Annotated in this window: 94 protein-coding genes, 1 tRNA gene and 1 pseudogene (1 of these 96 only partly in view); 80 read left to right on the top strand and 16 right to left on the bottom strand. The window is 71.7% G+C overall.

What is annotated here, in order from left to right:
* A partial coding sequence (locus JSX79_RS18090; RefSeq protein ID WP_308061317.1) for a TPM domain-containing protein occupies positions 1 to 1854 on the bottom strand: 1854 nt, incomplete at its 3' end.
* Positions 1855 to 2128: 274 nt separating this feature from the next.
* Here JSX79_RS18090 and JSX79_RS02360 point away from each other — a divergent pair.
* Complete coding sequence (locus tag JSX79_RS02360; protein ID WP_022905704.1) at positions 2129 to 2332, top strand: hypothetical protein; 204 nt, start codon at positions 2129 to 2131, stop codon at positions 2330 to 2332.
* A gap of 24 nt (positions 2333 to 2356) precedes the next feature.
* Entirely contained in the window at positions 2357 to 2920 is a 564-nt protein-coding gene (locus tag JSX79_RS18560; protein ID WP_229085046.1) for a 4'-phosphopantetheinyl transferase superfamily protein, read from the top strand.
* On the opposite strand, the gene map is transcribed toward JSX79_RS18560, so the two are convergent.
* A complete protein-coding gene (gene map / locus JSX79_RS02350; protein WP_071302524.1) occupies positions 2904 to 3671 on the bottom strand; it encodes a type I methionyl aminopeptidase in 768 nt (255 codons plus the stop codon). The genes JSX79_RS18560 and map overlap by 17 nt on opposite strands.
* Positions 3672 to 3716: 45 nt before the next feature.
* Between map and JSX79_RS02345 the strand changes: the two genes are divergently transcribed.
* Positions 3717 to 4013 carry a helix-turn-helix domain-containing protein gene (locus tag JSX79_RS02345; protein WP_070416307.1) on the top strand — a complete coding sequence of 99 codons (297 nt, stop codon included), beginning with the start codon at positions 3717 to 3719 and terminating at the stop codon, positions 4011 to 4013.
* 25 nt (positions 4014 to 4038) lie between these two features.
* On the opposite strand, the gene JSX79_RS02340 is transcribed toward JSX79_RS02345, so the two are convergent.
* From JSX79_RS02340 to JSX79_RS02320, 5 genes are all read right to left on the bottom strand, one after another.
* A complete protein-coding gene (locus tag JSX79_RS02340) occupies positions 4039 to 5430 on the bottom strand; it encodes a M1 family metallopeptidase (protein ID WP_229085045.1) in 1392 nt (463 codons plus the stop codon).
* Complete coding sequence (locus JSX79_RS02335) at positions 5355 to 9281, bottom strand: Pls/PosA family non-ribosomal peptide synthetase (protein ID WP_229085044.1); 3927 nt, start codon at positions 9279 to 9281, stop codon at positions 5355 to 5357. Before JSX79_RS02335 ends, JSX79_RS02340 begins: the two co-directional genes overlap by 76 nt.
* Before the next feature lie 45 nt (positions 9282 to 9326).
* Positions 9327 to 10337: a Gfo/Idh/MocA family protein gene (locus JSX79_RS02330; protein WP_229085043.1), complete on the bottom strand. Its 1011-nt coding sequence runs from the start codon at positions 10335 to 10337 to the stop codon at positions 9327 to 9329.
* Positions 10338 to 10538: 201 nt separating this feature from the next.
* A tRNA-Arg gene (locus JSX79_RS02325) sits at positions 10539 to 10610 on the bottom strand.
* Positions 10611 to 10721: 111 nt separating this feature from the next.
* Complete coding sequence (locus tag JSX79_RS02320) at positions 10722 to 11297, bottom strand: hypothetical protein (protein WP_229085042.1); 576 nt, start codon at positions 11295 to 11297, stop codon at positions 10722 to 10724.
* A 59-nt stretch (positions 11298 to 11356) separates the two neighbouring features.
* Here JSX79_RS02320 and argS point away from each other — a divergent pair, with 59 nt between their 5' ends.
* The 9 genes from argS to prmC all read left to right on the top strand — a co-directional run bounded on the left by argS (position 11357) and on the right by prmC (position 23319).
* On the top strand, positions 11357 to 13027 hold the full coding sequence (argS, locus tag JSX79_RS02315; protein ID WP_229085041.1) for an arginine--tRNA ligase: 1671 nt from the start codon (positions 11357 to 11359) through the stop codon (positions 13025 to 13027).
* Between the two features lie 213 nt (positions 13028 to 13240).
* On the top strand, positions 13241 to 13996 hold the full coding sequence (locus tag JSX79_RS02310) for an LmeA family phospholipid-binding protein (protein WP_070416302.1): 756 nt from the start codon (positions 13241 to 13243) through the stop codon (positions 13994 to 13996).
* Positions 13997 to 14054: 58 nt separating this feature from the next.
* Positions 14055 to 15458: a diaminopimelate decarboxylase gene (lysA, locus tag JSX79_RS02305; protein ID WP_229085040.1), complete on the top strand. Its 1404-nt coding sequence runs from the start codon at positions 14055 to 14057 to the stop codon at positions 15456 to 15458.
* A gap of 44 nt (positions 15459 to 15502) precedes the next feature.
* Positions 15503 to 16810: a homoserine dehydrogenase gene (locus JSX79_RS02300; protein ID WP_071302517.1), complete on the top strand. Its 1308-nt coding sequence runs from the start codon at positions 15503 to 15505 to the stop codon at positions 16808 to 16810.
* Between the two features lie 44 nt (positions 16811 to 16854).
* Entirely contained in the window at positions 16855 to 17934 is a 1080-nt protein-coding gene (gene thrC, locus JSX79_RS02295; RefSeq protein WP_070416299.1) for a threonine synthase, read from the top strand.
* A 32-nt stretch (positions 17935 to 17966) separates the two neighbouring features.
* Positions 17967 to 18926 carry a homoserine kinase gene (thrB, locus tag JSX79_RS02290; protein WP_229085039.1) on the top strand — a complete coding sequence of 320 codons (960 nt, stop codon included), beginning with the start codon at positions 17967 to 17969 and terminating at the stop codon, positions 18924 to 18926.
* Positions 18927 to 19087: 161 nt separating this feature from the next.
* Entirely contained in the window at positions 19088 to 21325 is a 2238-nt protein-coding gene (rho, locus tag JSX79_RS02285) for a transcription termination factor Rho (RefSeq protein WP_229085038.1), read from the top strand.
* A 3-nt stretch (positions 21326 to 21328) separates the two neighbouring features.
* Positions 21329 to 22411 (top strand): peptide chain release factor 1, encoded by a 1083-nt coding sequence (gene prfA, locus JSX79_RS02280; RefSeq protein WP_070416296.1) that lies wholly within the window; start codon positions 21329 to 21331, stop codon positions 22409 to 22411.
* Between the two features lie 20 nt (positions 22412 to 22431).
* Positions 22432 to 23319: a peptide chain release factor N(5)-glutamine methyltransferase gene (prmC, locus tag JSX79_RS02275; RefSeq protein ID WP_374474699.1), complete on the top strand. Its 888-nt coding sequence runs from the start codon at positions 22432 to 22434 to the stop codon at positions 23317 to 23319.
* Between the two features lie 271 nt (positions 23320 to 23590).
* On the opposite strand, the gene JSX79_RS02270 is transcribed toward prmC, so the two are convergent.
* Positions 23591 to 24283: an HAD family phosphatase gene (locus JSX79_RS02270; protein WP_229085037.1), complete on the bottom strand. Its 693-nt coding sequence runs from the start codon at positions 24281 to 24283 to the stop codon at positions 23591 to 23593.
* 37 nt (positions 24284 to 24320) lie between these two features.
* Here JSX79_RS02270 and JSX79_RS02265 point away from each other — a divergent pair, with 37 nt between their 5' ends.
* From JSX79_RS02265 to JSX79_RS02160, 23 genes and pseudogenes are all read left to right on the top strand, one after another.
* Complete coding sequence (locus tag JSX79_RS02265) at positions 24321 to 24995, top strand: L-threonylcarbamoyladenylate synthase (protein WP_070416294.1); 675 nt, start codon at positions 24321 to 24323, stop codon at positions 24993 to 24995.
* On the top strand, positions 24992 to 26218 hold the full coding sequence (locus tag JSX79_RS02260) for an MraY family glycosyltransferase (protein WP_070416293.1): 1227 nt from the start codon (positions 24992 to 24994) through the stop codon (positions 26216 to 26218). The genes JSX79_RS02265 and JSX79_RS02260 overlap by 4 nt, the downstream gene beginning before the upstream one ends.
* Complete coding sequence (locus JSX79_RS02255; protein ID WP_229085036.1) at positions 26215 to 26694, top strand: hypothetical protein; 480 nt, start codon at positions 26215 to 26217, stop codon at positions 26692 to 26694. The genes JSX79_RS02260 and JSX79_RS02255 overlap by 4 nt, the downstream gene beginning before the upstream one ends.
* A gap of 104 nt (positions 26695 to 26798) precedes the next feature.
* A complete protein-coding gene (atpB, locus tag JSX79_RS02250) occupies positions 26799 to 27659 on the top strand; it encodes a F0F1 ATP synthase subunit A (protein WP_374115161.1) in 861 nt (286 codons plus the stop codon).
* Between the two features lie 67 nt (positions 27660 to 27726).
* Positions 27727 to 27963, top strand: coding sequence for an ATP synthase F0 subunit C (gene atpE, locus JSX79_RS02245; RefSeq protein WP_070416292.1), 237 nt, complete (start codon positions 27727 to 27729; stop codon positions 27961 to 27963).
* Positions 27964 to 27972: 9 nt separating this feature from the next.
* Positions 27973 to 28536, top strand: a complete 564-nt coding sequence (locus JSX79_RS02240) for a F0F1 ATP synthase subunit B (RefSeq protein WP_070416291.1) — start codon at positions 27973 to 27975, stop codon at positions 28534 to 28536.
* Between the two features lie 2 nt (positions 28537 to 28538).
* Positions 28539 to 29333: a F0F1 ATP synthase subunit delta gene (locus JSX79_RS02235; protein WP_070416290.1), complete on the top strand. Its 795-nt coding sequence runs from the start codon at positions 28539 to 28541 to the stop codon at positions 29331 to 29333.
* A gap of 107 nt (positions 29334 to 29440) precedes the next feature.
* On the top strand, positions 29441 to 31069 hold the full coding sequence (gene atpA / locus JSX79_RS02230; RefSeq protein ID WP_070416289.1) for a F0F1 ATP synthase subunit alpha: 1629 nt from the start codon (positions 29441 to 29443) through the stop codon (positions 31067 to 31069).
* The gene (locus tag JSX79_RS02225; protein WP_071296243.1) at positions 31070 to 31972 is read left to right on the top strand and encodes a F0F1 ATP synthase subunit gamma; all 903 of its coding nucleotides are present in this window, start codon (positions 31070 to 31072) and stop codon (positions 31970 to 31972) included.
* Positions 31973 to 32019: 47 nt separating this feature from the next.
* Positions 32020 to 33474 carry a F0F1 ATP synthase subunit beta gene (atpD, locus tag JSX79_RS02220; RefSeq protein ID WP_022905457.1) on the top strand — a complete coding sequence of 485 codons (1455 nt, stop codon included), beginning with the start codon at positions 32020 to 32022 and terminating at the stop codon, positions 33472 to 33474.
* Position 33475: 1 nt separating this feature from the next.
* Positions 33476 to 33739: a F0F1 ATP synthase subunit epsilon gene (locus JSX79_RS02215; protein ID WP_022905458.1), complete on the top strand. Its 264-nt coding sequence runs from the start codon at positions 33476 to 33478 to the stop codon at positions 33737 to 33739.
* Entirely contained in the window at positions 33736 to 34509 is a 774-nt protein-coding gene (locus JSX79_RS02210) for a peroxide stress protein YaaA (protein WP_308061319.1), read from the top strand. The genes JSX79_RS02215 and JSX79_RS02210 overlap by 4 nt, the downstream gene beginning before the upstream one ends.
* A gap of 109 nt (positions 34510 to 34618) precedes the next feature.
* The gene (locus tag JSX79_RS02205; protein WP_229085035.1) at positions 34619 to 35176 is read left to right on the top strand and encodes a hypothetical protein; all 558 of its coding nucleotides are present in this window, start codon (positions 34619 to 34621) and stop codon (positions 35174 to 35176) included.
* 54 nt (positions 35177 to 35230) lie between these two features.
* Positions 35231 to 36139, top strand: a complete 909-nt coding sequence (locus tag JSX79_RS02200) for a hypothetical protein (RefSeq protein WP_229085034.1) — start codon at positions 35231 to 35233, stop codon at positions 36137 to 36139.
* A gap of 3 nt (positions 36140 to 36142) precedes the next feature.
* The gene (locus JSX79_RS02195; RefSeq protein WP_070416284.1) at positions 36143 to 36964 is read left to right on the top strand and encodes a PP2C family serine/threonine-protein phosphatase; all 822 of its coding nucleotides are present in this window, start codon (positions 36143 to 36145) and stop codon (positions 36962 to 36964) included.
* A gap of 129 nt (positions 36965 to 37093) precedes the next feature.
* Entirely contained in the window at positions 37094 to 38506 is a 1413-nt protein-coding gene (locus tag JSX79_RS02190; protein WP_229085033.1) for a serine/threonine-protein kinase, read from the top strand.
* A complete protein-coding gene (locus JSX79_RS02185; protein ID WP_229085032.1) occupies positions 38503 to 44346 on the top strand; it encodes an Ig-like domain-containing protein in 5844 nt (1947 codons plus the stop codon). The genes JSX79_RS02190 and JSX79_RS02185 overlap by 4 nt, the downstream gene beginning before the upstream one ends.
* Before the next feature lie 64 nt (positions 44347 to 44410).
* Positions 44411 to 45382, top strand: coding sequence for a MoxR family ATPase (locus tag JSX79_RS02180; protein WP_070416281.1), 972 nt, complete (start codon positions 44411 to 44413; stop codon positions 45380 to 45382).
* A complete protein-coding gene (locus tag JSX79_RS02175) occupies positions 45379 to 46794 on the top strand; it encodes a DUF58 domain-containing protein (RefSeq protein ID WP_083294951.1) in 1416 nt (471 codons plus the stop codon). Before JSX79_RS02180 ends, JSX79_RS02175 begins: the two co-directional genes overlap by 4 nt.
* A complete protein-coding gene (locus JSX79_RS02170) occupies positions 46791 to 49289 on the top strand; it encodes a transglutaminaseTgpA domain-containing protein (RefSeq protein WP_229085031.1) in 2499 nt (832 codons plus the stop codon). The genes JSX79_RS02175 and JSX79_RS02170 overlap by 4 nt, the downstream gene beginning before the upstream one ends.
* Positions 49286 to 49354, top strand: a pseudogene (locus tag JSX79_RS18830) (zinc-ribbon domain-containing protein); the annotation flags it as partial. The gene JSX79_RS02170 and the pseudogene JSX79_RS18830, both read left to right, overlap by 4 nt.
* 3 nt (positions 49355 to 49357) lie before the next feature.
* Positions 49358 to 51142 (top strand): FHA domain-containing protein, encoded by a 1785-nt coding sequence (locus JSX79_RS18555; RefSeq protein WP_229085030.1) that lies wholly within the window; start codon positions 49358 to 49360, stop codon positions 51140 to 51142.
* A 98-nt stretch (positions 51143 to 51240) separates the two neighbouring features.
* Positions 51241 to 52011 (top strand): hypothetical protein, encoded by a 771-nt coding sequence (locus JSX79_RS02160; protein ID WP_229085029.1) that lies wholly within the window; start codon positions 51241 to 51243, stop codon positions 52009 to 52011.
* 32 nt (positions 52012 to 52043) lie between these two features.
* On the opposite strand, the gene JSX79_RS02155 is transcribed toward JSX79_RS02160, so the two are convergent.
* On the bottom strand, positions 52044 to 53036 hold the full coding sequence (locus tag JSX79_RS02155; protein ID WP_071296251.1) for an asparaginase: 993 nt from the start codon (positions 53034 to 53036) through the stop codon (positions 52044 to 52046).
* A 34-nt stretch (positions 53037 to 53070) separates the two neighbouring features.
* Here JSX79_RS02155 and JSX79_RS02150 point away from each other — a divergent pair, with 34 nt between their 5' ends.
* The 12 genes from JSX79_RS02150 (at position 53071) to rbfA (ending at position 67282) form a co-directional block, all read left to right on the top strand.
* Positions 53071 to 53547, top strand: a complete 477-nt coding sequence (locus JSX79_RS02150; RefSeq protein WP_070419068.1) for an OsmC family protein — start codon at positions 53071 to 53073, stop codon at positions 53545 to 53547.
* A 6-nt stretch (positions 53548 to 53553) separates the two neighbouring features.
* Entirely contained in the window at positions 53554 to 54525 is a 972-nt protein-coding gene (locus JSX79_RS02145) for an FKBP-type peptidyl-prolyl cis-trans isomerase (protein ID WP_229085028.1), read from the top strand.
* A 2-nt stretch (positions 54526 to 54527) separates the two neighbouring features.
* Positions 54528 to 55613 (top strand): 1-deoxy-D-xylulose-5-phosphate reductoisomerase, encoded by a 1086-nt coding sequence (gene dxr, locus JSX79_RS02140; protein ID WP_229085027.1) that lies wholly within the window; start codon positions 54528 to 54530, stop codon positions 55611 to 55613.
* Between the two features lie 127 nt (positions 55614 to 55740).
* A complete protein-coding gene (locus JSX79_RS02135; RefSeq protein WP_229085026.1) occupies positions 55741 to 57075 on the top strand; it encodes a site-2 protease family protein in 1335 nt (444 codons plus the stop codon).
* A gap of 35 nt (positions 57076 to 57110) precedes the next feature.
* Positions 57111 to 58556: a cytosine permease gene (locus tag JSX79_RS02130; RefSeq protein WP_229085025.1), complete on the top strand. Its 1446-nt coding sequence runs from the start codon at positions 57111 to 57113 to the stop codon at positions 58554 to 58556.
* The gene (locus JSX79_RS02125; RefSeq protein ID WP_229085024.1) at positions 58553 to 59113 is read left to right on the top strand and encodes a cysteine hydrolase family protein; all 561 of its coding nucleotides are present in this window, start codon (positions 58553 to 58555) and stop codon (positions 59111 to 59113) included. The genes JSX79_RS02130 and JSX79_RS02125 overlap by 4 nt, the downstream gene beginning before the upstream one ends.
* 74 nt (positions 59114 to 59187) lie before the next feature.
* Positions 59188 to 60318 (top strand): flavodoxin-dependent (E)-4-hydroxy-3-methylbut-2-enyl-diphosphate synthase, encoded by a 1131-nt coding sequence (gene ispG, locus JSX79_RS02120; protein ID WP_070419067.1) that lies wholly within the window; start codon positions 59188 to 59190, stop codon positions 60316 to 60318.
* 192 nt (positions 60319 to 60510) lie between these two features.
* Entirely contained in the window at positions 60511 to 62262 is a 1752-nt protein-coding gene (locus JSX79_RS02115; protein ID WP_229085023.1) for a proline--tRNA ligase, read from the top strand.
* Positions 62263 to 62435: 173 nt separating this feature from the next.
* Positions 62436 to 63431: a transcription termination factor NusA gene (nusA, locus tag JSX79_RS02110; RefSeq protein WP_070416270.1), complete on the top strand. Its 996-nt coding sequence runs from the start codon at positions 62436 to 62438 to the stop codon at positions 63429 to 63431.
* Positions 63432 to 63497: 66 nt separating this feature from the next.
* Positions 63498 to 63815 carry a YlxR family protein gene (locus tag JSX79_RS02105; RefSeq protein ID WP_083294949.1) on the top strand — a complete coding sequence of 106 codons (318 nt, stop codon included), beginning with the start codon at positions 63498 to 63500 and terminating at the stop codon, positions 63813 to 63815.
* 75 nt (positions 63816 to 63890) lie between these two features.
* A complete protein-coding gene (gene infB, locus JSX79_RS02100; protein ID WP_071296258.1) occupies positions 63891 to 66743 on the top strand; it encodes a translation initiation factor IF-2 in 2853 nt (950 codons plus the stop codon).
* A gap of 89 nt (positions 66744 to 66832) precedes the next feature.
* Complete coding sequence (gene rbfA / locus JSX79_RS02095; protein ID WP_229085022.1) at positions 66833 to 67282, top strand: 30S ribosome-binding factor RbfA; 450 nt, start codon at positions 66833 to 66835, stop codon at positions 67280 to 67282.
* A gap of 9 nt (positions 67283 to 67291) precedes the next feature.
* Here rbfA and JSX79_RS02090 read toward each other — a convergent pair whose 3' ends face one another.
* Positions 67292 to 68203, bottom strand: a complete 912-nt coding sequence (locus JSX79_RS02090; protein WP_229085017.1) for an A/G-specific adenine glycosylase — start codon at positions 68201 to 68203, stop codon at positions 67292 to 67294.
* 52 nt (positions 68204 to 68255) lie between these two features.
* Between JSX79_RS02090 and JSX79_RS02085 the strand changes: the two genes are divergently transcribed.
* The 5 genes from JSX79_RS02085 to JSX79_RS02065 all read left to right on the top strand — a co-directional run bounded on the left by JSX79_RS02085 (position 68256) and on the right by JSX79_RS02065 (position 71528).
* Entirely contained in the window at positions 68256 to 68702 is a 447-nt protein-coding gene (locus tag JSX79_RS02085) for a hypothetical protein (RefSeq protein WP_092386977.1), read from the top strand.
* A gap of 28 nt (positions 68703 to 68730) precedes the next feature.
* Positions 68731 to 69672: a tRNA pseudouridine(55) synthase TruB gene (gene truB / locus JSX79_RS02080; RefSeq protein ID WP_229085015.1), complete on the top strand. Its 942-nt coding sequence runs from the start codon at positions 68731 to 68733 to the stop codon at positions 69670 to 69672.
* Positions 69669 to 70034 carry a hypothetical protein gene (locus JSX79_RS02075; protein ID WP_070416264.1) on the top strand — a complete coding sequence of 122 codons (366 nt, stop codon included), beginning with the start codon at positions 69669 to 69671 and terminating at the stop codon, positions 70032 to 70034. Before truB ends, JSX79_RS02075 begins: the two co-directional genes overlap by 4 nt.
* 79 nt (positions 70035 to 70113) lie before the next feature.
* Positions 70114 to 70557: a hypothetical protein gene (locus tag JSX79_RS02070; protein WP_070416263.1), complete on the top strand. Its 444-nt coding sequence runs from the start codon at positions 70114 to 70116 to the stop codon at positions 70555 to 70557.
* A gap of 8 nt (positions 70558 to 70565) precedes the next feature.
* Positions 70566 to 71528 carry a bifunctional riboflavin kinase/FAD synthetase gene (locus JSX79_RS02065; protein ID WP_070416262.1) on the top strand — a complete coding sequence of 321 codons (963 nt, stop codon included), beginning with the start codon at positions 70566 to 70568 and terminating at the stop codon, positions 71526 to 71528.
* A 159-nt stretch (positions 71529 to 71687) separates the two neighbouring features.
* On the opposite strand, the gene JSX79_RS02060 is transcribed toward JSX79_RS02065, so the two are convergent.
* Positions 71688 to 72920 (bottom strand): DUF349 domain-containing protein, encoded by a 1233-nt coding sequence (locus tag JSX79_RS02060; RefSeq protein WP_175473779.1) that lies wholly within the window; start codon positions 72918 to 72920, stop codon positions 71688 to 71690.
* A 113-nt stretch (positions 72921 to 73033) separates the two neighbouring features.
* Complete coding sequence (locus tag JSX79_RS02055; RefSeq protein WP_071296264.1) at positions 73034 to 73849, bottom strand: peptidylprolyl isomerase; 816 nt, start codon at positions 73847 to 73849, stop codon at positions 73034 to 73036.
* Between the two features lie 128 nt (positions 73850 to 73977).
* Between JSX79_RS02055 and JSX79_RS02050 the strand changes: the two genes are divergently transcribed.
* The 9 genes from JSX79_RS02050 to aroB all read left to right on the top strand — a co-directional run bounded on the left by JSX79_RS02050 (position 73978) and on the right by aroB (position 84392).
* Positions 73978 to 75354: a replication-associated recombination protein A gene (locus tag JSX79_RS02050; RefSeq protein ID WP_229085049.1), complete on the top strand. Its 1377-nt coding sequence runs from the start codon at positions 73978 to 73980 to the stop codon at positions 75352 to 75354.
* Positions 75355 to 75595: 241 nt separating this feature from the next.
* Complete coding sequence (rpsD, locus tag JSX79_RS02045; RefSeq protein WP_058726527.1) at positions 75596 to 76225, top strand: 30S ribosomal protein S4; 630 nt, start codon at positions 75596 to 75598, stop codon at positions 76223 to 76225.
* 130 nt (positions 76226 to 76355) lie between these two features.
* Positions 76356 to 76538 carry a hypothetical protein gene (locus JSX79_RS02040; protein ID WP_070416260.1) on the top strand — a complete coding sequence of 61 codons (183 nt, stop codon included), beginning with the start codon at positions 76356 to 76358 and terminating at the stop codon, positions 76536 to 76538.
* A 44-nt stretch (positions 76539 to 76582) separates the two neighbouring features.
* Positions 76583 to 79240: an alanine--tRNA ligase gene (gene alaS, locus JSX79_RS02035; RefSeq protein WP_070416259.1), complete on the top strand. Its 2658-nt coding sequence runs from the start codon at positions 76583 to 76585 to the stop codon at positions 79238 to 79240.
* Entirely contained in the window at positions 79240 to 79692 is a 453-nt protein-coding gene (gene ruvX, locus JSX79_RS02030; protein ID WP_092386988.1) for a Holliday junction resolvase RuvX, read from the top strand. Before alaS ends, ruvX begins: the two co-directional genes overlap by 1 nt.
* A gap of 100 nt (positions 79693 to 79792) precedes the next feature.
* Positions 79793 to 81439: an endolytic transglycosylase MltG gene (gene mltG, locus JSX79_RS02025; protein WP_229085013.1), complete on the top strand. Its 1647-nt coding sequence runs from the start codon at positions 79793 to 79795 to the stop codon at positions 81437 to 81439.
* 45 nt (positions 81440 to 81484) lie between these two features.
* Positions 81485 to 82705 carry a chorismate synthase gene (aroC, locus tag JSX79_RS02020; RefSeq protein WP_071296356.1) on the top strand — a complete coding sequence of 407 codons (1221 nt, stop codon included), beginning with the start codon at positions 81485 to 81487 and terminating at the stop codon, positions 82703 to 82705.
* Positions 82702 to 83289, top strand: coding sequence for a shikimate kinase (locus JSX79_RS02015; RefSeq protein WP_308061314.1), 588 nt, complete (start codon positions 82702 to 82704; stop codon positions 83287 to 83289). Before aroC ends, JSX79_RS02015 begins: the two co-directional genes overlap by 4 nt.
* A complete protein-coding gene (gene aroB / locus JSX79_RS02010) occupies positions 83286 to 84392 on the top strand; it encodes a 3-dehydroquinate synthase (protein ID WP_229085011.1) in 1107 nt (368 codons plus the stop codon). Before JSX79_RS02015 ends, aroB begins: the two co-directional genes overlap by 4 nt.
* Position 84393: 1 nt before the next feature.
* On the opposite strand, the gene JSX79_RS02005 is transcribed toward aroB, so the two are convergent.
* A complete protein-coding gene (locus tag JSX79_RS02005; protein WP_071296268.1) occupies positions 84394 to 84573 on the bottom strand; it encodes a hypothetical protein in 180 nt (59 codons plus the stop codon).
* On the bottom strand, positions 84573 to 84875 hold the full coding sequence (locus tag JSX79_RS02000) for a hypothetical protein (RefSeq protein WP_092386990.1): 303 nt from the start codon (positions 84873 to 84875) through the stop codon (positions 84573 to 84575). Before JSX79_RS02000 ends, JSX79_RS02005 begins: the two co-directional genes overlap by 1 nt.
* Positions 84876 to 84997: 122 nt before the next feature.
* On the opposite strand from JSX79_RS02000, the gene JSX79_RS01995 reads away from it, so the two are divergent.
* The 16 genes from JSX79_RS01995 to JSX79_RS01920 all read left to right on the top strand — a co-directional run bounded on the left by JSX79_RS01995 (position 84998) and on the right by JSX79_RS01920 (position 103796).
* The gene (locus tag JSX79_RS01995; RefSeq protein ID WP_229085009.1) at positions 84998 to 86689 is read left to right on the top strand and encodes an AarF/ABC1/UbiB kinase family protein; all 1692 of its coding nucleotides are present in this window, start codon (positions 84998 to 85000) and stop codon (positions 86687 to 86689) included.
* A gap of 108 nt (positions 86690 to 86797) precedes the next feature.
* Entirely contained in the window at positions 86798 to 87361 is a 564-nt protein-coding gene (efp, locus tag JSX79_RS01990; protein WP_022906721.1) for an elongation factor P, read from the top strand.
* An 11-nt stretch (positions 87362 to 87372) separates the two neighbouring features.
* The gene (gene nusB, locus JSX79_RS01985) at positions 87373 to 87849 is read left to right on the top strand and encodes a transcription antitermination factor NusB (RefSeq protein ID WP_071303729.1); all 477 of its coding nucleotides are present in this window, start codon (positions 87373 to 87375) and stop codon (positions 87847 to 87849) included.
* Between the two features lie 24 nt (positions 87850 to 87873).
* A complete protein-coding gene (gene pyrR, locus JSX79_RS01980) occupies positions 87874 to 88518 on the top strand; it encodes a bifunctional pyr operon transcriptional regulator/uracil phosphoribosyltransferase PyrR (protein ID WP_229085007.1) in 645 nt (214 codons plus the stop codon).
* A complete protein-coding gene (locus tag JSX79_RS01975; protein ID WP_070416253.1) occupies positions 88515 to 89486 on the top strand; it encodes an aspartate carbamoyltransferase catalytic subunit in 972 nt (323 codons plus the stop codon). Before pyrR ends, JSX79_RS01975 begins: the two co-directional genes overlap by 4 nt.
* Positions 89483 to 90841 carry a dihydroorotase gene (locus JSX79_RS01970; RefSeq protein WP_229085005.1) on the top strand — a complete coding sequence of 453 codons (1359 nt, stop codon included), beginning with the start codon at positions 89483 to 89485 and terminating at the stop codon, positions 90839 to 90841. The genes JSX79_RS01975 and JSX79_RS01970 overlap by 4 nt, the downstream gene beginning before the upstream one ends.
* Positions 90838 to 91380, top strand: a complete 543-nt coding sequence (locus JSX79_RS01965) for a hypothetical protein (RefSeq protein ID WP_071296274.1) — start codon at positions 90838 to 90840, stop codon at positions 91378 to 91380. The genes JSX79_RS01970 and JSX79_RS01965 overlap by 4 nt, the downstream gene beginning before the upstream one ends.
* Positions 91380 to 92579 (top strand): glutamine-hydrolyzing carbamoyl-phosphate synthase small subunit, encoded by a 1200-nt coding sequence (gene carA, locus JSX79_RS01960; RefSeq protein ID WP_070416250.1) that lies wholly within the window; start codon positions 91380 to 91382, stop codon positions 92577 to 92579. Before JSX79_RS01965 ends, carA begins: the two co-directional genes overlap by 1 nt.
* Positions 92579 to 95857 carry a carbamoyl-phosphate synthase large subunit gene (gene carB, locus JSX79_RS01955; RefSeq protein WP_229085003.1) on the top strand — a complete coding sequence of 1093 codons (3279 nt, stop codon included), beginning with the start codon at positions 92579 to 92581 and terminating at the stop codon, positions 95855 to 95857. Before carA ends, carB begins: the two co-directional genes overlap by 1 nt.
* Positions 95854 to 96738: an orotidine-5'-phosphate decarboxylase gene (pyrF, locus tag JSX79_RS01950; RefSeq protein ID WP_083294947.1), complete on the top strand. Its 885-nt coding sequence runs from the start codon at positions 95854 to 95856 to the stop codon at positions 96736 to 96738. The genes carB and pyrF overlap by 4 nt, the downstream gene beginning before the upstream one ends.
* Positions 96735 to 97649 (top strand): guanylate kinase, encoded by a 915-nt coding sequence (gmk, locus tag JSX79_RS01945; RefSeq protein ID WP_070416248.1) that lies wholly within the window; start codon positions 96735 to 96737, stop codon positions 97647 to 97649. Before pyrF ends, gmk begins: the two co-directional genes overlap by 4 nt.
* A gap of 35 nt (positions 97650 to 97684) precedes the next feature.
* The gene (gene rpoZ, locus JSX79_RS01940; protein ID WP_022906709.1) at positions 97685 to 97948 is read left to right on the top strand and encodes a DNA-directed RNA polymerase subunit omega; all 264 of its coding nucleotides are present in this window, start codon (positions 97685 to 97687) and stop codon (positions 97946 to 97948) included.
* Between the two features lie 5 nt (positions 97949 to 97953).
* Positions 97954 to 99168: a methionine adenosyltransferase gene (gene metK / locus JSX79_RS01935; protein ID WP_070416247.1), complete on the top strand. Its 1215-nt coding sequence runs from the start codon at positions 97954 to 97956 to the stop codon at positions 99166 to 99168.
* Positions 99169 to 99177: 9 nt separating this feature from the next.
* Positions 99178 to 101160, top strand: a complete 1983-nt coding sequence (locus JSX79_RS01930) for a primosomal protein N' (protein WP_229085001.1) — start codon at positions 99178 to 99180, stop codon at positions 101158 to 101160.
* A 366-nt stretch (positions 101161 to 101526) separates the two neighbouring features.
* Positions 101527 to 102576 carry an L-threonine 3-dehydrogenase gene (gene tdh / locus JSX79_RS01925; RefSeq protein WP_229084999.1) on the top strand — a complete coding sequence of 350 codons (1050 nt, stop codon included), beginning with the start codon at positions 101527 to 101529 and terminating at the stop codon, positions 102574 to 102576.
* Positions 102576 to 103796 (top strand): glycine C-acetyltransferase, encoded by a 1221-nt coding sequence (locus JSX79_RS01920; protein WP_229084998.1) that lies wholly within the window; start codon positions 102576 to 102578, stop codon positions 103794 to 103796. The genes tdh and JSX79_RS01920 overlap by 1 nt, the downstream gene beginning before the upstream one ends.
* Here the strand turns inward: JSX79_RS01920 and JSX79_RS01915 are convergent.
* Complete coding sequence (locus tag JSX79_RS01915) at positions 103783 to 104241, bottom strand: DUF4383 domain-containing protein (RefSeq protein WP_181015119.1); 459 nt, start codon at positions 104239 to 104241, stop codon at positions 103783 to 103785. The genes JSX79_RS01920 and JSX79_RS01915 overlap by 14 nt on opposite strands.
* Positions 104242 to 104295: 54 nt before the next feature.
* On the opposite strand from JSX79_RS01915, the gene JSX79_RS01910 reads away from it, so the two are divergent.
* Genes JSX79_RS01910 through JSX79_RS01900 form a run of 3 tightly spaced genes read left to right on the top strand, consistent with a single transcriptional unit; the run spans position 104296 to position 109776 of the window.
* Positions 104296 to 107292, top strand: coding sequence for a DEAD/DEAH box helicase family protein (locus JSX79_RS01910; protein ID WP_229084997.1), 2997 nt, complete (start codon positions 104296 to 104298; stop codon positions 107290 to 107292).
* 58 nt (positions 107293 to 107350) lie between these two features.
* Positions 107351 to 108286 (top strand): methionyl-tRNA formyltransferase, encoded by a 936-nt coding sequence (gene fmt, locus JSX79_RS01905; RefSeq protein ID WP_229084995.1) that lies wholly within the window; start codon positions 107351 to 107353, stop codon positions 108284 to 108286.
* A complete protein-coding gene (locus JSX79_RS01900) occupies positions 108283 to 109776 on the top strand; it encodes an RsmB/NOP family class I SAM-dependent RNA methyltransferase (RefSeq protein ID WP_229084994.1) in 1494 nt (497 codons plus the stop codon). The genes fmt and JSX79_RS01900 overlap by 4 nt, the downstream gene beginning before the upstream one ends.
* A gap of 35 nt (positions 109777 to 109811) precedes the next feature.
* On the opposite strand, the gene JSX79_RS01895 is transcribed toward JSX79_RS01900, so the two are convergent.
* On the bottom strand, positions 109812 to 111377 hold the 3' portion of the coding sequence (locus tag JSX79_RS01895; RefSeq protein WP_229084992.1) for a fibronectin type III domain-containing protein. 81 nt of this gene lie beyond the right edge of the window; only the last 1566 of its 1647 coding nucleotides appear in the window; its start codon lies beyond the right edge, outside the window — the gene reads right to left on this strand; it ends in the stop codon at positions 109812 to 109814.

Here is a 111377-nt window from a genome sequence, read left to right as displayed (position 1 = left end):
GAAGCCGCCACCCCCGAAGGAGCCGCCGCCGTAGCTGCCGCCGCGACCGCCGAGCAGGCCACCGAGCACGATGCCGGTGACGAGGCCGCCGAGCTGCGCGCCGTTGCCGCCACCGCCGCCGAAGCCGCCGCCACCGCCCCAGCCGCCCATGTCGTCGTTCGCGGCGTCCATCGCGGCCGCCGCGTACTGCTCGGCCGCACGCGCTGCCTGGAGCGCCTGCCCCGGGTCCGTCGTGGCGAGCTGGACGGCGTCGTCGAGTGCTCGTTGCGCCTCGGACAGCCGCGTCCGCGCCGTCGGTCCGACCCCGCCGCGGTGCAGCGAGATGAACTCGCGCGCCTGGCTGATCCGGTTCCGGGCGTCGCGGAGCGCGTCGTCGAGCGCACGGGATGCCCGACGCTGCTGTTCCTCGGCGCCACGGGCCGCGGCGATGGCCTGGTCGATCTCGGTGTTCGCCTTGGTGAGGGCGTCGACCGCGGTGATCGGGTCCTTCGGGTCGAAGCCCTGCCGCAGCACGGTCTCGGCACGGGTGACCGCGGCGGCGAGTTCCGGCCCGCCGACGGTGAGGGTGCGCGCCGCGGCGACGTCGCCCTCGATGTCGACGCGCATCGCCTCGGCGCGTGCGGTGGCCTCGGCGAAGCTCGCCTCGGCAGCGCTCGCGCTCGACGTGAGCTGCTGCACCTGCGCGAGGGCGTGCTGGGCGTCGCGCACGGCGACGACCGCCTCGCCCTTGTCGCCCGCGGCGATCGCTGCGGTGGCCGCCTGGGACCGTTCGGTCGCGTAGGCGAGGACCTGCTCGGCCTGGTCGACGCTGTCCGACACGGTCGCGAGGGTCCGGCCGGTGTACGCCGAGCGGACCCGGTCCAACGAGGCGCTCGCCTGCTGGACCGATGCCGGGGCAGCGGCGACGGCCTGCGCGAGCGCGGCAGCGGCTTCCTCGACGCCGTCCTCGAGCGAGCGGAGCTTGTCGAACGACTCCGTCTGCTCCTCGATCGAGGCGTGCGCCTGCTCGCAGATGGCGATGATCTGGTTCGCCCAGTCGGCGCGCTGCTGCGGGGAGTCCGGGATCTCGTCGTCGAGCTGCTGCTGGAACGTGAAGGCCTTGCGCACGGCCTGCTGCGCCGCGGCGACCGCCTCGGCGAAGGGCTTCGCGGCGTCGGCCCCGAACTGCGCGGTGGCGAACCCGACCTCTTGCTCGGCGGTGCGCAGCTCGTCGTCGATCGTCACGAGGGCGCCACCGGCGGTCCGCTCGAGGTCGGCGAGGGACGCTTCCTGCGCCTTCGTCGCGGCGGCCGTCCGGCGCTTGTTCCGCGTCCGGATGACGAGCACCACGACGACGACCGCGACGACCACGACGGCGAGGAGGATCCACAGCCAGGTGAGGTCCGGCGGCGCCTGGGTGTCGGCGAGGCCGTTCGCGAAGGCCAGCGCGGCAGCGGACCAGTCGCTCTGCTTGAGGGCCGGCAGCAGGTCGTCGTCCACAGCGGTCTTGACGTCGGACTTCGAGATGCTCGTCTCGTTCGTCTGCTGGACGTCGTAGTTCCGGTCGTCGACGGCGACCGACAGCAGGATGCCGTCGGAGTCGATCTGGTTCGCCGACATCGTCGCGGCGCCCCACTCGGTGTGGTCCGACGGGTTCGTGAACGTCGGGACGAAGACGACGTAGAGCTGGGTCTTCGTGTCCGTGTAGAGCTGTTGCACGGCGTTCTCGATCCGGGACTGCTGCGAGGAGCTGAGCACGTCGGCCTCGTCGAGGACGTACGCGCCACCGAGGTCGACCGGCGCGGTCGCTCGCGCCGTCGCCGCCGGCGCCAGCACGAGGAACACGGCCAGGAGTGCCGCAGCGATGCGTCCCACCAGCCCCGGCGTCCCCCTGTCGGTCCTCGTCCTGCCCGTGGCCGATCCGCCCTGGACCGCTCGCATCCGTCCTCCGTCCGTCGCCGTGGTCACGGTCCGAGTACCCCCGGAACCGCGCCCCGGAGCGCTGTTGCCCGGAGTCTATCCACGCCGCGCAGCGCTCGGACAGACTCCGGGCGAACCCTCGTGGAACCCCGGGCCTGTGCAGGTGTTGTACCCCGGACCGGGGTATGCTCGGGGAGCGTTCGACGACGAACGAGACAGGGGAACTGCAATGGAGCGAACAACCAGCACCGAGGTCGTCCCACTCGAGGACGGCTACCACCGTGTGTCGACGCCGGCGAGCGGTGTCATCGGCTTCGTGCGCGAGCACGACGGCCGCTACGAGGTCCTCCGCGGACGGGTGCGCCAGGCGACCCGGTCCGAAGGGCTCTACAGCACGATGAACGTCGCGCTCATCGCGCTCACCCACGCCTGAACCACCCGACGTAGGCTCGCCTGCGTGAGTCTCCCGCGCCTCCAGACCGTCGTGGTGACGATCCGGCGGTCCGGCGGCAGTCCCGACGCGGACCGGGAGGCGCTGCTCACCGCCGTCGCGTCGGCGGCGGATGTCGACGTATCGGCCGTGCGCGCGGGGCGCGTCTGCCCGCACTGCGCTGCGACGGACCACGGCCGCCCCTGGGCCGAGGTCGACGGCTCCGCCGTCGGGGTGAGCCTCGCACGGACCACCGACCTCGTCGCACTGGCCGTCGGACCGCCCGGGATCGGCGTCGACCTCGAGCGCGTGTCGCGGGTCGCAGCGGCCCCGCTCGACGCGTTCACGCCCGGGGAGCTCGCCCGGTCCGGCGACGACACTGCCCGGGCGGCGTGCTGGGCGGTGAAGGAGGCCGTCCTCAAGCGTGACGGCCGAGGACTCCGGGTGGATCCGACCCGCGTCGACGTCGACCTGGGTCGGGGCACGGCGGCCCTGGACGGGGTGTCGCAGCCGGTCACGGTGCTGTTCCCCGCGGTCGACGTGGTGCTCGCGGTCGCGGCGGGAGGGGCTCCGGTCAGCGTGGGAGCGTGAGGACCTCGACGCCGTCCTCGGTGATCGCCACCGTGTGCTCGGTGTGCGCGGTGCGTGCTCCCGTGGCGCTGCGGAGCGTCCAGCCGTCCGGGTCGGTGACGAGCACGTCGGTGTCCGCCATCACCCACGGCTCGAGCGCGAGGAGCAGCCCGGGGCGGAGGGTGTAGCCGCGTCCGGGGCGCCCGGTGTTCGACACGTGCGGGTCCTGGTGCATCGTCGAGCCGATGCCGTGGCCGCCGAACTCGACGTTGACGGGGTAGCCGGCGCCCTCGAGCACCGTGCCGATGGCGTGCGACAGGTCGCCCGTGCGGACCCCGGGGCCGGCGGTCTCGATCGCTGCGGCGAGAGCGCGCTCGGTGGCGTCGATGAGGGCCAGGTCGGCAGGGTCCGGTGTGCCGACCACGAAGCTGACGGCGGCGTCGGCGGCGATGCCGTCGAGCGAGACGGCCAGGTCGAGCGTCAGCAGATCGCCGTCCTGCAGGGTCCGGTCGTGGGGGAGTCCGTGCAGGACGGCGTCGTTGACGGCGGTGCACACGTGGTGGCCGAACGGCCCGCGTCCGAACGACGGGGCGTAGTCGACGTAGCAGGACTCGGCGCCGGCGTCCTCGATCATCGCCTTCGTCCACCGATCGATCTCGAGCAGGTTCGTGCCGACGCGGGTGCGCTCGCGCAGGGTCTGCAGGATCGTGCCGACGAGGGCTCCGGTGGCGCGGGCCCGGTCGACCTCGGCCGGGGTGAGGATCTCGATCATGGGATGATCATACCGGTACTGGAAGACCGGTATTAGTGTGGGCACATGGTCCGTCTCCCGCTCAGCCCCGACGAGGTCGCCCGTGGTCGGCGGCTCGGAGCGCTGCTCCGTCGTGCCCGCGGGGAGCGCTCGATGCTCGACACGGCGCTGCGGGCCGGGATCTCGCCGGAGACGCTGCGGAAGATCGAGACCGGGCGCATCGCGACGCCGGCGTTCTCGACGATCGCGTCCGTCGCCGGGGTCGTCGGGCTGTCCCTCGACGCGGTGTGGGCCGAGGTGAACGGTACCCCGGAGACGGCCGACGTCGGCGGCGCTCCTGACCTGGTCGAGACCGCGAGCTGACGCGCGCGACGCCGCCGACCGATCCCTAGAGCGCGGGGACGGTGGGCTCGTCGAGCCAGGGTGCCGTCACGGCCCGGACCGCGTCGACGTCGGTCCCTGCTGCGTCGGCGAACGCGGCGTGCACGTCCTCCGGTGCGACCGACCCGTACCGGTGTCGCTCGGTGATCGTCCGGAGCCCGGCGAAGAACGCGTCGTCGCCGACCGACCGGCGGACGGCATGCAGGGCCAGGGCGCCGCGCTTGTAGACCCGGTCGTCGAACATGTCCTTCGGGCCCGGGTCGGCCACGACGAGGTCCTCGGGCTGCTCCAGGAGCCCGTCGCGGTACGTCGCCGCGAGGGTGTCCGCCGAGTCGCCACCGCGGTGCTCCGACCAGAGCCACTCGGCGTAGCAGGCGAAGCCCTCGTGCAACCAGATGTCCTTCCACCTGGCGACCGTCACGGAGTTGCCGAACCACTGGTGCGCGAGTTCGTGTGCGATGAGCCGGTCGGTGCCGTGCTCGCCGTCGACGTGGTTCCGGCCGAAGACCGCCAGGCCGTGCGCCTCGAGCGGGATCTCGAGCTCGTCGTCGGTCACCACGACGCCGTACGACGCGAACGGGTACGGCCCGAACCGGTCCGCGTACAGGGCGAGCATGTCCGGTACCCGTCCGAAGTCCGTCTTCGCGGCCGTGCCGAGGTCGGCGGGGTGGTGCAGCGTGACGGGGGTGTCCGAGCCGCGGAGCTTCGTCGTGCGGTAGCGCCCGATCTGCACCGTCGCGAGGTAGGTCGCCATCGGCTCGGTCGTGGCGTACGTCCACGTCGTGCCGGCGCGGGCGCGCTCCTTGCCGAGCAGCTCCCCGTTCGCGACGACGTCGTACGCGGCCTCGGCGGTGATCTCGAACCGGTAGGTGGCCTTGTCGTCCGGTCGGTCGTTGCACGGGAACCACGACGGGGCGCCGGTGGGCTGCGCGGCGACGATGACACCGTCGGTCAGCTCCTCCCAGCCGATCTGGCCCCACGGGCTGCGGAGCGGGTGCGGTGTGCCGCGGTACCGCACGTGGACGGTGAAGTCCGTGCCGGCGGCGACGGGCTCGGCCGGGGTCACGGTGAGCTTGTGCGTCGCGGTCGTGTGCTTCTTCGCCCGCTTGCCGTCGACGTCCACCCGGTCGACCGTCATGCCGTGCAGGTCGAGGACGACACGGTCGAGGTCCTCGTGCGCACGGCCGGTGATCGTCGCGGTGCCGTCGAGGCGGTTCGTCGCGACGCGGTACTCCAGACGGAGCTCGTAGTGGTGGGCGCTCCAGCGTCGGTCGCCGCTGTGCGGGGTGTACGGGTCGGCGTTTGGGTTCGTCGAGGCGGGCTTCACGGTGCCGTCGAGTCTGCCACGGCGACGTGCTCGACGGACGACCGCGCCGGCACCGGCGGCGCCGATGTCCACGGAGCGATCGGGTTGCCGGACCAGTGCGTCCCGCCGGGCACCTGCTCGCCGCGCATCACGAGGGACGCCGGCCCGACGGTGGCGCCCGGTCCGATGCCCGCCGCCGGCAGCACCACGCTGTGCGGCCCGAGCGTCGCACCCGGGTCGAGGCGGACCTCGTCGAGCTGCATCACCCGGTCGTGGAACAGGTGCGTCTGCACGACCGTGCCGCGGGCCACGGCGGCTCCGGACCCGATCGTCACGAGGTCGGCCTCCGGGAGCCAGTACGTCTCGAGCCAGGTACCGCGGCCGATCGTCGCCCCGAGACTGCGGAGCCACGCCGCGAGGGCCGGGGTCCCCGTCGCCTGCTCGGCGAACCACGGCCGGGCGACGGTCTCGACGAACGTGTCCTGCACCTCGTTCCGCCACACGAACGACGACCAGAGCGGGTGCTCACGGGCGGCGATCCGGCCGACGAAGGACCACTTCGCGATCGTCGACACCACCGCTGCGACGGCACCGGCGACGATGAGCACCGGCCCGGCGAGCAGCACCGTCCACCCGATGCCGACTGCCGTCCAGAGCGCGAGCAGCGTGCCGACGACCCCGAGCGCGATCCCCGCGGACACCATCGGGGCGACCAGGCGCAGGAGTTCCCAGCAGCCTCGAGCGACCTTGAGGGACCGCGGCGGCCGGAACGTGCGCTCCTCGTCGAACTCCGCCGTCGCGCGCCGGAGCCGCACCGGGGGAGAGCCGAGCCACGACGATCCGCGCTTCGCCTTCTTCGGGACGGCGGACAGCACCGCGACCAGGGCCTCGCGCGGCACCGAACGTCCGGCGCCGGTCATCCCGCTGTTGCCGAGGAACGCCCGCCGCCCCACCTTCGACCGACCGATCCGCACCCGACCGCCGCCGAGCTCGTACGTCGCCACCATCGTGTCGTCGGCGAGGAACGCCCCCGAGGCGATCTGCGTGAGCGCCGGGATGAGCAGGACCGTCGAGATCTCGGTGTTCCGTCCCACCCGGGCCCCGAGCAGTCGGAGCCAGAGCGGGGTCACGAGCGACGCGTACACCGGGAACAGCAGCGTCCGTGCGCCGTCGAGGATCCGCTCGGTCGTCCACACCTGCCAGCCGATGCGGGAGCGCACCGGGTGCCGACCCTCGTGCAGACCGATCCCGAGCAACCGCACCGCGGCCACGACGAGTGCCGCGTACACGAGCCCCGCGACGACCGTCCCCACCGGTACCCACGCCAGCGCGAGCAGCACGGCCCGCTGGAGGGACGCGACCGGTCCGACGAGGAGCCACACCAGCCCCACCCCCGCGGCGACACCGATCACCGGCAACCCGGCCACGGCCAGGGACCCGGCCCCGTACGCCAGCAGCCACCGGCGTCGGGACGGGGGTCGCGCCTCCCGGTCGTGCCGAGCCGACCCGACGCGTTCCGCCGGCGACCCCGCCCACCGCTCCCCGTCGGGGACCCGGTCGGCGACCGCGGAACCGGCCTCCACCTCGGCGCCGACGCCCACGTGCGCGCCCGGCAGCAGCGTCGTCCGGCTGTGCACCACGGCGTCCGCGTCGATCCGGACCCGGCCGAGCCGGAACACGTCGCCGTCCACCCAGTGTCCTGCGAGGTCGACCTCGGGCTCGATCGACGCCCGCTTGCCGACCGTCAGCATCCCGGTCACCGGCGGCAGCGCGTGCAGGTCCACGTCCTTGCCGATCGTCGCGCCCAAGGCCCTGGCGTAGTAGCTGATCCACGGCGCACCGGCCGTCGAGGGGCCGTCCACCGCCTCGGCGATCCGCTCCGCGAGCCAGACCCGCACGTGCACCGACCCGCCACGGGGGTGGTCACCCGGACGCACCCCGACGAGCAGGGCCCGGACGAGGACGACCGTCACGGCCATCTTCCCCGCCGGGGTGACGAACAGGACGAGCGCCACGACGAGCGCCGGCCAGGGCAGCACCGGGACGGACGGGAGCGTCGTCGCGTGCAGCACCGCCGCCACGAGCGCCGTCCACGTCAGCACCCGCAGACCACGGAGCACCTGCAGGGGCAGCCCGAGCACCGTCATCACCACACCCGTCGCCGGCGGGACCGGCCGGACGTCACGGGGCACCGACGTCACCGGGCCGGAGTCGTCGAGCGCGTCCGCCAGCGCACCGATCCGCGGGTGGTCGTACACGTCGGCCACCGTCGTCGTCGGGAAGCGCTCACGGATCGCCGACACGAGCTGTGCCGCCGTCAGCGACCCGCCGCCGTGCGCGAAGAAGTCGTCGTCGACGCTCGCCACCGGCACCCCGAGGATCGCGGACCACCGCTCGGCGATCCACGCCACCGTGTCCGGGAGCATCGCCGTGTCCGACGACCCCGGCAACGGCCACGGGAGCGCGGCACGGTCGACCTTGCCCGAGGTCCGCGTCGGCAGCGAGTCCACCACCGCGAGCAGCGGCACGAGCGCCGCCGGGAGCTCCTCGCGCAGCCGAGCGTTCGCCGCCGCCACGTCCACCGTCGCACCCGCGACCGGCGCGACGTACCCGACCAGCACCTGGTTGCCCGCCGGCGTCCGCTGCACCACGGCAGCACCCCCGGCCACGTCCGGCAGCCCCTGCAGCGCCGCGTCGATCTCCCCGAGCTCGATGCGACGACCGCCGAGCTTCACCTGGTCGTCCGCACGACCCTGGAACACGAGTCCCTCGGGGTCGTACCGCACCAGGTCACCGCTCCTGTACGCCCGCTCCCACCCGAGCTCCGGGAACGGCGCGTACTTCTCGGCGTCCTTCGCCGGGTCCAGGTACCGCCCGAGCCCGACGCCGCCGATGACGAGCTCCCCGACGCCCCCCGGCTCCACCCGGGCACCCGTCGCGTCCACGACCGCGAGGTCCCAGCCGTCCAACGGCAACCCGATCCGGATCGGCGTGCTCCCGTCGAGCAGGGCACCGCACGCCACCACCGTCGCCTCGGTCGGACCGTACGTGTTCCACACCTCCCGCTCGCGGCTCGCGATCCGCGCAGCGAGCTCCGGCGGGCAGGCCTCACCACCGAAGATGACCAACCGCACCTGCTCCAGCGCGTCGTCCGGCCACAGCGCCGCGAGCGTCGGCACCGTCGACACCACCGTGATCCCGTGCGCGATGAGCCACGGCCCGAGGTCCACACCCGTGCGCACGAGCGACCGCGGCGCCGGCACCAGGCACGCACCGTGGCCCCACGCCAACCACATCTCCTCGCACGACGCGTCGAACGCCACGCTCAGACCCGCCAGCACCCGGTCGCCCGGGCCGATCGGCGCGGCCTGCAGGAACATCCGCGCCTCGGCGTCCACGAACGCCGCAGCGGACCGGTGCGTGACCGCGACGCCCTTGGGCACACCGGTCGACCCGGACGTGAAGATGATCCACGCGTCGTCGTCCTGCCGGGAGAGCTCGGCGCTCGCCGCGGGGTCGGTCACCGGGAGTTCCGCGCCGTCGCGGTCACGCAGGACGCCGCCCACTCCGATCACGCCGACGACGCCGGCCTCGCCGAACACCAGCGTGGCGCGTTCCTCGGGGTCGTCGGCGTCCACCGGGACGTACGCCGCGCCGGCCGCGAGGACCGCGAGGATCGACACGTACAGGTCGCGCCCGCCGGACGGGATCCGGACGCCCACCCGGTCGCCCCGTCGGACCCCGCGTCGCGCGAGGTCGTCGGCCTGCTCGCGCACCAGTCGCACGAGCCTCGCGTAGTCGATCGTGCCGGCCGGGTCCTCGAGCGCGGTGGCGTCGGGGTGCTCGGCGGCGGTCGCGGTGAGGACGTCGAGCAGGGTCCGTGGTGCCGGGGCATCGGCGCCCCGGGCGAGTTCGTGCTGCGGGTTCCCGGTGGCTGCGGTCATCGAGTCCTCTTCCCGGTCGCGTGCGGGGTCGACCGGCCCGTGATCCTAGGGGGTGGACGTGTCGCGTTCGGAAACACCGGTGGCATCCGCCCGGGGACCGAGCGCGGACCGCGCCGCGTCGAGCGTCGCAGCGAGCCCGATCGAGTCGTCGAGCGAGTGCAGCGGCGACTCCGTGCGCCCCTCGGCGACGTACTGCGCGAGCGCCGCGGTCTGCCAGACGAGGCCCTGTCTGCCACGGAGGCCGCTCTCGTCCTCCCAGTGCGCCGCCTCCGCGCCGTGGTGCAGCGCGAAGGATGCGGGGAACACGAAGTGGTCGGTGTACCGCACGGTGGCCGTGCTCCCCGCGATGACCGCGAGTCCGGGCGTCCACGCCGTCATCGTCGTGGTCACCACGGCCTGTGCGCCGCCGGCCGACGTCGACACGGTGACGGACTGGAGGTCCACCCCGCGTCCGGAGACCGCTCCCGTCGTGCTGCTGGTCACCGGGGCGCCGGTGGCGAACCGTGCGAACCAGTGCCCGTAGACACCGGCATCGAGGAGGGCGCCGCCGCCGGCGGCAGGGTCGAACATGCGGTCGGCGGGGTCGGGGTCGTGCGGCCAGCCGACGTCGACGGACGCGAGCCGGACGTCGCCGAGGGCGCCGTCCGCGAGGAGTCGTGCGACGACGGTGGTCCCCGGGAGGTACCGGGTCCACATCGCCTCCATCGCGAACACCCCGGCGCTGCGGGCGGCCTCGGCGAGGGTGCGGGTGTCCGCCTCCGACGTGGTCATCGGCTTCTCGACGAGGACGTGCTTGCCCGCGGCGATCGCGAGGAGCGCGTGGCCGAGGTGCTGCGGGTGCGGTGAGGCGACGTAGACGACGTCGACGGCGGGGTCGGCGACGAGGGCCTCGTACGAGCCGTGCACGCCGGGGATCCCGTGTCGCCGGGCGAAGGCGGCGGCGCGTTCGGGGGAGCGGGAGCCGACGGCGACGACGCGCTGGTCGGAGTTCGCGTGGAGCGTCGACGTGAAGTCGCCCGCGATCTCCCCGGGCCCGATCACGCCCCACCCGATCACGCCCCACCCGAGCCTCGGCCCACCTCGCAGCGGCGCAACACCAGGTTCCGGAAACACGAGGCTCATGCGCCCGACGCTACCGCGTTGTGCGCCCCCGATGGCCCCGCCCCGACCGGCCCCGGAGGGAAGGTCGGCGAAGCCGACATCGCGGGCAGCCGCCTGAGCGAAGCGAAGAACTCGCCTTGCGCGGGGATGTCACTGTGCCCCCAGGAGGATTCGAACCTCCGCCCCTGCCTCCGGAGGGCAGTGCTCTATCCCCTGAGCTATGGGGGCCCTGGGTGGAACCAACCGTAGCAGGTCCGCACGGCTGTCCGAGACCACGCGTGTCGTGACGGGAGGCGCGGGTCGGGCCCGCACCGCGCCTCCCGTCCGCCCTGTGTCGGGTCAGCCGGCCGGCGTCGCGGACGCGCTCGGCTGCACGACGCTCCGCACCGCGTCGACGACCGGCTGCGCGCCGCCGGGCTCGGTGAAGAGGGTGGAGGTCGCGGTGATCCAGTACGGGTCGGCGAAGGCGTCCGCGCGCCCGACGCCGTCGGTGAGCGAGAAGTACCCCTCGACCCGGTAGGTCGGCACGGATCCGCCCCGTTCGTAGAGCGCGTCCTTGAGGTTCGTGAGCGACTTCTCAGGCAGGTCGGCGACGGCGACCGTGATCGTCGTCGAGGCGTCGTCGGTCGCACTCCAGTGGCACACGCGGCCGCGCTGCTCGGCGATGCGCGCCGCCGGGGTCCCCTTCTCCGGCGTGAAGTCGTCGTCGAGGGTGAACGTCTTCCCGTAGACGGACAGGGCGTCGGCGGGCAGGAGCTCGGCGCACGTCTGTGCGACCCGTTCGCCGATCGGACCCGCCGTGGCGCTCGGCGTGGCGCCGTCCGAGCCGCCGCCGGAGCACGCCACCAGGGCGACGGACGCGGACACGGTGAGGAGGGCGACGCTGATCGCCCGGACGCGGCTGCGGGTGGTCATCCCGACATGATGGTGCATCGACCGGGGAGGACCTGTGCGTCCCGGTAGACTCGACCCTCGTGACTCCTGCCGAACTCTCCGCCGCGTACCTGTCGATCCTGACCGGGATCGTCGAGCGACGAGGCGCGTCCGACACCGTGACCATCGAGGAGTCCCATGCGGCACTCGAACGTCCGAAGAACCGCGCGCACGGCGACTGGGCGTCGAACGCGGCGATGCAGCTCGCGAAGCGGCTCGGCACGAACCCGCGCGAGCTCGCGACGGAGATCGCCGGCGAGCTGACCGAGCTCGACGGCGTGGACTCGGTCGACGTCGCGGGCCCCGGCTTCATCAACATCACGCTCGAGGCCGCCGCTGCCGGCGAGATCGCGCGCACGATCGTCGAAGGCGGCGAGTCCTTCGGGCACGGCGACCTGTACGACGGCGTGCGGATCAACCTCGAGTTCGTGTCCGCGAACCCGACCGGGCCGATCCACATGGGCGGCGTGCGCTGGGCCGCGGTGGGCGACAGCCTCGCGCGGGTGTTCCAGGCGCAGGGCGGCCTCGTCACCCGCGAGTACTACTTCAACGACCACGGCGCGCAGATCGACCGCTTCGCCCGCTCCCTCGTCGCGTCGGCGCTCGGTGAGCCCACGCCCGAGGACGGCTACGGCGGCGCGTACATCGCCGAGATCGCGGCGCGCGTGATCGCGACGCTCGACCCGTCGGTCGACGTCGAGGACCTGCCGCGCGACGAGGCGCAGGAGCTCTTCCGGCGCGAGGGCGTCGACTTCATGTTCGCGGACATCAAGTCGTCGCTGCACGACTTCGGCGTCGACTTCGACGTGTACTTCCACGAGAACGCCCTGCACGAGTCGAAGGCCGTCGAGCGCGCCATCGAGCGACTGCGCTCGGCGGGCGTGATGTACGAGGCCGAGGGTGCCGAGTGGCTCCGGACCACCGACTTCGGCGACGACCGCGACCGCGTCGTCATCAAGTCCGACGGCGAGCCCGCCTACATCGCCGGCGACCTGGCGTACTACCTCGACAAGCGCGAGCGCGGGTTCGAGCGGAACCTCATCATGCTCGGCGCGGACCACCACGGCTACGTCGGCCGGATGATGGCGATGTGCGCCGCGTTCGGGGACGAGCCGGGCAAGAACCTCGAGATCCTCATCGGGCAGATGGTCAACCTGCTCAAGGACGGCGAGCCGATGCGCATGTCGAAGCGCAACGGCACGATCGTCACGATGGAGGACCTCGTCGACGCCGTGGGCGTGGACGCCGGCCGCTACTCGCTCGTCCGGTTCGCCAGCGACACCGCGATCGACATCGACCTCGACCTGCTCACGAAGCGCACGAACGACAACCCCGTCTTCTACGTGCAGTACGCCCACGCCCGCACGCAGTCCGTGGCCCGCAACGCCGCGAACGCCGGGGTGGACCGGTCGGCCTTCGACGCCTCGCTCCTGACGCACGACACCGAGGGGGCCCTGCTCGGCGCCCTGGCGGAGTACCCGCGCGTGGTGCGCCAGGCGGCCGAGCTCCGCGAGCCGCACCGTGTGGCGCGGTACATCGAGCAGCTCGCCGGGCTCTACCACCGCTGGTACGACGCCTGCCGGGTCACGCCCCTCGGCGACGAGCCCGTGACCGACCTGCACCGCACGCGCCTCTGGCTGAACGACGCCACCGGCCAGGTCGTCCGCAACGGGCTGGGCCTGCTCGGCGTGACGGCGCCGGAGCGCATGTAGCGGTCGCCGTCCGGCCGGCGCGGAGCGCTGCGCACAACCAAAGTCGCCCCGAACTGCGGAATGCCGTGGTTCGGGGCGACTTTCGTTGTGCGGCGGGCGCTGGGCGCACGCGGCCGGCGCGACCGCGCGACCGCGCGGACGCCGCGGCCGGCGCGCCGGGCGCACGCCGCGCCTCCAGGCTCGCTGCCGGGGCCACCTGGCAAGGTGGGACGCATGTCCGCCGCCACCGTGACCCCCCGGAAGCGCCGTCGCTGGCCCGTCGTGCTGATCGTCGTCGTGGTCGTCCTCGCCGCGCTCGTCGTGATCGCCGAGTTCGTCCTCCGCGGGGTCGTCGACCGCATCATCGCCCAGCAGGTCGAGCAGTCGCTGCCGTCCGGCGCCACCGGCGAGGTCGAGGCGCACGCGAAGGGCATCGTCATCCCGCAGCTGATCAGCGGGCAGCTCGACGAGGTCGAGATCTCCTCCGAGAAGCTCACGATCGACGGCATCCCCCTCGCCGCCGACGTCACCGCGCGAGACGTGCCCGTCGACGGCAAGGGCGACGTGCGCGACGTCGACGGCCACGTCCGGCTCGCGGCCGCGTCCGTGAAGGACCTGTCGAAGTACAGCCCGCTGTTCGACCGGCTCAGCCTGGTCGACGGCGGAGTGGAGCTCTCCGGCAAGACCGCGGTCCTCGGCTACGACATCACCTACGCGGCGAAGGGCGACGTCGCCGCGCAGGACGACGGCAAGGGCATCACGATCACGCCGAAGACGGTGCGGATCACGAACTCGTCGCTCGGCCTCAAGGTGGACTCGATCCCGGGCGTCACGAACGTCCCCGTCGAGGTCTGCACGGCGCAGTTCCTGCCGTCGGGGCTCCTCGTGCGGTCGCTCGACGTCACCGCCTCCGAGGCGACGGTGCGCGTCACGGCCGACTCGCTGCCGCTCAACGAGGCGGGGCTGCAGACGGTCGGTTCGTGCGGTTGAGCGCGTGGCTGCGTCACACGGCCAGGAGGCGCGGCTCGGCTCGGTAGGATCGGGTCCCGTGAGCGAGAACCCCCTTGCCCCGCAGCACCTGCGGTTCCCGACGGACGCCTCCGCGCTGACCGCGCGGATCTGGCCTGCCTCCGCGACCCGGACCGACGACGGCGAGCTCGTCGTCGGCGGGATCGCCGCGTCCGACCTGGTCGAGCAGTTCGGCACGCCGCTGTACGTGGTCGACGAACGCGACGTGCAGTCCCGTGCGGTGCGGGTGCGGAACGCCTTCACCGAGGCGTTCGAGCGGATCGGCACCCGGGCGCACGTCTACTACGCCGGCAAGGCGTTCCTGACGACGCAGGTCGCGGCGTGGATGGTCGAGGCCGACCTCCGCGTCGACGTGTGCACCGGCGGCGAGCTCGCGGTGGCCCTGGCCGGGGGAGTCGACCCGGCGCTGCTCGGCTTCCACGGCAACGACAAGTCGGACGCCGAGATCGCCCGCGCGGTCGAGGTCGGCGTCGGCACCATCGTCCTCGACAGCCACGAGGAAGTGCAGCGCGTCGCCCGTGCCGCGGCCGACGCCGGGGTCGTGCAGCGCGTGCGCATCCGGATCAACAGCGGGGTGCACGCGTCGACGCACGAGTACCTCGCCACCGCGCGCGAGGACCAGAAGTTCGGCATCCCCCTGACCGAGGCTGTCACCGCTGCCGAGGCCGTCCGCGCCGAGCCGTCACTCGCCTTCGTCGGCCTGCACTCGCACATCGGCTCGCAGATCTTCGACGAGTCCGGCTTCCGCGAGGCCGCACGTCGCCTGATGGACGTGCACGCCACGCTCGTGGCGACCGGTCCGGTGCCGGAGCTCAACCTCGGCGGCGGCTGGGGCATCGACTACACCGAGGCCGACTCGGCGTTCGAGCCGGAGGACGTCGCCGACGCGCTGGCGGCCATCGTGGCCGAGGCCTGCGCCGAGCGGGACATCCCGGTCCCCGAGATCGCGGTCGAGCCCGGCCGGTACATCGTCGGGCCCGCGGGCATCACGCTCTACCGCGTCGGCACCATCAAGCCCGTGACGCTCTCGGACGACGAGCAGGAGCCCGCCACCCGGACGTACGTGTCGGTCGACGGCGGCATGAGCGACAACGCCCGACCCGCGCTCTACGGCGCGGACTACACGGCCCGGCTCGCCCGGACGTCCGACGCCCCCGCGGTCCTCACCCGGGTGGTCGGGAAGCACTGCGAGTCCGGCGACATCGTCGTGAACAACGAGTACCTGCCCGGTGACGTGCACCGCGGGGACCTCCTCGCCGTCGCCGCCACCGGTGCGTACTGCTGGAGCCTGGCGAGCAACTACAACCACGTCGGACGCCCGCCGGTCGTGGCGGTCGCCGACGGCGTACCCCGTATCCTCGTGCGTGGCGAGTCGATCGACGACCTCCTCGCCCGCGACACCGGGGTGGTCCCGGGGGCCTGAGCCCCTCGGACGACCCGACTCCCCACGAACAGGACCCGCACCAGATGATCGAATACCGCAACGTCCGCGTCGCGCTGCTCGGAGCCGGCTCGGTCGGTTCCCAGGTGGCGCGGCTGCTCCTCGAACACGGCGACGAGCTCGCCTCGCGCGCCGGGGCCGGCCTCGAGCTCGTCGGGATCGCGGTGCGCGACCTCGACGCCCCGCGCGACGTCGACCTGCCGAAGGAGCTCTTCACGACGGACGCGGCGTCGCTCATCCTCGGCGCGGACATCGTCGTCGAGCTGATCGGCGGCATCGAGCCGGCACGGACGCTCGTGCTCCAGGCGCTGCAGTCCGGCGCCGACGTCGTCACCGGCAACAAGGCCCTCCTGGCGACCCACGGCCCGGAGCTCTTCGCGGTCGCCGAGCAGGTGGGCGCACAGCTCTACTACGAGGCCGCCGTCGCCGGCGCCATCCCGATCATCCGACCGCTGCACGACTCCCTCGCCGGTGACCGCATCGAGCGCATCATGGGCATCGTCAACGGCACGACCAACTTCATCCTCGACCTGATGGACCGCGAGGGCTCGACGTTCGAGGATGCCCTCGCGACCGCCACCGAGCTCGGGTACGCCGAGGCCGACCCGACCGCCGACATCGAGGGCTACGACGCCGCGCAGAAGGCCGCGATCCTGGCGTCCCTCGCGTTCCACACCTCGGTGCCGCTCGCCGCCGTCCACCGCGAGGGCATCACCTCGGTGACGATCGAGCAGGTCCGGGCCGCGCGCAAGGCCGGGTACGTCGTGAAGATCCTCGCGACGGCGGAGCGCCTGACCGACGAGCAGGGCACCGAGGGCGTCAGCGCCCGCGTGTACCCGGCCCTGGTGCCGGAGTCGCACCCGCTCGCGAGCGTGCACGGGGCGAAGAACGCCGTGTTCGTCGAGGCCGAGGCCGCCGGCGACCTGATGTTCTACGGCGCCGGTGCCGGCGGGGTCGAGACCGCCTCGGCCGTCCTGGGCGACCTGGTGTCCGCCGCGCGCCGACACGTCATCGGTGGCCCCGGCATCGCCGAGTCGACCCAGTCCGCGCTGCCGGTGTTCCCGATCGGCACCGTCCGCACGCGCTACCAGATCACGCTGCACGTCACGGACGCCCCGGGTGTGCTGTCGACCGTCGCCGGCGTCCTCGCGAAGCACGGCGTCAGCGTCGAGACCGTCGAGCAGACCGTCGCCACCGGGTCCGACGCGACCGCGACCCTCGTCATCGGCACGCACCTGGCGCGCGAGTCCGACCTCGCCGCGACGGTGGTCGCCCTCCGCAACGAGGACGTCGTCGCCGAGGTCACGAGCGTCCTCCGCGTCGTCGGCGCCTGAGCCGCGCCCGACCGAACTCCAGAACCGACAAGAAGGGGAGCCTCATGGCCCACCAGTGGCAGGGTGTCCTGCGCGAGTACGCCGACCGTCTCGACGTCACCGAGGCGACGCCCGTCGTCACGCTCGGTGAGGGCGGGACCCCGCTCATCCCGGCGCGCCGCCTGTCCGAGCGCACGGGGGCCGAGGTCTACGTCAAGTTCGAGGGCATGAACCCGACCGGGTCGTTCAAGGACCGCGGCATGACCATGGCGATCTCGAAGGCCGTCGAGCACGGTGCGAAGGCCGTCATCTGCGCCTCGACCGGCAACACCAGCGCCTCCGCCGCCGCGTACGCCACGCACGCCGGCATCACCGCCGCGGTGCTCGTGCCCGAGGGCAAGATCGCCATGGGCAAGCTCAGCCAGGCCGTCGCCCACGACGCCCAGCTGCTGCAGGTGCAGGGCAACTTCGACGACTGCCTCGACATCGCGCGCGACCTCGCCGCGAACTACCCGGTGCACCTTGTGAACTCGGTCAACAACGACCGCATCGAGGGGCAGAAGACCGCCGCGTTCGAGGTCGTCGACGTCCTCGGTGACGCGCCCGACTTCCACTTCCTGCCGGTCGGCAACGCGGGCAACTACACGGCGTACTCCCGCGGCTACCGCGAGGACGTGGCCGCCGGTCGATCGTCCAGGCTCCCGCGCATGTTCGGCTTCCAGGCCGCGGGCTCGGCCCCGATCGTCCGCGGCGAGGTCGTCCGCAACCCGGACACCATCGCGTCCGCGATCCGCATCGGCAACCCGGCCTCGTGGGAGTTCGCGCTCGAGGCCCGTGACGAGACCGACGGCTACTTCGGTGCCATCACCGACGAGGCGATCCTCGCCGCGCACCGCATCCTCTCCGCCGAGGTCGGCGTCTTCGTCGAGCCCGCCTCGGCCATCGGCGTCGCCGGGCTCCTCGAGCGTGCCGACGCCGGCGTCGTGCCGAAGGGCGCGAAGGTCGTCATCACGGTGACCGGCCACGGCCTCAAGGACCCGCAGTGGGCCCTCCGCACGCAGGACGGCGGCGAGGTCACCCCGACGAGCGTCCCGGTCGACACCAAGTCGGTCGCCGACGTGCTCGGACTGGTCGGCGCCGAGTGAGCCCCGACCGCTCGTCCGGACCGGGGGAGGGCATGACCGCCCAGATCGCTGTACCGGCCGGACGGGCGGTCCGCGTACGGGTCCCGGCGACCTCCGCGAACCTCGGACCGGGGTTCGACTCCCTCGGCCTCGCCCTGTCGCTCTACGACGAGGTCGTCGTCCGGGTCCGGCCCGAGCCCGGCGCGACCGTCACGGTCGACGGTGTCGGCGCGGGTGAGGTCGCCACCGACGACACGAACCTCGTCGTCCGCGCCGTGCGCCGCGGGCTCGAGCACGCCGGCGTCGCACAGCAGCCCGGCCTCGAGCTGCACGCGGTGAACGCCATCCCGCACGGCCGCGGCATGGGGTCGTCGGCGGCCGCGATCGTCGCCGGGCTGATGGCCGCGCGCGGGTTGCTCGAGGGCGTCGTCGACCTCGACGCCTCGACCCTGCTCACGCTCGCGACCGAGATGGAGGGGCACCCGGACAACGTCGCGCCGGCGCTCTTCGGCGGGCTGACCATCGCGTGGATGACCGCCGAGGGTCCGGCGTACAAGCGCCTGCTCGTCCACCGCGGTGTCTCGCCGGTGGTCTTCGTGCCGACCTCGACGCTCTCGACGAAGCTCGCGCGCTCCCTGCAGCCGGCGAGCGTCCCGCACGAGGACGCCGCGTTCAACGTGTCCCGCTCCGCCCTGCTCGTCGCCGCGCTCATCCAGAGCCCCGAGCTGCTCCTGGCGGCGACCGAGGACCGGTTGCACCAGGCCTACCGTGCCAGCGCCATGCCGGAGACCGACGCCCTCATCGGCCTGCTGCGGCAGCACGGCCTGGCGGCGGTCGTCTCCGGAGCCGGCCCGAGCCTCCTGGTCCTCGGCAGCGACCCCGCGCAGCGACTCACCGCGGCCGACCTCGTGTCGCGACACGGGGAATCCGACTGGCGGCCGCTCATGCTGGCCGTCGACCTCGGTGGTGCTACAGTGGTGCCGCACTCGGCGCTCCAAGCCGAACCCGCGTAGGCAGCAGGAACTTCCTCGCCATGCTGGGTCCGGTGCGCGGGGGCAATCTCTTTCTGATCACCGAATCCCGGTCCGTCGTCTGAACGGCGGTCGATGCATACCCGTGCATCCGGGACGGTGGAAACTCTCCGCGTTCTGCGGTTCGAAAGGAAACACCGACCTTGACGAACGTCAACGACTCCACCCAGGTGGAGATCCCCAGCGATCTGCGCGCCCTCCGGCTCCCGGAACTCCAGCGCATCGCCTCCTCCCTCGGCATCACGGGGCTCTCGAAGCTCCGCAAGGGTGACCTCATCGCCTCGATCGAGGACAAGCGTCCCGTGACGGACGACGCTCCCGCCGAGCCGGCCGCACCCGCGGTCGAGGCCCCCGTGGCCGAGCAGCCGACGCTGCCGGAGCCGACCGAGGCACCCGCAGCACCCGCTGCCGAGGCCGTCGCCGACGCACCGGCAGCGACCGAGGCCCCGGCCGAGCAGCCGGCGTCCTCGCGGGCCCGCCGTTCGCGCCGTGCCTCGTCCGGCGGCACCGTGAGCGCCGCGCCGACCTCGGCCGCCGAGCACACCAACCACGGTCAGACCGGCACCGAGGACCTCCTCGCCGGGCTCGACCAGGTCCGCGCCGAGAAGGACGCCCAGGAAGCCGCGCAGACCGGCGGCCAGCGTCGTGGCCGCGGGCAGCGCGACCAGCAGAACGGCCAGCAGGCCGAGCGCACCGAGCGCTCCGAGCAGACGCCGGACCAGGCCGAGCAGCCGACCCAGCAGGACGCCGCGGGCGACCAGCAGGAGCAGTCCGCGCACGGCACCGAGTCGGGCGACCAGAACGACCAGCAGGGCGAGGGCGGCTCGCGTCGCGGTCGTCGCAGCCGTGGTCGCGGTCGTGGCCGTGGCCAGAACGCCGAGAACGGCGAGCAGGGCGGCGACCAGAACGGTCGCGACAACGCCCCGAAGACCGACGCGGCCCAGAAGAACGGCCAGAACGGCCAGAACGGCCAGAACGGCCAGGGCCAGCAGGGCGAGCAGAAGAACGCCCAGCAGGACGACAAGAACGAGCAGAAGCAGAACGGCCAGCAGCAGAACGGCCAGCAGAAGCAGCAGGGCCAGCAGGGCCAGCAGAAGCAGCAGCAGCAGGCCCAGCAGAACGCCGACGAGACCGAGGGCGGCCGCAGCCGTCGCCAGCGTGACCGCAAGCGCGGTCGCGGCGGGCAGAACGACGAGTTCGAGCCGGAGATCACCGAGGACGACGTCCTCATCCCGATCGCGGGCATCCTCGACGTCCTCGACAACTACGCCTTCGTGCGCACGACCGGCTACCTGCCGGGCCCGAACGACGTCTACGTCTCCCTCGGCCAGGTGAAGAAGTACCACCTGCGCAAGGGCGACGCGGTCGTCGGTGCGATCAAGCAGCCGCGCGACAACGAACAGCAGAGCCGCCAGAAGTACAACGCGCTCGTGAAGGTCGACTCGGTCAACGGGCAGACCGCCGAAGAGGCCGCCGCGCGCGTCGACTTCCAGGACCTCACCCCGCTGTACCCGAACGAGCGTCTCCGCCTCGAGACCGAGCCCTCGAAGCTCAGCACGCGGATCATCGACCTCGTGTCGCCGATCGGCAAGGGCCAGCGCGGCCTGATCGTCTCCCCGCCGAAGGCCGGCAAGACGGTCGTGCTGCAGGCCATCGCCAACGCGATCGCGAAGAACAACCCCGAGGCGCACCTCATGGTCGTCCTCGTGGACGAGCGGCCCGAAGAGGTCACCGACATGCAGCGCACGGTGAAGGGCGAGGTCATCGCCTCGACCTTCGACCGTCCGGCAGAAGACCACACCACGGTCGCCGAGCTCGCCATCGAGCGTGCGAAGCGCCTCGTCGAGCTGGGTCACGACGTGGTCCTGCTCCTCGACTCGATCACCCGTCTGGGCCGCGCCTACAACCTGGCGACGCCGGCCTCCGGTCGCGTGCTCTCCGGTGGCGTCGACTCGTCGGCCCTCTACCCGCCGAAGCGCTTCTTCGGCGCCGCGCGCAACATCGAGGACGGCGGTTCGCTGACCATCCTCGCGACGGCGCTCGTCGAGACCGGGTCGAAGATGGACGAGGTGATCTTCGAGGAGTTCAAGGGCACCGGCAACATGGAGCTCCGCCTCAACCGTCACCTGGCCGACAAGCGGATCTTCCCGGCCGTCGACGTCAACGCGTCCGGCACCCGTCGCGAGGAGCAGCTGCTCTCCGCCGACGAGGTCAAGATCACGTGGCGCCTGCGCCGGGCCCTCGCCGGGCTCGACCCGCAGCAGGCCCTCGAGATCGTGCTGCGGAACCTCAAGGAGACGCAGTCGAACGTCGAGTTCCTGGTCCAGGTGCAGAAGTCGGTCCCCACGACCGGTGGGCACCACAACGGTCACCAGGAGTAACGCGTGTTCGAGTCGGTGGCAGGGCTGCTGGCGGAACACGAGGACCTGACGCAGCAGCTGTCGGACCCCGCGCTCCACGCCGATGCGGCCCGGGCGAAGAAGGTGAACCGGCGGTACGCCGAGCTCAACCAGATCAAGTCCGCGTACGAGTCCTGGAAGGCGGCGGGGGACGACCTCGCCGCCGCCCAGGAGCTCGCGCGTGAGGACGAGGCGTTCGCGGACGAGGTCCCGGCGCTCGAGGAGCAGCTGTCGGAGCGCCAGGAGCGTCTCCGCCGGCTGCTCATCCCGCGCGACCCCGACGACGGGCGCGACGTGATCATGGAGATCAAGGGCGGCGAGGGCGGCGAGGAATCGGCGCTCTTCGCGGCCGACCTCCTGCGCATGTACTCGCACTACGCCGAGTCCAAGGGCTGGAAGATCGAGATGCTCGAGCGCACCGAGTCCGACCTCGGTGGCTACAAGGACGTCCAGGTCGCGATCAAGTCGAACGCGACCGATCCGTCCCAGGGCGTCTGGGCGCACCTCAAGTACGAGGGCGGCGTGCACCGTGTGCAGCGTGTGCCGGCGACCGAGTCGCAGGGGCGCATCCACACCTCGACGACCGGAGTCCTCGTCTTCCCCGAGGTCGACGAGCCCGAAGAGGTCCAGATCAACCAGAACGACCTCAAGATCGACGTCTACCGGTCCTCCGGGCCCGGGGGACAGTCCGTCAACACGACCGACTCCGCGGTCCGCATCACCCACCTGCCCACGGGCATCACGGTCGCGATGCAGAACGAGAAGTCGCAGCTGCAGAACCGCGAGGCCGGCATGCGCGTCCTGCGTGCCCGCATCCTCGCGCGCCAGCAGGAGGAGCTCGACGCCATCGCCTCGGACGCGCGCAAGTCGCAGATCCGCGGCATGGACCGTTCGGAGCGCATCCGCACGTACAACTTCCCGGAGAACCGCATCGCGGACCACCGCACCGGGTACAAGGCGTACGACCTCGACCGCGTCATGAACGGTGCGCTCGAACCCGTCATCCAGTCCGCCATCCAGGCGGACGAAGAGGCACGACTGGCCGCCATCGGCGACCAGGACGCGTGAGCGACGTCCCCTCGGACGGCCTGGAGGCGCGACCCGCCTCCGACACGCCCGTCGCGTTCGCCGCGGACCGCCTCCTGCGCGAGGCGGCCGCGGCGTTCGACGCGGCCGGCGTCCCGACCCCGCAGGTGGACGCGGAGCTGTTGCTCGCCTGGGCGACCGACACCTCGCGCGGCGCCGTGCAGGCCCGGGCGATGACCGGCGGCGCGATCGCCGCCGAGCACGTCGAGCGCTTCCGGCACGCCGTCGCCCGACGCGCCACCCGCGAGCCGCTCCAACACATCACCGGCGAGGCGTGCTTCCGGGCGCTGACCCTGGCCGTCGGACCCGGCGTGTTCGTGCCGCGGCCCGAGACCGAGGGCGTCGTGCAGTTCGGCATCGACGCACTCCGCGCGGTGCCCGTGCCGTCGCCGGTCGCCGTCGACCTCGGGTCCGGCAGCGGCGCGATCGCCATCGCCATGGACACCGAGGTGCCGAACGCGGTCGTGTACGCAGTCGAACGCTCGTCCGAGGCGCTCCCGTGGACGCGGCGCAACATCGATGCCCACGGCGGGACGGTCCGCCTCGTCGAGGGCGACCTCGCCGACGCACTGCCCGAGCTCGACGGCACGGTGTCGGTCGTCGTGTCGAACCCGCCGTACGTGCCCGACGACGCGGTGCCGATCGACCCCGAGGTCCGCGACCACGACCCGGCCGTGGCGCTCTACGGCGGTCCGGACGGACTCGACGCGGTGCGTGCCCTCGCCGACACCGCGTGGCGCCTGCTCGTCCCCGGGGGAGTCCTCGTCATCGAGCACGCCGAGCCGCAGGGCGCCGGCGTGCGCGAGGTCCTGGCGCGACGGGGGTTCCGTTCCCCGGAGACGCACGTCGACCTGACGGGACGCGACCGCACGACCACGGCGACGCGCTAGGCGGGGTCGAGCCGCGCCTCCTGGGCGGTGTGCGTGCGTGGTCCTGTGGGCCGCTCCGCGCATGGCGGGCCGTTCCGCGCGTACCTGGTCGTCCGTTCCTGCCCGGTACGCGCGTTTCCGTTTCCTACCGCACGCGTGATGGGAAGGATCGCGCAGCGGTCCGGGCCTGGAGGCGCGGATCACTTCCGCCGGTCAGCCCGCCGCCGTGAGTCGGTGCCGTTCCGCGCGTACCTGGTCGTTCGTTCCTGCCCGGTACGCGCATTTCTGCTTCCTACCGCACGCGTGATGGGACGTTCGCGCTGCGGTCCGGCTGCTCCGCGACGGGCGCGGCGGCGTGCTGTTCCGCGACGAAGGCAAGGACGGCTTCGCGCAGGTCGGTGTGCTCCTCGACGAGCACCGCGTGGATGCCGACGCTCTGCGCGCCCTCGACGTTGATCGGCATGTCGTCCGCGAAGAACGTGCGCTCGGCGGGCACGCCGTGGTGCTCGAGCGCGCGCCGGTAGACCTCCGGCTCGGGCTTGCGCGCCCCGAAGTTGCTCGTGGTGTCGAGGTGCTCGCCGAAGACGGGCGCGAGGGACGGCGCCCAGCGGTGGATCCACCGGCCGGCCAGCGGTCCGTTGTTCGTCAGGAGGCCGACGCGACCGTGCTCGCTCGCGACGCGCACCGCCTCGATCCGGTCGGGCAGCTCGGTCATCGCGGCGCCGCGGATCCGCGCCCACTCGGTCTCGGGGACGTCGCAGCCCATGGCCTCGGCGAAGGCGGCGAGGTACTCGTCGCCGTCGGCGTACCCGCCGGCCTCGGCGCGCTGCTCGTTGCCGCAGTCCCACCACCGGCGACGGAGCTCCGCGAACTCGTGCCCGGTGAACTCGGCGAGTGCGGCCATCCGCACCTGCCAGTCGTACCGGACGAGGACCTCGTCCATGTCGAAGAGGAACAGGAGGCGGGGCGCAGGGGACTCGTTCACGATGCCACCCATTGTGTCGCACTATCATCGTCGAGTCATGGCATCCCGATACGACTGCACCGACTCCGACGGGCTCCTGACCGGGATGCGGCTCGCACGTGCCGCACTCGGGCGCGGAGAGCTCGTCGTGGTCCCCACCGACACCGTCTACGGCGTGGCCGCGGACGCCTTCAGCGCGGCCGCCGTCCAGCGACTGCTCGACGCGAAGGGACGCACCCGGCAGTCGCCGCCGCCGGTGCTCATCCCCGGACCGCCGACCCTGGACGCGCTCGCGAGCGACATCCCGCAGCAGGTGCGCGACCTCGTCGACGAGTTCTGGCCCGGTGGCCTCACCGTGATCCTCCGTGCGCAGCCGTCCCTCGACTGGGACCTCGGTGAGACACGGGGCACCGTGGCGCTCCGGATGCCGGACTCGCGGATCGCGCTCGAACTCCTGCAGGAGGTCGGTCCGCTCGCGGTGTCCTCGGCGAACACGACGGGGGACCCGGCCGCGATGGACGCCGACCAGGCCGAGGCGATGCTCGGCGACAGCGTCGCGGTGTACCTCGACGGGGGCTCGCTCGAGCCGCACGAGGGGTTCGCGGAGTCGACCGGTTCGACGATCGTCGACGCCACGGGGCTCTCCGACGGCGGCAAGCTCCGGATCGTCCGCCACGGTGTGATCCCGGACGAGGAGATCACCAGGGTCGTCGGAGCCGACCTCGTCGGATGAAGTACTACCTGCTCGCCGGGGCCATCGCGGCCGTGGTGAGCTTCTGCGTCAGCTGGATCGTCTGGAAGCTGGGGCTGAAGTACAAGTGGTACCCGAAGGTCCGTGAGCGGGACGTGCACCGCACGCCGACGCCCCGGCTCGGCGGCATCGCGATGTACATCGGCGTCATCGTGTCCCTGCTCGCGGCGTGGTTCCTCTTCCCGTCGATCGCCGGTACCGACTACTTCCGGTTGGTGTTCTCCGAGCCGGGTCGTGTGCTGGCGGTGCTCGGGGGAGCGACCATCATCGTGGTCCTCGGCGTCGCCGACGACATCTGGGACCTCGACTGGATGACGAAGCTCGCGGGGCAGATCATCGCCGCGGGGATCCTCGCCTGGCAGGGCGTGGCGATCGTGTCGCTGCCGATCGGGAACACGCTCGGGGTCGGGTCGTCCTACATGAGCCTGATCTTCACCGTGCTGGCGGTGGTGCTCGTCATGAACGCGGTGAACTTCATCGACGGCCTCGACGGGCTCGTCGCCGGCGTGGCGATCATCGCCGGCGGCGTGTTCTTCCTCTACACGTTCTTCATCAACCGCGTGGTCGTGCAGACGGAGTTCTTCTTCAACCTGCCGTCACTGCTCACCGCCGTGCTCGTCGGTGCCTGCTTCGGCTTCCTCATCCTCAACTGGCACCCCGCGAAGCTCTTCATGGGGGATGCCGGCGCCCTGCTCGTGGGCTTCCTGATGGCCACCAGCGCGGTCTCGGTCACGGGCAACATCGACCCGGCAGCGGTGCAGACACGCCAGGCGCTGCTGCCGGCGTTCATCCCGATCCTGCTGCCGTTCGCGATCCTCATCGTGCCGATCCTCGACTTCGGGCTCGCGGTCACGCGTCGGCTCAGTGCGGGCAAGTCGCCGTTCTCGGCCGACCGGAAGCACCTGCACCACCGCCTGCTCGACATGGGGCACTCGCACTTCCACGCCGTGCTCATCTTCTACGCGTGGACGGCCACCGTGGCGATCGGCTGCCTGCTGTTCCTCTTCGTGGACTGGTACTGGGTGGTCGTCTTCGTCGCCGTCGGCTTCATCGTCTGCGCCGTCGCCACCTTCGCCCCGCTCGGCCGCAAACGCGCCGAGTTCGCCGCACAGGTCGCCACCCGGTCCACCGCGGTGGTGGACGCCAGCCTCGACCCGCTCGACCGGGCCGCCAACGACCGCTCGATCCCAGGAGACAACTCGTGACCGCACCGAACGCGCTCGACCACGTCCGGCCGGTGTTCCGCCGCATCATCACCTGGGGCGCGCTCCTGGCCGTCGGACTCGCCGTCGTCGGGGGAGTCGTCGGACTGCTCGTCGCCGGCGGTCCCGGGCTCGCCGGTGGCCTGCTCGGAGCCGTCCTCAGCGTCGTGTTCCTCGGGCTGACCGCTGTGAGCGTGCTGGTGGCGCTGCGCGTCTCCAAGGGGCAGATGATCTCCGGCGCGTTCTTCGGGATCGTGATGGGCACGTGGCTGCTCAAGTTCGTCGTGTTCATCGTCGTGCTCGTCCTGCTGCGCGATCGCGCCTGGGTGGACTTCCCGGTGCTCGCGATCGCGATCATCGTCGGGGTCGTCGGCTCGCTCGTGATCGACGTGGTCGCGGTCGCGAAGGCCCGGATCCCGATCGGGGTCAGCCTTCCCGGAGACTCCGCGTCTCCTGAGAAGGACGCGCCCCGCAACTGAGAGCCCGGGAAGCCTCTCGCACCTGATAGGCTTCTCGGAGTCCGCGTCCGGAGCATTGCTCGGAGCGGACGAGCCTCCACAACGTCCACCATCGCGTGCCATGCGTGCGCGCGCCGACACAGGAGACAGCGCTGCTATCCCACGCTCTTCCCCTGTCCCTCACCGCTGCGGGTAACACCGTTGCGGCGGGGAGCAGCAAGGCCGCCGAGTTCCATGGTCCGTCGATCAACGAGTTCTTCCCGGATGCGATCTTCTTCGCCGGGACGCCCTTCGAGATCGACCGACTCGTCATCATCCGGTTCATCGCCGTCGCGGTCCTGCTGCTGATCGGCATCATCGGGACCCGTTCGCTCAAGCTCGTCCCCGGCCGCGGCCAGGCCCTCATCGAGTACGCGTTCGACGTCGTCCGCCGGAACACCTTCGACAACCTGGGTGAGAAGGACGGCAAGCGGTTCCTCCCGCTGCTGGCCACGATCTTCTTCTCCGTGCTGTTCCTGAACCTCACGGGTCTGATCCCGGGGCTCAACCTGCAGGGCACCAGCCGTATCGCGTACCCGATGATCCTCGCGATCGTCGCCTACGTGGCGTTCATCTACGCGGGTCTGCGCAAGCACCCGGGCACCTTCCTCCGGAACTCGCTGTTCCCGCCTGGGGTCCCGTGGTACCTGTACATCATCGTGACGCCGATCGAGCTCGTCTCGACCTTCGTGCTCCGTCCGGTGACGCTGACCCTGCGACTCCTGATGAACATGGTCGTCGGCCACCTGCTGCTCGTCCTCTTCTTCGCTGCCACGCAGTTCTTCTTCTTCGACGCCTCGCTCGGTTTCAAGGCGTTCGGAGTCGGGACGCTCGCGTTCGGCATCGCGTTCAGTTTCTTCGAGATCCTGGTCGCGCTGCTGCAGGCGTACGTCTTCATGCTGCTGACCGCTGTGTACATCCAGCTCGCGCTGGCTGACGAGCACTGACCAACGACCTGAACTGACCCCCAATACGGCACGGCATCCGCCGGGCCGCATCCTGAAAGGAAAACACGTGGACGCAACGACCGTTCTCGCGGAAATCTCCGGCAACATCGCGACGGTGGGCTACGGCCTCGCGGCGATCGGCCCGGCCATCGGCGTGGGCATCGTCGTCGGCAAGACGATCGAGTCCGTCGCTCGCCAGCCGGAGCTCCAGGGCCGCCTGACGACCCTCATGTACATCGGTATCGCCTTCACCGAGGCCCTCGCCTTCATCGGTATCGCGACGTACTTCATCTTCACCAACTAAGGCCTCTCGATGCAGAACGCACTCATCATCGCGGCCGAGGAGACGCACAATCCCCTCGTACCGCCGCTGTACGACATCGTGTGGTCCGCGGTGGCGTTCGTCGTCATCCTGCTGGTCTTCTGGCGGGTCATCATCCCGCGGATCACGAAGATGCTCGACGAGCGCACCGAGGCCATCGAGGGTGGCATCAAGAAGGCGGAGGCTGCTCAGGAGCAGGCCGCTGCCGCGCTCGACGAGTACAACAAGCAGCTCGCCGAGGCCCGTGCCGAGGCATCGCGCATCCGTGAGCAGGCCCGTTCCGACGCCAACGCGATCGGCAACGAGCTCCGCGAGCAGGCGCAGGCCGATGCAGCACGCATCACCGCCAACGCGCAGGCCCAGATCGAGGCCGAGCGTCAGAGCGCGCTCCAGTCGCTCCGGACCGAGGTGGGCACCCTCGCCCTCGACCTCGCCTCCGGCGTGATCGGGGAGTCGCTCAAGGACGACGCCAAGTCGACCGCGGTCGTGGACCGGTTCCTCGCTGACCTCGAAGCCTCGCAGGGTTCGTCGGCATCGTCGGCCGGGGAGCGCTGAGCATGCGCAGCGCCACCAGGGAAGCACTGGCGTCGACGAGGGCGGTGCTCGCCGACCTCGGCGGTGCGGCCGACCTCGCCGCCGGTGCCGAGATCCTCGCCGCAGGGCGTGCGATCGCCGGTGCGCCGCAGCTGCTCGGTCTGCTGTCCGACCCGACGGCCGACCCGGCCGGCAAGAAGGTGGTCCTCGACCGCGTCTTCGCCGGCCAGTCGGCCGCGACGCGTGCGGTCCTGACCGCGGTGGCCGGCTCGCGCTGGTCCTCGCACCAGGACCTGCTCGTCGGCATCGAGGACGCGGGCATCCGCGCCGTCGCCGCCACGGCAGCGTCCGGCACGCCGATCGAAGCCGAACTGTTCTCCTTCGAGACCGCCGTCCGTTCGGACGCCGACCTCGAGCTGGCGCTGGGCACCAAGCTCGGCAGCCCGTCGGAGAAGAGCGCCCTCGTCGAGCGGCTGCTCGGCGGCAAGGCATCGGAGCAGACCATCGTGATCCTGTCGCACCTCGTGCAGCAGCCGCGTGGTCGTCGCATCGGTGAACTCGTCCGCGATGCCTCGCGCATCGTGGCCGAGCAGGCCGGCAAGCTCGTCGCGACGGTCATCACCGCGACGCCGCTCACGGACGGCCAGGCGGCTCGCGTCGCCCGTGCCCTCGCGGAGCAGCACGGCAAGGGCATCAGCATCAACCACGTGGTCGACCCCTCGGTCGTCGGCGGGGTCCGGGTGCAGATCGGCGGCGACGTCATCGACGGCACCGTGTCCACGCGGCTCTCGGAGCTCCGGCTCCAGCTCGCCGGCTAGGCGTACCGTCGAAGCCGCTCCTCCCAAGTCCACAACGGGAACTGCCGAGTCAGGCAGCGTCACCCTCTCGGAGCCGAAGGGCCCCGGAAACCAACAAGGAAAATCCCATGGCAGACATCACCATCAGCCCCGATGAGATCCGTGATGCCCTGAAGGACTTCGTCTCGAACTACGAGCCGACGAAGGCCTCCACGGCCGAGGTCGGGCACGTCATCGACGCCGGCGACGGCATCGCGCACGTCGAGGGCCTCCCCGGCGTCATGGCGAACGAGCTCATCCGCTTCGAGGACGGCACGCTCGGCCTCGCGCAGAACCTCGACGAGGACGAGATCGGCGCCATCGTGCTCGGCGAGTTCGCCGGTGTCGAAGAGGGCCAGGAAGTCACCCGCACGGGCGAGGTCCTCTCGGCTCCCGTCGGCGACGGCTTCCTCGGTCGCGTCGTCGACCCGCTCGGCGCCCCGATCGACGGTCTCGGCGAGATCCCGGCCGAGGGTCGTCGTGCCCTCGAGCTGCAGGCGCCCGGCGTCATGTCCCGCAAGTCGGTGCACGAGCCGCTCCAGACCGGCATCAAGGCCATCGACGCGATGATCCCCGTCGGCCGCGGTCAGCGTCAGCTGATCATCGGCGACCGCCAGACCGGCAAGACGGCCATCGCGATCGACACGATCATCAACCAGAAGGCCAACTGGGAGTCGGGCGACGAGGACAAGCAGGTCCGCTGCATCTACGTCGCCATCGGTCAAAAGGGCTCCACGATCGCCTCCGTCAAGGGTGCGCTCGAGGACGCCGGCGCGATGGAGTACACCACCATCGTCGCCGCCCCGGCCTCCGACCCGGCCGGCTTCAAGTACCTCGCCCCGTACACCGGCTCGGCCATCGGCCAGCACTGGATGTACCAGGGCAAGCACGTCCTGATCATCTTCGACGACCTGTCGAAGCAGGCCGAGGCCTACCGCGCGGTGTCGCTCCTCCTGCGTCGTCCGCCGGGCCGCGAGGCCTACCCGGGTGACGTCTTCTACCTGCACTCCCGCCTGCTGGAGCGTTGCGCGAAGCTGTCCGACGAGCTCGGCGCCGGTTCGATGACGGGTCTCCCGATCATCGAGACGAAGGCGAACGACGTCTCGGCGTACATCCCGACCAACGTCATCTCCATCACCGACGGCCAGATCTTCCTGCAGTCGGACCTGTTCAACGCGAACCAGCGTCCGGCCGTCGACGTGGGCATCTCGGTGTCCCGCGTCGGTGGTGACGCGCAGGTCAAGTCGATCAAGAAGGTCTCCGGCACGCTCAAGCTCGAGCTCGCGCAGTACCGCTCGCTCGAGGCCTTCGCGATGTTCGCGTCCGACCTCGACCAGGCGTCGCGTCGTCAGCTGGAGCGCGGTGCCCGTCTGACCGAGCTCCTCAAGCAGCCGCAGTACTCGCCGTACCCGGTCGAGGAGCAGGTCGTCTCGATCTGGGCCGGCACGAACGGCAAGCTCGACGAGGTCCCCGTGGCCGACGTCCTGCGCTTCGAGTCGGAGCTGCTCGACCACCTGCGTCGCAACTCGGACGTCCTGACGACGCTCCGCGAGACGAACCAGCTCAGCGACGACACCGTCGCCGAGATGACCAAGCAGATCGACGAGTTCTCCAAGAGCTTCCAGACGAGCGACGGCAAGACGCTCGGGTCCGAGCAGTTCGAGGCCGCCTCGGCCGACGACGTCGACCAGGAGCAGATCGTCAAGGGTCGTCGCTAGATGGCAGCGCAGGTCCGGGTCTACCGACAGCGAATCAAGTCCGCGAAGACCACGAAGAAGGTCACTCGCGCGATGGAGTTGATCTCGGCGTCGCGGATCCAGAAGGCGCAGGCCCGCATGGCCGCGTCGGGTCCGTACTCGCGGGCCGTGACGCGCGCGGTGTCGGCCGTGGCGACGTTCTCGAACGTCGACCACGTGCTGACCACCGAGCCGGAGTCGTCGACGCGTGCAGCAGTCGTGCTGTTCACGTCGGACCGCGGGCTGAACGGTGCGTTCAGCACGAACGTCCTCAAGCAGGGCGAGGAGCTCGCCTCCCTGCTCCGCAGCGAGGGCAAGGACGTCGTGTTCTACCTGGTCGGGCGCAAGTCCGTCGGGTACTTCGCGTTCCGTGAGCGCGCGTCGGAGCAGCAGTGGGTCGGCAACACCGACCAGCCGGAGTTCTCGACCGCGAAGTCGATCGGTGACGCCGTCGTGGCGAAGTTCCTGCAGGACACGGCCGAGGGTGGCGTGGACGAGATCCACATCGTCTTCAACCGCTTCCTGAGCCTCGCCACGCAGGAGCCGCAGGTCGTCCGGCTGCTCCCGCTCGAGGTCGTCGAGGGGGTCGAGGCACCGTCGAACGACGAGCCGCTCCCGCTCTACGAGTTCGAGCCGGACGCCGACGCGGTGCTCGACGCGCTGCTCCCGGTCTACATCGAGAGCCGCATCTTCAACGCCATGCTCCAGTCGGCTGCTTCCGAGCACGCCGCCCGGCAGAAGGCGATGAAGGCGGCGAGCGACAACGCCGACTCGCTCATCCGCGACTTCACGCGTCTCGCGAACAACGCCCGACAGGCCGAGATCACCCAGCAGATCTCCGAGATCGTCGGCGGCGCCGACGCCCTCTCGTCGAAGAAGAAGTAGTCCGCGTCGTTCGCGGACAGTTACCCACCCTCAGGAAGGCACCAGCCATGACCGACACCGCAACCACCGCGGTCGAGACGTCGTCGGCGCCCGGTGTCGGCCGGATCGCCCGTGTCACGGGCCCCGTCGTCGACATCGAGTTCCCGCACGACGCCATCCCCGAGATGTACAACCTCCTGTTCACGACCATCACCATCGGTGACTCGTCGCAGGAGATCGGCCTCGAGGTCGCGCAGCACCTCGGCGACGACCTCGTCCGCGCCATCTCCCTGAAGCCGACCGACGGTCTGGTCCGTGGCCAGGAGGTCCGTGACTCGGGCGCTCCGATCTCGGTCCCCGTCGGCGACGTCACCAAGGGCAAGGTCTTCGACGTGCTGGGCAACGTGCTCAACACCGACGAGAAGCTCGAGATCACCGAGCGCTGGCCGATCCACCGCAAGGCCCCGGCCTTCGACCAGCTCGAGTCGAAGACCTCCATGTTCGAGACCGGCATCAAGTCGATCGACCTCCTCACCCCGTACGTGCAGGGTGGCAAGATCGGCCTCTTCGGTGGTGCGGGCGTCGGCAAGACGGTCCTCATCCAGGAGATGATCCAGCGCGTCGCGCAGGACCACGGTGGTGTGTCGGTGTTCGCCGGTGTCGGCGAGCGCACCCGTGAGGGCAACGACCTCATCGGCGAGATGGAAGAGGCGGGCGTCTTCGACAAGACCGCCCTCGTGTTCGGCCAGATGGACGAGCCGCCGGGAACGCGTCTGCGCGTGGCCCTGTCGGCGCTGACGATGGCGGAGTACTTCCGCGATGTCCAGAAGCAGGACGTGCTCCTCTTCATCGACAACATCTTCCGCTTCACGCAGGCCGGCTCCGAGGTCTCCACGTTGCTCGGTCGCATGCCGTCCGCGGTGGGCTACCAGCCCAACCTCGCCGACGAGATGGGTGTGCTCCAGGAGCGCATCACCTCGACGCGTGGTCACTCGATCACCTCGCTGCAGGCGATCTACGTGCCGGCTGACGACTACACCGACCCGGCGCCGGCGACCACGTTCGCGCACCTCGACGCCACGACCGAGCTGTCGCGTGAGATCGCTTCGCAGGGTCTCTACCCGGCGATCGACCCGCTGACGTCGACCTCGCGGATCATGGACCCCCGTTACCTGGGTGCCGACCACTACGAGACGGCCACGCGCGTCAAGCAGATCCTCCAGAAGAACAAGGAACTGCAGGAGATCATCGCCATCCTCGGTGTCGACGAGCTCTCCGAAGAGGACAAGATCACGGTCGAGCGCGCTCGTCGTATCCAGCAGTTCCTCTCGCAGAACACGTACATGGCGAAGAAGTTCACGGGCGTCGAGGGTTCGACCGTCCCGCTGAAGGACACCATCGAGTCCTTCCGCGCCATCGCCGACGGCGAGTTCGACCACGTGGCCGTGCAGGCCTTCTTCAACGTCGGTGGCATCAACGACGTCGAAGAGAAGTGGGCGCAGATCCAGAAGGAGAACCGCTGACATGGCGGCACTCACCGTGAGCGTCGTCTCGGCCGACCGCGAGGTCTGGTCGGGCGACGCCACCATGGTCGTCGCTCGCACGACGGAGGGCCAGATCGGTATCCTCGCGGGACACGAGCCGCTGCTCGCGACCCTCGCGCAGGGACAGGTCCGCATCACCCGAGCCGACGGCTCGACGGTGGCGGCGGACGCCGAGGACGGCTTCCTGTCAGTCGAGCACGACACGGTCACGATCGTGGCGCGGCAGGCCGCGCTGGCGTCCTGACCGGACTGACCGTCCTCCTCCCGCCTTCGGAGACGAAGCGGGAGGGCGGGGACACGGACCGCACGCTCGACCTGCGTGCGCTGTCGTTCCCGGAACTGGCTGCTGAACGGGCCGCGGTGATCACCGCGGCCCGTTCCGTCAGTTCCGAGGAGTCCTCGGCCCGGACGGCCCTGAAGCTCGGCCCGAAGTCGATCGGGGAGCGGTTCCGCAACCTCGAGCTCGACACGTCGGGCACGATGCCGGCGATCGACCGGTACACGGGTGTGCTCTACGACCCGCTCGGTTCGCTCGACGCGGACGCTGCGACGCGTGCGTGGTGGTTCGCGCACGTGGTCGTGCAGTCCGCGATGTTCGGTCCCGTCCGCGGTGGCGATCTCGTCCCGGCCTACCGGCTCTCCCACGACTCGCGGCTCGGGTCCGTCCGGCTCGCGTCGCACTGGCCGGAGCCGTCCGCCCGGGTGCTCGCGGCACACACGGCGGACGGGCTCGTGCTCGACCTGCGTTCCGAGGGGTACCGGCAACTCGGCCCCGTCGCGGGCGCGGTCGTCCCGCGCGTCGTGAGCGTCGACGGTTCCGGTCGGCGCAAGGCGTTGAACCACTGGAACAAGACCGCGAAGGGTCGCCTGGTCGCGCTCCTCGCCCGGACGGGCGCGGCGGTCACGACGACGGCCGAGCTGGTCGACTGGGCCCGCGCGCACGGCGTCGTCCTCGAGGAGCACGACGGCTCGTGGGACCTCGTCGCGGAGAGCCTCGAGCCCGCGACGGTCTGATCCCGGTCCCGCCCCGCTCGTCCTCCACAGGACGGGTGGGGCGGGCCGCGTTCCACAGGTGCCCACGTCGGCGGGTCCAGGAGGCGCGGCGTGCGTTTCGATGACGTGCATGATCCCCGTCACGACACGAAGCCACCCCGACGCCGCAGTGCGCTACCCGCGCGAGATCGCGGCCGCCGTCACCCTCCCCGCCGCCTGCGCGGCCCTCGTCGCGCCCGGCGACGCACCGTCGTCGCGTGGTGCGTCGATCGCGGTCGTCACGGCGTGCGGAGCACTGGCGACCCGGCTCGCGGTGATCCGGTTCCTCGCCGACCCCGGGCCGATCGAGCCCCGTGCGGTGGCCGCCTTCGACCCCTTCTCCGACCCGACACCGCCGGCGCTGTGCGGGTTCGGTCCCGAGCCGGACCGGGCGCGACTCCGGACCGCGGGTGACCGGTGCGCCGATGCCTGGCGGCACTGGCGTGCGGAGGACCCGTCGGTCGACTCGGCCGCCGGCGCCGCGGGGGCGTTGGCCGTGGCGGCGTGGTGCTCCTGGGCGCTCGGGTCCGCCGCGCGGGCGCAGACGCGGGCGCAGCACGCCCTCGACACCCGGGCGGACGATCCGTTGGCGGGCCTGGTGCTGCGCTCGGTCCGAGCGGGGAGCGGTCCCGCGTGGGACCGTGGATGACGGTCGGCGGACAGGATCGTCTACGGTTGTCTCGACCACGCTTGGAGGGCTCGGGTGCGCGACGACGACATCGACGACACGGTCGTCCGTCGACCCCGCGCCGCCGCGTCCCACGAACCGGTGCACGCGTCGGTGGACGACCTGTTGGGCGACACCGTGATCCGTCCGGTCCCGCCAGTCCCCGGTGCGTCCCGAGTCCCGGGCGCTCCGACCGCCGACTCGGTCGACGACACGGTGATCCGTCCGGTGCCGCCGTTGCCGGCCGTGCCGGTGGTGCACGGCGTCTCGGACGCGCAGGACGTCGACGACACGGTGATCCGTCCGGTGCCGCCCGTGCCGGGTGCGCCTGCCGCTCCGGCGACCGGTTCCCTCGACGACACGGTGCTGCGGCCCGGTCGCGCGCCGCGCCCGGGGGACGGGTCGATCGACGACACCGTGGTCGGGGCCCGGACGCACCCCACCACCCAGGGCGGGGCGCCCGTCGGGGGCGAGCCGCGCCTCCCGTCCGACGTCCCCGCACCGACGACCAGGGTGCCGTCCGTGCGGATCGGCGACCGCGTCATCCGGCTCGACCACCCCGTCATCGTCGGCCGGCGGCCCGCGCTGCCGCGGATCCTGCGCGGTCCGGCTCCCGAACTGGTGTCCGTCCCGTCGCCGAGCGGCCAGGTGTCGTCGTCGCACGTGATGCTGCACGCCGAGGGCGAAGCCGCCGTGGTCGACGACCTCCGGTCCACCAACGGGACCGTCGTGCGGCCCGCCGGGTCGGCGCCGTTCCGGATGCCGGCGGGTGCGTCGAACGTCGTGCTGACGGGTACGGTTGTCGAGATCGGTGACGGCAACGTGATCGAGGTCCTCTCGCCACACCTGCGGGTCGCACCGTCGTCGAGGGACCTCCCACCCCTTCCCACGTGGCCGACCGACCCACCCGCCGGCACGCCCCGAACCCCCAGAGAGCGATCCTGAAACGTGACCGAACTCGGCCGAGCAGCGACTGCGCACGCCATCGACGTCCCCGGTGCCGACGGCGCCACCCTGACGCTCTCGTGGGGAGCCGCGACCGACGTCGGTCGGCGCCGTGACCACAACGAGGACAGCTACATCGTCGGGGCGCCGTTCTTCGTCGTCGCCGACGGGATGGGCGGCCACCTCGCGGGCGACCGTGCGAGCGACGCCGTGGTCCGCCGCCTCGAGCAGGCGACGGAGAGCGCGTTCACGACGCGGCAGTCCATCCAGCGGGCGCTCCTGCTCGCCACCGCCGACATCGAGCGCGCAGCGGGCGGCAACGCGATCGGCGCCGGGACGACCGTCACCGGCATCGCGCTCGTCGCCGCGCAGGGACAGCCGGCCGCGCTCGTCTTCAACGTCGGCGACTCCCGGACCTACCGGATCGAGGGCGGCGTCCTCCGACGCGTCACCGTCGACCACTCCGTCGTGCAGGAGATGGTCGACGCCGGCCTCCTCCGCGCCGAGGATGCCGAGCGGCACCCTGACAGCAACGTGATCACGCGGGCCGTGGGCTTCGGCGAACCGCCGGAGCCCGACTGGTGGACCCTGCCGCTCCGTGCGGGGGACCGGTACATCGTGTGCTCGGACGGGCTCACCAAGGAACTCGGCGACGCCGGGATCGCCCGGATCGCCGCACGCGTGCCGGCGGCGCAGGACCTCGCCGAGCGTCTGGTGGGCGACGCGGTCGTCGCGGGCGGTCGGGACAACGTGACGGTCGTCGTCCTCCAGGTGGACGACGCCCCGGACGACGGCGACGTGGAGGACACGCTGCCGCGGCACTGAGTGCCCCCCGAACTGGGGGACGGGTGACCTCGGGCTGCGCGCAGTGTGCGGAATGTCGGTCACCCACGGTTCGTACAATGGCATGGCCGTGACGAGAGAGCTGGCCGCTCGGCCGGGGAGGAGGGGACGATGGCGCGACGCCTGCCGTCCACCCCGCCCGTCATCGCGGGCTTCAGCCCCGTGCACGTCCTCGGTTCCGGCGGCTTCGCGGACGTCTTCCTCTACGAGCAGGACATGCCGCGCCGGCAGGTCGCCGTGAAGGTCCTGCTCGACGAGGTCGTGGACGACCGCGTCCGGCAGATGTTCCAGGCCGAGGCGAACCTGATGGCGCGACTCAGCACGCACCCGTCGATCCTCACGGTGTTCCAGGCGAGCGTGGCCTCCGACGGCCGGCCGTACCTGGTGATGGAGCTCTGCTCGTCATCCCTCAGCGAGCGGTACCGCCGCGAGCCGATCCCCGTGTCCGAGGTCCTCGCGATCGGCATCCGCATCGGATCCGCGCTCGAGACCGCGCACCGCGAAGGCGTGCTGCACCGCGACATCAAGCCGTCGAACATCCTGCTCACGGCGTACGGCAACCCGGTGCTGTCCGACTTCGGCATCGCGGCGACCATCGGCGAGGCCGACCCCGACGAGCCGATCGGCATGTCGATCCCGTGGTCCGCGCCCGAGGTGCTCATCGACGAGTCCCGCGGCACGATCCAGTCCGAGGTCTACTCGCTGGCGGCGACGGTCTTCTCCCTGCTCGCGGGCCGGAGTCCCTTCGAGGTCCGCGGCGGCAAGAACGGCGCGGCCGACCTCATGGGGCGCATCGACAAGGGCGGTGTGAAGCCCACCGGGCGGACCGACGTCCCGCCGTCGCTCGAGCGACTGCTCGCATCCGCGATGTCGCGCAAGGTCGCCGGTCGGCCGTCCACCGTCATGGAGCTCGTCCGTGGGTTCCAGCAGGTCGAGGCCGAGCTCGGCATCCCGCAGACCTCGGCGGACGTCGCGGTCGAGGCGTGGGCCGTCGCGACGCCGACACCGAGCGGTGACCGGACGATGATCCGCGAGCTCCAGCCGCCGACCCGCGTGGGTGCACGTCGTCGCACGCGCAAGGCGCTGCAGGGCGGATCCGCCGGGGCCGCGGCGCAGAGCGTCGGCACGGTCCACCGCACCGGCTCCGTCACGCGCGCCCGCCGGCGCACGCGGTCGACGTTGGTCTGGGCGACCTCGATCGCGGTCGTGGTGGTGGCCGCACTCGCCGTCGCCACCGTGCTCGTCATCGGTCGCCTCGGCTCCGGCGCGATCCCGGTGGTCTCCGACGTGCGTGCCGAGCCGTCACCGTCGTCCGTGACCTTCACCTGGGCCGACCCGGGCCTGCGCACGGGGGACACCTACGTCATCTCGTCGAACGGCGCGGCGAGCCAGCAGACCGGTACCAGCTTCGTCGTCTCGGGTCAGAAGGGCGACGAGGAGTGCATCGCCGTCGCGGTCAACCGTGACGGCAAGACCGGGGTCGCGAGCGCCCAGAAGTGCGCCACGATCGGGAGTGCCGGGTGATCCGGGCGTTCCTCGCCAAGCACCGGTCCGCAGCGGTCACGGTCGGCGCCTCGGTCGTCGTCGGCGCGGTCGTCGCCACCGCGGCCATCGCGTCGACCGGGTACCACACGCAGCGGGTCGACCTCGGTGACGGCACCGTGTGGGTGCCGTCCGCCGAGTACGGTGCGGTCGGCCGGGCGAACACCGGGGTCCTGCAGCTCAACACCGCCGTCGAGACCGCGAGCGACGACCTGTCCGTCCTGCAGCGCGGCTCCACGGTGTACAGCGTCGACGAGACGAAGGGCACCGTCGCGAAGGTCGACGTGGCCGACGCCACGGTGGCCGACCCGGTCACGCTGCCGGCCGGGACGCCGCAGGTCTTCTTCGCGGGTTCCACGGCGGTCATCGGCAACGGGGACACCGGCGAGCTCTGGGCGACCCCGGCGAAGGACCTCGGCGAGTTCGACGCGTCGACGAAGGCCGACCTGACGCTCGGCGCCGACGCCGTCTTCGACGCCTCGGACGAACACGTCGCCGTCTACTCGCCGAAGACCGGGACCGCCGCACTCGTCGACGTCGGCACCACGCCGACGGTCGCGAAGCGGTGGACGGTGAAGATGGACCGCGCCGACGACTTCCAGGTCGCGTCCTTCGGGGACCACCTGGCCGTGCTCGACCGCAGCTCGGGCCGGATGTCGGTGGACGGTCGCACCGTCGACCTCGGTGACCGCGTCGGCAGTGCGCCCGCCCTGCAGCACTCGACGGACAGCTCGTCCGAGGTCGTCGTCGCCGGCACCGCCGGGCTCGTCCGTGTCTCGGCATCCGGCGACGTCAGCAGCACTGCGATGCAGGTCTCCGGTCGTGCGGCACGACCGATGGTCGTCGGCTCCTGCACGTACGCGGCGTGGGCCGGCGGGCAGGCGATCGACACCTGCAAGGGGTCCGGCCTGCAGCGACTCGCGAGCACCGCGGGCACCGGTGACCTGCAGATCCTGCACAACGGCGAGACGGTCGTCGCGAACGACCCGCAGAGCGGGCGCTCCTGGGCGATCGACCGGAGCGGACAGCTCATCGACAACTGGGCCGACCTCATCAAGAAGGACGAGGACCAGCAGCAGGAGCAGGTGTCCGACGACGACCCCGAGGTCGAGAAGGACCAGAAGCCGCCGGTGGCGGTCGACGACGACCTGGGCGCTCGTCCGGGACGCACCACGAGCCTCCCGGTCCTGCTGAACGACTACGACCCCAACGGCGACCCGATCGTCGTGAGCGAGGTCGGGAAGATCGACGACGCCGTCGGCGACGTCGCGATCGTCGGCGACGGCCAGCGCCTGCAGATCACGCTGTCCGGCCGCGCCACCGGGACCGTCTCCTTCCCGTACACGATCACGGACGGCAACGGCGGGTCGGACACCGCCACCGTCCGGGTGACCGTCCGCCCCGACTCCGAGAACGACCCGCCCCGACAGGTCCGCGACACCTCGGCCGACGTCGTGCAGAACGGGCACGTCGTCTCGAACGTGCTCGGCGACTGGGTCGACCCCGACGGCGACCCGGTGTACCTCAAGTCGGCGACCGCGGCTGACGGCGACCGCGTGTCGACGACACCCGACGGGCTGCTGGACTACCGGAACGCGAGCGCGCGGACCGGCGACCGCGCCGTGCAGCTCGTCGTGAGCGACGGGCGTGCGGACGGTCGGGGCTCGGTCACGGTCCACGTGGCGAAGCAGGGCAGCGTGCCGCTCTACGCCGACCCGTTCCCCGTGCAGGGGTACGCGGGCAAGGCGTTCACGGTGGACCCGCTCGACCACGTCCGCGGCGGGAACGGCACCGTCACGCTCACGAGCGTGTCGTCGTCGACCGGCCTCACCGTCACCCCGAGCTACGACTCCGGCACGTTCCGCGTGCAGGGCGCCGGCGCGGGGGACCACCAGCTCGAGTACACCGTGACCGACGGCACGAAGACGACGAGCGGCATCGTGCGGGTCACGATCCTCGCCCCGCCGGACGCCTCGACCGCGCCGATCACGACGCCGAAGACCGTGTTCGTCAACACCCTGTCGACGAAGGACACCGACGTCACCGCCACCGACATCGACCCGGCCGGCGGCGTGCTGCTCGTGACCGCGCTCGACGGTCCGGGCCGTGGTTCCGGGGTCGAGGCGAGCATCCTCGACCAGCACACCGTCCGGGTCACGCTCACCGCGCCGCTCGACGGTCCGGTCTCCTTCGGCTACACCGAGACGAACGGACTCGCCTCGGCGACCGGCACGATCACGGTCGTCGAGATCCCGAAGCCGGACCGGATCCAGCCGCCCGTGGCGCAGCCGGACACCGCGACCGTGCGGGTCGGCGACGTGGCGAACATCGACGTGCTCGACAACGACACCCAGCCCGAGGGGGAGCCGCTCACGCTGCAGCCCGACCTCGTGCAGAACGTCCCCGGCGACGGTGGCCTGCTGTTCGTCTCGGCCGACCACCTGCGGTACCTCGCCCCGAAGACCCCGGGCAACTACACCGCCGTGTACCGGGTCGCCGGGCCCGACGGCCAGTACGCCGACGCGACCGTCTCGATCTCGGTGCGCGAGCAGGACGCCGCGACGAACAACCCGCCCGTCCCGCAGACGGTGACCGCGCGGGTCGTCGCCGGGCAGTCCGTCCGGGTGTCCATCCCGTTGAACGGGATCGACCCCGACGGTGACTCGGTCCAGCTCGTCGGTGTCGCCTCGAACCCCGACAAGGGCTCCGTCGCCGACGTGTCGTCCGACTCGCTGACGTACGAGGCCGGCGACTACTCCGCCGGCACCGACGAGTTCACGTACACAGTCGTCGACGCGCTCGGCGCCCGTGCGACCGGCACCGTGCGCGTCGGCATCGCGCCCCGCGCCGAACAGGCGTCGAACCCCGTCGCCGAAGCCGACCACGTGACCATCCGGCCCGGCGGCTCGGTGACCGTGCGGGTCCTGCAGAACGACTCCGATCCCGAGGGTGGCCAGCTCACCGTCACGAAGGCTGAGCCCACCGCCGAGTCGGTCTCCGCCAAGATCCTGCAGAAGCAGCAGATCCGGGTCACACCGCCGAAGACCGCGAAGAACGGCGACTACGCGGTGCTGTACACGGTGACGAACGAGAACGGCGGGGCGAGCACGGCCTTCCTCACCGTCACGGTCGACCCCGACGCCCAGCCGCTGCGGCCCGAGGTCGACGACACCACGCTCGACCTGCAGGACATCCTGCACCGGCAGAGCGTCACGGTCGACGTCCTCGAGAACGTCTTCTTCGCCGAGGGGACCACGGCCGACCTGAAGGTCGGGGTCGTCGACGGCTACGGCGACAACGCCCGCACCACCGACGACGGGCGCATCGTCGTCCGGCTCTCCGACGACTCGCAGGTGATCCCGTTCTCGGTCGCCCGCGTCGACCACCCGGACATCGTCTCCTACGGGTTCATCCACGTGCCCGGCTTCGACGACGCCCTGCCGCAGGTCAACCGGACCGCCGGTGCCATCACGGTGAAGAGCGAGGCGACGGTCCGGATCCCGCTGTCGAAGTACGTGGTCACCGCGAACGGGCAGACCGCGAAGATCACCGACCGCGGCACGGTGAAGGCGACGCACGCGAACGGGCAGAGCCTCGTCGTCGACTCCTCGACGCTGCAGTTCACCTCGTCGAAGCTCTACTACGGCAACGCCTCCATCTCGTTCGAGGTCACCGACGGCTCGAACGCCAACGGCGGCAAGGGGCGCGTCGCGACGCTCGTGCTGCCGGTCAAGGTCACGCCCCGGTCCAACCAGCCGCCGGCGTTCACCGGCTCCGCCGTCGACATGCAGCCGGGGGAGTCGCGCACGATCGACCTGAGCAAGCTGACCGACTACCCGTACCCGCAGGACCTCCCCGAACTCAAGTACTCCGTCGTCAGCAAGCCGAGCGACGGCACCACCGCCACGATCAGCGGGCAGAACCTGACGATCAAGGTCGCCGACACCGCGAAGAAGAACACGACCGCCTCGATCGGCATCGGGGTCGCGGACGACGCCAACGCCGGCCGGTCCGGGGTCGTGAGCGTCGACGTCGTCGCCTCGACGCGGCCGCTCGTGCAGCCGGGGGCGGACAAGTCGGTCACGAAGCGTGGCCAGACGACCACGATCGACGTCCTCGCCAACGACCAGCCCACGAACCCGTTCCCTGGCCAGCGGTTGCGCGTCGTGAACATCCGCGGCCTCGGCGGCGGGCTCCCCGGCGGCGTGACCGTCACGCCGAGCGCCGACAAGTCGCGGCTGCAGGTCAGTGTCTCCGACAGTGCGAAGCCCGTCGACACGCACCTGCAGTACCAGGTCGCCGACGCCACCGACGATCCGGACCGGTACGTGTGGGGCGACGTGACGATCTCGGTGCAGGACGTCCCGGACGCGCCCGGTGCCCCCACCCGCACCGGATCGTACGAAGGCGGGCAGGCGACCCTGACGTGGTCGACGCCGCAGGCGAACAACTCGCCCATCACCGGGTACCGCCTGCAGGGCACGAACGGGGTTTCGAAGGACTGCGGGACGGCGACGGTCTGCACGATCAAGGGGCTCGACCCCACTGCCTCGTACCAGTTCTCGGTGGTCGCGACCAACGCGGTGGGAGACTCCTCGCCGTCCGCGACCTCGGCTGCGGTCAGTGCCGACTTCGTCCCCGCGCCACCGAAGGGACTCGCGGTTGCCGTGTCCGCGCCCAACCAGCTCGAGGTCTCCTGGCAGGCGGTCGGGCGCCCGAACAACGGGAGCCCCGTCAACAACTACGTCGTGACGCTCAAGGGACCGAACGGAACGGTGACCCGGAGCACCGGGACCGCGGTCAGCACGACCTTCGACGGTCTCGACAGCGGTGCGAGCTACACGTTCACCGTGTCTGCGCGGAACGACGCTGCCCGGAACGGCTCGGTCGTGCAGTGGAACGAAGCATCCGTGACCGGTAACGCCATCGGGACGCCGGGAAAGGTCGGGAATCTCGCAGCGAGCCCGGGAGGCGTGGACGGCGACGGAAAATCGACGGTCACTATCACGTTCGGAGCAGCCGACGCCGCTGGCGGCTCCGGACCGAGCTACGCGATTTACCGAGTCAACGGTGACTTCAGCTGTGCTGCACCCACTGGAAAATACATCGGTAGTCAAAGCGGGTCCACGGACTCCTATGGCTTCGGGAACCCCCGTTACGCCGTGGTCTCGAACAACGGCAAATTCTGCAATGTGGACTACACCTCGCTGCGTACGTACGAAGTTCCCACGGGCTCCATCTCGACGGCTGCGGCACTGAATTCCGACATGAACGGAAGGTCCGCTTATGACGTGGTGGTGGATCCGCCAACGGGTGCAAGTGGTCAGAACCTGCACTACGAGATCAGCACAGGTGGTGCATTCCGAGTCCTGAACGGCGGATGGCAGGGAGTGCCCGATGGTGGCTACAACGTGGCGACTGACATCGTGGTCCGAGCCTGCGGCGGTGACACCGTCGGTTCCTTCTGTCAAGACGCGAGCAAGTGGGTGCACCTCCAAGCCGCCGCGATCTCGACGACTGCCGCGTTGAAGAGCGCGACTACGACAGCGCTGGAGATTTCACCACCTCCGGGGACGCTGAAGGTCACCTATGACGTTGAATGGTACGGCTTGCCCGTCGCTGCTGGGACCCCAGTCGGCACGCAGTCGGACTGGACGCCCGACGCCACCCTTGCCACGCCGGAAGGCGGAAACTACGTCAGGGTGACTGCACGAGTTGCCATCGCTGGGGACCCTGCGTTTGCGAGAAGTGGCACCGCAACGCAGCTTGTTCCGGTTGATGGTGCGACCGATACCGATCCGAACGCCGACACCGGCGGCTGACCCGGTGTGCTGAACGCCCTACGCTGCCCCTACTGCCATCCCCGAGAACGAGGAACGACACCGCATGAGCATGACCCCGGAGCAGGCCACCTGGTTCGCCGACGTCGCAGGCCGCATCGTGACCAACGTCGAGCAGGTGCTCCTCGGGAAGACGTTCGTGATCCGCCTCGCGGTCACGGCGATGCTCAGCGAGGGGCACCTCCTGCTCGAGGACGTCCCCGGCACGGGCAAGACGAGCCTGGCGCGGGCGATGGCCCAGAGCGTGCAGGGCTCGACGAACCGCATCCAGTTCACGCCGGACCTGCTGCCGGGCGACATCACGGGCATCAGCGTCTACGACCAGAAGACCCAGGAGTTCGACTTCCACCGGGGCCCGATCTTCTCGAACATCGTGCTGGCTGACGAGATCAACCGTGCGAGCCCGAAGACCCAGTCGGCCCTGCTCGAGGCGATGGAGGAGTCCGCCGTCACGGTCGACGGCGTGAACCACCGACTCGCGGCGCCGTTCATGGTGATCGCGACCCAGAACCCCGTCGAGCAGGCCGGCACGTACCGCCTGCCGGAGGCCCAGCTCGACCGCTTCCTCATGAAGGCGTCGATCGGGTACCCGGACCACGCCGCGACGGTGAAGATCCTCGAGACGTCGTCGGCGCCGTCGAGTTCGGTGCCGCTCGCGAGTGTCGTGCCCGCGGCGACGATCACCGAGATGGCGACGCTGGCGCGCTCGGTCCACGTCGACCCGGTGATCGCCGACTACGTGGCCCGACTGGTCGACGCCACCCGCTCGGCGAGCGAGGTCCGGCTCGGCGTCAGCGTCCGCGGTGCGATGGGCCTGATGCGCGCGTCCCGTGTGTTCGCGGCGTTGGCCGGTCGCCACTACGTCACGCCGGACGACGTGAAGGCACTCGCGGTGCCGATCCTCGCGCACCGCCTGGTCCTCGACGCCGAGGCGGAGTTCGACGGCGTCAGCGCCACGAGCGTCATCGCACAGCTGCTGGTCGAGACCCCGCCGCCGGCGGACCGGGCCGGGTCGTGACCGACCGCCGGCCCGTCTCGACGCGCTCGCGCCGTCCGTCCTCGACGCGGTCGCGTCGCGGCTCGACGGCCTACGAGCGCACCGGGACGGTCGCCGGCCTCACGAACGTCCGGACGCGCCTGGTGGGCGACCGGGACGGCGTGGCAGCGGACGCGGTCGTCGGTCTCGCCAGGGCCTGGTCGACGGCCTGGAGGCTCGTCAAGCGTGGGTGGGCAGAGGTCTCGTCCGTGGTCACCGGCCTCGGGTGGACGGTCGCCGCGCTCACGCTGGTCGCGTTCGTGCTCGGCTACCGGTTCGGCCTGCGCGAGGTCGTCGTCGTGGGCTTCGCGGGGGCGCTCCTCGTGGTCGTCGCTGCGGTCGCGCTCATCGGCCGTTCGCGGCTCGTGATCCGGATGCGCCTGCCGCAGCACCGGGTGGCGGTGGGCGATGCCGCCGGCGTGGTGGTCACGGCGGAGAACCCGGTGCGGTTCCCCTCGGTCCCGACGACGGTCGAGGTGCCGGTCGGGTCCGGGCTGGTGGACGTGGCGATCCCGTCGATCGGCCCGCGCGGCACGTTCGAGCGCGAGGTCCCGGTGCCGACGGTCCGGCGCGGCGTGCTCGACGTCGGTCCGGTGACCGGTGTGCGAGCGGACCCGGTCGGCCTGGTCCGGCGCGAGATCGTCTGGACGGCCCGGGAGCAGGTCATCGTCCACCCGCGGACGATCGCGATCCCGTCGACGAGCACCGGCCTGGTGCGGGACCTCGAGGGGCAGGCGACGACCGACCTGTCGCCGTCCGACATCGCCTTCCACGCCATCCGGGAGTACATGCCCGGTGACGACCCCCGCACGATCCACTGGAAGTCCACGGCGAAGTCCGGTGCGCTGATGGTGCGGCAGTTCGAGGACACCCGGCGGTCTCACCTCGTGGTCGCCCTCGGCCTGTCGCGTGCCGAGTTCGCCGACGACGAGGAGTTCGAGCTCGCGGTGAGCGCAGCGGCGTCGCTCGGCGCACGCGCGATCCGCGACGGCCGCGAGGTCACCGTGGTGGTGTCGGAGCGGACGCCGGAGTTCGCCAAGCGCCCCGTGTACGCCGTGCACCCGCTGCCCACCGTGACGCCCACCCGCCTGCTCGACGACTTCGCGTCCGTCGGACTCGCCGACGCCTGCCTGCCGATCGCCGAGGTCGCGCGCATCGTCGGCACCGACACCGCGGGCATCTCCGTGGCCTTCCTGGTGGTCGGCTCGACGGTCGAGCTGCCGGCGCTGCGACTGGCCGCGACGCGATTCCCGGTCGGCGTCGAGGTCGTCGCGGTGATCTGCGAGCCCGAGGCCCAGCCCCGGTTCCTGCGTGTGGCGGGCCTGACGGTGATGACGATCGGCTACCTCGACGACCTCCGCCACGCGCTGCACCGATCGGCGTCGGCCGCATGAGCGTCGCAGCGGGCCCGGACACCCGGGCACGGAAGACGGTCCGGCGCGATGCCCGCCGCGTCGCCCGCCGCCTCTCGCCCTTCCGGCTCGTGGGTGGCACGCTCGCGGTGTGGCTGGTCCTCGCCGTCGCGAGCGTCGCCTGGTGGCCCGTCTACCGCGACGACGCGATGATCGTCGCCGCCGTCACCGCGGTGGTGTTCGGCACGCTCGTCGCGCTCTTGGGCACGGTGTTCCGGCTGCCGACCGCGGTCGTCGCCGTCGCCACGGTCGCAGCGTTCGCGCTCACCGGCGTGCCAGCAGCGGTGCCGGGCGAGGCGAACGGGATCCTGCCGACCGGCCAGGGACTCGTCGACCTGTTCGCCGGCGTCGCCCTCGGCTGGAAGCAGCTGGTGACCATCAGCCTGCCGGTCGGCTCCTACGAGTCGTTGCTCGTGCCGTACTTCGCGACGTTGCTCGTCGCCACGGTGACCGGCGTGAGCGTGGCGACCCGCGCCTCCAGGCAGGAACTCGCCAGCATCCCGGCGCTGGTGGTCTTCGCGGCCGGTGTGGTCGTCGGACCCGGTCGGCTCGACACGTCGATCGTGACGGCCGTCGCGCTCACCGGGATCGCGCTGGTGTGGGCGCTGACGGTGCGGCACGCACGGCGTGCCGTGGCCGTCGCGACGACCATCGGGTCCCGCGTGCCGGTGGCGCGTTCGGTGATCCGGCCGGCGCTCGTCGGGACGGGGACCATCGTCGCCGCGGCGGTCGTCGCGACCGGACTGGGGCTCGTCGCTCCGCCGTCCGTCGGCCGGACCGTCGCCCGGACCGACGTGGTGAAGCCGTTCGACCCGCGGGACTACGTCAGTCCGCTCAGCGGCTTCCGCGCCTACGAGGAGGACATCGCGTCGAACACGCCGCAGCTCACGGTCACGGGGCTGCCGGAGAACGGGTTCGTCCGGATCGCCACGCTCGACACCTACGACGGGGTCGTCTACCGCGTCGGCGGGTCGGACGGATCGACGGCGTCCGGGACCTTCGAGCGCGTCCCGACCTCGGTCGACGTCCGGGGCGTCGAGGGAACGACCGTGCGCGTCGGCGTCCGGGTCGACGGGTACAGCGGGGTGTGGCTGCCGACGGTGGGCGACCTCGAGCGGGTCGAGTTCACCGGGTCCGGGGCCGAGAAGGAGCGCGGCGCGTTCTTCTACAACAGCTCCACCGCGACCGGAGCGGTCGTCGGTGGTGTCGGTGACGGCACCCGGTACGACCTGACCGCCGTCGTGCCGGACCAACCGACGGACGAGCAGCTCGCGTCCGCACGCCCGGGGAGCGCCTCGGTGCCGACGCCGCGGTCGGTCCCCGACGCGGTGCGGGACACCGTGGACACCTATGCCGGCGATGCCGACACCGACGGCGCCAAGCTGGTGGCGATGGTGCAGGCGCTCAAGCGCAACGGGTACGTCAGCCACGGCGTCGGCGACGACCGAGCGAGTCGTTCCGGGCACGGTGCCGATCGCATCCAGGAACTCCTGACGTCGCCGCTGATGATCGGCGACCAGGAGCAGTACGCCGCCGCGGCGGCGCTGATGGCGGACCAGCTCGGCTTCCCGGCGCGCGTGGTCATGGGGTTCACCGCTGGCGGCGACGCGGGCGGCGGAGCGGGCCGGAGCGCGACCTCGGGCGGGACGACGACGTTCCGCGGGTCCGACGTCACCGCGCGGGTCGAGGTCGACACGGCGCAGTGGGGGTGGGTCATGATCGACCCGAACCCCGCCGTCCGTGAGATCCCGGACGAGCAGCAGCAGACGCCGCAGCCGGTCACGCGCCCGGAGACGGTCGTGCCGCCGCCGCCGGCCGAGCAGCAGGACCAGTCGCAGCAGGCGCCGCCGCAGAGCGACCGCAACACGCCTCCGGTCCAGCCGCTCTGGTTGCAGATCCTGCTCGCCGTGCTGCCGTGGGCGCTCGGGGTGCTGGGGCTCGCCGCGCTCGTACTGCTGCCGTTCGGCGTCATCGTGCTGCTCAAGCGGATCCGTCGTCGTCGCCGTCGCCGTGCCCCGACGCCACGTGCCCGGATCGTCGGGGCGTGGGACGAGTACCGCGACGCCCTGGTCGACCGGGGTCACGACGTCGCTCGGGCGGCGACCCGCCGCGAGGCCGTCGTGGGAGCTCCGGGGGAGGGCGGCACCGGACTCGCGGCGTTGGCCGACCGGTCCGTCTTCGGGCCGAGCGAGGCCGACGGCACCGCTGCCGACCGGATGTGGTCGGCGACGGACGACGCGATCACGAGCCTGCGGGCCGGTCGGACCCGCAAGGAACGGATCCGCGCGGCGGTGTCGCTGCGCTCGCTCCGCGTCGTCGACGCCTCGCGGTCTGCGCGGGCATCGGTCGCCTCCGCGGTGACCGCCCGGGGCCGACGCTCCACAGGTGGCCAGGGAGCCGCTGGGGGGCGCGACTACGATGGCGTGCAGGCCGGCGAGCGTCGTGGACGGCCGAGTGAGGACAGGCGGAACACGTGACCAGATGCGAACACTGCGGATCGACGCTCCCGGACGGAGCCATCTTCTGCGGTGAGTGCGGACGCGCCGTGACCGCTGCGGCGAGTCGGCGCCCGGTCGCGACGCCCCCCGTCGAGCAGGCACCGCCGCCGCCGCTCCAGCAGCCGGACCTGCACGGACGCCGTCAGGACCCCGCGGCCGAGGCCTGGCTGCCCGAATCGACCCTCGACCCCGCGACCCGTGCCTGGCTGACGGGTGCGGACCGTGGTGGCGAGCAGCAGCCCGCGGCCGTGCCGGTCGAGCGTCCCGACGACTTCACGCCCCGGACGGCACCGAGCCACGTGCACGGGAGCGGCTCCGGGCTGACCGACTGGTCCGGGCAGCAGCCGGGTGGGGTCGGCCCGTCGGAGCCCGCTCGTCCGTCGGAGCCGTCCCAGCCCGACGAGCCGATCGCTCCGCGTGCGCCGGAGGTGCCGTTCACCCCGCAGCCGCCCGAGCCGCCGCTCGACCCGGACGCGTACCCGTCCGACGCCGACGCGGCGGACCCGAACGCCGTCTCGGCCTCCGCCTCGCCAGAGGGGGAGGACCCCGAGGTCACCCGCATCGCCGAGCGCCCAGCCGCCCAGCGCTGGGCGCCACCAGCAGAGCAGGCCGCTGCACCGGCGCCGTCCGGGCCCTCGTGGTGGGTCGGACGATCCACGGCTGCGAACGACTCCGCTGCGGACGCCGCGGACGCGACTCCCGGCACCGTCGGTACTCCGGACGCGGTCGTCTCTCCGCCGCAGCCCGGTGACACCGCGGTCGTCGAGCCCTTGGTCGACCGACGCCCGCCGCGCCCGGCGCCGCTGGTCACTCCGGGCTCGCAGGCGACGACGTGCCACGTGTGCGGGCACCGTCTCGAGCCCGACGACATCTTCTGTGCCGAGTGCGGCGCCGTGCGGCCCGCCGTGACCGCGGCGTTCACCGGACCCATCGTGCCGCTCCCGATGGACCGACCAGACTGGGCGGCGGACGACGCCGCCGAGACTCCCGACGACGCGGTTGACGCTCCGGACGACGCGGCGGACGCTCCGGATGACGAGGTCACCGACGACGACGTCGCCGAGGTGTCGGATGACGCTGCTCCGGACGTCGTGCGTGACGGCGATGCGCTGCCGGAGCCTGCGGTGGCCGACGACGGCGCCGAGGGCTCCGAGGGCTCCGCCGGTGTGCTCCCTTCGTGGGTGAACGGTGGCGGCGACGGTGCACCCGCCGGCGACACCCCGCTCCGACCGCGCGGTCTGCACGCGGCCCCGGAGCCCGAGTCACCAGCCGTCGGCACACCCTTCGTCCCGCCCGCTCCCGGTTCCGCGACCGTCCCGTCGTCGGCACCCTCAGCACAGGACAGCGGCGCGATCGGAGTACCGACGGCCGCGCCGCTGCCGCCGCTGCCCGGGGTGGACGACGCCGCGCGCCCGGCACCGTCGGTGATCGACGCTCCGACGAGCGCCGACGGTGACCTCGAGGACGACGTCGACGAGACCCGCATCGTCTCCGCGACCCCGACCCATGCGCCCTTCGTGCTGCACTTCAGCACCGGGGAGCGCTTCGGCGTGCACGGCACCGGCCTCGTCGGGCGACTCCCGCGCCCCCAGCCCGGGGAACGGTTCGACGACCTGCTGACCGTCCACGACCCGGGCAAGTCCGTGTCGAAGACCCACCTCGAGCTCGGGCGCGACGGCGACGACCTGTGGGTGTCCGACCGGTTCTCGGGCAACGGCACCGTCGTCCGGCACATCGACGGGTCGATCCGTCGCTGCGAGCCGGGCCGCCGCTACCGGGTCGAGCGCGGCGCGCGGGTGGACATCGGGGAGCAGTTCTTCCTCGTGCAGTGACGGTGGGGGAGTCCTCCACAGCGGTGTGATCGTCAGCGCTCTCCACAGTTCGGTGGCTGAGCGTCGGTGGCCGCGGGGTCGTGTGGTGCTCTGGAGGCATGAGCCCCTTCACCGCCCGCTGCACCCTGGTCGGCGCAGCGGTGGTGCTGCTCGTGGTGGGGCTCGTCGTGCGGGTCGAGTGGCCGTCGCGCGCCGTGCTCCTCGGAGCGGCGGGGTGTTGCGCGGTGCTCGACGTCCTCGTGGTCCGCGCGACCAGGGTCCGTCGCTCCCGCGGCGCCGAGTGCGTGGCGGACGTGGTGGCCCTGGTGCCGACACCGTCCGGACAGCCGGGCCCCGTGGACGGGGCCGTCGGGACGGGGACGCACCGGCGGCCCATCGTCCTCGGCACGGCGTCGAACGGCTGTGAGCTCGCCGTCGACGACCGGTCGCGGCCCCACATCGTCGTGATCGGGTCCGGCGTGCTCGCGCTGGCGGTGTTCCGGGCCGTCGTGTCGCAGGTCCGCGCCGCGGCCGGTCCGGACGACGAGGTCCGAGCCGCGTGTGGTGCCGAAGCGCGCGCGGTGGTGGCTGCGGGGGCCGATCACTGCCCGGCGATGCCCTCCGGCACGGCCGCCGTCGTGGTCGACCGCCCAGCCCACACAGCGAGCCCCGAGCGCCCACCCCGCGCAGCGAGCCCCGAGCGCCCGGACCGGGCGTGCTCGCCGACCCGCACGACCGTGGTCCTCGTACCCGGCCTCAGCGTCCTGCCCCGGCACTGGGACGTCGCCGTCGAGGTCACCCGCCACGGATGCGCCGTCCGGCACCCGCACGAACGGCGGGGTACTCCCGTGGCACCGGCACTCCCGCAACTGCAGGACGAACCCGGATGACCCCGGCACGGGGCCTTCCCACGAACCCTCCCTCAGCGCAGCCCGGACCCAGCCCGCAGCGTCCCCACCGGCACCCCGCCACCGAGCACCTGCTCGCCCGTGGCCGCCATCACGTCCGCGACCCCCGCCGCGTCCACGATGCCGTTGCGCTCGAGCAGCGTGAGGGCCGCGAGCGTCCCGGACCGCTGCGCGCCGTCCAGGGTCTTGACCGCGACCGCTGCACCACCGGGCAGCCCCATCACCATGACGCCCTCGGCGCCGAGCTTCGCCAGCACCCGGAGTCGCTCGATCGTCACCGTGTTCGCCCGACCGATGCCGTCGATGGCCCAGGGGTGGTCGAGCACCGCGTCGGTGAGCGCTGCCGTGTCGGACTCGGCCCGCGCGACGACACCGGCGAAGCCCCGGGCGAGTCCGGCAAGCGTCAGGGGGAACACCGGGGCCCCGCACCCGTCGGTCCCGACGACGTCGACGGTCTCGTGGGTGAACTCCTCGACGGTCTCGCGGACGCGCTGCTGCAGCGGGTGCGCCATCTCGAGGTAGGTCTCCTCGTCCCAGCCGTTCACCCGGCACGCCGCGAGCATGCCCGCGTGCTTGCCGGAGCAGTTCATGGCGAGGCGCCTCGGCTCGGTCATGGTCCGGGCGGTGGCGCGGTCGAACGGCATGTCCGGCGGGCAGCCGAGGTCCGACTCGACGTGGTCGTACGACTCGAGCATGTGCAGCGCGATGGCCTGGTGCGCGGGGGTGCCGGCGTGGCTCGCGGTGGTGAGGACGAGCTCCTCGTCGGAGAACACGGCTCCGGCGCGGCGGACCGCGAGCGCCTGGAAGGGCTTCATCGTGGAGCGGGGGTAGACGCTGGCCTGCACGTCACCGACGGCGTCGATCACGGTGCCGTCCGCGGCGACGACGACCCCGGCACCGACGTGTCGGCTCTCGTCGAACCCGTTGCGGTCGAGGACCGCCAGTTCGACCGACCCCTCGGCGGTGAGAGGATGGCGGTCAGTGTGGACGTCGGAGAGCACCGTCATGCCGCAATCGTACTGATCCTGTGAGGAGCCCACCGTGTCCGACCACTCCTACGAGGTCTCCGTCCACTGGACCGGCGACCGCGGCACCGGAACGAGCGGCTACCGCGACTACGGGCGCGACCACGACGTCCGCGCCGCGGGCAAGCACGGCATCGAGGGCTCCGCCGACCCGACGTTCCGCGGGGACCGCGACCGCTGGAACCCCGAGGAGCTCGTCGTCGCGTCCCTCGCCCAGTGCCACATGCTGAGCTACCTCCACGTCGCCGTGACCGAAGGCTTCACCGTCGTCGACTACGAGGACCGCGCCACGGCCAGCCTCAACCTCAACCGCGACGGCTCCGGGGAACTCACCGAGGCGACGCTGCACCCGGTGGTCACCATCCTCGAGGCGGACCGCGTCGCCGACGCCGAGGCCGCCCACGCCACCGCGAACAGCCTCTGCTTCATCGCACGCTCGGTGGCCTTTCCTGTGCACCACGTCCCGCACACCAAGGTCCGTGCGGCAGACTAGGTCCTCGTGAAGCGTCTGCGTCTCCTCCCGATCGCCCTCGTCCCCGCCGTCGTGCTGGGACTCGCCGCGTGCTCCGGATCCGGGTCGAGCGACTCGACCGCCACCCCGAGTGCGTCGTCGAGCGCGACCGCCGCGGCCATCACGTCCTGCCCCGACCCGGGTTCGGCGTCGAAGGCGATCACGGTGTCCGGTGCGTTCGGCGGCAGCACGGCACCGACGGTGAAGTTCACGGGCGGCCTCACGGCGAGCAAGCCCCAGGCGAGCACGGTCGTGCGCGGCAAGGGTGCGTCGCTGGACGAGGGCGACTACGCGCAGGTCTCGTACAGCGTGTACCAGGCGTCGGACGCGAAGAAGCTCGGCACGGTCGGCTTCGACCAGGGCAACCCGCAGGTCCTCTCGGTGGGCGGTTCGGGCTTCGGCGCCCTCCTGGCGTGCTCGAAGGTCGGTGACCGCATCGCGGCGGTCGGTCAGTCGTCGGCGCTCGGCTTCAACACCGGCGGCGAGATCGTCGTCGTCGCCGACGTCGTGGCGCAGACCCCGACGAAGGCCACCGGGAAGGCCCAGGAGCAGGACCCGAAGCTCCCGACCGTGCAGGACAAGGCGGACGGCGAGCCGGAGATCACGATCCCCAAGGGCGTCGCGGCACCGTCGAAGACCACGCCCGAGGTCATCAAGCAGGGCACCGGCGACACCATCGCCGACGGCGACACCGCGCTCGTGCAGTACAAGGGCGTCGTCTACGACACCGGCAAGGAGTTCGACTCCTCGTGGTCGAAGGGCGTCCCGACGACCTTCACCATCTCCGAGGGCTCGCTCATCAAGGGCTTCGTGACCGGGCTGGTCGGCCAGAAGGTCGGCTCGCAGGTCCTCATCGTCGTCACGCCGGAGGACGGCTACGGCGCGAACCCGCAGGAGGGCTCGGGCATCCCGAAGAACGCCACGCTCGTCTTCGTCGTCGACATCCTCGCCAAGGGCTGACCGTGCGCCAGAAGCGGCGCATCGCGATCCTCGGCAGCACCGGCTCGATCGGCACCCAGGCACTCGACGTCGTCGCCCGCAACCCCGACCGCTTCGAGGTCGTCGGCCTCACCGCCGGCAGCAACCGCACCGTGGTCGCCGAGCAGGCCGAACGCTTCGGCGTCCGTGACACCGCGTTCGGCGCCGCGGACACCGAACGCCTGGTCCGCAGCGTCGAGGCCGACGTCGTCCTCAACGGCATCACCGGGTCGGTCGGCCTCGGCCCCACCCTGGCCGCGCTCGAGTCCGGCGCCACGCTGGCGCTGGCGAACAAGGAGAGCCTCATCGTGGGCGGCCCGCTGGTGCAGGCCGCCGCGGCACCCGGCCAGATCGTCCCGGTCGACAGCGAGCACTCCGCCATCGCCCAGGCGCTCCGCTCCGGCACGACGGACGAGGTCCGCCGGCTCGTGCTCACCGCGAGCGGCGGCCCGTTCCGCGGGCGCTCGCGCGCGGACCTCACGGACGTCACCCCGGCCGAGGCGCTCGCGCACCCGACGTGGGACATGGGCCTCGTGGTCACGACGAACTCCGCGACGCTCGTCAACAAGGGCCTCGAGGTCATCGAGGCCCACCTGCTCTTCGGCGTCCCCTACGACCGCATCGACGTGACGGTGCACGCGCAGTCGATCGTGCACTCGATGGTCGAGTTCGTCGACGGCTCGACGATCGCACAGGCATCGCCGCCGGACATGCGGCTGCCCATCGCCCTCGGTCTCGCGTGGCCCGACCGGGTCCCGGGCGTCGGGGTGCCGCTCGACTGGACGACGGCGAGCACCTGGACGTTCGAGCCCCTCGACGACGAGGCCTTCGGTGCGGTCGCCCTCGCGAAGCGCGTCGGACAGCTCGGGGGCACGTTCCCGGCCGTGTTCAACGCGGCGAACGAGCAGGCCGTGGCCGCGTTCCACGCGGGTGCGATCGGTTTCCTCGACATCGTCGACACGGTCGAGCGCGTGGTCGACGAGCACACGGCGGGGGAGCCCTCCCTCGAGGGTGTGCTGGCAGCGGAGCGCTGGGCGCGCGCCGCGGCCGACCGCATGCTGTCCCGCTGAGGCGAGTCGCGCCTCCCGTCCGTCAGCACGGCTGCGGGAGCAGACGGACAGGGCGGTCCAGGAGGCGCGGCGCACCTCCCAGGGTGCGCTCGGCTCGGTCATGGGAACCGTCCCGTACCCTTTCCCGGTGACCGTCGAAACCGTCCTGCTCTTCGTCCTCGGCGTGGTCGTCTTCATCATCGGCCTGCTGGTCTCGATCGGACTCCACGAGCTCGGACACCTGTCCTTCGCGAAGCTGTTCAACGTCAAGGTGACCCAGTACTCACTCGGCTTCGGCAAGGCGTTATGGTCGTTCAGGCGGGGCGAGACCGAGTACGGCATCCGCCCGATCCTGCTCGGCGGCTACATCTCGATGGTCGGCATGCTCAAGCCGCGGGCGTCCGGGCGACCGAGTGCGATCACGAACACGGGCATGTACGGCGCCTTCGTGCAGGACGCACGGCAGGCGAGCGCCGAGCAGATCGCGGACTCCGGCGGCGACGACTCGCGTGCGTTCTACCGGTTGACCCCGTGGAAGCGGATCATCGTGATGGTCGCTGGTCCGGCGATGAACCTCGTGATCGGCATCGTGCTGTTCGGGGTGCTGCTCGTCGGGTTCGGTGCGCCGACGACCACGTTCACGTCGAGCGTCGACTGCGTGCTGCCGACGAGCCAGGCGACGACGTGCACCTCCGGGGACGCCGTCTCGCCGGCGAAGCAGGCCGGCATCCGGTCTGGTGACGTCGTGCTCTCGGTCGACGGGAAGCAGGACCCGACGATCGCCCAGGTCTCCGAGGTCTTCCAGCGGTCCGCCGGCGAGGACGTCACCGTCGTGGTGTCCCGTGACGGCGCCGAGAAGACGCTGCACATCACGCCGACGACCGCCACGCGGGACGTCTACACCGCCGACGGCACGGTCGCGAAGAACGACGACGGCAGCACGAAGACGCAGCAGGTCGGCGTCGTCGGCGTGAGCATCGGCCAGTCGCTCGTGCGGCAGTCGCCGGCCGCGGTGCTGCCGGCCACCGGGGCGCAGATCTCGGCGTCGGCGCACCTCATCATCGACCTGCCGCAGCGCCTGGTCGCGGTGTGGAACGCGGCGTTCGGCTCGCAGGAGCGATCGCAGGACAGCCCCGTGTCGGTCGTCGGCGTCGGCCGCGCGATCGGCGAGGTCTCGTCGATGAGCGGCGTGCCGGTGGTCGACAAGGCGTACACGATCCTCGGACTGCTCGCCTCGCTGAACATCGGCCTGTTCGTCCTCAACATGGTGCCGCTGCTCCCGCTGGACGGCGGCCACATCGCCGGCGCCCTGTGGGAGGCCGTGAAGCGCCGCTCCTTCAAGTTGGTCGGCAAGGCGGACCCGGGGCCGATCGACCTCGCGAAGACGATGCCGCTGACGATGGTCGTCGTGGTCCTGCTCGCGGGCATGAGCGCCCTGCTCATCTACGCCGACATCGTGCGCCCCGTGAACCTGTTCGGGTAGCGACGAGGTCTCGGCCGCGCACTACGCTTTCGCACATGAGCACAGCTCCGGAAGTCCGCACGGTCGAGCGGCAGGGCACCGACGTCATCGCCGAGTTCGACCGGAAGGGACGTCCGAGGGACCTCTTCTGGCCGTGGTTCGCGGCGAACATCTCGGTGCTCGGCCTGTCGTACGGCTCGTTCGTCCTCGGGTTCGGCATCTCCTTCTGGCAGGCCACGATCGTCTCCGTCATCGGGGTCGCGTTCTCGTTCCTGCTGTGCGGGATCGTCGCCATCGCCGGTAAACGAGGCTCGGCACCGACGATGGTGCTCGGCCGCGCGGCGTTCGGCGTCCGGGGGAACCGGCTGCCGGCGTTCCTCAGCTGGATCCTCACCGTCGGGTGGGAGACCGCGCTCGCGTCGGCGGCGGTCCTGGCCACGTCGACGGTGTTCCGGGAGCTCGGGTGGGACGGCGGCGTCCTGACGAAGCTCGTCGCACTCGTGGTCGTCGCCGCACTCGTGGTCGGTGCGGGCATCGCCGGGTTCGACGTGATCATGCGGCTGCAGACGTGGATCACGGTCATCACCGCGGTGCTGACGATCGTCTACGTGGTGCTCGCGCTGCCCTCGATCGACCTCGGTGCGATCGCCGCGCTGCCGGCCGGGAGCGCCCAGAACGTCGTCGGCGCCCTCGTGCTCGTGATGACCGGGTTCGGCCTCGGTTGGGTCAACGCCGCCGCTGACTACTCGCGCTACCTGCCACGGTCGGCCTCGACCCGCGGGGTCGTCTGGTGGACCACGTTCGGCGGGGCGCTCGCGCCGATCGTGCTCGTCGTCCTCGGCGTCCTGCTCGCCGGCTCGTCGAAGGACCTCAACACGGCGATCGCCGCCGACCCGATCGGTGCGCTGACGACCGTGCTGCCGGTGTGGTTCCTCATCCCGTTCGCCCTCGTCGCCGTGCTCGGGCTCGTCGGCGGTGCGGTGCTCGACATCTACAGCTCCGGACTGGCCCTGCTGAGCGCCGGCATCCGCATCCCGAGGCCCGTCGCGGCCGGGGTCGACGGGGTCTTCATGGTGGCGGGCGCCGTGTACGTGGTGTTCTTCGCCGACTCGTTCATCCAGCCGTTCCAGGCGTTCCTCGTGACGCTCGGCGTGCCGATCGCCGCGTGGTGCGGGATCTTCGTCGCCGACGTCGTGATCCGCCGGGCTCCGTACGCCGAGCGGGAGCTCGAGGACCGCCGTGGCCGGTACGGCGACGTGCGCTGGCTCGCCGTCGGCCTCGTCGTCGTGGGGACCGCGCTCGGCTGGGGCCTGGTGACGAACACGTACGGCGTGCCGTCCTGGCTCAACTGGCAGGGGTACCTGCTCGAGCCATTCGGCCTCGGCGGGCGAACCGGCGCTTGGGCGTACGCGAACCTCGGGGTGCTCGTGGCGCTCGTCGTCGGGTTCCTCGGCACCCTGCTGTTCGCCCGCGGCTCGGTCCGCCGGCAGGAGCAGGCATGAGCGCGGTCGAGGCCGCCGTCGCCGGGGTACCGGAGGACGCGTGGCTCGTCGTCGTCGACATGCAGGAGGTCTTCACGGGTGAGAGCCCCTGGGCCACCGGGCGCTTCGACCACGCCGCCGCCGGGATCGAGCGCCTGCTCCCGCGGTTCACCGGCCGCACGGTGTTCACCCGCTTCGTCGCTCCGGAGCACCCGCGGGGTGCCTGGGTGCCCTACTACCAGGACTGGTCGTTCGCGCTCGTGCCGGGCACCGACCCGCTCTGGGACCTGACCGAACCGTTCGCGACGGCCGCGGCGGACCGACGCGACCCCGTCGTCACCGAGACGACCTTCGGCAAGTGGGGGACGCGCCTCCAGGCCGTCACCGGCGACCACCCGCACCTCGTCCTGGTCGGGGTGTCCACCGACTGCTGCGTCCTGTCGACCGCGCTGGCGGCCGCGGACGCCGGCGCGACGGTGACCGTCGTGGCGGACGCGTGCGCCGGGGCGAGCGACGAGGACCACGAGCGCGCCCTCGCGGCGATGCGGCTCTACGCGCCGCTGATCACCGTCGTCTGAGCATCACGCGTGCGCGGGGCTGGGCGTCACCGGGAGCGCGTAGAGTGCACCTCGTGCCTGCAGTGAACCTCGGTCTGCCGAAAGTCCCCGAAACCCTGAGCCCGCGCCGCAAGTCCCGGCAGATCCGGGTCGGCAAGGTGCTCGTGGGCGGCGACGCGCCGGTGTCCGTCCAGTCGATGACCACGACGCCGACGACGAACATCAACGCGACCCTCCAGCAGATCGCCGAGCTCACGGCGTCCGGCTGTGACATCGTCCGCGTGGCGGTGCCGAGCCAGGACGACGCCGACGCGCTGCCGATCATCGCGAAGAAGTCGCAGATCCCGGTGATCGCCGACATCCACTTCCAGCCGAAGTACGTCTTCCAGGCCATCGACGCCGGGTGCGCCGCGGTCCGCGTGAACCCGGGCAACATCCGGAAGTTCGACGACCAGGTCGGCGCCATCGCCAAGGCCGCGAAGGACGCCGGCGTCTCGCTCCGCATCGGCGTCAACGCCGGTTCCCTCGAGCCGAGCCTGCTGCAGAAGTACGGCAAGGCCACGCCCGAGGCGCTCGTCGAGTCCGCCGTGTGGGAAGCCTCCCTGTTCGAGGAGCACGACTTCCACGACTTCAAGATCTCGGTCAAGCACAACGACCCGATCGTCATGGTGAAGGCCTACCGGCAGCTCGCCGCGGCGGGGGACTGGCCGCTGCACCTCGGCGTGACCGAGGCCGGCCCGGAGTTCCAGGGCACCATCAAGAGCGCCACGGCGTTCGGTATCCTGCTGGCCGAGGGCATCGGCGACACCATCCGCGTGTCCCTCTCCGCCCCGCCTGCGCAAGAGGTCAAGGTCGGCCTGCAGATCCTGCAGTCGCTCAACCTCCGCGAGCGCAAGCTCGAGATCGTCTCGTGCCCCAGCTGCGGCCGGGCCCAGGTCGACGTCTACCAGCTGGCGAACGACGTGACGAAGGGGCTCGAGGGCATGACCGTGCCGCTCCGCGTCGCCGTCATGGGCTGTGTCGTGAACGGCCCGGGCGAGGCGCGTGAGGCCGACCTCGGCGTCGCGTCCGGCAACGGCAAGGGGCAGATCTTCGTCAAGGGCGAGGTCATCAAGACGGTTCCGGAAGCCGAGATCGTCGAGACCCTGATCACCGAGGCGAACCGTCTCGCCGACGAGATGGGGCCGGCGGCCGGCACCGGCAAGCCGCTCGTCGTCACGTCGTAGGCGGGCGCGGGCGCGGGCGCGCTTTCGTGAGCAGAAGAGGTCGGGTCGCGCGAACGCACCCGACCTCTTCTGCTCACGAAGTGCCGCACACCGGACCGAACGCAGGACGGGAGGCACGGTGCCAGCCCGCACCGCGCCTCCCGACCGCAGACGCCCGCCGCACCCACTCCCACGCGCCGCTAGGCTTGCCCCGTGGTCACACGGCTTTCGCATCTGTTCCTCCGTACGCTCCGCGACGACCCCTCCGACGCCGAGGTGACGAGCGCGAAGCTCCTCGTCCGCGCCGGCTACGTCCGTCGCCAGTCCCCGGGGATCTTCGCGTGGTTGCCGCTCGGTCTGAGGGTCCGCGCCCGCATCGAGGCGATCATCCGCGACGAGATGGTCGCCGCCGGCGCGCAGGAGGTCCTGCTCCCGGCGCTCCTGCCGCGCGAGCCGTACGAGGCGACGAACCGCTGGACCGAGTACGGCGACGGCATGTTCCGCCTGCAGGACCGCAAGGGCGCCGACTACCTGCTCGCGCCCACGCACGAGGAGATGTTCGCGCTCCTGGTGAAGGACCTGTACGGCTCGTACAAGGACCTCCCCGTCACGCTGTTCCAGATCCAGGACAAGTACCGCGACGAGGCACGCCCCCGCGCCGGACTCCTGCGCGGCCGCGAGTTCACCATGAAGGACGCGTACTCGTTCGACCTCACCGACGAGGGCCTCGAGCGCAGCTACCAGGTCATGCGCGACGCCTACGAGAAGATCTTCGCCCGACTCGGCCTCGAGTACGTCATCGTCAAGGCGGACGCCGGCGCGATGGGCGGGTCGAAGTCCGAGGAGTTCCTGCACCCGATCGGCGTCGGCGAGGACACCTTCGTCCGCAGTGCCGGCGGCTACGCGGCCAACGTCGAGGCCTACGTCACCCCGGTGCCGGACGCCCTGCCGATCGAGGGACAGCCCGAGCCCGTGCTCCTGCCCGCGTCGGACACGCCGACGATCGAGACGCTCGTGGCGCACGCGAACGAGATCGCCCCGCGCGAGGGCGCTCCCTGGACGGCCGCCGACACGCTGAAGAACGTCGTGCTCGCCCTGACGCACCTCGACGGCACGCGCGAGATCGTCGTCATCGGGCTCCCCGGTGACCGCGACGTCGACCTGAAGCGCGCCGAGGTGGCCTTCGCCCCGGCCGAGGTCGAGCCCGCCGGTGACGACGACTTCCGCAAGCACACGGGCCTGGTCAAGGGCTACATCGGCCCGCAGGTCCTCGGCGCCGAGAGCACGACGGGCATCCGCTACTTCGTCGACCCCCGCGTGGTCGACGGCACCGCGTGGATCACGGGCGCGAACGAGCGCGGCGTGCACGTCTCCGGCCTCGTCGCCGGTCGTGACTTCGTGGCCGACGGCGTCGCCGAGGTGTCCGACGTCCGCGCCGGCGACCCGGCCCCCGACGGCTCCGGCCCGCTCGAGACTGCCCGCGGCATGGAGATCGGGCACGTCTTCCAGCTCGGCCGCAAGTACGCCGAGGCGCTCGGCCTCAAGGTGCAGGACGAGAACGGCAAGCTCGCCACGGTCACGATGGGCTCGTACGGCATCGGCGTGACGCGCATCCTCGCGATCCTCGCCGAGGCGCACAACGACGAGAAGGGCCTCGCCTGGCCGAAGAACGTCGCACCGTTCGACGTGCACGTCGTCGCGACCGGCAAGGACGAGGTCGCCTACGACCTGGCCACGTCGATCGTCACCGAGCTCGAGGGTGAGCGGTTCGAGGTCCTCTACGACGACCGTCCGAAGGTCTCGCCCGGCGTGAAGCTGCGCGACGCCGAGCTGCTCGGCATGCCGATCGTCGTCGTCGCCGGTCGCGGCGCCGCCGACGGCGTCGTCGAGCTGTGGAACCGGGCGAGCGGCGAACGCCGCGACGTGCCGGTCGCCGAGCTACTCGAGGCGGTCCGCGCGATCTAGCGGGTCACGTCCTCGACGTGACGACACGGCGGACGGGAGGCACGGTGCCAGCTGGCACCGTGCCTCCCGTCCGTCGTCCGGCCGGGTCCGTCACCCGCAGTGCGGTAGTCTGGTCGCCGACTTCCGCGCGGTTCCATCCGCGGGAGCGACTCATCTGAATACGGAGGCCCTCGGTGAAGATCGATCTCGCAGTCCTGCGACTCATGGAGCGTGAGCGGGAGATCCCGTTCGACGAACTCGTCCAGATCATCGAACAGGCCATCCTGACGGCATACCAGAAGCACCGCACCGAGAACGAGGAGCCCGTCGACGCGGACGTCCGCGTCGAGCTCGACCGCAAGTCGGGCGAGGTCTCGGTCTACGTGCCCGAGCGCGATGACGAGGGCACCGTGATCGGCGAGGCCGTCGACCAGCCCAGCGACTTCGGTCGCATCGCCGCGTTCGCCGCCAAGCAGGTCATCAACCAGCGCCTGCGCGACATCGGCGACGACAAGATCCTCGGCGAGTTCCGCGGCAAGGAAGGCGACATCGTCGCGGGCATCGTCCAGCAGGGCCCGAACCCGAAGATGGTGCACGTCGACCTCGGCACGGTCGAAGCGATCCTTCCGCCGGAGGAGCAGGTGCCCGGCGAGGACTACAAGCACGGTGCACGGTTGCGCGTCTACGTGACGAGCGTCGGCCGCGGCATGAAGGGCCCGCAGATCACGGTCTCGCGCACCCACCCCGGCCTGGTCCGCAAGCTGTTCGCGCTCGAGGTCCCGGAGATCGCGTCCGGCGTCGTGGAGATCACCTCCCTCGCGCGCGAGGCCGGCCACCGCACGAAGATCGCGGTCAAGGCGAACGAGCCCGGTGTGAACGCGAAGGGTGCGTGCATCGGCGAACTCGGTGCCCGCGTCCGTGCCGTGACGACGGAGCTCGGCGCCGAGAAGATCGACATCGTCGACTACTCGTCCGACCTGGCGTCGTTCGTCGCCAGCGCCCTGTCGCCGGCCAAGGTGACGAGCGCCTTCGTGCTCGACGCCTCGACGAAGGCCGTCCGCGCCCTCGTGCCGGACTACCAGCTGTCGCTCGCGATCGGCAAGGAAGGGCAGAACGCCCGCCTCGCCGCGAAGCTCACGGGCGCCCGGATCGACATCCAGCCGGACTCGATCCTGGACGGCGAGGACTGACGGTTTCGCTCGTGGCACGTCCGGTCCGGGCGTGCCGGATCGCGGTCGTCGAGAGGGAGGAGTAAGGTGGTTCCCGTCAGAACATGCATCGGCAGTCGCCGTCGTGCTCCCCGGTCCTCCCTCCTCCGTGTCGTCGCCCTGAGCGACGGTCGTGTCGTGGCGGACCCGAAGGCAGTCATGCCGGGGCGGGGAGCGTGGCTCACCCCGACCGTCGAAGCACATGATCAGGCCGTCAAGCGCAAGGCGTACCGCCGGGCGCTCCGGCTCGATCATGAACCGGACACGTCCGCGGTGCGTGACTACCTCGAAGCGCTCCGGCGCCCCGAACCACAGGCACGCGACCAGGACATGACAGAACAGGCTGAACGGCTTATGGACAACTGATGAGCGGCTCGAAATGAGACCCGTCATCCATTGAGTCCTGCCCCTTGCACGGGGTGGGACCCGTGAAGGAGAACAGTGGCAAAACCACGCGTACACGAGATCGCATCCGAACTCGGTGTCGACAGCAAGACCGCAATGGAGAAGCTCAAGGAACTCGGCGAGTTCGTCAAGGGCCCGAGCTCCAGTGTCGAACCCCCCGTCGCGCGCAAGCTCCGTGCTGCGCTGCAGGCTGACGGCGCCTCGGCGTCGAAGCCCGCTGCGGCACAGACCCCGAGCGCGCCGGCCAAGACCGCGGCGCCGAAGTCGGGCGCACCGAAGCCCGGCGGCCCCCGCCCGGGTCCGGCCCGTCCGGCACCCACCCCCGAGCCCGAGCCCGAGGTGCAGGCGCCCGCCGCCGACGTGCCGACCCCGGCCGCCCCGAAGTCCGTCGCCCAGCGACAGGCCGAGGCCGAGGCTGCCCGCAAGGCCGCCGCTGCCGAGAAGGCCGCTGCCGAGAAGTCCGGCGACGCCGGTCCCGACGCAGCAGCCGAGCCGAAGGACGACGCCGTCAAGCCCGGCGGCGCACCGAAGCCCGGTGCCGCAGCCGGCCCCAAGCCGGGTGGCCCGAAGCCGGGCGCACGTCCCGGCAACAACCCCTACGCGTCGAGCCAGGGCATGGGCTCGCGCCCGCCGCGTCCGGGCAACAACCCGTACTCGTCCAACCAGGGCATGGGCCAGCGCCCCGCCGCCGGCGCCGGTGGCGGCAACGGCATCCCGCGTCCGGCCCCGCCGCGTCCGGGTGCTCCCCGTCCGGGCGCTCCGCGTCCCGGTGGTCCCGGCCAGGCAGGCCGTCCGAACGGCTTCGGGCAGCGCCCGGGCCAGGGTGGCGGCGGTCGTGGCGGCCCCGGTGGTCGTCCGGGCGGTGCCGGTGGTGCCGGTGGCGGCTTCCCGCGTCCGGCCTTCAGCGGCCCGCGTCCCGCCGGTGGCGGTGGCCGCGGTCGTGGCCCCGGTGGCGGTACCGCTGGTGCGTTCGGTCGTGGTGGCGGCAAGAGCCGTGCCCGCAAGTCGAAGCGGACGAAGCGCGCCGAGTACGAGATGCGGCAGGCGCCGTCGCTCGGCGGTGTGCAGGTCCCTCGTGGTGACGGCAACACGGTCGTCCGTCTGCGTCGCGGTGCGAGCATCTCGGACTTCGCGGACAAGATCGACGCGAGCCCCGGCAACCTGGTGACGGTGCTGTTCCACCTCGGTGAGATGGCGACCGCGACCGAGTCGCTGGACGAGGCCACGTTCGAGGTCCTCGGCGAGGAGCTGGGCTACAAGATCCAGATCGTCTCGCCGGAAGACGAGGACAAGGAGCTCCTCGAGGGCTTCGACATCGACCTCGAAGCCGAGCTGGACGACGAGGACGACTCGGTGCTGCAGCAGCGGCCCCCGGTGGTCACCGTCATGGGTCACGTCGACCACGGCAAGACCCGCCTGCTCGACGCGATCCGCAACTCGAAGGTCGTCGAGGGCGAAGCCGGTGGCATCACCCAGCACATCGGTGCGTACCAGATCGTCACCGAGCACGAGGGCATCGAGCGCCCGATCACCTTCATCGACACCCCGGGTCACGAGGCCTTCACGGCCATGCGTGCCCGTGGTGCCCAGGTGACGGACATCGCGATCCTCGTGGTCGCGGCGGACGACGGCATCATGCCCCAGACGATCGAGGCACTGAACCACGCGCAGTCGGCCGGTGTGCCGATCGTGGTCGCGGTGAACAAGATCGACAAGGAAGGCGCGAACCCGGCCAAGGTCCGCCAGCAGCTCACCGAGTACAACCTGGTGGCCGAGGAGTACGGCGGCGACGTCATGTTCGTCGACGTGTCGGCTCGTCAGAACATCGGCATCCAGGACCTCCTGGACGCCGTGCTGCTCACGGCCGACGCCGGTCTCGACCTGCGTGCGAACCCCGACAAGGACGCCCGCGGTGTGGCGATCGAAGCACGCCTCGACAAGGGCCGTGGTTCGGTTGCGACCGTGCTCATCCAGTCCGGGACGCTGCACGTCGGCGACGCCATCGTTGCGGGGACGGCCTACGGCCGCGTCCGTGCGATGACGGACGAGAACGGCGTGGCGGTCAAGGCCGCGACGCCGAGCCGTCCGGTCCAGGTGCAGGGTCTGTCCTCGGTGCCCCGCGCCGGTGACACCTTCCTCGTCACCGAAGAGGACCGCACGGCACGTCAGATCGCCGAGAAGCGTGAAGCCGCCGAGCGCAACGCCCAGCTGGCCAAGGCCCGCAAGCGCATCTCGCTCGAGGACTTCACCCGTGCACTCGAAGAGGGCAAGGTCGACTCGCTCAACCTCATCATCAAGGGTGACGTCTCCGGTGCCGTCGAGGCACTCGAGCAGTCGCTCCTGGACATCGAGGTCGACGACAGCGTCCAGCTCCGGATCCTGCACCGCGGCGTCGGTGCGATCACGGAGTCGGACATCGACCTGGCCACGATCGACAACGCGATCGTCGTCGGCTTCAACGTCCGCCCGGACGTCAAGGCCCGCGAGCGTGCAGCGCGCGAAGGCATCGACGTGCGCTTCTACTCGGTCATCTACAACGCACTCGAGGACATCGAGCAGTCCCTCAAGGGCATGCTCAAGCCCGAGTACGAAGAGGTCCAGTCGGGTGTCGCCGAGATCCGCGAGGTGTTCCGTTCCTCGAAGTTCGGCAACATCGCGGGTGTCATCGTCCGCTCCGGCACGATCACGCGCAACGCCAAGGCGCGCGTCATCCGAGAAGGCGTGGTGCTCGCCGATGGTCTGGCCATCGAGTCGCTGCGTCGCTTCAAGGACGACGTGACCGAGGTCCGCACGGACTTCGAAGCCGGTATCGGTCTGGGCAAGTTCAACGACATCCAGATCGGCGACGAGATCGAGACCACCGAGCTCGTCGAGAAGCCGCGCGACTGATCGCGTGACTACCCTGGGCCCCGGCTTCCTTCACGGGAGGTCGGGGCCCAGCCCCGTTCCAGAGCAAGACATCTCCACAGGAGGCACCCATGGCCGATCCGCAGCGCGCACGCAAGATGGCGGACCGCATCAAGGAAGTCGTCGCACGCCGACTCGACAAGGGCCTTCGCGACCCGCGACTCGGGTTCGTGACGATCACCGACGTCCGTGTGACCGGTGACCTGCAGCACGCGTCGATCTTCTACACCGTGTACGGCACCGACGAGGAGCGTGCCGACTCCGCCGCGGCGCTCAAGGCCGCGACCGGGATGCTCCGGTCCGAGGTCGGTAAGAACATCACCGCTCGTCTGACCCCGTCGCTCGAGTTCATCGCCGACGCCCTGCCGGAGACCTCGGCGCACATGGAGGACCTGCTCGTGCAGGCCCAGGTGCGCGACGAGCAGGTCCGTGCAGCCGCGGCCGGCGCGACCTACGCCGGCGACGCCGACCCGTACAAGCACGACGAGGACGAGGACGACGCCGACGCGGCGCGCGCCTGACCCGTCCGATCAGCCCTCGGGCAGCCGGTAGCCGCTCGCGTCGTCCCCGACGGCCAGTCCGTCGCGCAGGAGCGACGCGAGCGCCCGGTCCCGCTGCTCGGCGTCGGGCCACACCGGTTCGATCTCGTCGCGCGTGACGGGGACGTCGCTCGCGCGGAGCTCCGCCATGATGAGCCCGCGCACCTGCCGGTCGCTGCCGGCGAACTTCGCCTGCTTCGGCGCGCGTGGGCCCTCGTGCTCCGGGTAGCCGGCGGCCCGCCACGCGCAGCGGTCGGCGATCGGGCACGCGTCGCACGCGGGGGAGCGGGCGACGCAGACGAGCGCACCGAGCTCCATCACCGCGGCGTTCGTCGCTGCGGCGTCGTCACGGTCGTCCGGCAGCACCGACTCCATCAGCGGGAGGTCCTGCTTCGCCTTCGCCGGGCCCGGTTCGCCCTGGCCGAGCAGGGCGCGGGCGAGGACGCGCCGGACGTTCACGTCGACGACCGGGTGCCGGTCGCCGTACGCGAACACGGCGACCGCCCGGGCCGTGTAGTCCCCGATCCCGGGCAGCGCGAGCAGCGCGTCCACGTCCCGGGGCACCACGTTGTCGTGCTGCTCGGCGATCGCCGTCGCGGCCGCGTGCAGCGCGAGCGCCCGTCTCGGGTAGCCGAGCCGGTCCCAGGCACGTACCGCGTCCGCCGGGGGTGAGGCCGCGAGGTCCGCAGGCGTCGGCCAGCGGGTGAGCCATGCCTCCAGGCGGGGGACGACGCGCGCGACCTGGGTCTGCTGCAGCATGATCTCGCTGACCAGCGTGCCCCACGCGGGGAACCCGGGACGCCGCCACGGCAGGTCGCGCGCCTCGGCGCGGAACCACGCGATGAGCGGCGTCGCGATGTCCGTTCGTCGGGTCGCGTCCTGTGGACGGGTCGGGTTGTCCACATTCGGACTGGAGGCACGACTCGCGTTCACCACGACAGCCTACGGTGGGTGCATGGCACGTTGGGCACCCCAGGAGACCGACACCATGGCCGCGATCGCGGCCGAGGTGATCGCACAGGTCGGCACGAACCGGACGGTCGTCGGCATCGACGGACAGGACGGCGTCGACCTCGAACGCGTGGCCTCCGGGCTCGTCGACGGCTTCCAGCAGCACGGGGTGTCCGCGATGGCCGCCGCCGCACCGTCGAGCGACGTCGACGCGTTGCGGGCCGACCTCGTCGCGCCGTTCCGGTCCACCGGCGAGGGCCCCGGCATCCTCGTGGTGCACGGACACGGGGTGCTGGCACACGGTGCCCACCGACTCTGGCGCTGGTCGCTGTGGGTGGAGCAGGAGTCCGGGCGCCTCGAGCGCCGCGCGGACGTCAAGATCGCCGCGTCCGCGGTGCTCGACGTCACCGACCCCGAGCACCCGCGTCGCGAGTGGAACGACGCCTGCTGAGTCGCCGGAGCGCTGGTAATCTCCTCTGGTGCTCGAAACCGCGCCCGACGGCATCCTCCTCGTCGACAAGCCGCAGGGGATCTCCAGCCACCGGGTCGTCTCCATCGCCCGACGTCGGCTGGGCCTGAAGAAGGTCGGCCACGCCGGCACGCTCGACCCGATGGCGACCGGCCTGCTCCTGCTCGGGATCGGCCCGTCGACCCGGCTCCTGACCCACCTCGTCGGGCTCGGCAAGACCTACACCGCCACGATCCGTCTCGGGGTCTCGACCGACTCGGACGACGCCGACGGGACCCCCACCGCGGCGGTGGGCACGTCCTCGGCGGACGTGTCCGAGGCCGCGGTCGAGCGGGCCGTCGCCGCGCAGCGCGGACAGATCTCGCAGGTGCCGTCGACCGTCAGCGCCATCAAGGTCGACGGCCGCCGCGCCTACGACCTCGCGCGCAAGGGAGAAGCGGTCGTCCTGCAGTCCCGGACCGTGACGGTGTCGCGGTTCGACGTCACCGGCCGGGGCGACCGCGTCGTCTCCGTCGACGGCGAGGACGTGGCCGTGATCGACCTCGACGTGGTCGTGTCGTGCTCGTCCGGCACCTACGTGCGCGCGCTGGCCCGTGACGTCGGCGCCGCACTCGGCACCGGCGCCCACCTCACCGCGCTCCGCCGCACCGAGGTCGGCCCCTTCAGCGTCGACGACGCGATCGACCTCGAGGACGAGTCCGTCGACGTCCGGGCCGCACTCGCCCGACCGGTCGACGTCGCCCGCACCCTGTTCCCGTCCGTGCCGCTCGACGCGGCCGCGGCGAAGGACCTCGCCGACGGCAAACGCGTGGCGGCGGACCACCCGGACACCGACGGCCCGGTCGCGGCCGTCGCCACCGAGGGGGACCGGCTCGTCGGGCTCGTCTCGGTGCGTCGCGGACTGCTGCGCGTCATCACCAACTTCCCGACGGCATCGGGGGTGGGCGCGTGATCGAGTGGTTCATGTGGGTGCAGCTCGTCATCGCCGTGCTCGCCGGGCTCTTCGCGGTCGTCGTGGGGTTCATCGGCTGGAAGCCGAACGACTACACGGTCGGGTCGCTCGCGCTCATCGAGCTGCTGCTCCTCGCCCAGGGTGTGATCTCCCTCGTCCTGCCGGCCACGGGCAGCCCGCCGGTCGGCAACGCGCTCGAGTTCGGCGTGTACGCGGTCTCGGTGCTCCTCGTCCCGCCGGCGACCATCGTCTGGGCGCTCATCGACCGGACGAAGTGGAGCACGGTGGTCCTCGGGGCCGGTGCGTTCACGGTCGCGGTGATGGTCTACCGGATGTACCAGATCTGGTTCGCCCTGAACTGACCCGCTCGCGTGCCCTCGGCGACTGCGCGTTCGTCGTGGTGCGTCATCCTGGCCGCCCGCCGTCGGTAGAATCGGTGCAATGGCGACCAGATCCTCCCTCGCGACCGGCATCGGCCGCGTCCTCATCGCCGTCTACGGCATCCTCGCGCTGGCAGCGACGGGACGCAGCGTCGTGCAGATCATCGAGAAGTTCTCGTTCGCACCGTTCGCGTACACCCTCAGCGCCGTCGCCGCGGTCGTGTACATCGTCGCGATGATCGCCCTCATCGTGCCGGGTCGGTTCTGGTACCGCGTGGCCTGCGTCACGATCGTCTTCGAGATGACCGGCGTGCTCGTGATCGGCACGCTGTCGCTCTTCGACCGGCAGCTGTTCCCCGACGACACCATCTGGTCGTACTACGGCATGGGCTACGCCTTCGCGCCGCTGGTGCTGCCGGTGGCCGGACTCTGGTGGCTCCGCAAGCACCACCGCACCGCCACCGCGACCGAGACGACCCCGTCCGCCGTACCGGCCGGCGAGTAGGGACCGACGTGCAGTACTACGACGACACCGCCGACGTGGCGCAGGGCTTCGGGCCGAGCGCGGTCACCATCGGAAAGTTCGACGGGGTCCACGTCGGACACCGTGCGGTCATCGCGCACCTCGAGCGTGCGGCGCGCGAGCACGGCCTCGTGTCCACGGTCGTGACGTTCGACCGCCACCCGCTCGACGTGATCGACCCGGACAAGGTGCCGCCCGCCCTGACGAGCATCGCCCAGCGGCGCGAGCTGCTCGACGACGTCGGGGTCGACGCCACCCTGCTGCTCCGGTTCGACCACGAGCTCCAGTCGAAGGCACCAGAGGCCTTCGTGTCCGAGATCCTCGTCGACACCCTGCACGCCCAGCTCGTGTTCGTCGGCAGCGACTTCCGGTTCGGGGCGAAGGGCGCCGGCGACGTCGCCCTCCTGCGCGAGCTGGGGGAGCAGCACGGCTTCACCGTCGAGCTCATCGACGACGTCGACCTGGTCGACGACGTCCGGCCGGACGGCGAGCGACGGGTGTCCTCGACGTGGATCCGCGAGCTCCTCGGGGACGGCCGCGTCGCCGAAGCCGCGCGCCTGCTCGGCCGTGAACACGCGGTGCGGAGCGTCGTCGTGCACGGGAACGAGCGCGGTCGGGCGATGGGCTACCCGACGGCGAACCTCGACCCGGCGTCCGAGGGCTTCGTCCCCGCCGACGGCGTCTACGCCGCACGGGTGCTGCACGACGGCACGGTGTACCCGGCTGCCGTCTCGGTCGGCAACAACCCGACGTTCGAGGGCGTGCCGGCGAAGCAGATCGAGGCGCACCTGCTCGACGTGGACATCGACCTCTACGGCGACACGATCTCGGTGCTGTTCGTCTCGTACGTGCGGGGGATGGTGAAGTTCGACTCGATGGACGAGCTCGCCGAGCAGATGCGGCAGGACGACCGTGACATCCGGACGCTGCTGGGGCTCCCCGCCGTCGTCTGACCAGTTGTCGCAGTGTGCGAGGTTCCGGCCTCGGTGCGAGGGCATCCGCGTCCCACGGTGCGCGGGACCTCGCACACTGCGGACGTCCCCCAAGCCCTGCGACCGACGACGAAGCCCCCGCGACCGAACGGTCGCGGGGGCTTCGTCGTACGGGGCCGATCAGCCGCCGAGGGCGTCGAGCCAGATCTTGCGGGCGTCGAGCGCTTCCTGCGCGTCCTTGATCTTGCGGGCATCGCCCGAGGCCTGGGCATCGGCGAGCTCTGCTTCGAGCTTGCCGATCGCGTCCTCGAGCTGGCTCGCGAGACCGGTCTGACGGGCCTTGCGCTCCGGGTCGGACGCCTTCCAGTGCTCGTCCTCGAGGCTGCGCACGTGGTCCTCGACCGCGCGGAGACGGTCCTCGATACGCCGGACGTCGCCGCGGGGGACCTTGCCGATCTCGTCCCACCGGCGCTGGATGCCCGTGAGGGTCTTGCGTGCGGCAGCCCGGTCGGTGACCTTCAGGAGCGGCTCGGCCTCGGTCAGGAGCGCCTGCTTCGCTTCGAGGTTGGCCGAGTACTCGACGTTCTCGGCGGCGGCTTCGGCGTGGCGCTGCTCGAACAGCACGTCACCGGCGGCCTTGAAGCGCGCCCAGAGTGCGTCGTCGTGCCGCTTGCCGGCCCGCCCCGCGCCCTTCCAGTCGTCGAGCAGTTCGCGGTACGCCGGGATCGCGTCGGACCCGCGGGGAGCGAGCGCCTCGGCCTGCTGGACGAGCTCCTGCTTGCGGTTGCGGGCGTCGCGGTGCTGGGCGTCGAGCTCGGAGTAGAACGCGCGACGGTGCTGGTCGACGGTCGAGCGGGCCGCGCGGAAACGCTTCCAGAGCTCGTTCGCCTCGTTCTTGGGGATGCGCGGGCCGTCGTGCTGGTGCTGCTGCCACCGCGCGAAGACGTCGTCGAGCTGCGCGGTGATCTGCTTCCACTGCGCCCGTGCCGGGTCGACCGCGGCGAGGGCCTCGGCTTCTTCCACCAGGGCGGTGCGGTGCGCCAGGGCGTCCGCGAGGGCCTGCTGTGCCTGCTCGGCCTGCTCCTTCGTCAGGGAGCCGAGCTGCTCGGTCAGGGCGGCGACGCGGGTCTCGAGCGACTTGAGGTCGCCGACGACCCGTGCCTCGGCCACGAGGGCCTGCAGGTGCTCCACCGTGCGGGCGACGTCGTTCGCCGAGGCGCCACGCTGGACGCGCTGCTCGGCGATCTTCACCTGCCCCTCGAGGTCGGCGTACTTCCGCGCGAAGTAGGCGAGGGCTTCGTCGGGTGTCGCGTCCGGGTACTCACCGACGGCTTTCTCGGTGTCCTCGTACCGGACGTACACCGTCCCGTTCTCGTCGACCCGCCCCCAGGTCGTTGCTTCGTCAGGTCCCACAGGTCTCGCCTCGATCGTGGTCGTGCATCACCGACGTCGCCGTCGGCACGGTCAGGTCGTCAGCCTATTGCACGGAGAGCATCTGCGACCCGCCGGGTCGGCGCGCCTGTGGACTACTTCTCCTGCTCGATCGTCGCGCCGGTGATCTTGGTCGCCACCTTCGGCTCGCCGGTGCCGTCGCTGCCGGCGGAGGAGATGCCCTTCGACGTGATCTTCGACTCGAGTTCGTCGAGGCCGCTGGTGACCTTCCCGACGACGGTGTAGCCGCCGGTGGAGCCGTCCAGCGTGGTGTCGCCGTAGACGATGAAGAACTGCGTGGTCTGCGAGTACGCCGACGAGCTGCGGGCGATCGCGATGGTGCCCTTGGTGTACTTGCCGTCGCTCGGGACGTTCTCGAGCGGGCCGTACTGGAAGCCGGCGTCACCGGTGCCGTCGCCGTTCGCGGAGCCGCACTGCAGGAACTCGAACCCGGTGCTGTCGGCGAGCCGGTGGCAGGTGGTGCCGTTGTAGAACTGCTCCTGGATGAGCTTGATCTCGACGCTCGCGGCCTGGGGTGCCTTCTCGCCGTCCAGCTCGATGCCGAGCTTCACGTCCTTGTTCAGGGTGAGCGACCCGGTCCAGGTGGAGTCCTTCGCGATGGACTTGCTCGGGACGTCACCCGTGTTCGCGGCGGTGGCACTCGCGGACGGGGTCGGCGTCGCGGTCGCGGAGGCACTCGCGCTCGCGTCCGCCCCGCCACCATGCGACCCGGCGAAGGCGAGCTGCGAACCGGTCGCCAACGCCGCGACGAGGACGAGGACACCGGCGCCGACGACGTTGTCCCGCACCCGGCGGCGCCGCTGCCGTTCGTGCAGGCCCTGCCGTGCCGTGTAGAGGCGGAGGCGCTCGCGCGCCTCCCGGTTGTCACGCGCCTGGTTCTTCGGTGCCACGGTGCTGGTCGTACCTCTCGTCGAGTGTGCGACGAGCGTACTGTAAACGGCCCTGTCGGAGGCCTGGAGGCACGCCCCTGTCGGTGGGTCGGCCTACGATTGGTCACATGGCAGCGGACCGTTCGGGCATGCGTGCGCCCACCACCGGCGGTCGCGCCGGGCTGGCGCAGGGGTCCGTCCCGCTCGCGGTGCGGATGCGGCCGACCAGCCTCGACGAGGTCGCCGGCCAGCAGCACCTGCTCGGCCGCGGCAGCCCCCTCGTGCAGCTCGCGACGGGCACGCGCGAGAACCCCGGCGGCGTCTCGGTGATCCTGTGGGGACCGCCCGGCACCGGCAAGACGACCCTGGCGCAGGCGATCGCGCGGCAGTCCGGTCGCGAGTTCGTCGAGCTGTCGGCCGTGACGGCCGGCGTGAAGGACGTGCGCGAGGTCATGGAGAAGGCGCTCACGCACCGCGACCTCTACGGCTCGACCACGGTCCTCTTCCTCGACGAGATCCACCGCTTCAGCAAGGCCCAGCAGGACGCCCTGCTGCCCGGCGTCGAGAACGGCTGGGTCATCCTCATCGCGGCGACGACCGAGAACCCGTCGTTCTCGGTCATCTCGCCGCTGCTGTCCCGCTCCCTGCTGCTCACGCTCAAGCCCCTCACCGACGAGGACCTCGGCATGCTCGTCGACCGCGCGGTCGAGGACCCGCGGGGTCTCGGCGGATCGGTCGTCCTCGGCGACGAGGCCCGCAGCGCCATCGTGCGGCTGTCCTCCGGCGACGCCCGTCGGGCACTCACCGCGCTCGAGGCAGCGGCGTCCTCGGCCGTCGCAGCGCAGGCCGACGACGACGCGGACGGGGCCCTCGACGGCGTCGACACCGTCCCGGTCGTCGACGCCGACACCGTCGCCGCAGCGGTCGACCGGGCACTGCTCCGCTACGACCGCCAGGGCGACGAGCACTACGACGTCATCAGCGCGTTCATCAAGTCCGTCCGGGGGAGCGACGTCGACGCCGCACTCCACTACCTGGCGCGCATGATCGAGGCGGGCGAGGACCCGCGGTTCATCGCCCGTCGCATCATCATCTCGGCGTCCGAGGACATCGGCATGGCCGATCCCCAGGCCCTGCCCATCGCGGTCGCGGCCGCACAGGCCGTCCAGCTCATCGGCATGCCCGAGGGCCGGATCCCCCTGGCCGAGGCGGTCGTCTACCTGGCGACCGCGCCGAAGTCGAACGCCGCCTACAACGGGGTGAACGCCGCGATCGCCGACGTCAAGGCCGGGCGGCTCGGGGTCGTGCCGATGCACCTCCGCGACGCGCACTACCCCGGCGCGAAGCGGCTCGGCCACGGCAAGGGCTACGTCTACTCGCACGACGCCGAGCACGGTGTCGCCGAGCAGCAGTACCTGCCCGACGCGCTCGAGGGCACCGAGTACTACACCCCGACGGCGAACGGCTTCGAGCGCGAGGTCGGGCCGCGACTCGAGCGCCTCCGGAAGATCACCCGCGGCGAGTAGTGGCCGCCCCGAGTTCCTGCTAGCATTGCCGGGCCTACGTCCTGGTCCTCGAGCACGGCTGCGTCGAGGACAGAGTGCCACTCCGGTGGTACGGGGGCAGAGGTTCGGACTGTAGCCGTCCGATCCCACAGGCTCATCCCTCTGGATCCCGTCGTCGGGACCGATCCCTTCCGTGTGTCTCGTTGCCCACGGTCGGACGGATCCCCTCGAGTCATTCAGTTCAGACAGAGAAAAGGACCCTGTGTCTACCAAGTCACGTACCCGCAGCAAGACCCGCCTCTCGCGCGCGCTCGGCATCCCGCTGACGCCGAAGGCGGCCCGTTACCTCGAGAAGCGCCCCTACGGCCCCGGTGAGCACGGCCGCACCCGCCGTCGTGCGGACAGCGACTACGCCGTCCGCCTCCGTGAGAAGCAGCGTCTGCGCGCCCAGTACGGCATCCGCGAGAAGCAGCTCCGCATCGTCTTCGAAGAGGCCCGCAAGACGAAGGGCCTGACCGGTGAGAACCTGGTCGAGCTCCTCGAGCAGCGCCTCGACGCCCTCGTGCTCCGTGCCGGCTTCGCCCGCACCACCGCGCAGGCCCGGCAGCTGATCGTGCACCGTCACATCCTGGTCGACGGCAAGCTCGTCGACCGTCCGTCCTTCCGCGTGAAGGAGGGGCAGCTCATCCACGTGAAGCAGCGCTCCGAGTCCCTCGAGCCCTTCCAGGTCGCCGCCGCCGGTGGGCACCAGGAAGTCCTGCCGAAGGTCCCGGGCTACCTCGAGGTCGAGATCGACAAGCTCCAGGCCCGCCTGGTCCGTCGCCCGAAGCGCGCCGAGGTCCCCGTGACCTGTGAAGTGCAGCTCGTCGTCGAGTACTACGCAGCTCGCTGATCCACTGATCACACCCGAACGGCGGGTCGTCCTCTCACGAGGGCGGCCCGCCGTTCGGCGTCGGTGGCCGGTGTCGTCGGTAAGATCGTCTGGGCACGCACCGCTCGCGTGCACAAGAGGGAGAGGCACCGTGAAGCAGCTGTTCTTCGTCGCCGTCGGCGTCGTCATCGGGTTCGCCGTCGCGCACAAGGTCGCGAACACCCCCGGTGGCGCGCGGTTCTTCGCCGACGTGAACGCTCGCGCGGAAGCCTTCCGTGGTGCCGTCGCCGAGGGCTACCGCTCTCGCGAGGCCGAGCTCCGCACCGACGTCTGACCGACGACCCCTCCCACGCACACGACCTGAAACCAGGAAGCACCATGCAGACCGCAGAGATCCGCCGCCGTTGGCTCCAGTTCTTCGGTGACCGCGGCCACACCGTCGTCCCGTCCGCCTCGCTCGTCTCGGACGACCCCTCGCTCCTGTTCACGGTCGCCGGCATGGTGCCGTTCATCCCGTACCTGACCGGGCTCGTCCCCGCTCCGTACCCCCGCGCCACGAGTGTCCAGAAGTGCATCCGCACGAACGACATCGAAGAGGTCGGCAAGACCCCGCGGCACGGCACGTTCTTCCAGATGAACGGCAACTTCTCGTTCGGCGACTACTTCAAGGAGCAGGCGATCGAGTACGCCTGGCAGTTCCTCACGACGCCCGAGCCGGACGGTGGGCTCGGCTTCTCGCCCGACGACCTCTGGGTCACCGTGTACGAGGACGACGACGAGGCGATCGCCTTCTGGAAGCAGCACTCCTCGCTCCCCGACGAGCGGATCCAGCGGCTCGGCAAGGACACGAACTACTGGTCGACCGGGCAGCCCGGGCCGGCGGGCCCCTGCTCCGAGATCTTCTTCGACCGCGGTCCGGAGTACGGCATCGACGGCGGTCCGGCGACCGACGACGACCGCTACGTCGAGATCTGGAACCTCGTGTTCATGCAGTACCAGATCGCCGACGTCCGTTCGAAATACGACTTCGAGATCACGGGCGAGCTGCCGAACAAGAACATCGACACGGGCATGGGGCTCGAGCGCGTCGCCTTCATCAAGCAGGGCGTCGACAACATGTACGAGATCGACCAGGTGCGCCCGGTCCTCGACGAGGCGGCGGCGATCTCCGGTCGTCGGTACGGCGCCGTGCACGAGGACGACGTCCGCATGCGCGTCATCGCGGACCACGTCCGGTCGGCGCTCATGCTCATCGCCGACGGCGTCTCCCCGTCGAACGAGGGCCGCGGCTACATCCTCCGCCGCCTGCTCCGCCGCACCGTGCGCGCGATGCGCCTGCTCGGCGTCGAGGGCGCGACCTTCCCCCGGCTCTTCCCCGCGTCGCGCGACGCCATGCGCGACGCCTACCCCGAGGTCGGCAGCGACTACGACCGCATCGCGCGCATCGCCTACGCGGAAGAGGAGACCTTCCTCCGCACGCTCGCGCAGGGCACGACGATCCTCGACGTCGCGGTCGAGCGCGCGAAGCAGGACGGCGCGCCCTCGATCGGCGGGGACACGGCGTTCCTGCTGCACGACACCTTCGGCTTCCCGATCGACCTCACGATGGAGATGGCTGAGGAAGCCGGCGTCCAGGTCGACCGATCCGCGTTCGAGACCCTGATGTCCGAGCAGCGGGCGCGGGCGAAAGCGGACGCCAAGAGCAAGAAGACCGCGCTCGCCGACCTCAGCGTCTACAGCGCGTTCCGGGCGAAGGGCGAGACCGTCTTCCTCGGCTACGACGCGCTCGAGGCCGAGACGAACATCCTCGGCATCATCGTGGACGGCGTGAGCGTCGACCGTGCGGTCGCGGGCGACATCGCCGAGGTCATCCTCGGCGAGACCTCCCTCTACGCCGAGTCCGGTGGTCAGGATGCCGACCAGGGCTCGATCGTCGGCAACGGCTTCGACCTCGAGGTGCTCGACGTCCAGCGTCCCGTCGCCGGTCTGTGGAGCCACACGGTCCAGGTGCGCTCGGGCGAGGTCGGTGTCGGTGCGCCGGCGACGACCGTGGTCGACGCCGAGTACCGCCGCGGTGCGACCCAGGCGCACTCCGCGACGCACCTCGTGAACGCCGCACTGCGCGACATCCTCGGCCCGGAGGCACTCCAGGCCGGCTCGTACAACAAGTCGGGCTACATGCGGCTCGACTTCTCGTGGTCGCAGCCGGTCTCGCTCGAGACCCGTTCCGAGATCGAGGAGGTCGTGAACAACGCGATCCGCTCCGACCTCGAGGTCTCGACGCGCGTGCTCCCGCTCGACGAGGCCAAGTCGCTCGGCGCGCAGGCGCTGTTCGGCGAGAAGTACGGCTCCGAGGTCCGCATGGTCGACATCGGCGGCCCGTGGTCCCGTGAGCTCTGCGGTGGCACGCACGTGGCGTCCAGCGCCCAGGTCGGGCTCGTCAACCTCGTGGGGGAGTCGAGCGTCGGTTCGACCAACCGCCGCGTCGAGGCGCTCGTCGGGCTCGAGGGCTTCCGCGACCTCGCCGTCGAGCGGACCATCGTGTCCCAGCTGTCGAGCGCACTCAAGGCCCCCCGAGAGGACCTGCCGACCCGCGTGCAGTCCCTGATGGAGGACCTGCGGACGGCGCAGAAGCGCGTCGCCGAGTTCGAGTCCGCCAACCTCCAGCAGCGCGTCCCGGCGATCGCACGCCAGGCGACGACGGTGGGTGCGACGACCGTCGTGGCCGAGTCCGTCCAGGGACTCCAGTCCGGTGACGACCTCCGCGCGCTCGCGACCGGTGTCCGCAGCCAGCTCGGCGACGGTGCCGCCGTGGTGGTCCTCGGCGCGGTCATCAACGACAAGCCGGTGGTCATCGTCGCGACGAACGACGCCGCCCGCGCCGCCGGTGTGCAGGCGGGACCGCTCGCGAAGGAGGCCGCCGGCGTCCTCGGTGGTGGTGGCGGCGGCAAGCCGGACCTCGCGCAGGGCGGTGGCACCGACGCGTCGGCGCTCCCGGCGGCCCTCCGCGCGGTCACCGACCGGCTCGCGGCCTGATCGTGGCGATCCGTTCCGGGCGCCGGCTCGGCGTCGACGTCGGCCGCGCCCGGATCGGGGTCGCCGTGTGCGACCGTGACGGGCTCCTCGCGACGCCCGTCGAGACCGTCGCCCGGCACGACGCCACGGACGTCCGGCGGATCCTCGAGATCGCGGAGGAGTACGACGTCCTCGAGATCGTCGTCGGGCTGCCGCTCTCGATGTCGGGCGGGGACACCCCGTCCACGGCGGACGCCCGGGAGTTCGCCGGGCGCCTGGCGGAACACCGTCCGGTGCGCCTGGTCGACGAACGACTCTCGACCGTGACGGCCCAGCGCGGCCTGCACCAGGCCGGCAAGAACACGAAGAAGTCCCGCGCCGTGATCGACCAAGCGGCCGCTGTTATCATTCTGCAACACGCGCTCGACCACGAGCGTGCGGCCAGTGCCCCACCCGGGGCCACGCTCCCCTGAAACTGCGGACCACCGCAGTGCTCGCCTGAACGCGGCTGCCACACCGTCGCCCAGCACCCCGAGCCCAGACGGAGTTCCCGACCGAGAGACCCGAGGACCGTTGGCAGACGACCTGGACTGGAACGCGATCATCGCGCCCGGCAACGACGCCGAGCGGCGGAAGACGACTTCCGACCGTGCGGAGACCCCCGACGCACGCGGTGACGCGGGCGAGACCACCGGCGTGCGGAACGGCGCCCCGGACGCGACCGGTCGACCGATGTCCCGACGCGAAGCACGCGCCGCCGAAGCCGCGCGGGCGCGCGCCGACGCGGGCCCCGCGGACGCGAGCCCGGCCACCACCGACGCGGCCGGGTCGAGCACCGACCGTCCCGACCTCGGCCGAGCCGACGACGACCGTCGCGCCGCCGCGGCGGACGCCCCGGTGGCGTCGTCACCCGACGAGCTGCACCCGGACGTGCACGCGCTCCTCACCGGCGAACTCCACGTCGACGACGACGCGCGTGCCGCGGCACGCGGCGGTGACGCCGGCACGGCCACGGCCGCCGGCGCGGGTGCCAGCGCAGGTGGTCCCGACCAGCCCGGCAATGGCCCCGGAGGCGCGGGAGACGGTGGACGCGGCGGTCGCGGTGGACGTGGGGGCGCCTCCAGGTCGCCACGCGGCCCGCGTGAGCCGCGTCCGAAGCGTCGTCGCGGCCCGCTCATCGCGGGCATCGTCATCGTCGCGGTGGTCCTCGCGGTCGGGGTGTCCGCGTACTCCTTCGCGGCCCCCAAGGTCCAGCAGCTCGTCGCCGCCATCAGCGGTTCGCAGGAGCCCGACGACTACTCCGGCGACGGCACCAGCAAGGTGACGATCACCATCAAGCAGGGCGACATCGGCGAGAACGTCGCCGCGACCCTGCAGCGCAGCGGTGTCGTGAAGGACTCGAAGGTCTTCTACAAGCTCCTGCTCGCCTCGCCGGACGTCCAGTTCCAGCCGGGGTCGTACGCGCTCAAGAAGAAGATGAGCTCGAAGGCGGCCCTCGCGGCGCTGCAGGACAAGGACAACCGCGTCCAGGCCTCGATCGTGATCCCCGAGGGCACGGCGCTCAAGGACATCGAGGCCGGCATGGTCTCGAAGGCGGGACTCTCCGCCGCCGAGGTCTCCGCCGCGGCGAAGGACCTCTCCGCGTACGACCTGCCGGCGAACACGACCACGCTCGAGGGCTGGCTGTTCCCGGCGACCTACCCGATCAACCCGGGGTGGAGCGCGACGGAGTACTTCAAGTCGATGGTCGACACGATGAAGGAGCACCTCTCGGCCGCAGGCGTGGCCGAGGCCGACCAGGAGCGCGTGATCGTCTTCGCCTCGCTCGTGCAGAAGGAGGCCGGCCTCGCCGCCGACTACCCGAAGGTCGCGCGGGTGTTCCAGAACCGGCTCGACATCGACATGCCGCTGCAGTCCGACGCGACGGTCGCCTACGGCACGGGCAACACCCACCGGGTGACGACGACCGACGCCGAGCGCAAGGACGCGTCGAACAAGTACAACACCTACGTGCACGACGGCCTGCCGCCGGCACCGATCTCGAACCCCGGCGACATCGCGATCAAGGCCGTCACGAACATGGCGCAGGGGAAGTGGCTGTACTTCGTGACGGTGAACCTCGAGACCGGCGAGACGGTGTTCTCCGACACGTACGCGCAGCACCTCGTCGCCGTCGACCAGTTCCAGGCGTGGCTCCGGGCACACCCCGACTACCAGTAGTCGAGCGGCGTCGCACGGGGCCCGGGCTGTGGGAAGATGGACACCATGCTTCGTTGGTTGACTGCTGGTGAGTCCCACGGACCCGAACTGATCGCAATGCTCGAGGGCCTGCCCGCGGGTGTCCCGGTGTCGTTCGAGTCCATCCGTACCGATCTCGCGCGACGCAAGCTCGGCTACGGCCGCGGCTCCCGCATGAAGTTCGAGCAGGACGAACTGCACGTCTCCGGCGGCGTTCGGCACGGCTACTCCCTCGGCAGCCCGATCGCGATCCGCATCGGCAACACCGAGTGGCCGAAGTGGGTCGAGGTCATGAACCCCGAGCCCGTCGAGCAGACCGACCTCTCCCGTGGTCGGAGCGCCCCGCTCACCCGCCCGCGTCCCGGCCACGCCGACCTCGTCGGCATGCAGAAGTACGGCTTCGACGAGGCCCGCCCGATCCTCGAACGCGCGAGCGCTCGCGAGACCGCGGCCCGGGTCGCGCTCGGCGCCGTCGCGAAGTCCTTCCTGGCCGAGCTCGGCATCCGATCGGTCGCGCACACGCTGCAGGTCGGCACCGTCCGCGTCCCCGACGGCACCGCGCTGCCCCTGCCGGACGACGTCGACCGCCTCGACGACGACCAGCTGCGGTGCTTCGACGCCGAGACCTCCGCTCGCATGGTGACCGAGGTCGAAGCCGCGAAGAAGGACGGCGACACCCTCGGCGGCGTCGTCGAGGTGCTGTTCTACGGCGTCCCGCCCGGACTCGGATCGCACGTGCAGTGGGACCGCCGGCTCGACGCTCGTCTGGCCGCGGCGATCATGGGCATCCAGGCGATCAAGGGCGTCGAGGTCGGCGACGGCTTCGCGACCGCTGCCCGCCGCGGATCCGAGGCGCACGACGAGCTCTTCCGCGAAGACGGCGAGATCTACCGCACGTCCGACCGCGCCGGCGGCACCGAGGGTGGCATGTCCACGGGCACCGTGCTGCGCGTCCGCGCCGGCATGAAGCCGATCGCGACCGTCCCGCACGCGCTGCACACCATCGACGTCGCCACGGGTGAGGACGCCTCGGCGCACCACCAGCGCTCCGACGTCTGTGCCGTGCCCGCTGCCGGTGTCGTGGCCGAGGCCATGGTCGCGCTCGTCCTCGCCGACGCCGTGCTCGAGAAGTTCGGTGGCGACAACGTCGTCGAGACGAAGCGGAACCTCGACGCGTACCTCGCGTCGATCCCGGAGACGCTGCGCACCCGCAGCACCGAGGCCGCCGAGCACTCCTCGGCCTGGTGACGCACACACCCGAGCCGGCGGCGGCGTCGCCGTCGGCCGGTCCCGCAGCCCCGGTGGTCATCATCGGGCCGATGGGCGCCGGCAAGTCCAGCGTCGGCAAGCGCGTGGCGAAGGCGCTGGGCGTCCCGTTCACCGACACCGACCGGGTGATCGTCCGCGAGCACGGTCCGATCCCCGGGATATTCGCGGACCGTGGCGAGGCCGCCTTCCGTGAACTCGAGGCGGCAGCCGTCCGGGCAGCGCTGTCGACCGGGGGCGTCATCGCCGTCGGTGGCGGGGCCGTCACCCACGTCGCCACGCGCGAGGCCATGGCCGGAGCGCGCATCGTCCTGCTGACCGTCTCGCCCGAGGCCGTCGCCGACCGGATCGCCGGCAGCGACCGCCCGCTCCTGGCGAACGGCGGCATCGACGCGTGGCAGACGATCATGGACGCGCGAGCGGCGACCTACGCCGAGCTCGCGCACGCGGTGTTCGACACCTCGCGCCGGCCGATGTCGCGCGTCGTCGACGACGTCGTCGCGTGGCTGCGCAACGAGACCCCTCCGGCCAGCACCGGTGCACCCACGAGCGAAGGAACAGTGTGACCGACCCGACCCAGTCCGTCCGCCCCGAGGGCACCACCGAGATCCGCGTCGGCGGCGCGGACGGCTACGTCGTGGCCGTCGGCAACGGCCTGCTCGGCTCGGTGCCGGCGCTCCTCGGCCCCCGTGTCGCCAAGGTCCTCATCGTGCACGCCCCGACGCTGGGCGCCCGGGCGAACGCGCTGCGCGACCTGCTCGTCGACGCCGGCCTCGAGGCCCTCATCGCCGAGGTCCCGGATGCCGAGGGCGCCAAGCGCGTCGAGGTCGCCGCGTTCTGCTGGCAGATCATGGGGCAGTCCGACTTCACCCGCACCGACGCCGTCATCGGCCTCGGCGGCGGTGCCGTGACCGACCTCGCCGGGTTCGTCGCTGCGACGTGGCTGCGCGGGGTGCCGTACGTCGCGATCCCCACGAGCGTCCTCGGCATGGTGGACGCCAGCGTCGGCGGCAAGACCGGCATCAACACCAACGAGGGCAAGAACCTCGTCGGCGCCTTCTCCCCGCCCCGCGCGGTCGTCGCCGACATCGACCTCGTCGCCACGCTGCCCCGCAACGAGATCCTCACGGGCTTCGCCGAGATCGTGAAGGCCGGCTTCATCGCCGTCCCGGAGATCCTCGACATCATCGAGGCCGACGTCGACCGCGTCACCGACCCGACCACGCCGGAGTTCCGCCGCGTCGTCGAGCTCGCGATCGAACTCAAGGCGCAGGTCGTCTCGGACGACTTCACCGAGCAGGGCCGCCGCGAGATCCTGAACTACGGGCACACCCTCGGGCACGCCATCGAGCACGCCGAGCGGTACCAGTGGCGACACGGAGCGGCCGTCGCGGTCGGGATGGTCTTCGCCGCCGAGCTCGCGCGCCTCACCGGACACCTCGACGACGCCACGGTGGACCGGCACCGCGCGATCCTCGAGTCGCTCGAGCTGCCCACGACCTACGGCATCGGTCGCTGGGAGGGTCTCCTCGCCACGATGCGTCGTGACAAGAAGGCCCGCGCCGGCATGCTCCGGTTCATCATCCTCGACGGTGTCGGCAAGCCGGTCACGCTCGAGGGACCCGAGGACCACCTGCTCTTCACCGCCTACCAGGAGGTCGGGGTCTAGCTCAGCGGAGGACGCGGCGGGTCCGTCGCCACCACCACTTCACCCGCATCGAGACGGTGAGGACATCCGTCCGCTTCCATTCGTGGAACTCGGCGATGGTCGCTCCGTTCTCCCATGCCCAGTACGCGTCGTCGTCGCGGTCGGGATCGAGCGCATCCGGGAGGCGTCTGAAGATCGGCATCACTCCGGCTCCTTCGTGTCGACGGTCGGCCTGCTCCGAGGGACGCGGCGGCGCAACGCGCGGTCTGCGAGCCGCCGGTCCGCCTTGGACCACCACGATACGTCGGCGAGTCCCCGGAGCACAGTTGTCGAAATGTCGTATGTCTGATCACTCTGGTGCTGCGAGACGGACCAGGTGAATCGATCCCAGGCGTGGTCGCGATCGGCCGTCCGACGGTTCTGGAACGCGCCGAACCAGCTGACGACGGCGGCCACGATCGCCGCGGCAGCGGCGATGAGCGCCGTGACGAGTGCTGTCTCCATGACCGCAGCCTGACGCAGTGGAGGCGGCCGCAGGGCGGGCGTCGGCCGACCTGGGGACGGCGAGCCGCGCCTCCAGGCTGTGGAGGAACCGACCACGCAGGGCGGGGGAGCAGACTGGAACCGTGCCCACCCCGCCACGCCTGAGCGACCTGTCCACACCGGACGCGACCGACCCCGGGACCGTCCGGTCCCGTGCCCGCCGGTTCACCGAGCTGCTGTCGATCGCACGCCGGCACGGCCTCGTCCCGTTCCGGCGCCTGGACTTCTCGCACGACCCGGCGACCTCGGACCTCCGCCGCAGCCAGGCCGAGCACCTCCGCCGTGCGCTCGAGGAGGCCGGCGGCGGGTTCGTGAAGATGGGACAGCTCCTCTCCACCCGCGACGACCTGCTCCCCGAGGAGTGGACCGAGGGGCTCGCACACCTGCAGCGGAACGTGTCCCCGGCACCCGCGGACGAGGTCGCAGCGCTGCTCGAACGCGAACTCGGCGCCCCCGTGGACGAGGTCTTCGCGGCCTTCGATCCGGTCCCGGTGGCCGCGGCGTCGATCGCACAGGTCCACCGCGCCCGCCTCGCCGACGGCACGAGCGTCGCTGTCAAGGTGCAGCGGCCCGGCATCGACCAGGCCGTGCGGCGCGACGTCGACATCGCCCTCCGCGTCGTTCGGTTCATGGCGCGCTGGTCGGTCGAGGCCCGTCAGGTCGGCGTGCAGGACGTGGCCCAGCAGTACGCCGACGACCTCGTGCGGCAGGTCGACTTCAGCTCGGAGCTCCGGAACCTCGAGGCACTGCGGGCTGCCCAGCGCCGGAGCGCCCGCCCCGACGAGGTGCGCTTCCCGGACCCGTACCCGGAGCTCTCCGGTCGGCGCGTGCTCGTGATGGAGTTCCTCGAGGGGGACACCCTCAGCGCGATCCGGGCCGAGGGGAGCGACCGCGACCTCGACCAGCCGATGCGGTCGATCCTCCGGGCGTTCCTCCGGCAGGTGGTGTTCGACGGGGTGTACCACGGTGACCTCCACCCCGGGAACGTCCTGCTGCTGCCCGACGACCGGCCGGCGCTCATCGACTTCGGATCGGTGGGCAGGCTCGACCCCGGTTTGCGGGACATCGTGCAGGAGCTGCTCGCCGCGTACATCCAGGACGACACGTCGCGGATCGCCGACGCGGTGCTCCGGATGGCACCGGTCCGGGACGCCCAGGACGAACCCGACTTCCGCCGGGACATCGCGCGCTTCGTCGCGGACGAGCTCGGTCCGGGTGCCCGGATCGGCGTCGAGACGGTGGACGACGCCGTCGCGGTGTTCGGGCGGTACCGGCTGAAGGCGCCGCCGGACTTCGTCGCCGCCGCGCGCGCCCTGGCGATCTTCGAGGGGACGCTGCGCACGCTCGCCCCCACGTTCGACCTGCTCGAGGAGTCACGAGGACTCGCCTCGGAGCAGATCCGCGACCAGCTGCGACCGGGCAAGCTCCGGGACGTGGCGGTGCGCGAGCTGTTCGGCGCGGTGACGGCCGCACGCCGGCTGCCGCGCCGGGTGGACCGCATCGGCGAGGCGATCGAGACCGGCAAGCTGTCGGTCAACATCCGGCTGTTCGCGGACCGGCGGGACCGACGGACGCTGAACGGGGTGGTCCGGCGGGTGCTGCTCGTGCTGCTCGGTGCCGGGGCCGGCATCCTGTCGATCGTGTACCTCGCGCTGCCGGCCCGGCCGACGGCGGTCATCTCGACCGGGGTGGCCGGAGCGCTGCTCGGGGGAGCGGCGGTGGTGCTGCTCGCCTGGGCGGCGGTCGACGCGATCCGCGCGCGACGACGAGAGTGACCGCACAAGCACTGCTCGGGGACGCCACGACCCGTCCGCTACACTCGTCCGGGACCCAGCGCGGTCCGCAGACCTTCACAACACGATCGAACGGGACATCGAAGACTCATGGCCAGTACCACTGACATCAAGAACGGCGCCGTTCTCATCATCGACGGGCAGCTCTGGTCGGTCGTCGAGTTCCAGCACGTCAAGCCGGGCAAGGGCGGCGCGTTCGTCCGCACCAAGCTGAAGAACGTCGTGTCGGGCAAGGTCGTCGACCGCACCTTCAACGCGGGCGCGAAGATCGACACCGCGACGGTCGACCGCCGTGACTACCAGTTCCTCTACGAGGACGGCGACTCCTACGTGTTCATGGACACCGACACCTACGACCAGATCCCGGTCTCGGCGACGGTCGTCGGCGACGCGAAGAACTACCTGCTCGAGTCCGCGATGGTCACCATCGCGATGAACGAGGGCAACCCGCTCTACGTCGAGCTCCCGACGTCGATCGTGACCGAGGTCGAGACCGAGCCCGGCCTGCAGGGCGACCGCTCGTCCGGTGGCACGAAGGACGCGACGATCATCGCGACCGGCCACCGCATCCAGGTCCCGCTCTACCTCGAGAGCGGCACCACGGTGAAGATCGACACGCGCGACGGCAGCTTCCTCGGCCGCGTCAACTCCTAGGCGACGCCCGTATGAGTGCTCGTTCGAAGGCCCGCAAGCGCGCCCTCGACATGCTGTACGTGGCCGAGGTGCGGGAGCTCCCGATCGCGGACGTCCTCGCGACCGAGACCGTCCGGCACCTCGACCAGCCGGAGCGTGCCTCCAGCTGGGACTACGCCCGCCAGATCGTCACGGGTGTCGACGACGCCCGCCACGAGATCGACGCCGTGATCGTCGAGCACGCCCAGGGCTGGTCGATCGCCCGCATGCCGGTGCTCGACCGCTGCATCCTGCGCATGGGCGTCTGGGAGCTCCGGTTCAACCCCGAGGTCCCCGACGCGGTCGCGATCGCCGAGGCGGTCGAGCTGGCCCAGTCGCTCTCGACGGAGGAGTCCGCCGGGTTCGTCAACGGCGTGCTCGGGGCCGTCGCCGGCGGCCGCGCGCCGGGCGAGAAGTCGAGCGGTGCACCGTCCGGTCGGACGGTCGCAGAGGACCAGGAGTCCCGGTAGGGTTGACCACGTCAGCATCCTTTAATGCCGTCCGGTGAGGCGGGGAAGGAGGTCGGCGTGGGCACCAGAACGGTCCTGCAGCACTCCGACATCACGCGTGCTCTGACACGCATCGCGCACGAGATCCTCGAGGCCAACCACGGTGCCTCGGACCTCGTGCTCCTGGGCATCCCGACACGGGGTGCCGTCCTGGCCGAGCGGCTCGACCGCATCCTGGCGGACATCGAGCCCGAGTGGGCGGCCATCGAGCCCGAGCGGACGAGCGAACCGGCAGCGACCGGCGCGGACGCCGGCAGGTCGCACCGCGTCGGCACGCTCGACGTCACGATGCACCGGGACGACCTCGGCCACGGCATCGGTCGCGCGCCGCACCGGACGACCATCCCGGCGAGCGGCATCGACGGCAAGGTCGTGGTCCTCGTCGACGACGTCCTGTACTCCGGTCGCACGGTCCGGGCGGCGCTCGACGCGCTCCAGGGCATCGGTCGCCCGCGCGCGGTCCGGCTCGCCGTGCTCGTCGACCGGGGACACCGCGAGCTCCCGATCCGCGCGGACCACGTCGGCAAGAACCTGCCGACGGCCTCCGACGAGCGGGTGACGCTCCGCCTGACCGAGACCGACGGCACCGACGAGGTCGTCATCGAGCAGGGCGACGGGGGTGCAGCGTGAAGCACCTCCTCTCCACCGCCGACCTCTCCCGCGCCGAGGCGATCCACATCCTCGACGTCGCCGAGGAGATGGCCGAGGTCAACACGCGCGAGGTCCGCAAGCTCCCCGCGCTGCGCGGCAAGACCGTCGTGAACCTCTTCTTCGAGGACTCCACGCGCACCCGGATCTCGTTCGAGGCGGCCGCCAAGCGCCTCTCCGCCGACGTCCTCAACTTCGCGGCGAAGGGCTCGAGCGTCTCCAAGGGCGAGTCCCTCAAGGACACCGTGCAGACCCTCGGCGCGATGGGCATCGACGGCATCGTGATGCGCCACGGCGCGTCCGGTGCGCCGCGGGTCCTCGCCGACGCCGACTGGATCGACGTCCCGGTCGTCAACGCCGGCGACGGCACGCACGAGCACCCCACGCAGGCCCTGCTCGACGCGTTCACGATGCGCCGGCGCCTGCACGGTGCCGGCAGCCGCGGCCAGGGCCTCGACGGCGTCCGGGTCCTCATCGTCGGCGACGTGCTGCACAGCCGGGTCGCCCGGAGCAACGCCTGGCTCCTGCAGACCCTCGGCGCGAGCGTCACGTTCGCCGCGCCGCCGACCCTGCTCCCGGTCGCGAGCACGCCGTTCGGCGCCGCGGTGCACCACGACCTCGACGTCGCCCTCGCCGAGGACCCGGACGTCGTGATGACCCTGCGCATCCAGCAGGAGCGGATGAACGACGCGTTCTTCCCGAACCCGCGCGAGTACACCCGGCACTGGGGCCTCACGGCGAGCCGGTTCGCCCGGCTCGACGAGCGCACGCTGATCATGCACCCGGGCCCGATGAACCGCGGGCTCGAGATCGCCGGCGTCGCCGCCGACGACCCCCGCTCGACGGTCGTCGAGCAGGTCGAGAACGGCGTGTCGGTCCGGATGGCCGTGCTCTACCTGGCCCTGACCGGGTCCGAAGCGACCGCAGCAACGAAGGAGACCGTCGCATGACCGCCCACCTCATCCGCGGCGCGCAGCTGGTCGACGGCACGCGTGCCGACATCCGCCTGGAGGCGCGGCGCATCACCGCGGTCGGCTCCGGTCTCGACGCGGCCGGCGCCACGGTCGTCGACGCGGACGGTCTGATCGCCCTGCCCGGTCTCGTGGACCTCCACACCCACCTGCGCGAGCCCGGCTTCGAGGAGTCGGAGACGGTCCTCACCGGCTCGCGTGCCGCGGCCGCGGGCGGCTTCACCGCCGTCAACGCGATGGCGAACTCGTCGCCGGTGGCGGACACCGCCGGTGTGGTCGAGCAGGTGCAGGCGCTCGGCGACGACGCCGGGTACGTCACGGTGCGCCCGATCGGCGCGGTCTCCCAGGGACTCCAGGGCACGCACCTGTCCGAGATCGGCGCCATGGCGACGAGCCGGGCGAAGGTCCGGGTCTTCTCGGACGACGGCTCGTGCGTGTCCGACCCGCTCCTCATGCGCCGGGCGCTCGAGTACATCAAGGGCTTCGGCGGGGTGCTCGCGCAGCACGCGCAGGAGCCGAGGCTGACCATCGGCGCCCAGATGAACGAGGGGCGGCTGTCGTCGGAGCTCGGGCTCGCCGGTTGGCCCGCGGTCGCGGAAGAGGCGATCATCGCCCGCGACGTCCTGCTCGCCGACCACGTCGGGGCCCGGCTGCACGTGTGCCACGTCTCGACCGCCGGCAGCGTCGAGGTGATCCGCTGGGCCAAGTCCCGCGGCATCGACGTCACCGCCGAGGTCACGCCGCACCACCTGGTGCTGACCGAGGACCTCATCGCCGGGCACGACGGCGCACCCGGCTACGACGCCCGGTACAAGGTCAACCCGCCGCTGCGCTCCCGCGAGGACGTCGACGCGCTCCGGGCCGCCCTGGCCGACGGCACGATCGACATCGTCGCGACCGACCACGCGCCGCACACCGCCGAGGCGAAGTGCTGCGAGTGGCCCGCGGCGGCGAACGGCATGGTCGGCCTCGAGTCCGCGCTGAGCGTCGTGCAGGCCGCCGTGGTCGACGACGGCCGGCTCGACTGGGCCGACGTCGCGCGTGTCCTGTCCGAGGCGCCCGCGCGCATCGGCCAGGTCGAGGGGCACGGGCAGCGGATCGCCGAGGGCGCACCGGCCGAGATCACCCTGTACGACCCGACGGCCGTCCGCGAATTCTCCGTCGCCGACCTCGCCGGGCAGTCGCAGAACTCGCCGTACCTCGGCATGCGGCTCCCGGGCCGGGTCGTCGCGACCTTCCACCACGGGTACCCGACGCTCCTGGCGGGGGACCTCGTCGACGCCGAGACGGTCGCCGGACACGCGCGCGCCTCGCGGGCGGAGGCGACGGCATGAGCGGTGACGCGCTGCGCTGGCTCGAAGGGGGCATCATCCTCGCCCTCGTCGTCGCGCTGTTCGTCGCCATGGCACGCACCTGGCGGACGCGGGCGAGGAAGCAGGCGGAATCCGTGCCTCCCGTCCCGGTGCCGACCGACGTCGGACCGGCGGCCGGATCGTGGGACGGCTTCACCGTCGCGACGACCCGCGCCGACCAACCGCTCGAGCGGATCACCGCTGGCGGACTCGGCTTCCGGGGCCGCGGCGGCGTGACCGTCCACGACACCGGCGTGGTGCTCCACCACGCCGGCACCCCGGACCGCTGGATCGAAGCCTCCGCCGTCCGCGGCGCCGACCGCGCCACGTGGGCCATCGACCGCGTGGTCGAGCCCGGGGGACTGGTCCGTCTGCGATGGACGGCGACCGGCGCCGCAGGTGCGTCGGACCTCGACACCTACTTCCGGTTCCCGGAGGGCGACGGCGCAGCACTGGCCGCCCTGCAGGGACTGTCGACGAAGCACGAACACCCGCACACCGCGGGCGAAGGGACGAACTGATGACACGCGAACGGGCCGTACTGGTCCTCGAGGACGGCACCCGGTACGACGGCTGGGCGTACGGCGCCCGCGGGCGCACGCTCGGCGAGGTGGTCTTCGCGACCGGCATGACCGGGTACCAGGAGACGCTCACCGACCCCTCCTACGCCGGACAGATCGTGGTGCAGACCGCGCCGCACATCGGCAACACGGGTGTGAACGACGAGGACCCCGAGTCCCGTCGCATCTGGGTCGCCGGCTACGTCGTGCGCGACCCCAGCCGCGTCGTGTCGAACCACCGCGCGAACGCGTCGCTCGACGACCACCTCGTGCGCGACGGCATCGTCGGCATCTCCGGGATCGACACCCGGGCGCTCACCCGCCGGATCCGCGACGCTGGAGCCATGAAGGGCGGCGTGTTCAGCGGCGCCGACGCCGCGCTGTCCGAGTCGGAGCAGCTCGACGCGGTCCGCGCGCAGGCCACGATGGCGGGCGCGAGCTTCTCGTCGATCGTGTCGACGCCCGAGACCTACGTGGTCCCCGCGGTCGGCGAGCAGATCGGCAAGCTTGCCGTGCTCGACCTCGGTGTGAAGGCCTCGACCACGCGGTACCTCGCCGAGCGCGGGTTCGAGGTGCACGTCGTGCCGCAGGACATCACCGCCGACGAGCTCGAGGCCCTCGCGCCGGACGCGCTCTTCTACTCGAACGGCCCCGGCGACCCCGCCGCGTCGGACGCCCAGGTCGAGCTGCTCCAGGGCAGCCTGAAGACCGGGCGCCCGTTCTTCGGCATCTGCTTCGGCAACCAGCTGCTCGGACGGGCCCTCGGGTTCGGCACCTACAAGCTCCCGTTCGGGCACCGCGGCATCAACCAGCCGGTGCTCGACACCGTGACCGGCAAGGTCGAGATCACGAGCCAGAACCACGGCTTCGCGGTCGACGCGCCCCTCGGCGAGGTCGTCGAGTCGCCGGCCGGCTTCGGTCGCGTCGAGGTCTCGCACTACTCCCTGAACGACCAGGTGGTCGAGGGCCTCCGCGCGCTCGACGTGCCCGCGTTCAGCGTGCAGTACCACCCCGAGGCGGCGGCCGGCCCGCACGACTCCATGTACCTCTTCGACCGGTTCGCGGACCTGGTGCGCGAGCGTCGCGACGGGGAGCCGCTCGACGCGGCGACCGCCGACGCCACGACCCCCGCAGCAGACATCACCAAGGAAGCCAACTGATGCCGAAGCGCGCAGACATCAACTCCGTCCTCGTCATCGGCTCCGGCCCGATCGTCATCGGGCAGGCCGCCGAGTTCGACTACTCCGGCACCCAGGCGTGCCGCGTCCTCCGTGCCGAGGGCGTCCGGGTGATCCTCGTCAACCCGAACCCGGCGACGATCATGACCGACCCGGACTTCGCCGACGCGACGTACATCGAGCCGATCACGAGCGCCTCGCTCGAGGAGATCATCAAGATCGAGCAGCCGGACGCCGTGCTGCCGACCCTCGGCGGCCAGACCGCCCTGAACGCCGCGATCAAGCTCGACGCCGAGGGCATCCTCGACAAGTACGGCGTCGAGCTCATCGGCGCGAAGGTCGACGCCATCCAGCGCGGTGAGGACCGCCAGCTCTTCAAGGAGCTCGTCCTCGAGTCCGGTGCCGACGTCGCGCGCAGCCACATCGCGCACACCTTGGAAGAGGCGAAGGAGTACGCGCAGGACCTCGGCTACCCGCTCGTCGTCCGTCCGTCCTTCACCATGGGCGGCCTCGGCTCCGGCTTCGCCTACAACGAGGAAGAACTCGTCCGCTTCGTCGGCGACGGGCTGCAGTCCAGCCCGACGACCGAGGTCCTGCTCGAGGAGTCGATCCTCGGTTGGAAGGAGTACGAGCTCGAGCTGATGCGCGACAACTACGACAACACCGTCGTGATCTGCTCGATCGAGAACGTCGACCCCGTGGGCGTCCACACCGGCGACTCGATCACCGTCGCGCCCGCGCTGACGCTGACCGACCGCGAGTACCAGAACATGCGCGACATCGGCATCGACATCATCCGTCGCGTCGGCGTCGACACCGGCGGCTGCAACATCCAGTTCGCCGTCGACCCGTCGAACGGCCGCGTCATCGTCATCGAGATGAACCCGCGCGTCTCCCGCTCCTCGGCGCTCGCGTCGAAGGCGACGGGCTTCCCGATCGCGAAGATCGCCGCGAAGCTCGCGATCGGGTACCGCCTCGACGAGATCGAGAACGACATCACCCGCGTCACCCCGGCCAGCTTCGAGCCGACGCTCGACTACGTGGTCGTGAAGACCCCGCGGTTCGCGTTCGAGAAGTTCCCCGCGGCGGACGCCACGCTCACCACGACGATGAAGAGCGTCGGCGAGGCGATGGCGATCGGCCGCAACTACGCGACGGCGCTGCAGAAGTCGCTCCGCTCGCTCGAGAAGCGCGGCTCGTCGTTCCACTGGGACACCCCGGCGGCCGAGCTCGACAAGGACGCGCTGCTGCAGAAGTCGGCGATCCCGACCGACGGTCGCATCGTCACCGTGCAGCAGGCGCTCGTCGCGGGCGCCACCGCCGACGAGGTCTTCGAGGCCACCAAGATCGACCCGTGGTTCATCGACCAGATCGTGTTGATCAACGAAGTCGCTCTGGAGGTCAAGAACGCCGAGACCCTCGACGCCGACACCCTCCGCTGGGCCAAGGAGCACGGCTTCAGCGACGCGCAGATCGCGTCGCTGCGCGGGATCACCGAGCAGGAGGCCCGTGACGCCCGTCACGCCGAGGGCATCCGCCCGGTGTTCAAGACCGTCGACACCTGCGCCGGCGAGTTCCCGGCCCTCACGCCGTACCACTACTCGTCGTACGACGCCGAGACCGAGGTCGCCCCGAGTGACCGCAAGAAGGTCGTCATCCTCGGCTCCGGCCCGAACCGCATCGGGCAGGGCGTCGAGTTCGACTACTCCTGCGTGCACGCGTCCTTCGCGCTGAGCGCCGCCGGGTTCGAGACGATCATGATCAACTGCAACCCGGAGACGGTCTCGACCGACTACGACACCTCGGACCGCCTGTACTTCGAGCCGCTGACCACCGAGGACGTCCTCGAGGTCATCGAGGCCGAGGCGGCCTCCGGCGAGCTCGTCGGCGTGGTCGTGCAGCTCGGCGGTCAGACGGCCCTCGGGCTCGCGAAGCCGCTCGAGGCGGCGGGCATCCCGATCCTCGGCACCAGCCCGAGCGCGATCGACTCCGCCGAGGAGCGCGGCCAGTTCTCCGCCATCCTCGACGCTGCCGGCCTGCTCGCACCCCGGAACGGCACCGCCCACGACCTCGCCAGCGCGACCGCGGTGGCCGAGGAGATCGGCTACCCCGTCCTCGTCCGCCCGTCCTTCGTGCTCGGCGGTCGCGGTATGGAGATCCTGTACGACTCCCCGTCGCTCGCGGACTACTTCGACCGGATGGCCGACCAGGCGATCATCGGCCCGGAGCTCCCGCTGCTGGTCGACCGCTTCCTCGACGACGCGGTGGAGATCGACGTCGACGCGCTCTTCGACGGCGAGCGGCTCTACATCGGCGGGATCATGGAGCACCTCGAAGAGGCCGGCATCCACTCCGGCGACTCGGCCTGCACCCTGCCGCCGGTCGGCCTCGGCCGTGCCGAGATCCAGGGCGTCGTGGACGCGACCGAGAAGATCGCGCGCGGCATCGGCGTCCAGGGCCTGCTCAACGTGCAGTTCGCCATCGGCGCGGGCGTGCTCTACGTCCTCGAGGCGAACCCGCGCGCCAGCCGCACGGTCCCGTTCGTCTCGAAGGCGCTCGGCATCCCGCTGGCCAAGGCGGCGTCGCGGATCATGACCGGCACGACCATCGACACGCTCGTCGCCGAGGGGCTCCTGCCCGCCCGTGACGGCGCGTTCGTGCCGATCCAGTCCCCGATCGCCGTGAAGGAGGCCGTGCTGCCCTTCCGCCGGTTCCGCACCCACGACGGCCAGGTCGTCGACTCGGTGCTCAGCCCGGAGATGCGCTCCACCGGCGAGGTCATGGGCATCGACCGCGACTTCCCGCGGGCGTTCCTCAAGTCGCAGGAAGCCGCGTACGGCGGTCTGCCCACGAGCGGCACCGTGTTCGTGAGCGTCGCCGACACCGACAAGCGCGCCATCGTGCTCCCGGTGCACCGGCTGCAGCAGCTCGGCTTCACGATCACGGCGACCGAGGGCACGGCGGAGATCCTGCGCCGCAACGGCATCGAGGTCACGCTCGTCGGCAAGTACAGCGAGGGCGGCGAGAGCGTCGTCGACCTGCTGGCCCGGAACGAGGTCGACATCGTCATCAACACGCCGTCGGGTGCCGCCGGTCGTGCGGACGGGTACGAGATCCGTGCGGCGACGGTCGCGGCGGACAAGCCGCTGTTCACGACCATCGCGCAGCTCGGGGCCGCGGTCGCGGCGATCGAGACGATCGGGTCGCCGCACAGCGTGCGGAGCCTGCAGGACTACGCGCTCGAGCGCGCCACCTGGTGAGCGACCCGGGCACGGGAGGCGCGGCCTCCTTCGGCGTCCGGCTCGCGTCCGCCATCGGGTCGCGTTCCGCCCTCTGCGTCGGCATCGACCCCCACGCCGCCACCCTGGCGGCGTGGGGGCTCGGCCGCGACGAGCAGGGCCTGACCGCGTTCGGCGCGACCCTGGTCGACGCGGCCGCCGGCCGCGCCGCGGTCGTGAAGCCGCAGATCGCCTTCTTCGAGGCCGCGGGGGTGGCGGGCTACCGTGCGCTCGACGCGACGATCCGTCGGGCACGCGATGCGGGCCTCCTGGTCGTCGCCGACGTCAAGCGCGGCGACATCGGGTCGACGGGGGACGACTACGCGCTCGCGTGGCTGGACCGTGACGGTCCGTTCGCCGCCGACGCCATGACGGTGTCGCCGTACCTCGGCTACGGCTCCCTCGCGGGGACGGTCGACGTGGCGCGCCGGAACGGTGCCGGGGTCTTCGTGCTCGCCGCCACGAGCAACCCCGAGGCGCGCGTGCTGCAGACCGCGGTGCTCGCCGAGGGACCTCGTTCGGGGCGGAGCGTCGCTGCCGGTATCGTCTTGGACGTGGCAGACGACAACCGGAGAGGCGGCGACCAGCCCCTCGGCGACGTCGGGCTCGTGCTCGGCGCGACCCTCGACCTCGACGACTTCGGCATCGACGCGGACACCATCGGCACCGCGCCGATCCTCGCCCCGGGCTTCGGTGCCCAGGGCGCCCGCATCGAGGACCTCCGCGCGCTGTACGGCGCCCGCGCCGAGCAGGTGCTCGTCAGCGAGTCGCGCGGCCTGCTCACCGACGGACCCGACGGCGTCGCCGCACTCGTGACCGACCGTGCGGACCGGATCCGCGCCGCGCTGGGGGCCGCCGCATGACGACGGACCGCGACGGCCTGCCCGCACACCGGAACCCACCCGAGGTCGACCGGGTCGCCGCGGCTGCCGCTGCGGTGGCCGCCCGCCGTGCCCGGGCCGCGGTGAAGGCCGCCGTCGCGTCGGGGGAGCGCTCCGCGCTCGAGGTCGCCCGCACCGCCTGGTCGGACGCCGACGCACCGGCCGAGAAGTCCCTCCGGGTGCGCGACCTGCTCACGAGCCTGCCCGGCATCGGACCGGCACGGGCGGAGTCGATCATGGGCGAGCTGCGGATCGCGCCGTCGAAGCGCCTCGGCGGCCTCGGCACCCGGCAGCGGTCGGAGCTCGCCGACTGGCTCGCGGCCCGCGGTCGCAAGCGCGGGTCGTCGAAGCTCGTCGTCCTCGCCGGCCCCACCGCGGTCGGCAAGGGCACCGTCAGCGCGTACATCCGCGAGCAGTACCCGGACGTCAACCTCAGCGTCTCGGCGACGACCCGCAAGCCGCGTCCGGGCGAGGTCGACGGCGTGCACTACTACTTCGTGGACGACGCCGAGTTCGACCGGATGATCCGCGACCGCGAACTCCTCGAGTGGGCCACCGTCCACAACTCGTACCGGTACGGCACGCCCCGGCCGCCGATCGACCGCGCGCTCGACGCCGGCGACAAGGTGATGCTCGAGATCGACCTGCAGGGCGCACGCCAGGTCCGGGACGCCATGCCCGACGCGGTGCTCGTCTTCCTGCTGCCCCCGTCGTGGGAGGAACTCGTGCGCCGGCTGATCGGCCGGGGCACCGAATCGGCCGAGGAACAGGCACGCCGGCTCGACACCGCCAAGGTCGAACTCGCCGCCCAGGACGAGTTCGACGTGCGCATCGTGAACTCCGATGTCGGCACCGCGGCGCGTGAGGTCGTAGACTTGTTCACTGCGCCCTGACCGGGCGTCCCCCCGTTCCGTCGACTGGAGACACCATGGCCAACCCCCAGGGCATCATCGACCCGCCCATCGACGACCTGCTCGCCAAGGTGGAGTCGAAGTACGCGCTCGTCATCTTCGCCTCGAAGCGCGCGCGACAGATCAACGACTACTACGCCGACCTGCACGAGGGTTCGCTGTTCGACAACGTCGGCCCGCTGGTCGACTCGACGATCGACGACAAGCCGCTGTCCGTCGCACTGCACGAGATCAACGAGGACAAGCTCACCGTCACCAAGCAGCAGCAGCCCACCGACTGACCGCGGTGACGAGCAGCAGCCTGCGCCTCTTCACGTCCGAGTCGGTGACGGAGGGGCACCCCGACAAGATCTGCGACCAGATCTCGGACACGATCCTCGACGCGCTGTTGACCGTCGACCCGCACGCACGCGTCGCGGTGGAGACGATGGTCACCACCGGACTCGTGCACGTCGCCGGCGAGGTCACGACCTCGGGCTACGTCGAGATCCCGAAGCTCGTCCGTGACGTCATCACGGGCATCGGCTACAACTCGTCCGAGGTCTCCTTCGACGGCCACACCTGCGGCGTCGAGGTCTCGATCGGTGCGCAGTCGCCCGACATCGCCCAGGGTGTCGACGAGTCCCTCGACGCGCGCTCCGGTGCCGGCGTGGACCCGCTCGACCGCCAGGGCGCCGGCGACCAGGGCATCATGTTCGGCTTCGCGACGAACGAGACCCCCGAGTACATGCCGGTCGCGATCTGGCTGGCGCACCGCCTGGCCGAGCGACTGGCCGCGGTCCGCAAGTCCGGCGAGCTGTCGTTCCTGCGTCCAGACGGCAAGACCCAGGTCACGGTCGGGTACGACGGCGTCGTGCCGAAGACCGTCGAGACCGTCGTGCTCTCCACGCAGCACTCGCCGTCCGTCACGCTCGACGAGCTCACCGCCGCGGTGACCGAGCACGTGATCCGTCCGGTGCTCGCCCAGGTCGACCTCGACTCGTCGCACGTCGACGTCATCGTGAACCCGACCGGCCGGTTCGAGATCGGCGGCCCCCAGGGCGACGCCGGCCTCACCGGACGCAAGGTCATCGTCGACACCTACGGCGGTGCCTCCCGCCACGGTGGCGGCGCCTTCAGCGGCAAGGACCCCTCGAAGGTCGACCGCTCGGCCGCCTACGCGCTGCGCTGGGTCGCGAAGAACGCGGTCGCCGCGGGCCTCGCCGACCGGCTCGAGGTGCAGGTCGCCTACGCGATCGGCCGCGCGAAGCCCGTCGGGCTCTACGTCGAGTCGTTCGGCACCGGACACGTCGACGACGCCACGATCGAGGCCGCGATCCTGCAGGTCTTCGACCTCCGGCCGGCCGCGATCATCCGCGACCTCGACCTGCTCCGTCCGATCTACGCGAAGACCGCGACGTACGGGCACTTCGGCCGCGAGCTCCCCGGGTTCACCTGGGAGCAGCTCGACCGCGTCGAGGAACTCCGCGCCGCCGCAGGACTCGTCGCCGCTGCCGTCTGAGGCCTCGGCGTGACCACCGTCGCGCGCGTCGTCCTCGACTCGCCGCTCCCGCAGTTGGACCGTCTGTTCGACTACCGGGTGCCGGACGGGCTCGAGGACGACTGCGTGCCGGGGGTGCGGGTCAAGGTGCCGCTCCGCACTGGTGCGCGCATGTCCGACGCCTACGTGGTCGAGATCGTCACCGAGGGTGAGTACCCGGGTGAGCTCAGCGCCATCGAGACGGTCGTCTCCCCGGTGCCGGTCCTCGCGCCGGAGATCTGGTCGCTCGCGCGCGCCGTGGCCGACCGTGCCGCGGGGGTGGCGTCCGACGTGCTCCGGCTCGCCGTGCCGACGCGCCAGGTCCGTGCCGAGAAGGCCTGGCTGGCCCGCGACACCGCGTGGTCGCCGCCGTCGGTCGAGCCGCCGCCCGTCACCGGCTACGCGGACGGCGTCCTGGAGGCGCTGGTCGCCGACCACGGTCGCGCTGCGGTCGCCGCCGTCCCCCACCCGACAGCGCTCGGTGCCGCCGACGCGCCGGTCTGGGTCCCCGGATGGGCGGCCACGCTCGCTCAGGCGGCCGCGCACACGGTCGCCGCGGAGCAGTCGGCGGTGATCGCCGTGCCGGACTTCCGCGACGTCTCCGACCTCGAGCGTGCGCTCCTCGCGGTGCTGCCGCCGGAACGGGTCGTCCGGTTCGACGCCAAGCAGACGAACGGGCAGCGGGCCAAGGCCCTGCTGCAGGCGAGGACCCACGCGGTCGTCGCGATCGGCAACCGCACGGCGGTGTACGCGCCGGCGACCGAGCTCGGACTCATCGCCATGTGGGACGACGGGGACGCCTCGTTCATCGAGCCGCGTGCCCCGTACGTGCACACCCGGGACGTCGCCCTCGTCCGGGCCGCGCAGTCCGGGGCCGCGCTGCTGTTCCTGTCGCACGCCCGGAGCACCGACGTGCAACGGCTCGTCGAGCTGCACTGGCTGCAGGAGGTCACGCCGTACCGGGCGAAGACACCCAAGGTCATCCCGACCGTCCAGCAGACCGGCGCCGAGGGGTACGCGGCACAGGCCCGCATCCCGAGCTCGGCGTGGCGTGCCGCGCGCGAGGCCAGCCAGCACGGAGCCGTCCTCGTGCAGGTCGCCAGTCCGGGGTTCGGCACCGGGCTCGTCTGCGCCGAGTGCGGTGAGCGCGCGCACTGCCGGATCTGTGGCGGTCCGCTCGGCAGCCCGCACCGGGGTGCGACGCCGCAGTGCCGGTTCTGCGGCGCGCTGGCGGTCGGGTTCCGCTGCCCGACGTGCGGCAACGGCACGGTGAAGCCGGTCGGCCAGGGGGCGCAGCGCACCGCGGACGAGCTCGGCCGGGCGTTCCCGGGCACGCGCATCGTGGTCGCCGACGGCTCCCGTCCGCTCGACGAGGTCCCGGCGCGCCCCTCGGTCGTGGTCGCCACCCGCGGAGCCGAGCCGAGCGTCCCGGGCGGGTACGCGTGCGTGCTCCTGCTCGACGGGGAGCGCATGCTCGCGCGTGAGGGGCTCCGCGTGCAGGAGGACGTGCTGCGCTTCTGGACGAACGCCGCCGCCAAGGGAGCCCCGGGCGCCGAGGCGTACCTCGTCGGCATCGGCGGGAAGCTCGCGACGGCCATGGCGCTGTGGCGGCTCGACGGTCCGGCGCACGACGAGCTCGCCGACCGCCGTGAGCTGCACTTCCCACCGGCCGTGCGGGTCGCGACGCTGACGGGCACGGACGAGGCGGTGACGGCCGCGGTCGAGGCGCTCGACGGCCTCACTGTCGGCCCCGTGCTCGGTCCGGTACCGGTCGAGGACGACGCACTCCCGGGAACCGTCCGTGCGATCGTGCGCTTCCCGTACGCGCACGGCGCCGAGGTGGCGGCGACCCTCAAGGCCGAGGTGATCCGGCGTGCGTCCACGCGGCGGGTGCTGCCCGGGGGGAACCGGCGTCGGGCGGCGCCGGCGCTCCGGGTGCGGCTCGACGACGCGGAGCCCTTCAGCGAGGTCTGACCCGGCCGGCCGCGCGCTGCTGGGCGCGGGCCGTCGCGCCGGACCTGCGCCGTGCCTCCAGGGCGCCTGCCGCGTGCCGCGCGTTGCCCGCGCGCGCATGTTCCGACGTTCCGCCCGTCGATCGACGTGTGTTCTGTCGACGCATGCGCACGCACCGTCTGCGTGCGCATGTTCCGACGTTCCGCCGCTCGATCGACGCGTGTTTCGTCGAAGCATGCGCACGCACCGGTCGCCCGCGCGCCCGTGTCCACGCCGTGCATGCGACATGCACGGCCCGCGCGCGCGACCTGTGCCAGGGTGGACGACGGCGGTCACGAGCCGCCGACGACACACATCACGCACGACGAGGTGACGCGGATGACGCCGATGAGGGCGCTGTACAAGCCGGACGCTGCTCCGGGACTGATCATGACCGAGCGGCCGGTACCGGTCCCGACGGAGGACGAGGTCCTCATCCGGGTCCTCCGCACCGGGATCTGCGGGACCGACCTGCACATCCGGCGGTGGGACGACTGGGCGGCGTCGGCGGTCACGGCCCCGCTGGTCCCCGGACACGAGTTCTTCGGCGAGGTGGTCGAGGTCGGCTCCGCCGTGCGCGACGTCGCGGTGGGGGACCGGGTCTCCGGCGAGGGCCACATCGTGTGCGGCACGTGCCGGAACTGCCGGGCCGGCCGACGCCAGATGTGCATCCGCACGAAGGGCCTCGGCGTGCAGCGGGACGGCGCCTTCGCGGAGTACCTGACGCTGCCCGGCGCGAACGTCTGGGTGCACCACGCCGACGTCGACCCCGAGGTCGGCGCCCTGTTCGACCCGCTCGGCAACGCGGTCCACACGGCGCTCGCGTCCCCCGTCGTCGGCGAGGACGTGCTCGTCACCGGGTGCGGGCCGATCGGCCTCATGGCGATCGCGGTCGCCCGGCACGCCGGTGCCCGGTTCGTGGTCGGCACCGACGTCAGTGCGGAGCGCCTGGCGATGGCGACGGCGATGGGCGCGGACCTCGGCGTCGACGTCGGTGCCGCCGGTGACCCGATCCGGGCGGCGCAGGAGCAGCTCGGCATGCGCGAGGGGTTCGACGTCGGCTTCGAGATGTCCGGCGCCCCGACCGCCCTCCCGGCGATGGTCGACAACATGAACCACGGCGGGCGGATCGCCATGCTCGGACTGCCGACCGGCGAGATCGCGGTCGACTGGGGCAAGGTCGTGACGCACATGCTCACGGTCAAGGGCATCTACGGCCGCGAGATGTTCGAGACGTGGCAGACCATGAGCTCGATGCTGCAGACGAGCGAGGTGCTGCGCGACCGCATCGCCTCGATCGTCTCGGGGCGCTTCGCGGCGCGTGACTGGGAGGCAGCGTTCGCCGCAGCGGCGAGCGCGGACGGCGGCAAGGTCGTCATCGACTGGACGGAGATCTGATGTACGGCGCGATCAAGGACCACCTGACGGCCGAGCTGGCGGGCATCGAGGCCGCCGGGCTCACGAAGCGGGAGCGCGGCATCGCCGGTCCGCAGCGTGCGGCGATCGAGGCCGACGGTGCTCCGCTGCTGAACTTCTGCGCGAACAACTACCTCGGGCTGGCCGACTCCACCGATCTCGTCGACGCGGCGAAGGACGCCCTCGACCGGTGGGGCTACGGCATGGCGAGCGTCCGGTTCATCTGCGGCACGCAGGACCTCCACCTCGACCTCGAGCGTCGCGTGTCGGCGTTCCTCGGCACCGAGGCCACGATCCTGTACTCGTCGTGCTTCGATGCGAACGGCGGCCTGTTCGAGGTGCTCCTCGGGCCGGAGGACGCGATCATCTCGGACGAGCTGAACCACGCCTCGATCATCGACGGCGTGCGGCTGTCGAAGGCGCAGCGGTACCGGTACCGCAACCGCGACGTGCAGGACCTCGAGGCGCAGCTCGTCGCCGCCGGGGACGCCCGGTTCCGCGCGATCGTCACCGACGGCGTCTTCTCGATGGACGGCTCGATCGCCCCGCTCGCCGAGATCTGCGACCTCGCGGACCGGTACGACGCCCTCGTCATCGTCGACGACTCGCACGCCGTCGGGTTCGTCGGCGAGCACGGCCGGGGGACGCCCGAGCTGTGCGGCGTCGCGGACCGGGTGGACGTGTACACGGGCACGTTCGGCAAGGCACTCGGGGGTGCGAGCGGCGGGTACGTCGCCAGCCGCCAGGAGATCGTGGACCTGCTGCGGCAGCGGTCCCGTCCGTACCTGTTCTCGAACTCGCTCGCGCCCGTGATCGCCGCGGGGACGGTCGCAGCGCTCGACCTCATCGAGCGGTCGGACGACGCGCGCGAGCGGCTGCGGGCGAACGCGGCGCGCTTCCGGTCGCTCATGACCGACGCCGGGTTCGAGCTGTTGCCGGGGGAGCACCCGATCGTTCCGGTGATGTTCCACGACGCGGCCCTGACCGCACGGATCGCCGACGAGATGCAGGCGCGCGGGATCTACGTGACGGCGTTCAGCTACCCGGTGGTGCCGAAGGACCGGGCGCGGATCCGGGTGCAGCTCTCGGCGGCGCACACCGAGGAGCAGGTCCGGCGGTGCGTGACGGCCTTCACCGAGGCACGAGCGGCCGCGGCGCAAGCGGCCGCGGGTCCGGTCGGCGACGCGGTCAGCCCGCGGTGACGGCGGTGTGGCGCTCGCGCGGGAAGACCACGCCGAGCGCCACCATCCCGATCGCCAGCACCAGGTGCAGCCAGTTGTCCGCCCAGTTCAGCGGCACGAAGTTCGCCCCGAAGTCGTGTCCGGCGGTGAACAGCCCGTACACCCACAGCACGAAGTAGACGACGCCACCGATCACGAGGTACATGCGGGACCCGGTCGCGTACCGCGCCGCGAGCAGTCCGACGACCCCGAACAGCAGGTGCACGACGTTGTGGAGCACCGACACCTGGAACAGTCCGAGCAGCATCGCCATCGAGCCGTGCCCCGCCCCGCCGAGGTCGCCCGTCGTCAGCCCGGGGACGAACCCGGCGATCCCGACGAGCAGGAAGACGACCCCGACGACGAGTGCGATCGCCTGGATGCTCGAGCCCGCGTAGCGGTTGGTGGACGTGGTGACGTCGGACATGGTGGAACCTCCTCGTTCGGCTGCTGGCGACGGTACCCGTGGGAGACTCGGACGGTGACGACGGGGGAACGCACGAACGACCGCACGAACGACCGCTCGGGGGCCCGCACGCTCCCGCTCGCCAGCTGGCGCCACCAGGGCACGCTGCGCACGTACCAACGCGACGTCCTCGACCGGGTGCCGGTCGAACCCGGTGACCCCGTCCACGTCGTCGCGCCGCCGGGTGCCGGCAAGACCCTGCTCGGGCTGCTCCTCGCCGGACGCCACGGTGCGCGCGCCCTCGTGCTCGCGCCGACCGCGACGATCCGCTCGCAGTGGGCCCGATCGGCGTCGGCCCTGCACGGAGACGCGACGGTGTCCGAGGACCCGGACCGCCCCGGCGACCTCACCGCGCTGACCTACCAGATGCTCTCCGTCCTCGACACCGGCAGTCCGCTCACCGACCTCGCCACCGCGGACTGGCGTCGCGAACTCGTCGACGGGGGACGGGACGACGCGGCCGCAGCACGGTGGATCGACGACCTCCGCACCAGCAACCCGGCAGCGTTCCGGAAGGGCGTCCGTCGCCGTTCCCGCGCGATCCGGAAGCGGCTCGCGCGCGAGGACCCCGAGCGCCTCGCCGAGGCCCTGCACCCGAACGCCCGCGCACTCGTCGACCGGCTCGTGGCACACGGAGTCGAGACCGTCGTCCTCGACGAGTGCCACCACCTCCTCGACCACTGGGCGCTGGTGGTCGCCTACCTGCTCGGCCGCATTCGCGCGTCCGGCCGCGAACCGGTCGTCATCGGCCTGACCGAGACCCTGCCGTCCACCGACGACCGCGACGCCCACGACACCTACACCGCACTGCTCGGCGACGTCGACCACGAAGTGCCGACACCCGCCGTCGTGAAGGAGGGCAACCTCGCGCCCTACCGCGACCACGTCTGGTTCGTCGACCCGACCCCGGTCGAGCTCGCCTTCCTGCGCGACCACGAACGCCGACTCACCGCGCTGATCCGCGGGGCGCTCGCCGAACCCGACGGGATCGACTGGCTCGAGACGACGCTGCAACCGGAGACCAGCACCGGCGCGGTCTCCGGACCGGACCCCGGCACACGGCCCGCCACCGCCGAGGAACGACTCGCCGCAGCCTTCGCCGCCGACTTCCCCGTCGCCGAGGCCGCCGCACGCACCCTCGCCGAGTTCCGCCCCGACCACCCACTGCTCGCGCTCCTGCCCGACGACGTCCGACGCGCCCCCGACGCCGAGGGGCGGATCCGGGTCCTCGCCCGCTACGCCCTCGACCGACTGCTGCCCGACCCCGACCGCGCGGAGCAGTGGCAGCGCATCAAGCGCTCGATCGTGGACTTCGGCTTCACCCTGACCGACCGCGGCGTTCGACGGAGCCGGGACCCGATCGACACGGTGCTCGCATCGTCCGCCGCGAAGGACCGCGCCGTCGTCGACCTGCTCCACCTCGAACTCTCCCAGGACGCCGCCGACCGGGTCCGGGCCGTCGTGGTGACCGACCACGCCACCCACGGCAACACCCGGGGGAGCGCCGTCCCCGCCGCGGGCGCACTCCGGACCTTCGCCACGGTCGCGACGGAGGACCACCCCGTGCCGCTGCGCCCCGTGCTCGTCACCGCACGCCACCTCCGGATCGCCGCCCGAGACGCCGACATCCTGCTCCCCGCACTCGAGCAGCGCCTCGGCACGACCTGCAGCACGGAGCCGGTGCCCGAGGACCCGCACGTGCGCAGCGTCGAGACTCCCGGTGCCGGATCGGCCGCCGTGCTGGCCGCCGTCTCCGCCCTGCTCACGGACGGCACCACCCGACTCGTCATCGGTACCCGTGGCCTCCTCGGCGAGGGCTGGGACTGCCCCGCCGCGAACACGCTCATCGACCTCACCGCCGTCGCGACCTCGTCGGCGACCCAGCAGCTCCGGGGTCGCACGCTCCGCCTCGACCCGGCGTGGCCCCGCAAGGTCGCCCACAACTGGACCGTCACCGCCGTCGTCCCGGCCGACGTCCCGCTCGACGCCGCCCCGGACGTCTCCCGGCTGCGCCGGAAGCACGAACAGATCTGGGGACTCCTCCGCTCGGACTCTGCGCAGGTGGTCCGCGGCACGTCGATCGCGCTCACCGACGGACAGGCCCGCCGGCTCGCCGGACTCGTCGCCAAGGACGAGCGGCAGACCGTCCGGGCCCTCGACGAGACCATCGCCGCCGAACTCCCCACCCGGGCCGACAGCTGGGCCGCCTGGCGCGTGGGCGAGCCCTACGCCGACCGCGAGAGCACGGCGACCGTCGTCGAGGAACCACGCACGCAGCCGTTCCGCACCGGACCGACCGCGGAGTTCGTGCTCGCCGTCGTCCTCGGCGCGGTCCTCTGGCTGCTCGCCGAGTCCGCCCGGGGCATCGTCGCCCTCTGGCGGCTCGGCTCGGTGCCCGGCGTCCTCGGGCTCCTCGTCGTCATCGGTCTCGCCGTCCTGCTCGTCTGGCCCGTCGCCCGACAGCTCGGCCTCGCCCTCCGCCAGCGGTTCAGCACCGTCGGCGCCTACCGCAGAGCCGTCCGGGTCGTCGTCGACGCACTGCACCGGGCCGGTCGGGTCCCGGCGTTCGGCGAGGGGGACGTCCGCGTCACCGCGCAGATGGCGGGGAAGGTGCCGCAGAGCTTCACGATGGAGGTGCTCGGCGCACGCCCCGAGGACCGCCGCGTCGTGACCGGCGCGCTCGCCGAGTTCTTCGGCCCGGTGCGGACCCCGCGCTTCCTGCTGCAGGTCAGCCGCACCGAGCGCGCGACCGTGCGCCGGGCACCGTTGCTCGTCGTGGCCCTGGCCGTGGCCCGTGCGGTCACCCCGGGCGACCGGTACTTCGCCGTGCCGGCGGCCGTGGGACGTCGCCGTGCCGATGCCGAGGCGTTCGCCGCCGACTGGAGCCGCCGGGTCGGTCCGTGCCGCCTTCACGAGATCGACTCGCCGGAGTCGCTCGTGCTGCTGGTCCGTGCCCGCCGGACGTCGGGTGCCGCCACGGCCGCGCCGGTGCTCCGCGACCAGTGGTCCTGACACGATCCGAGCTGCCGTCGGACGCGGAGCACGTGGGGAACATGGGAGGATCGAACCCATGCGTCTCGTCGTCGCCGGCAGCCCCGCTGCGGCCGTCCCCACCCTCCGCCGCCTCGCGGCGTCCGAGCACGAGATCGCCGCGGTGCTCACCCGTCCGGCGACCCCGCAGGGCCGGAAGCGCGTCCTCACCCCGACCCCCGTCGCCCAGGTCGCACAGGAGCTCGGCCTCCCGGTGATCGAGGCGTCCCGGGTCGACGACGAGGTCACCGCCCGCATCGCCGACCTCGGGGTCGACCTCGGCGTCATCGTCGCGTACGGCGCCCTGCTCCGACGCCCGGCGCTCGACGCCCCGCGGCTCGGCTGGGTGAACCTGCACTTCTCGGACCTGCCGCAGTACCGCGGCGCCGCCCCCGTCCAGCGCGCGGTGATGGCCGGCGACACCCGCACCGCCGCGACGGTGTTCCAGCTCGTCGAGGCGCTCGACGCCGGTCCGGTGTACGCGAGCGACCCGTTCGACATCGACCCCGAGGCGACCTCCGGCGAGGTCCTCGCCGCGATGGCCGAGACCGGCGCCGAGACCGTCGTCCGCGTCGTCGACGACATCGCCGCGGGCACCGCGGTCGCCGTGGAGCAGACCGGCGAGCCCACCCTCGCCCCGAAGCTGACCATCGACGACGGTCGCATCGACTTCGCCGCACCGGCCACCGTCGTGCACGCACGCCTGCGCGGCGTCACGCCCGAGCCCGGCGCGTACGCCCACCTCGGCGAGACCCGCGTCAAGCTGCTCCGCAGCAACCGACTGCCAGGAGGCGCGGCGGACCCCGCCCCGTCGCTCGCCCCCGGTGCGCTCAGCGTCCAGGGCGGTCGGCTGCTCGTCGGGACCGCCGACGACCCGCTCGTGCTCACCGAGGTGCAACCCGCCGGCAAGAAGGCGATGGACGCCGCCGCCTGGGCCCGGGGCCTCGGCTCCCTCGACGGGAAGGTCCTGGCGTGAGCGCCGCGAGCACCGGGCAGCGCCGGCACCACGGACCGCGGCAGACGAGCGCCCGCCGTGTCGCCTTCGACGTGCTGCGGGCGGTGCAGGTCGACGACGCCTACGCCAACCTCCTGCTCCCGACCCGGATCCGCCGCGCCGGGCTCTCCGCGCGCGACGCCGGGTTCGCCACCGAGCTGACCTACGGGTCGATCCGGATGCTCGGCCGGTACGACGCGATCATCGCCCTCGCCTCCGGTCGTCGCATCGACAACGTCGAGTCCGACGTGCTCGACGTCCTCCGGCTCGGCGCCCACCAGCTGCTCGGGATGCGCACCCCGACGCACGCCGCCGTGGACGCCACTGTCGAGCTCGCCCGCGAGGTCGGTGCCCGCCGCGCCACCGGCTTCGTCAACGCCGTGCTGCGCAAGGTCGCCGCACGGACCGACGACGAGTGGGACGCGCTCATCACCGAGGGCCGCGGTGGGGACGCACTGCTCGCCACCCGGTGGTCGCACCCCACGTGGGTGGTGTCCGCGCTGCGGGACGCCCTCGCTGCCGAACGCTCGCGGGACGAGCTCGCCGCGCTCCTGGCGGCCGACAACGCCGCGCCCCGGGTGCAGCTCGCCGCGCTGCCCGGGCTGGCCACCGACGAGGACGTCGCCGCTGCCCGGGCCCACGTTGCGACCGCGACCGAACACGAGACGGACGCCGACGACGAGACGCAGGTCGCGCCTCCCGAACCGCTCACGGACCCCGAGGCGGACCTGCCGGTCTCGCCCGTCGGCATCCGCGGGATCTCCGGCGACCCGGCCCGCGTGCCGGGCGTCACCGCCGGACGGCTCCGCGTGCAGGACGAGGGCTCCCAGCTCGCGGCACTGGCGCTCAGCCGGTCGTCGGCGATCCGGCCGGGGGAGCGGTGGCTCGACCTCTGCGCCGGGCCCGGTGGCAAGGCGGCGCTCCTCGCGGCCGAGGCCGCACAGGGCGGGGCGACCCTCGTGGCGAACGAACTCGTGCCGGCGCGTGCCGGACTCGTGCGGAAGGCCCTCGCGGGCGCCGGCGACGGCGTGACCGTGGTCGAGGGCGACGGTCGGCGCTTCGGTCGCGACGGCGCCGGGGTGACGTTCGACCGGATCCTGCTCGACGCGCCGTGCACCGGGCTCGGAGCGCTCCGGCGTCGTCCGGAGGCCCGGTGGCGCAAGCAGCCCGAGGACGTCCCCGAGCTCGCCGGGCTGCAGGCCGAACTGCTCGACGCCGCCGTGCGGGTGCTCGCACCGGGCGGGACCCTGGCGTACGTGACGTGCTCGCCGCACCTGGCGGAGACCCGCGGCCAGGTCGACGCCCTGATGGCGCGGCACGGTGGCGAGCTCGAGCAGCTCGACACCGCGTCCGTCGTGCGGTCCGTGGCTGCGCGGGACCCTCGGGTGGCCGACGGGGACACGGTGCAGCTCTGGCCGCACCGGATCGGGACGGACGCGATGTTCATCGCGCTGTTCCGGCGCGTCGCCTGACCGCTTCGCTCAGGCATGAAACCTGTTCGAAGCAGTCACCCCTCGGGCCAGAAGGACGCGGAACTCGCCGAGGCGAGGCCTTTCCCAGCTGCGTTGACCGCGTTCACCCGTACTTGGTAGTTGTTCCGCGGCAGACCGGTCAGGGTGATGGGACTCTCCGAGCCCGTGGCGGTGAACGACCCGGTGGAGACTTCGTAGCCGGTGATCGGCAAGCCACCGTCGCTCGCGGGAGGCGTGAAGGACACGGTGACCGACCCCGGTCCGGGTTCGATCCCGGTGATCGTCGGGCTACTGGGGGTCATGACGGTCACGGGAGTCGTGCCGAACCCGGCTGTGCCTGCCGAGCTGACGTTTCCAGCTGCGTCCACGGCGAAGACTGCCACCGTGTACTGCTGCCCGGTCGGCACAGTCGGCAGCGTGGCGGACGTGCCGGTGACGTCGAGCGGGACACCGCTCTGCGGCGTCGCGCCGGTGCCGTCGCCCTGGACGAGTCGGGCGACCGTCCTCACCGCGTCGCTGGACGGGGAGGGCTTCCACTGCACGGACGTCGAGGTGGCCGACACCCGTACAGCGGTCGGCGCGCCCGGAGCTGCGACGTCGGGACGAGCCTGCCACTGCAACGACCCCCGCTGCGCGAGCTTGTCGAAGCAGTACTGCGTGAACGACATGTCGACGGTGTCGGGCAGTCCCGTGACGGGGTCGAGGAGGAACTGCTTGACCGTCATGGTGCCGGTGGTGTCACATCCGAGGCCACGCACCGTCGTGACGATCTTATACGGTCCACCGGTCGTGGTGGCTCGTGTGCCTCGCGGGAAGGACTTGAGGCCGGGACTCTGCAGTCGGACACCGATGATCTCTCCCTTGCCGCCCAGGTCCTGCGCGCTGAAGAACCATGCCTGCGCGCTCTCCCGAACGGACATCGCACTGGAGGTGGAGGTCTCGATCGTGGTCTTGCCCTTGTCCACGCTGTCCTTGCCCGACGACGTGATCGCAGTCTTCCCCGAGAAGGCCGAACCTGTCAGAGCGACTCGTTGGCTCGTGCCCCCGATCGGCACGTGGAGCGAAGCCGACGCGGGTCCGGAGGCCTTCGGCTTGAAGTCGACGGAGAAGGTGCACGTGGCTCCCGACGCGAGCGTCGTCCCGCAGGTGCTGCCGCTCGCGGCGAAGGACGTGGCTTCCGGGCCGGTCACCGTGGGCTTGCCGAGTGTGACGGGTGCGCTGCCGGTGTTGTGTACCGTCTCGACCTGACTCGTCCTCCGTGCCCCCACGTACGCCTTCTGGAACACCAGGTTGCGCGCACCGAGGACCACCGACCCTGGTGCGACCTCGCCGAAGCGGAACTCGCCGATCCCCGGCGCGACCGCGTCGAACCGAGTGATCCGACCATCTGCCGGGTCCGACGCGAGATCGATGATGTCGAACTCCCCGAACACGTCCGCGCCGTTGATCTGGAGCGTCGGGATCGTGTCGATCGACTGCTGTCCGACGAGGCGGTAGACGCCGGTCGTGAGGGGCTTGCCCGTGGGCGGCGTGAGCGTGAACGTCGCGCTGCTGGTACTCGACAGCGTCGCTCTGGCATCGATCCCACGACTGGTGTCGGC

It is taken from the genome of Curtobacterium sp. GD1, from assembly GCF_020882855.1.
Lineage (GTDB): Bacteria > Actinomycetota > Actinomycetes > Actinomycetales > Microbacteriaceae > Curtobacterium.
The sequence above is the reverse complement of the archived record's forward strand: the minus strand, read 5'-3'. Positions and strand labels throughout refer to the sequence as shown.

What these genes read in the sequence shown, in the direction of transcription:
- JSX79_RS02085 (WP_092386977.1), top strand. Translation starts at nt 68,256, where the DNA reads ATGGCACGTTGGGCACCCCAGGAGACCGACACCATGGCCGCGATCGCG.
- thrC (WP_070416299.1), top strand. Translation starts at nt 16,855, where the DNA reads ATGGCCCACCAGTGGCAGGGTGTCCTGCGCGAGTACGCCGACCGTCTC.
- JSX79_RS02180 (WP_070416281.1), top strand. Translation starts at nt 44,411, where the DNA reads ATGAGCATGACCCCGGAGCAGGCCACCTGGTTCGCCGACGTCGCAGGC.
- JSX79_RS01965 (WP_071296274.1), top strand. Translation starts at nt 90,838, where the DNA reads ATGAGCGGTGACGCGCTGCGCTGGCTCGAAGGGGGCATCATCCTCGCC.
- JSX79_RS02125 (WP_229085024.1), top strand. Translation starts at nt 58,553, where the DNA reads ATGAGCGCGGTCGAGGCCGCCGTCGCCGGGGTACCGGAGGACGCGTGG.
- JSX79_RS02005 (WP_071296268.1), bottom strand. Translation starts at nt 84,573, where the DNA reads ATGCCGATCTTCAGACGCCTCCCGGATGCGCTCGATCCCGACCGCGAC.
- JSX79_RS02320 (WP_229085042.1), bottom strand. Translation starts at nt 11,297, where the DNA reads ATGACCACCCGCAGCCGCGTCCGGGCGATCAGCGTCGCCCTCCTCACC.
- JSX79_RS02265 (WP_070416294.1), top strand. Translation starts at nt 24,321, where the DNA reads ATGGCATCCCGATACGACTGCACCGACTCCGACGGGCTCCTGACCGGG.
- JSX79_RS02170 (WP_229085031.1), top strand. Translation starts at nt 46,791, where the DNA reads ATGAGCGTCGCAGCGGGCCCGGACACCCGGGCACGGAAGACGGTCCGG.
- JSX79_RS02225 (WP_071296243.1), top strand. Translation starts at nt 31,070, where the DNA reads ATGGCAGCGCAGGTCCGGGTCTACCGACAGCGAATCAAGTCCGCGAAG.
- carA (WP_070416250.1), top strand. Translation starts at nt 91,380, where the DNA reads ATGACACGCGAACGGGCCGTACTGGTCCTCGAGGACGGCACCCGGTAC.
- JSX79_RS02160 (WP_229085029.1), top strand. Translation starts at nt 51,241, where the DNA reads ATGAGCCCCTTCACCGCCCGCTGCACCCTGGTCGGCGCAGCGGTGGTG.
- JSX79_RS01970 (WP_229085005.1), top strand. Translation starts at nt 89,483, where the DNA reads ATGACCGCCCACCTCATCCGCGGCGCGCAGCTGGTCGACGGCACGCGT.
- thrB (WP_229085039.1), top strand. Translation starts at nt 17,967, where the DNA reads ATGACCGCCCAGATCGCTGTACCGGCCGGACGGGCGGTCCGCGTACGG.
- fmt (WP_229084995.1), top strand. Translation starts at nt 107,351, where the DNA reads ATGCGTCTCGTCGTCGCCGGCAGCCCCGCTGCGGCCGTCCCCACCCTC.
- JSX79_RS02240 (WP_070416291.1), top strand. Translation starts at nt 27,973, where the DNA reads ATGCAGAACGCACTCATCATCGCGGCCGAGGAGACGCACAATCCCCTC.
- JSX79_RS02155 (WP_071296251.1), bottom strand. Translation starts at nt 53,036, where the DNA reads ATGACGGTGCTCTCCGACGTCCACACTGACCGCCATCCTCTCACCGCC.
- JSX79_RS01915 (WP_181015119.1), bottom strand. Translation starts at nt 104,241, where the DNA reads ATGTCCGACGTCACCACGTCCACCAACCGCTACGCGGGCTCGAGCATC.
- JSX79_RS02235 (WP_070416290.1), top strand. Translation starts at nt 28,539, where the DNA reads ATGCGCAGCGCCACCAGGGAAGCACTGGCGTCGACGAGGGCGGTGCTC.
- JSX79_RS02335 (WP_229085044.1), bottom strand. Translation starts at nt 9,281, where the DNA reads ATGACCGCAGCCACCGGGAACCCGCAGCACGAACTCGCCCGGGGCGCC.
- rpoZ (WP_022906709.1), top strand. Translation starts at nt 97,685, where the DNA reads ATGGCCAACCCCCAGGGCATCATCGACCCGCCCATCGACGACCTGCTC.
- carB (WP_229085003.1), top strand. Translation starts at nt 92,579, where the DNA reads ATGCCGAAGCGCGCAGACATCAACTCCGTCCTCGTCATCGGCTCCGGC.
- nusB (WP_071303729.1), top strand. Translation starts at nt 87,373, where the DNA reads ATGAGTGCTCGTTCGAAGGCCCGCAAGCGCGCCCTCGACATGCTGTAC.
- JSX79_RS02130 (WP_229085025.1), top strand. Translation starts at nt 57,111, where the DNA reads ATGAGCACAGCTCCGGAAGTCCGCACGGTCGAGCGGCAGGGCACCGAC.
- JSX79_RS02205 (WP_229085035.1), top strand. Translation starts at nt 34,619, where the DNA reads ATGATCCCCGTCACGACACGAAGCCACCCCGACGCCGCAGTGCGCTAC.
- JSX79_RS02300 (WP_071302517.1), top strand. Translation starts at nt 15,503, where the DNA reads ATGATCGAATACCGCAACGTCCGCGTCGCGCTGCTCGGAGCCGGCTCG.
- JSX79_RS02070 (WP_070416263.1), top strand. Translation starts at nt 70,114, where the DNA reads ATGGCGACCAGATCCTCCCTCGCGACCGGCATCGGCCGCGTCCTCATC.
- tdh (WP_229084999.1), top strand. Translation starts at nt 101,527, where the DNA reads ATGAGGGCGCTGTACAAGCCGGACGCTGCTCCGGGACTGATCATGACC.
- aroC (WP_071296356.1), top strand. Translation starts at nt 81,485, where the DNA reads ATGCTTCGTTGGTTGACTGCTGGTGAGTCCCACGGACCCGAACTGATC.
- efp (WP_022906721.1), top strand. Translation starts at nt 86,798, where the DNA reads ATGGCCAGTACCACTGACATCAAGAACGGCGCCGTTCTCATCATCGAC.
- JSX79_RS02190 (WP_229085033.1), top strand. Translation starts at nt 37,094, where the DNA reads ATGGCGCGACGCCTGCCGTCCACCCCGCCCGTCATCGCGGGCTTCAGC.
- map (WP_071302524.1), bottom strand. Translation starts at nt 3,671, where the DNA reads ATGATCGAGATCCTCACCCCGGCCGAGGTCGACCGGGCCCGCGCCACC.
- JSX79_RS02050 (WP_229085049.1), top strand. Translation starts at nt 73,978, where the DNA reads ATGCGTGCGCCCACCACCGGCGGTCGCGCCGGGCTGGCGCAGGGGTCC.
- JSX79_RS02310 (WP_070416302.1), top strand. Translation starts at nt 13,241, where the DNA reads ATGTCCGCCGCCACCGTGACCCCCCGGAAGCGCCGTCGCTGGCCCGTC.
- JSX79_RS02000 (WP_092386990.1), bottom strand. Translation starts at nt 84,875, where the DNA reads ATGGAGACAGCACTCGTCACGGCGCTCATCGCCGCTGCCGCGGCGATC.
- rbfA (WP_229085022.1), top strand. Translation starts at nt 66,833, where the DNA reads ATGGCCGATCCGCAGCGCGCACGCAAGATGGCGGACCGCATCAAGGAA.
- pyrR (WP_229085007.1), top strand. Translation starts at nt 87,874, where the DNA reads ATGCCGTCCGGTGAGGCGGGGAAGGAGGTCGGCGTGGGCACCAGAACG.
- JSX79_RS02260 (WP_070416293.1), top strand. Translation starts at nt 24,992, where the DNA reads ATGAAGTACTACCTGCTCGCCGGGGCCATCGCGGCCGTGGTGAGCTTC.
- alaS (WP_070416259.1), top strand. Translation starts at nt 76,583, where the DNA reads ATGCAGACCGCAGAGATCCGCCGCCGTTGGCTCCAGTTCTTCGGTGAC.
- gmk (WP_070416248.1), top strand. Translation starts at nt 96,735, where the DNA reads ATGACGACGGACCGCGACGGCCTGCCCGCACACCGGAACCCACCCGAG.
- atpD (WP_022905457.1), top strand. Translation starts at nt 32,020, where the DNA reads ATGACCGACACCGCAACCACCGCGGTCGAGACGTCGTCGGCGCCCGGT.
- JSX79_RS01920 (WP_229084998.1), top strand. Translation starts at nt 102,576, where the DNA reads ATGTACGGCGCGATCAAGGACCACCTGACGGCCGAGCTGGCGGGCATC.
- JSX79_RS02345 (WP_070416307.1), top strand. Translation starts at nt 3,717, where the DNA reads ATGGTCCGTCTCCCGCTCAGCCCCGACGAGGTCGCCCGTGGTCGGCGG.
- JSX79_RS02215 (WP_022905458.1), top strand. Translation starts at nt 33,476, where the DNA reads ATGGCGGCACTCACCGTGAGCGTCGTCTCGGCCGACCGCGAGGTCTGG.
- JSX79_RS02360 (WP_022905704.1), top strand. Translation starts at nt 2,129, where the DNA reads ATGGAGCGAACAACCAGCACCGAGGTCGTCCCACTCGAGGACGGCTAC.
- atpA (WP_070416289.1), top strand. Translation starts at nt 29,441, where the DNA reads ATGGCAGACATCACCATCAGCCCCGATGAGATCCGTGATGCCCTGAAG.